A 107,574-nucleotide genomic window follows, 5' to 3' on the forward strand; every position below is an offset into this window, starting at 1 on the left:
CGTTGCGCTTGACGCCCGTGTAGAACTCGTCGATCGGGATCAGGCGGGAGCCGCGTACCGACTCCACCTCGACCTCGGCGCCGGCGGCGAGCAGCGCCGGGTGGGCGTCGCCGGCCGGGGACGCGGTGCCGAGGTTGCCCCCGACGCCGCCGCGGTTGCGGATCTGCGGGGAGGCGACCGTGTGGGACGCGAGCGCCAGGCCCGGCAGCTCGGCCCGCAGGTTCTCCATGATCTTGGTGTAGGGAACGGAGGCACCCAGTCGGACGCTCTCGGCCCCGACCTCCCACTCGGTCAGCTCGCCGATGCGGTTCAGATCCAGGAGGCACTCCGGCCGACGGTGGTCGAAGTTGATCTCGACCATCACGTCGGTGCCCCCCGCGATGGGGACTGCGGTGGGGTGCTCGGCCTTGGCGGCGAGCGCCTCCTCCCAGCTGGCGGGGCGAAGGAAGTCCATGAGTGGCTCTCTTCTTCTCAATCTCGGGGTCGTCGTCACAGACGGGCCTGGGACGGCCGGCCCTCGACTGGATGTTCACGTGCTGTTTACGCGATGTGGTCCAGTACACAAGGCGCGATCCGACCGGTGCAGTCACCGAAACCATGAAGGAGTTGGCTGGTCGCCTCTCTCGTCTTGTAGATTCGAACGAAAGGCGGAGATCAGCAACCTCACCGTTTCCCCCTGGAAACCGTGGCCAAAGGATCTCTGGCCAGAACGTGCAACAACGAGACAGATCGGTGGCGACGAGATGCGGCTGCGCGCACTGCTGGAGACCGACGCGCTGGGGCTGCGGCTGCTCGGCGGCGAAGACGAGCTCGACCGGAGCGTGCGGGGTGTGATGACCACCGACCTCCGGGACCCGAGCCGATACCTCTCGGGCGGCGAACTGGTGCTGACCGGCCTCGCCTGGCGGCGCAGCGCCGAGGACTCGGAACCCTTCGTCCGCATCCTCGCGAGCGCTCAGGTCGCCGGGCTCGCGGCCGGCGAGGCGGAGCTCGGCGACATTCCCGACGATCTGGTGGAGGCGTGTTCGCGCCACCGGCTGCCGTTGTTCGCTGTGAACGAGTCCGTTGCATTCGCGACGATCACCGAGTACGTCGTGCGACAGGTCTCGGGCGAACGTGCCGGAGACCTCGCGGCAGTCGTCGACAGACACAGGAGGCTGATGACCTCCGGTCCGGCCGGCGGCGGGCCGGATGCCGTACTCGATCTCCTCGGCTCCGACCTGGACCTCCGGGCCTGGGTTCTCTCCCCCACCGGGCGCCAGATCGCGGGCGTCGGCGACGGGCTGACCGCGCAGACGGGCGCGGCGCTGGCCGGGGAGCACCTGGCGGCGGTCCGGGCCGGCCGGCGGGCGCCGCACCGGGCGGTGGTAGCCGGAGCGACCTACTCGCTCTTCCCGATCCGCAACACCGGCCGGGGAGCCGCGCCCGCGTCGCGGGACGTGCGCGAGAGCGTGCTGTCGGACTGGCTGCTGGCCGTCGAGGCCGACGCCGGCGACTGGCCCGCGGCCCGTCTCGACCTGCTCCAGGGCGTCACCCAGCTGATCGCCGTCGAACGTGACCGGCGGGAGGCGGCGCGTACGGTACGGCGCCGTCTCGCCCAGGAGGTCCTGGAGCTGGTCCAGACGGGTGCCGCGCCGGCGGAGATCGCGGCACGCCTGCGGGTGGCCGCCCCCGTGCTGCTGCCGGGCCTGGGAACGGCACCGCACTGGCAGGTCGTCGTGGCCCGGGTGGACTGGGGCGCGGACACGGGCATCGAGTCGGGCCCGGTCGCCCAGTCGCTGCTGGAGGAGATCCTCGTCGACCCGTCGTCCGCCGGAGCCGACTCGGCGGACCGGATCGCCGTGGCGCACACCGGTGACGAGGCCATCGCGCTGGTGCCGCTGCCCGCGGTGAGCCCCGTCGGCCTGGAGGAGGACGCCACGCCCTCCTCGGACGCCGGTCTGCACGCCGACGCCCTGCTGGAGTCCGTCCGCGCCCCCCTGTCGGCGGGCCTCGACGGGGACGGCCGCCTCACGCTGGGCGTCAGCGCGGCCGTGCACTCGGCGGAGGGCCTGCGCGGCGCCCTGGAGGAGGCCCGCCACGCCCGCCGCGTCGCGGCGGCGCGCCCGGGCCGGGTGTGTGCGGCGGGCCACCACGAGCTGGCCTCGCACGTGCTGCTGCTGCCGTTCGTGCCGGACGACGTGCGCCGGGCGTTCACCGCCCGCCTGCTGGACCCGCTGCGGGACTACGACCGCCGCCACCGCGCCGAGCTGATCCCGACGCTGGAGGCGTTCCTCGACTGCGACGGCTCCTGGACGCGCTGCGCGACGCGCCTGCATCTGCACGTGAACACGCTGCGGTACCGGGTCGGCAGGATCGAGCAGCTGACGGGGCGCGACCTGTCGCGCCTGGAGGACAAGCTGGACTTCTTCCTGGCCCTGCGCATGAGCTGACGTCGTTCCGGTCCCCCCGGGGGCCGCGCCTCCAGGGGCCGGAACACCACTCGCGGTGGTCCGCAACGATCACTCGTGCGGGCCATGGCGAGATCCATCTCGTTGACGGGGACGCGGCGTTGGGCACCCGGGCGCCGGCGCCGGCCCTCGTGGCGGCGGCGCCGCTCAACAACGGGGGCGGCGCGCCCCGGCCGCCCGCGGGCGCGGCGCCCGCGGCGACCCCGCCGCCCGCCGAAAGATTGTGAACTGATTCACTCGACCCCTTGGCCCCGCATGCCCATCCATGCTGAGATGCGGTCTGACTCACACAGCTCAATGGCGTGCTCGGGGAGGGCAAGTGGCGCATACCGCCATGTCTGGTTCCGGAACCACAGCAGGTGACGATCCCCTCCAGACCGCGGTATGGCGGCTGCGTTCTCGCGGCTGTTGGACCGATGCTGCGGCTCTCCTCGCGCCGCATGCCGCGGACCCGGCGGCGGCCCTGGAGCGTGCCGGACTGCTCGTGGAGCGCTGCCTGTTCACCTGCGACGGCTGGGCCGAGGCCGAGGACGCGCTGCGCACGGCGGAGGCCGCGGCCGGCGACGACGAGGAACGCGGCGGCGCGGCGAGCGAGCGCGGCCGGCTGGCGTACGCGGCGACCCGGCTCGGCGTGCGGGACCGGGCCGACGAGGCGCGCTCCGCCCTCGGCAGGGCGACGGCGCTCCTCGCCCCCTCGTCGCCGCGGCGGCCGCTGCTGGACTTCCGCCGGGGGCTGGTCGCCGAGCACATCGCCGATGCGCCGCAGGCCGCGCGTGCCGCGTACGAGAGGGCCCACGCGGGAGCCGCCGCGCACGGCGACCCCCTGCTGCTGTCCTTCACCTGGCAGCAGCTGGCCGGAATCGCCCTGCGCGAGGGGGAGTTGACGCAGGCACGGCACGGCTTCGCGGAGTGCCTGCGCATCCGCGAGGAGCTGGGCTATCTGATCGGTACGGCGCCCGCGCTCGCGGGGCTCGCCGACTGCGAGCCGGAGCCGGAGGCGAGCCGGCTGCGCGCGGAGGCGCGCCGGCTGTTCGGGCTGCTGGGCGGCGTGCCGGTGTGGCTGAGCGCCCAGTTGTCGCCCGTGGTGCCACCACAGGGCTCCCCCGTCCGCCCCGAGCCCGCCGCCCAGTGAGGACCCGCCGCAGGGAAGGGGACGTTCCGGAGCCGCGCACGCGCTGGGACGAGATCACGACGGGCCTGTGGATGGGCGGCCACGTCTGGACGGACGGGGTGCGGCCGCATCAGGATGTGGTGGTGGGCCGGGAGTTCGACCTGGTGATCAGCCTGTGGACCCGTGAGGGCCACGGCCCGGCCGCCGGTGTCGAGCACCATGTCGTGCCCATCCCGGACGACTGGCTGACGTCGGCCGAGATCGACAGCGTCCGCCGCATCGCGGTGGTCGCGGCGGACGCCGTACGGGCGGGTCGCAAGGTCCTGGTGCGCTGCTACTCCGGGTACAACCGCTCGGGTCTCGTGGCCGCGCAGACCCTGATCGAGCTGGGCCACGACAGCGAGGGGGCGATCGACCGCGTCAGGCAGCGCCGCTCGTCCTGGGCGCTGCACAGCCTGGCGTTCGAGCAGTACCTGCTGACCGGTCTGGACGTCGCGTCACTGCTGTCCGGTCTGCAGCCGCCCGACTAGGGGGTGTCCGGTGGATCAGGGCCGGACAGGACGCGGCGTCTGGTGCATGGGGTCTCCCCAGGCCCGCACGGGCCGAGGGGGTGGGGTCTCCCCAGGCCCGCACGGGCCGAGGGGGTGGGGTCTCCCCAGGCCCGCACGGGCCGAGGGGGTGAGGTCTCCCCAGGCCCGCAGGGCCTAGGGGACGCATCGCAAGGCGCCGGAGTGCCCTGATAGCGGAGCTGTCCGGGCATTTCGGCAACGCTGGGGGCACCTCCCGTGCCCGAAGGGCTACGGGGGAGAGGTGCCGTCGCCTGGGGGTACCCCCAGGCGAAGCCCTGGGGGAGCGTCGTGGCCCCGGCCAAGATCCGCCGGACACCCCCTGGACCGCGCCCCGCCGGTCACCCGCCCACGGCACCGCCCCGGTCACACCAGCCAGGACATCGCCGCGGCGGGGTTCAGCAGGCACACGAGCACGCCGATCGCGACGGCCAGCCACAGGAACGTCCACATCCGGCTGCGACGCCGCCCCCGCGTCTGCCGGTCGGGCCAGGCGCGCCAGCCGTCGGGCTGCGCCTGTACGGGCCCGCCCCGGCGGACGAGGCGTCGCGCGCGGCCCTGCTGCCGTGCGGCCTCCTCGTCGGCCCGGCGCAGCCGCTCGGTCACCATCCGCGCCCGGGCGGACGGTTCCTTGGGCGCCGCCAGACGCGCGGGCCCCTCGCTCTCGATCTGGAACCTCGCCCATTCCTCGTCGGATATGGACGATTCCGGTGTCTCCGGCAGCTCCCCGTTCATCGGGCCCCCTCGCTGGTGGACAGCACAGCACGGCCGCACAGGCTAGTGCAGGGGCCTCGGGGAGGGGTCAGGCGGGGCGGACGCAGACGAGCATCTCGTCGGTGGCGAGGACGAGTTGGGCGTCGGGGGTCACCGCGACGGCGCGTACCGCGGGCCCTGGGCGGAAGGCCCGTACGTCCTCCTGTCCGGGGCGGTGCAGTGCCGCGAGGCCGTCGGCCCACGCGACCGCGACGGCCGGGCCCCGCGCGGTGGGCGCAGCGTGCAGGGCGACCACGGGGCAGGCGCGCTCCGTCAGCGTGGCCGGGGGTGCGTCGCTGCTGGGGGCCCACCGGCACACCGTGCCGTCCGCGCCGCCGCTGAAGACGAGGGCGCCGTACGCGGCGAGGGCCGTGACACGGCCCGCGTGCGGTGCGGCCTGCCGCAGCCCGGCGGGGCCGAAGGCGTGCACGGAGCCCACTCGGTCGCCGGCCAGCACGGTGTCGCCCGTCGCGGCGAGTGCGGTGCCCGGATGCGCGGCGAGGGTGGCGGCGACGGCGCGGGTCAGCCGGGTGCCGGGTCCGCGGGTGTGCAGGCGGCCGCGTTCGTCGAGGAGCAGGAGGGTGCCGTCGTCCGTCGCCGCCATGGCCGTGACCCGGCCGGGCAGGGGCGCCGTGTGGGGCTCGGCGTCCAGGTGCCGTACGGCGCCGGTGCGGCCGGCGATCAGCAGCCTGCCGCCCGAGACGGTGAGCGCGGCGACGGGTTCGGGCGGGGGCGGAGCCGCGTCGTCACGGCCGCGCGTCCACACGACGCTCCAGTCGGCCCCGGCCGCCAGGTCCGTGAGGGCCGCGCGCAGGTGCGACTCGGCCGCGGCCGGCAGCGCGGCCAGCAGGGCCAGGGCGCGTTCGGCCGGATCCTGGTCGCGGATCAGCGCCTGTCCCGCGCGCAGCCAGGCCGTTCGCAGCCCGCCGTGCGCGGCGGTGTCCTTCTCGTACGCCTCCGTGATCCCCAGCGGGTCGGCGGCGCACACGGCGGCGGGGTCGGCCAGGTCCACCGGTTCGCGGGGCGGCGGACCGCTGTCCGCGGCCTCGTCGACGACCACCCGTACGTGCCCGAACTCCCGGAGGATACGGGCCAGTTCACGGACCGATGAGGGGTCCTGGCCGGGCTGTCCGAGCCGCAGGGTGCGCGGCGCGCCGGACAGCAGGGCCGACTGGAGTTCCGCGGGGGTGCCGGCGACCACGCCGAGCTGATTGGCCACCGCCCATACCGTTCCGCGCACGCCTGCTCCCGTCAGATGTCGGAACCGGTGAAGTGTTCGCGCACCAGGGACTGCACGACGCCCAGGTCCTGTGCGACGAGGGCCTCCAGCAGGGCCATGTGCTCGGCGGCGTCCGCGACCAGGTCGGCCCGTCTGGTGACGGGGGCGTCGGTCAGCGGCCGCTGGGAGCGGCGGTGGAGGTCGTCGGCGACGACGAGGAGCTGCTGGTTACCCGCGAGGGCGAGGACCGCGTGGTGGAAGGCGCGGTCCGTCTCGGCGTATCCGGCACGGTCGCCGGTCGCGGCCGCCACGGCCGTCGCCTCGGCGAGGGGGCGCAGCGCGGTCCACTGCGCGGCGGGGACCGTGCGGGCGAGGCGGAGCATGACGGGCACCTCGATGAGGGCGCGCACCTCGGCCAGTTCGGCGAGCTCGCGGGGTGTGCGGACGAGGACGCGGAAGCCGCGGTTGGGGACGACCTCGACGGCGCCCTCGGTCGCGAGCTGCTGCATCGCCTCCCGGACGGGGGTCGCCGAGACGCCGAAGCGTTCGCCGAGGGCGGGCGCGGAGTAGACCTCGCCGGGGACGAGGTCGCCGTCAACGAGGGCGGTGCGCAGGGCCTGGAGGATCTGGCCGCGGACGGAGTGGCGCCGGACGGGCCGCGGCGCGGGGGCCGGGGGCTCGCTGTGGGTGTGCTCGCCGCGGACGTGTTCCTGCGGGCGTGGGCCGCCCTGGGAGGGGACGCGTGCGGACGCGTACGGCCGGTCGGCGGCGTCGCGCGCTCGGGCCTGCTCCACTCGGGTCCTCCTCCGGCCGGGGTCATGGGCCCGGCTGGCGTGTGCGAGGCCCCCTTGTGCACGATAGGCGGGCGAGGCCGCAGTTCAAACATGGAACAGATCGGGTAAGGTAAGGCTAACCTGCTAACGATCGCGATTCGGTGGTCCCGGCATGACGCTGCCTGCCCTGTTTCCCGGCCTCGCCTCCCCCGTCGGCGATGCCTACGCGCGCCTGGCCGACGTCTTTTCCGGTCTGCGCGTCCAGGAACTGGGCGAGGACGAACCGACGCCAAAGGGCGCGGGCTGGGTCCGCGCGAGCGATCTCGCGGCGGGCGGCCCCGGCCTCGACTCCTTTCTCGCCTGGGACAACGCGCAGGTGCTGCGGGACTACGGGCAGCAGGCCCGCCCGGACGTCGTCGCCAGCTTCGGCCTGCACCGCTACGCCTGGCCCGCCTGCCTGCTGATCACCGTCCCGTGGTTTCTGCACCGCCGGGTGCCGAGGATGCCGGTCGAGAACGTGGGCTTCCAGCGGGCGCTCGGGCGCATGGCGGTGCGCGTCACGTCCTTCGCGTGCCTGCCGGACGATCCGGCGGCCGCCCTGCCCGGCGCCCGCGTGGTGCCGGACGAGGCGGCCCTGCGGGACGAGGTCCGCGCCGCCGTCGCCGAGCACCTCGGCCCGGTGCTGGACGGCTTCGGCCCCCGGATGCGGCGCGGCCGGCGCGCCCTGTGGGGCATGGCGACGGACGAGGTCGTCGAGGGCCTGTGGTACATCGCACACCTGCTCGGCGAGGAGCACCGCGCCGTCGCCGAGCTGGAGATGCTGCTGCCGGGCACGGCCAAGCCGTACGTCGGCACCGCCGGCTTCCGCGAGCTGACCGGGCCGGACGGCGAACGGCTGCCGACCCGCGACCGGGCGAGCTGCTGCCTGTTCTACACGCTGCGCCCCGAGGACACCTGCGTCACCTGCCCGCGCACCTGCGACGCCGACCGCGTGGAGCGGCTGCGGCGCGGCGCGTGAGCGGCGCCACGCGGCATCAATCGGGCTCCACCGATCCACGCCACTCTTTCGAGCGGCTTTGAATCGAACGCAACTCCCGTCCCCAGCAGAGCAGTTCGATCAGATCGCACCTATCCGTGCCCCCCGGAGCCCCGTTGGCGTGCTCTTGCACCGAAACCCCTTGGACGTCCCGCGCAGTCGGCCAATATGGCCGCCGAACGCCTACCGCGATGCAAGGGACACCGCATGAGACTGACCGACATATCGCTGGACTGGCTGCTTCCGGGCGGCGTGATGCTGGTGGGAGTCCTGGCGGCGGTGGCGGTGCTCACGCGCGGCAAGCGCGCCGGGGCCAAGGCCGCGGCCGAGGATTCCTGGGAACGCAGCGAGGAACGCCGCAGGCGCAAGGAAGCCGTCTACGGAAGCGCCTCCTATGTACTGCTCTTCTGCTGCGCCGCGGTGGCCGCCGCGCTCTCCTTCCACGGCCTCGTGGGCTTCGGGCGGCAGAACCTCAACCTCTCCGGCGGCTGGGAGTACCTGGTCCCCTTCGGACTCGACGGAGCGGCCATGTTCTGCTCGGTCCTCGCCGTACGGGAGGCCAGCCACGGCGACGCCGCGCTGGGCTCGCGGCTGCTGGTGTGGACCTTCGCGGGTGCCGCGGCCTGGTTCAACTGGGTCCACGCGCCGCGCGGCCTCGGCCATGCGGGCGCCCCGCAGTTCTTCGCCGGCATGTCCCTCTCGGCCGCGGTCCTCTTCGACCGCGCGCTGAAGCAGACCCGCCGGGCGGCACTGCGCGAACAGGGCCTGGTGCCGCGCCCGCTGCCGCAGATCCGCATCGTCCGCTGGCTGCGGGCCCCGCGCGAGACGTTCGCCGCCTGGTCGCTGATGCTCCTGGAGGGCGTACGCACCCTGGACGAGGCGGTCGACGAGGTGCGCGAGGACCGGCGGGAGAAGCAGCAGAACCGGATGCGCAGAAGGGACCGGGAGAAACTGGAGCGCGCCCAGATCAAGGCGTACAACCGGCAGCACCGGGCCTGGGGCCTGGGGCGGGCCCCGCGGCCCGCGGAGCTTCCCGCGCTCGGCCCGGCGGGCGGCCCGCAGGGACAGGTGTCACCCGCCGGATCGATGGTGGAACCCTCGGGAAACGTCGTGGAGCCCGCCATAGCCGAGCCCGGGCACCTGCCCGTGCGCGCCCGGCCCTCCCTCACGGCCGTCAGGCCGAAGGGCCCTGAGCCCGTCACCGTGGACCTCACGGCCGAGGACGACACCCAGACGCTGCCGCGTCTCGACTCCCTGGAGCAGAAACTGAAGGACCTGGAGCAGCAGTTCGGCTGAGCTGCCGGCAAAAACCCCGGGCGGTCCGGGCCTTCGGGCTCAGGCCGCCCCGGCATGCAGCTCGAACCAGACCACCTTGCCCACCCCCTGCGCCGTGCGCACACCCCAGGCGTCGGCGAGGCTCTCCACGAGGACCAGTCCCCTGCCGGACGTACCGAGGTCGGCGGTCGGTACGTCAGGGACCGGCAGCCCGGCCATGAAGTCGCGGACCTCCACATGCAGCCGCGAGTCCTCGACGGTGGCCGTGACCACCGCGCCCCGGTCGGTGTGGATCAGCGCGTTGGTCACGAGCTCGCTGGCCAGCAGCTCGGCGACGTCGGCCGCGTCCGCGGGCGTGCCCCCGTCCCGCTCCGGCCATTTCCCCAGCAGGTCGCGTAACGCGTGCCGCACTTCCGGCACGGCCGTCAGATCACCGCTGCCGAGTCTGCGGTGCAGCCGTCCGCGTACTCCCGCGCCCCCGTGACGTTCAGCCATCGATCCCCCACCCACACGTCGGAACCAGTAGTGATGCGCATGTGTTCACGGGATGCATGCCCCACGCGCGGACCGCCACGCATGGGATTCTCCGGACGGCTCTTTCCCGGCGGTCAGGGCCTCGGCACGTTCCGCAGGTTGGACCGCGCCATCTGGAGCATCCGGCCGACGCCGCCGTCGAGCACGATCTTGCTCGCGGACAGCGCGAAGCCGGTCACCATCTCGGCACTGATCCTCGGCGGGATGGACAGCGCGTTGGGGTCGGTGACGACGTCGACCAGCGCGGGCCCCTTGTGCCGGAAGGCGTCCTTCAGTGCGCCCGCGAGCTGCTTGGGCTTCTCCACCCGCACGCCGTACGCACCGGCCGCCCGGGCGACGGCCGCGAAGTCGGGGTTCTGGTACGCGGTGCCGAACGAGGGCAGTCCGGCGACCAGCATCTCCAGTTCGACCATGCCGAGGGAGGAGTTGTTGAACAGTACGATCTTCACCGGCAGGTCGTACTGGACGAGGGTGAGGAAGTCGCCCATCAGCATGGTGAAGCCGCCGTCGCCCGACAGCGAGACGACCTGCCGCCGCCGGTCGGTGAACTGGGCCCCGATCGCCTGCGGCAGCGCGTTCGCCATCGAGCCGTGGCTGAACGAACCGATGATGCGGCGGCGGCCGTTGGGAGTGAGGTAGCGGGCGGCCCAGACGTTGCACATGCCCGTGTCGACGGTGAACACCGCGTCCTCATCGGCGAGTTCGTCGACGACGGAGGCGACGTACTCGGGGTGGATCGGCACGTGCTTCTCGACCTTGCGCGTGTACGCCTTCACCACTCCCTCAAGGGCCTCCGCGTGCTTCTTCAGCATCTTGTCGAGGAAGCGCCGGCTGGTCTTGGCCCGCACCCGCGGGATCAGGCAGCGCAGCGTCTCGCGCACATCTCCCCACACGGCGAGGTCGAGCTTGGAGCGCCGGCCGAGGTGCTCGGGCCGGACGTCGATCTGCGCGATCTTCACGTCGTCGGGGAGGAAGGCGTTGTACGGGAAGTCCGTGCCGAGCAGGATCAGCAGGTCGCACTCGTGGGTGGCCTCGTACGCCGCGCCGTAACCGAGCAGTCCGCTCATGCCCACGTCGTAGGGATTGTCGTACTGAATCCACTCCTTGCCGCGGAGCGCATGTCCGACGGGTGACTTGATGCGCTCCGCGAACTGCATGACCTCGGCATGCGCGCCGGCGGTGCCGCTGCCGCAGAACAGAGTGACGCGGTCGGCCTCGTCGATCATCGCGACGAGCTTGTCCAGCTCGGCGTCGCCGGGGCGGACGGTCGGGCGGGTGGTGACGAGGGCGTGCTCGATCGTCTTCTCGGGCGCGGGCCGGTCGGCGATGTCGCCCGGCATCGACACCACGCTCACGCCGCTGCGGCCGATCGCGTGCTGGATCGCCGTCTGGAGCAGGCGGGGCATCTGCTGCGGGCTGGAGATCATCTCGCAGTAGTGGCTGCACTCGCGGAACAGCTGGTCCGGGTGCGTCTCCTGGAAATAGCCGAGGCCGATCTCGGAGGAGGGGATGTGGGAGGCGAGGGCCAGGACGGAGGCCATGGAGCGGTGGGCGTCGTACAGCCCGTTGATGAGGTGCAGGTTGCCCGGGCCGCAGGAGCCCGCGCAGGCGGCGAGACGGCCGGTGATCTGCGCCTCCGCGCCGGCGGCGAACGCGGCGGTCTCCTCGTGTCTGACCTGGACCCAGTCGATGGCCGCGTTGCGCCGGACGGCGTCGACGACGGGGTTGAGACTGTCGCCGACGACGCCGTACAGACGCTGGACACCGGCGCGGACGAGGATGTCGACGAACTGCTCCGCCAGGTTCTGCTTGGCCATGGGTGCGTGCCCTTTCTCGCGGATCCCGATGTCCATCAACCCATGGCCGGGCGCGTCGCGCCTGTGCGGTTACGCCTTCGGTTACGCCTCCCAGACGGCGACGGCCGTACGGTCGTCGGCGTAGCCCTTCACCCGGAGCTGGATGTCCGCGAGGAACTGCGTCATGCCCGGGGGCTCCGGACCGTCCCACCGCTCGGTGAGCGCCGCGGCGAGCGCCGGTTCCCCGCGCAGGGGTTCGGCGAGGCCGTTGCTGCACAGCAGGAGGGTGTCACCCGGGCGGGCGACGGAGGCCCGGAAGCGGAACGGTTCGGCGGGTGGCGGGTCCGGGTCGGCCTTCTCGGGGGCGAGCGGCTCGATGTCCTGCCAGGCGCCGTCGCGCAGCCGGAAGAGCCCGCCGTCGCCGACGCCGAAGAAGACGCGGGTGCGGCAGTCGGGGTCGGCGGACAGCAGGAGGCAGCGGAGGCCGGCGGTGTACTGCTCCGGTTCCAGACCGAGCTCGGCGGCGCGGGCGCGGAGCCTGCCGAAGCCGCGGTCGGTGAGGCGGTGCAGCCCCGACTTGAGATCGGCCCTGCGGCCGGCCCTTATGTCCTCGGCGAGCCGCGTGTGACTGCGGCCGACGGCGGTGCCGATCCAGCGGGTGGCGTCGGCGGCGGCGAGGTGGGCGTTCTCGGTGTGCCGGCCGCCACTGGCGAGGGCGACGAGCACGAGGGCGGCGGGTCCGGTCCCGAACCGGGCGGTGAGGAGGGCGTCGCCGCGGGGTTCGCCGCGGTAGCGGGCGGAATCGCCCCGCACGGAGGCGGCGCGGAGGGTGTACGTGCCGTACCGGGCCCCGTCGAGCACGGTGTCGGCGACAAGCTGCTCGAGCGCGAGCGCCTCGGCGGCGGGCAGCGCGGTGGGCTCGGCCTCATACGTGGGCGGCCCACCCCCGACGACCCCGACCCGCGGCCGCGGCCCGCCCGCCCCGGCCGGCGCGGGTGCGTCCACGCCGGGCGGCTTCGGCGGCCCACCGGAGGCCGCCGCCCGCGGGTCGGGCACCCGCCCGCGGGTCGGCGGCGCCGCCGGAGCAGCCCCGCCCGGCCCGGGCGGGTCCGGCATCGCGCCCCGAGGCGGCACATCCGCACCGGGCACCTCCCGTGCGGGCACCTGCCCGCTGGGCGGTACCGGCGCATCCGGGCCGGGCGGCCGCCCTTCGTGCGGTGGTGCCGACGTGGCGTCAGGAGGCGGCACATCCGCGCCGACCGGTGGCGGCGACGCACCCGGGGCGGGCGGTGCCTCCATCGTGCCGGGCGGCGGCGCACCCGCGGTGGGCCCCGGCGGGGGTGGGGGGTCGTCCCACCAGGCGCGGGGGCGGGACGTCGTCGCCGGCGCCGAGGCGAAGCGCGTGTCGAGCGTGTCGTCCGGGCGTGTCGGGCCCGGGCCCGTGTCCCGTGCGGAGTCGTCGTAGAGCCTGTTCCACCAGTCGTCCTCGGCGGTCGGCCTGCCCGGCCTGTCCCCCTGCTCGCTCATGCCCTTATTGTCCACCGCAACAGGCGGGCGAAAACGGGGCATCCAGAAGATTCCCACCCGTGAAGGTGGTCCGCCGGGCGGCCCAACCCCCCACGGGAAGGTCGCCCGGCGGACCGTCGTGGTCAGCGCACGGCGTATGCGCCGACCACGAGCTGGGTGACGGAGTTGCCCTTGGCGTCCGTCAGTTCGGTTTTCAGCGTGACCGTCCGGCCCGACGCGCCCGCGTGGTCCACGGTCGCCGTCCATCCGGCGTCGGCCCGCTTCTCGGTGGCCGCCTCGGTCCACGTGTCGCCGCCGTCGTACGAGTACGACAGCGTCGCGCCGGTCAGTTCACCGGGTTCGTAGCCCGCGTGACCGGTGGCGCTCAGGGCGATCCGCAGGCCGTCGCTCGCCGCGACCGTCTTGAGGCCGTCCTCCGGGAGGCCGTATCCCGGGAAGAGCAGCGGGATCCCTTGCGAGTACGCGCTCTCGTCCAGGCGCGAGCGGAACTTCCAGGTCGTCAGCAGCTGGGTCGAGCGCTTCCAGACCGCGGCGGGCTGCCCGATCTTCGCTTGGTTGAGCGACAGTTCGTACAGCGCGTCGTCCGACGGGACCTCGAAGACCCCGAACGGAAAACCAGTCTGCCCTATCTCTTCCCCGTTGCGCATCAGTCGCAGGCCGCCGATGTCGCCGAACGACCCTGCTACGGCCGCGTGTTCGCTGTCGCCCCACAGTGCGGGGGCCACTCCGATCAGGTTGCCCTGCCGTTCCGCCGCGAGCACGGGCCTGCCCGTGTCGTCGCGGGGCGCGGTCGGCGCCACGACGCCGCCGTACCAGGACTCCTCGCGGACCGTGCCCGCCTCGTAGCCGCGGGGCCGGTCGAGCATGAACTCGCCCCAGGGGAAGCTGGAGGAGACGTAGTGCTCCCACTCGGTGCCGCCGGGCGTGTACAGCTCGGTCCGGGTGCCCGGCGCGCCGACCAGGTCGAAGCCGGAGACGGACGCGACCGCGCCGCTCGGGCGGCGGGCGACGACGCCGTCGGTGAAGTCGGCGCGCACGCCCATCGCGTGGTACGCGGACTCGGTGCGGCCGAGCCGCGCGTCCCGTACGCGGTAGGTCCGGTCGGCGGTGACCGGCCCGTTCTCGGGGAAGGCCAGGTTGTAGACGTACGGGCTCTGTGCGGTGGCCTTCCACCGCAGGGTCACCGGCCCGTCGCCGAGCCGCTCCAGCAGCGCGGCGGCTTCCTGGGCCTCGATGCCGAGGACGGGGTGGGGTGCGGTGCCGAAGCCCGTGGAGGGCAGCCAGCGGCCGGGCGCCGCGTGGTGCACGACGGCGGCGACGGCGCCGGCGGCCTTGGCGTTGCGTGCCGCGGTGAGGGCCGCGGCACTGTCGTCGGGCAGCTCGATGAGGGCGAACCTGCCCTTGGCGCCCGCGGCTTCGAGCTCGGCCGGAGTGCCCGTGCCCGCGTCGACGATCTCCGCGGTGCCGGTGCCGTCGAGGTTGACGGAGCCGACGCTCGCGGCGATCGGGTGCAGCGGTTGGCCGCCCTCAACGACCAGGCTCTCGATGAGCGGGGCGTAGGCCCGCCAGTAGCTGGCGAACTCGAAGTCGCCCTCCCGCGCGCGGCCTTGGACATCCGCGTAGAAGCCGGCGGCCAGGCGGTTGGCGGTGAGGGATCCGGCGTGCAGCCAGGTGTCGTCCCAGCTGCGGGCGAAGCCGAGCGTGGTGGTGCGGCTCTCGGCGGTGCGGTCGGTGTCGATGCGCAGCCGGTGGGCCCTGCGCGCGTCGAGCACGACGGTGGTGTCCTTCGTCAGCTCGGTCTGCGGGCGGCCGAGATAGGCCACGGTGCCGTCGCGCGAGGTGACGAAGGAGGACAGGAAGTACGAGCCGGGCCGCAGCCGGTAGACCTGGTCGTGCGCGCCCTCGTTGAAGCGGCGTTCACCGGTCGCGTCGTCGGTGCCGATGACGTCGAGCGAGGAGCTGCCGTCGGCCGGCTCGCCCGTCCGGTCGACGAGCTTGACGCGCAGGGTGACGGTCTCGGGCTCCACGTAGAGCGCGAAGGGCGTGGAGACGCGCACTCCGCGGGCGGTGGCGACGACGCGGCCGGTGACGTCGCCGTACTGGGCGCGGTCGAGGCGCACGGACGGGTCGAGGGTCAGCGGGACGCGCACGGTGCCGCCTGCCGGGACGGTGACGGTCCGTGCGCCGAGGCGCGCGAGACCGGTACGGATGCCGGAGCCGTCGTTGCCGGTGACGTCGCGCACGGCGAGGGTGAGCGTGACCGGCGTGTCGCCGGTGTTGGTGTACGGCACCTGCACGGTGGTGCGGTCGCTGCGGTCCTGCGGCCAGGCGAAGCTGCCGCCCTGGACGGCGGGCGCGCCGACGACGGTGGCGTCGATCGCGGCCTTGACGTCGAGTCGGCCGCCGCCGGTCTCGCGTACGTCGCCGGGGACGCCGGACTCGGCGGAGGACACGAGCGCGGCCTTGATCCGCTGGGCGGTCCAGTCGGGGTGACGCTGCTTCAGGATCGCCGCGGCTCCGGCCACGTGCGGCGTGGCCATGGAGGTGCCGGACATCGACTGGTAGGCGTGGACGCCCCGGCCGCCCGCCGCCGCTGCGGAGATCGCGACGCCGGGGGCGGCGATCTCGGGCTTGAGGGTGTGGGTGACGATCGCGGGGCCGCGGCTGGAGAACGGTGCGGTGCTGTCGTCGCGGTCCACCGCGCCGACGGTGAGCACGCCGGGTGTGCAGCCCGGTGACGAGACGGTGCCGAGCGCCGGGCCGGCGTTGCCCGCCGCGACGACGAACAACGTGTCCGCGCTGCGGGAGAGTTCTTCGGCTGCGGTGCTCATCGGGTCGGTGCAGTCGGTCGGCAGGGAGCTGCCGAGGCTCATGGAGACGACGTCGGCCTTCTGGTCGACGGCCCACTGCATGCCGGCGATGATCCACGACGCGGCCCCGGAGCCGTAGTCGTTGAGGACCTTTCCGCTGAGCAGTTCGGCGCCGGGGGCGACGCCCTTCCTGCTGCCGCCGCTCGCGGCTCCGGAGCCGCCGACGGTGGAGAGGGTGTGGGTGCCGTGGCCCTGGCGGTCGTCCGGGCCGGCGGAGTCGGTGAAGTTCTCGGTGGCGGTGACGCGGCCCTCGAGGTCCGGGTGTGCGGCGTCGACACCGGTGTCGAGGACGGCGACCCTGGTGCCCTTGCCGTCGTAGCCCGCGGCCCAGGCGAGGTCGGCGCCGATCTGCCGGGTGGAGCGGTCGAGCGTGGCGTGCACCTTGCGGTCGAGCCACAGCTTCTCCAGGCCGGCGGCCGCGCGGGACCGTGGGGCGGTGATGTCCGTCCAGAAGTCGGCGGCCTTCTTCTTGTCGGCCTTGAGGGCAACGCCGTCGACGGCGTCGAGGACGAGGCCGCGGTCGGCTCCGCGCGGGGTGGCGGGGGCGGAACGGGTGACGTCGGAGCGGTAGGTGGCGATCAGGGGCAGGGAGGCCGAGTGGGGGTCGTCGTAGCCCTGGCGGATCAGGCCAGTGACGTTGAACAGCTGTTCGTCCACGGTGCCGGCGGCGAGCGCCGCGGTGGCACCCTCCGGGTAGACATACAAGTCCTGGCCGGTCCTGCGGGTCTGCACGAGCGGCGTCGTGCCGTCGGGGCGGGGCAGCACGGAGGCCGCCGGGGCGCCCGCGCTGTCGCGGGTGACCAGGACCCGGTCGCCGGTGACGAGTGTGACGGTGACAGGCCGGGCGTCCTGCCGTGCCGCGGCCTCGCTGCCGGTCAGCGGCCGCTGACCGGCCGCCTCCTCCTGGCCCCCGGCCGCCGCCGACGGCGCGAGGGCCGTGACGGCGAGGACGGCGGCGGTGGCCGCTCCCAGGGCCGTACGCGATATCGGGCGCATCGCTCTCCAAATCCGTTTCCGGCCGCAATTGGGCACAAAAGCCCTGCGGCCGGAGGCTGTTGGTGCTGCGGTGGCGCCACATTGGCAGAGGAACGGCCGGTGCAGGGATGATGTGCGCGGCGGGTTTGCGCCGTGGCCGTTTTCCGCCACGGCGGCGAGGAAGTGCACGTCCGGGGAGGGGCACCGTGCTGGGAGCGATAGGTCTCGACGAGAGACAGGAGACGGCCTACCGCGCGCTCGTCGCGCTCGGAGCCGCGGAAATCACCGATCTCGCGCACCGGCTCGCGCTGCCGGAGCCGGAGACGGAGCGCACACTGCGCCGACTGGAGCAGCAGGGCCTCGCGGCGCAGTCCTCCGCACGCACCGGCCGCTGGGTGGCCGCTCCGCCGGGTGTGGCGCTCGGAGCGCTCCTGACGCAGCAGCGGCACGAGCTGGAGCAGGCGGAGCTGGCGGCGGCTCTGCTGGCGGAGGAGTACCGCGCGGAGTCGGCGGAGCCGGCGGTGCACGACCTGGTCGAGGTGGTGACGGGGGCGAGCGCCGTCACGCACCGTTTCGTCCAGTTGCAGCTGGGCGCGACCGAGGAGGTCTGCGCGCTGGTCACGGGCCGGCCGGTCGCGGTCAGCGGCATGGACAACGAGGCGGAGGAGAAGGCGGCGACGCGCGGGGTGACGTACCGGGTGGTCGTCGAACGCGAGGTGCTGTCGATGCCGGGCGGCATCACGGAGCTGACCGCCGCGCTCGGCCGCGACGAGCAGGTCCGGGTGGTGGACCGGGTGCCGACCAAGCTCGTCGTCGCGGACCGTTCGCTCGCGATGGTGCCACTGACCGGCCGCGGCGCCGAACCGGCGGCGCTGGTCGTCCACGCCAGCGGCCTGCTGGAGTCGCTGACGGGCCTGTTCGAGGCGGTGTGGCGCGACGCGCTGCCGCTGCGGCTGGGCGCGGGCGGCGACGCGGTCACCGAGACGCCCGCCGCGGGCCCGGACGCCATGGATCTGGAGATCCTCTCGCTGCTGCTCGCAGGGATGACGGACGCGAGCGTGGCCAAGCAGCTGGACCTGGGGCTGCGGACGGTGCAGCGCCGGGTCAAGGGCCTGATGGAGCTCACCGGTGTCACCACCCGCCTCCAACTGGGATGGCATGCGTATGCGCAGGGATGGGTGGCTCGCGATCTGCGGGGACGCGCCTGATCCTGCACTGTGGTCGCATGGGCGTGTGGCAGCTGCTGATGGCCGGCGGAGTGATGCTGCTGGGCCTGCTGGGCGTGCTGCTGCCGGGGGTGCCCGGCCCGTGGCTCGTGTGGGCCGCGGTCCTGTGGTGGGCGATGCACGAGCTGTCGGGGGCCGCGTGGGCGCTGCTGGTGGGCGCGACCGCGGTCCTGCTGATCAACCAGGTCGTCGTGTGGCTGCTGCCGCCGCGCCGGCTGCGGTGGGTGGCCGTCTCGCGCCGGACGGCGTTGTACGCGGGTGTGGGGGCACTGGTGGGTTTCGTGGTGGTGCCCGTGGTGGGGGCGGTGCCCGGGTTCATCGGAGGGATCTACGTCTGCGAACGCCGGCGCCTGGGCGGCCACGGCCCGGCGAAGGCGTCGACGCGGTCGGCGATGCGCGCGGCGGGTACCAGCGTGCTGGTGGAGCTGTTCGGCTGCCTGCTGATCGTGGCGGCGTGGGTGGCCGTCGTGCTCCGTACGTGACGCCGCCGGCGCCGTGCCCCCGGACAGCCCAGGGGCACGGCGCCGGTCCCGTCCCGTCGGCTCACGGGGCACGGCGCCGGCAGGGACTCAGCGCAGGTTGCCGCGCTTGGCGGCCATGGCCGCCCTGCCCTGCGCGCCCTTCAGCTTCCAGTCGCGCAGCATCTCGGCCCGCAGCCGCGCGTCCGTCTTCGCCACGATCCGCAGGTTCTCGCGGATCAGCTTGCGGTAGCTGTCCAGCCTGCGCTCCGGCAGGGTGCCGTCCTCGATCGCGGCGAGCACCGCGCAGCCCGGCTCCGACCCGTGGGCGCAGTCGTGGAAGCGGCACTGCTCGGCGAGTTCCTCGATCTCGGAGAAGACCTGGCCGACGCCGGTCTCCGCGTCCCACAGTCCGACCCCGCGCACGCCCGGCGTGTCGATGAGGACTCCCCCGCCCGGCAGGACGAGCAGGTTGCGGGTGGTGGTGGTGTGCCGGCCCTTGCCGTCGACGTCTCGGGTGGCCCGGACGTCCATGACGTCCTCGCCGAGCAGGGCGTTGGCGAGCGTGGACTTGCCGGCTCCGGAGACGCCCAGCAGGACGCTGGTGCCGCCGGAGACGATCGCGCCGAACACGTCGATGCCTTCCCCGGTGGTGGAGCTGACGGGCAGCACCTGCACCCCCGGCGCCGTGGTCTCGACGTCCTGCACGAGGTAGGACAGCGTGGTGACGTCGGGCACCAGGTCGGCCTTGGTGAGGACCACGAGGGGCTGCGCGCCGCTCTCCCACGCGAGGGCGAGGAAGCGCTCGATCCGCCCGAGGTCGAGTTCGACCGCGAGCGACACGCAGATGACGGCGTGGTCGACGTTGGCGGCGAGGACCTGCCCCTCGGACCGCTGTGACGACGTGGACCGTACGAGCGCGGTACGGCGCTCCAGCACACAGCGCGCGTACCGGGGATCGCCGTCCGGGTCGACGGCGACCCAGTCGCCGGTGCACACGACCCGCATCGGGTCGCGGGGTGTCACGAACTCGGTGTCGGCCCGGACGAGGCCGGCGGGGGTGACCACGTCGCACTGACCGCGGTCGACGCGTACGACACGGCCGGGCAGCAGCCCGCGCTCGCCGTACGGGGCGAACTCCCGCGCCCATCCTTCGTCCCAGCCGTAGTCGGCGAGCGGGTGTGCGGATGCGGCGGATGCAGAGGAGAGAGACAAGGGGAAAACCCTTCACAAGGGTGGCCCCGGCAGGCGCGCGTCGGCGCCACGGCGCCGGCAGCGCCGGAGGAAGGAGAGGTTCAGCCGGAGACCACGGAGGTGGGAGAAATGGTCTTCTGGATGTGGGCAGCGCCCATCGCCATGACAGCCATCGGTCACACCTCCTGGTCGTACGCGGCTCGGAGCGCCGGCGGACGAACCGCCCGGCGCAGCAACGCAGTCACCCTAACGGGAGCGCCGAGCGCCGCGCCACGCATTTTCCGCGCGCCGGGCGCCGGTGTCCGGCTCCCGCCCCTCAGCGTGCCGGGGCGTCGCCTTCGCCGGACTCCGCGAGGGTACGGCGGGCCACGGCGAAGGCCGCGTTGGCCGCCGGTACGCCGCAGTAGACCGCGCTCTGGAGCAGCACCGCGCCGATCTCGTCCGGGGTCAGCCCGTTCCGCACGGCGGCGCGTACGTGCAGGGCGAGTTCGTCCAGGTGGCCGTGGGCCACCAGTGCGGTGAGCGTGATCAGGCTGCGCTCGCGGCGCGTGAGGGTGGGGTCGGTCCAGATCTCGCCCCAGGCGTAGCGGGTGATGAAGTCCTGGAAACGCGCGGTCAGTCGGTCGGTGCCGGCCTGCGCCCGGTCCACGTGCGCGTCGCCGAGGACCGCGCGCCGTACGGCCATGCCGTCGCCGGCGTCGCCCGTGAAGTGGGCGCGCAGGGCGGCGAGTACGGGTGCCGGGCACTCGGCGGGCGCGAGGTGGGAGGCGTGCGGCAGTTCGGTGAGCGTGGCGCCCGGGACGGCGTCGGCGAGTTCGCGGGCGTGTGCGGGCGGGGTCGCCGGGTCGTCGCGGCCGGCGACCACGAGCGTGGGCGCGGTGACGGCGCCGAGGTGCGGGCGGATGTCGTAGGCGGCGAGGGCGTCGCAGCAGGCCGCGTACGCCTGCGGGTCGGCGGCGCGCAGGTCGTCCACCAGCCGTGTCGCGGAGAACCCGGGCGTGAACCAGCGGGAGGCGGCCGTCGCGGCGACGGGTGCGGTGCCCTCGCGGCGTACGAGCGCGGCCCGTTCCCGCCACGGGGCCGCGTCGCCGAAGTGGGCGGAGGAGCAGACGACGGCGAGGCTCTCGACCCGTTCGGGGTGGTGGACGGCGAGCCACAGGCCGACGGCGCCGCCGAGCGAGACGCCCGCGTAGCGGAAGCGGTCGACGCCGAGGGAGTCGGCGAGGTCGAGGACGCGGGCGGCGAGGTCGGCGACGGTCGCGCCGGGGCGGATCAGCGTCGCGGCGGAACCGCCGTGTCCGGGCAGGTCCCACCGTACGACCCGGTGGGTCGTGGAGAGTCCGGGCGCGACGTCGTCCCACAGGGCGGTGGAGGTGCCGAGGGAGGGGCCGAGCACAAGCGGGGGTGCGGTGCGGGGGCCTTCGGCGCGGTGGTGGAGGAGGGTGTCGTTCATCGTCTGTCCAGTGCCCGGTCGGTGAGCGGTCCGGCGGAGCCGGTGCAGCGGGTGGGGTCGGTGAGCTCTCGCAGCCTCAGCCCGGCGAGTCCGGGATCTTCGGCGAGGACGTCCGCGAGGGTCGCGCCCTCCGCGCGGACGCGTTCGGCGGCGCGGGCGAGCACGTCCTTGGCGCGGGCGCGCCCGAGGCGGGGAGCGAGGGCGGCGGCGAGCCGCTCGGAGACGATCAACCCGTCGGTGAGGCCGAGGTGTTCGCGCATCGCGACCGGGTGGACGCGCAGCCCGGCGGCGAGTTCGGCGGCGTCACGGGTGGCGCCGCCCACCAGCCGGAGCAGGTCGCGCAGCGTCTCCCACTCGGCGTGCCAGGCGCCCGCGGGGCGCTCGTCCTCGGCGGCCATGGAGCCGTGGAGCACGGCGGCGAGGGCGGGAGCGCGCCGGGCGGCCGCCGCGACGAGGACGGCCCGGACCGGGTTCGCCTTGTGCGGCATGGCCGAGGAGCCTCCGCCGCTGCCCTCGCCCAGCTCGCCGATCTCGGTGCGCGAGAGGGTGAGGACGTCGGCGGCGGTCTTGCCGAGTGCCCCGGCGGTGAAGGCGAGTGCGCCGGCGAGGTCGGCGACGGGGGTGCGCAGGGTGTGCCAGGGCAGCGCCGGTTCGGCGAGGCCGGTCTCCCGGGCGTACGCGGCGGCGAGGCGGAGCCCGGTGTCGCCGCCGCGGGAGGGGGCGGCGGTGCCGGTGCCGGGCGCGGCCGCGTCATCGGTGCCGGTGCCGGTGCCGGGCCCCGTCGCGTCGTCCGTGCCCGCGTCGGCCCAGGCGTGGAAGGCCGCCAAGGTGCCTGCGGCTCCCCCGAGTTGGGCGGGCAGCGTGGACCGTACGGCCGCGAGCCGGTCCCGTGCATCGAGCACGAGGGACCGCCAGCCCGCCGCCTTCAGGCCGAACGTCGTGGGCACGGCATGCTGCGTGAGGGTGCGGCCGGGCATCACCGTGTCGCGGTGGGCGCGGGCCGTGCGGGCCAGTGCCTCGGCGGTCCGCCCGAGGTCGCCCAGGACGAGATCGAGGGTGCGCGCGGCGACGAGCATGGCCGCCGTGTCGAGGATGTCCTGGCTGGTGGCGCCCCGGTGGACGTACTCCGCCGCCGTCCTCGGCACGGCCGCGGTGAGGTCGGCGACGAGCGGGATCACCGGGTTCCCTCCCGAGCGGGCGCGCAGGGCCAGGTCCCGTACGTCGAACCGGCGCGCGTCCGCCGCTTCGGTGACGGCGCGTGCGGCGTCCTCGGGGGCGAGCCCGCACGCGGCCTGGGCGCGGGTCAGCGCGGCCTCGGCGTCCAGCATGGCCTGGAGGAAGGCCGCGTCACCGGTCGCCGCCTCGGCGGGCGAGCCTGCCGACCCGGGGGCGAGCAGGCCCGCGTCCTCATGCGAAGTCAAGGAAGACCGTCTCCTTCTCGCCCTGCAGGCGGATGTCGAAACGGTACGTACGGTGCGGCCCCGGGGCGGCGATCAGCGTGGCCCGGCGCGCCGGGTCGAGCGTGTCGAGCAGGGCGTCGCCGGTGTCCTCGACGTAGGCGCGGGTGTGGAGGTGGTGGAGCAGGCCGCGCGCGAAGACGGCGAGGGAGAGGTAGGGGACTCCGGCGGGTGGCAGGGTGCGGATCGCCCAGTGGCCGTCGGCGTCGGTGGGGACGCGGCCGAAGCCGGTGAAGTCGACACCGTTGCGGCCGATGACCTTGCCGGTGACGGGGTCGTGGCGCATCGATCCGGGTGTGCCGGTGCGGGAGCCGTCGAGTCCGGGCTGCCACGATTCGACGATGGCGTCCGGGACCGGGTCGCCCCGGCCGTCGAGGACGTACCCGTGCAGGGTGATCGTGTCGGGGTGTCCGGCCGGGGCGACGTCGCCGCCGCCGGGGAACGGCAGGGCGTAGCCGTAGAACGGGCCGACGGTCTGGGACGGGGTGGGAGGGAGCGTCATCAGTCGCGGCCTTCCTCGATCCAGGTGGCGGACGGACCGTCGAGGACGATGTCCCAGCGGTATCCGAGCGACCACTCGGGGACGGACAGGTCATGGTCGTACGCGGCGACGAGCCGCTCGCGTGCAGCGGCGTCGGTCACGGACCGCAGCACCGGGTCGTGGGCGAAGAGCGGGTCGCCGGGGAAGTACATCTGGGTGACGAGGCGCTGGGTGAAAGCGGTCCCGAAGAGGGAGAAGTGGATGTGCGCGGGGCGCCAGGCGTTGACGTGGTTGCGCCACGGGTAGGCCCCGGGCTTGATGGTGGTGAACGCGTACCGGCCCTGGTCGTCCGTCAGGCATCGGCCGAGGCCGGTGAAGTTGGGGTCGAGGGGCGCGGGGTGCTGGTCGAGCTGGTGCGCGTAGCGGCCGGAGGCGTTGGCCTGCCAGAGCTCGACGAGCTGGCCGCACACCGGGCGTCCCTCGCGGTCCAGCAGCCTGCCCTGGACGGTGATCCGTTCGCCGAGGGGCTCGCCCTGGTGCTGCCGGGTCAGGTCGCGGTCGAGCGCGGTGACGTCGGTGACGCCGAAGGCGGGCCCGGACAGTTCGACGGCCTCCGGGTCGCGGACGGGGATCAGCGGCTGCTTCGGGTGGCGGTAGTGGCTGCTGCGGTACGGCGGGAAGTCGCGCGGCGGGTGATGCGGGGCGGCCTGTGCGGCCTCGGCCTTGGCGACCTCGGTGTCGATCTCCCGCTGGCTGAGCCCGTCGGGCAGGGGTTCGGTGGTCATGAAACGCTCCGTGGATACGTGGTGGGGTCAGCGTTCGAGGACGAGCGCGAGGCCCTGGCCGACGCCGATGCACAGTGAGGCGAGGCCGAGGCCGCTCCCGGCGGCGGCCAGCTGGTGGGCGACGGCCCCGGTGATGCGGGCGCCGGACGCGCCGAGCGGGTGGCCGATGGCGATCGCGCCGCCGCGTGGGTTGACGAGGTCCGGGTCCAGCTCGGGGAGTTCGGCGAGGCAGCCGAGCGCCTGGGCCGCGAAGGCCTCGTTCAGTTCGACGGTGGTCAGGTCGCCGAAGCCGCGGCCGGCCTTGGCGAGGGCCTTGCGGACGGCCTCGACCGGTCCCAGTCCGAAGAGTTGCGGCTCCAGCGCGGTGACGGCCGATGCCCGGATACGGGCCAGGGGCTCGCGGCCGGTGGCCGCGAGGCCGTCCTCGTCCACGAGGAGGAGGGCGGCGGCGCCGTCGTTGAGGGGCGAGGAGTTGCCCGCGGTGACCGTGCCGTCCTCGCGGAATACCGTCCGCAGCGTGGCGAGCTTCTCGGTGGAGGTGGTGTCGCGGATGGTCTCGTCACGGCTGAGCGGTACGCCGTCGACGGGCAGGATCTCCCCGTCGTACAGGCCGTTCTTCCAGGCGAGTGCCGCCTTCTCGTGGCTGGCGGCGGCGAAGGCGTCCTGCTGCTCGCGCGTGATGCCGTGCTTGTCGGCGACGAGTTCGGCGCCTTCTCCCAGGGCGACGGTCCACTCGGGGCGCAGCCGTTCGTTGACCATGCGCCAGCCGATGGTGGTGGAGTACAGCTCCTGATGGCCTGCCGGGAAGGCGCGCTCGGGCTTCGGCAGGACCCAGGGGGCGCGGCTCATGGACTCGACGCCGCCGGCGATCGCGACCGAGGCGTCGCCGACGGCCACGGCGCGGGCCGCCTGGACGACGGCCTCCATGCCGGACGCGCAGAGCCGGTTGACGGTGACGCCGGGGACGGTCACCGGAAGTCCGGCGAGCAGGACGGCCATGCGGGCCACGTCGCGGTTCTCCTCGCCCGCGCCGTTGGCGTTGCCGAGGAAGACGTCGTCGATGCGGGCCGGGTCGAGTCCCGGCGTACGGTCGAGCAGGCCGCGGAGGACGAGGGCGGCGAGGTCGTCGGGGCGGATGCCGGACAGGGCGCCGCCGTACTTGCCGACGGGGGTGCGCACGGCGTCGACGATGTAGACGTCTCGTATCAACTCGGGCTCCTTCAGCCGGCCTTGAGGGCGCGGAGTGCGGTCAGCTCCGCGGCCGTGGGCGGCTCGGTCGTGCGCAGGGCGGCCGCGGTCCGCAGCTCCCAGCCGGTGGCGTGGCGCACCTGCTCGACGGTGACGCCGGGGTGCAGGTCGGTGAGGACGAGTTCGGCGGTGTCCGGGTCGGGGCGCAGGATGCCGAGGTCGGTGATGACGGCGACGGGCCCCTGTCCGGGCATGCCGAGGCGGGCCCGGTCACCGGGGCCGCTGCCGTGGCCCATGGTGGTGACGAAGTCGATCTTCTCCACGAAGTTCCGGGTGGAGTGGCGCAGCACCATCAGGACCTTGCCGCAGTTGGCGGCGATCTCGGGGGCGCCGCCGGCGCCGGGCAGCCGGCTCTCGGGGCGGCCGGGACCGCGGTCGATGACGGTCGTGTTGATGTTGGCGAAGCGGTCGACCTGTGCGGCGCCGAGGAAGCCGACGTCGATCCGCCCGCCCTGCAGCCAGTAGTTGAACATCTCCGGCACCGACACCACGGCGTCGGCCGTCTCGGCGAGCTCTCCGTCGCCGATGGACAGCGGCAGCCGGGTCGGCTTGGAGCCGATGGTGCCGGACTCGTAAATGAGCACCAGGCCGGGCTCGGCGGTGCGGCGGGCGAGGTTGGCGGCGGTGGAGGGCAGGCCGATGCCGACGAAGCAGGACCGCGCGCCGGCGAGCGCGCGGGCGGCGTTGACCTCCATCAGCTCGTCGGAGGTGAAGTCCGCGGTGCCGGTGGTGTTGTTGGTTCCCGTGGTGCCCGTGGTCATCGCGCGCCCTCTCCGTTCTTCTCGTCCCTCTTGTCCTGCTCGTCCTGCTCGTCCCTCTCGTCCCGCTTCTCGCGCAGGACGTGCTCCTCGATCCACTGCCGGAAGACGTCCCGGTCGCGGGCGATCGGGTCCCATGCCTTGTAGAAGTCGTTGTCGCGCTCCGAATAGCCGGCCGCGTACGAGGGATGGGCGCCGCCGGGTACGAGGGCGACGGCGTCGATCACCCAGCCGGGCAGGACCACGCCGCCCGGGACGGGCTCCAGCCGGTCGACGATCTCCTCGACCGTGACCAGGACCCGGTCCGCCGCGAGCACCGCCTCCTTCTGCACCCCGGCGAGGCCCCACAGCTGGACGTTGCCGTCCCGGTCGGCCTGCTGGGCGTGGATGACGGTGACGTCGGGGTTGATGGCGGCGACGGCGGCGAGTTCCTCACCGGTGAAGGGGCACGTGACGGTGGAAACGGTCCGCGTCCGCGTGCCGATGTCGCTGCCCCGGTAGCCGCGCAGGACCGCGAAGGGCAGCCGTGCGGCCCCGGCGGCGTAGCGGTTCGCCATGCCGGCGTGGCTGTGCTCGTCCAGCTCCAGGGGGCGCGGCCAGCCGTTCTCCACGGCGTCGCGGAAACGGTGCAGCGAGCCGACGCCGGGGTTGCCGCCCCAGGAGAAGACGAGCTTTCTGACCAGGCCCGCGCCGATGAGCTGGTCGTAGATCACGTCCGGGGTCATCCGGACGAGGGTGAGGTCCGTGATGCCCTGGCGGACGACCTCGTGGGCAGCGGCAAAGGGGATCAGGTGCGTGAACCCCTCCATGGCGACGGTGTCCCCGTCGCGGATCAGCTCCCGCACCGCGTCCCGCAGGCTTCGGATGTCGGCCATCGCCCTTCCCGTTCGCTCGTTCCAGAAATTAGTCAGTGCACTGAGCATCTGACGATGAAGAGAACCCTTGCACTGCGCGCCGCTCCGGTCAAGGCCGTCAGTACACTGAACATCAACCCCCCGACGACCAGTGGAGAAGAGGACTGCACCGTGCGCGCGGTCGACCTGAGCAGCCACCCCGGGCATCTCGCCCGGCGCCTCCAGCAGGCGCACCATCTGCTGTGGACCAGCATGGTGTCCGAGGAGATCACCTCCCCGCAGTTCGCCGTCCTCAACGCCCTGGTGGACGGCCCCGGCCTCGATCAGCGCACGGTCGGCGACCGGGTGGGACTCGACCGCTCGACCGTGGCGGAGGTCGTGGGCCGGCTCTGCCGCCGGGGCCTGGTGGACAAGGTCCGTGACGCGCAGGACGGCAGGCGGTCCCTGCTGCGCCCCACCGACGAAGGCGCTCGCGTGCACGAGAGGATCGCCCGGCGCGCGGCGCGGATGAACCAGGTGTTCCTGGCCCCGCTGACGGCGGCCGAGCAGGACACATTCCTGACGCTCCTGCGGCGTGTGTCGGACGCCGCGGAGGAGCTACGCGGTCCGGCGTAGCCCCTCCGCGCGACCCCGTGGCAGGGGTCAGACCGTCGCTTCGGTACGGGCCTCCGGCCGGGCCGGGGCGTCCTGCCCTGCACCGAGCTCCTCGGTGGGGACGCGGTACGTCTCGCGGCCGGTGGCGACGGCGATCGCGCTGACGGCGCACAGGACCGCCGTGAAGATGCCCACGCCCGTCGGCCCCTGAAGTCCCAGCCAGCCCTCGGGCGAGGCAATGCCGGCCGCCGAGGCGACGGCGAAGCCGGCCACCGCGAATCCGATCTGGGTGCCGATGGCCATGCCGGACACCCGCACCCGGGCGCTGAACATCTCGCCGTACAGCGCGGGCCAGATGGCGTTGGCCGCGGAGTAGACGACACCGAACGTCAGGATGCCGGTGAGGAAGATCAGCGGGTAGCTGCCCGACGCGATGGCCCCGAGGTAGACGAACATCATGACCGGGCTGCCGACGGCACCGATCAGGAAGACCGGCTTGCGGCCGATGCGGTCGGAGAGCGCCGCCCACAGGGGCAGGGCAGCGAGCGCGATCGTGTTGGCGGCGATGCTGACCCAGAGCATGACGGACTTGTCGAGCCCGACCTCGGCGCTGGTCGCGTAGTTCAGGGCCCACACGGTGAACACGGTGCTCACCGTGGCGATGACGGCGGCGCACATCACCCGCAGCACGTCGGCCCAGTGCTGGCGCAGGAGCACGGCGACCGGTGCCTTCTCCACCGCGCCGCCGGCCACGGCGGCCGTGAAGACCGGCGTCTCCTCGACCGAGCGCCGGATGTAGTAGCCGAGGAGGGTGACCGCGGCGCTCAGCCAGAACGGGATGCGCCAGCCCCAGCTGTAGAGCTGCTCGTCGGGAAGCGTGGCGATGGGGAGGAACACGAGCGTCGCGATGATCTGCCCGAACTGCGTCCCGCTGAGCGTGAAGCTGGAGAAATAGCCGCGCCGGCGCGCCGGGGCGTGTTCGAGGGTCATGGAGCCGGCGCTCGCCTGCTCGCCCGCCGCCGACAGCCCCTGGAGCACGCGCAGGAACACCAGGAGGGCCGGGGCCAGGCCGCCGATCTGGTCGCGGCCCGGCAGACATCCGATGAGGAACGTCGCAACGCCCATGAGGATCAGCGTGAACAGCATGATCTTCTTGCGCCCCGACCGGTCCCCGATGTGCCCGAGGACGACGGCCCCGAGGGGGCGGGCCGCGTAGGCGACGCCGAAGGTGGCGAGCGACTGGAGGGTCGCGGTCGCCGGGTCCGACTCGTCGAAGAAGACGTGCGGGAAGATCAGCGCCGCCGCGCTGCCGTAGATGAAGAAGTCGTAGTACTCCAGGGCACTGCCGACCCACGCGGCGACCGCCGCCTTGCGGGGTGTGCCGTGTTCCTCGGGCCCGCCGGGGCGGGTCTGTGTCCGGTCGGTCACGTGGTTCTCCTCGTCGAGTGTCCCAGTAGTGAGGCAGGGGGTGGGGAAGGGGGCCCGCCGGCGTCCCGTCGGCGGCAGGGGGTCACACACGCAGCCGGAGGGGTGGCGGGCTGCACCGCGCCCTACCCGGAGATCGTTTCCGTGGCGTTACGAACTAGATAGTTCATTGCGCGGTGCCGCCATGGTCAGGCGACGGCCATGCCGTGTCAAGGGTTCTTGGCCTGGTCATTTCCTTGCGCCCGTGGCGCTTCGCCGGGCGCTTCCCAAGCCGACGAGGATCGGCTATAAGTAACTCACCAGTTCGTACATTATGGCGAGGGAGCAGGAGTCACATGCCCACCGTGCTGGTCCTCAACGGACCGAACCTCAACCTGCTGGGCCTGCGCGAACCCGAGCTGTACGGCACCGCCACGCTCGCGGACATCGAGGCGCAGTGCCACGCCGTCGCCGCACGCCACGGGCTCACCGCCGACTTCCGGCAGAGCAACCACGAGGGCGACCTCGTCGACGCCGTGCACGAGGCCCGCACCCGGGCCGCCGCCGTCGTGATCAACGCGGCCGGCTACAGCCACACCTCCGTGGCCCTGCGCGACGCCCTCGCCACGGCGGACATGCCGATCGTCGAGGTCCACCTGACGAACATCCACCGCCGGGAGCCCTACCGCCACCGGTCCTTCGTCTCCGAGGTCGCCGACGCCCTGATCTGCGGCGCGGGCGCCCACGGCTACTCCCTCGCCCTCACCCACGTTTCGCACCTCCTGGAGAAGGGCGCAGCAGCATGACCTCGTACCTCGTCGGGCTCATCGGATCCGGGATCGGACCCTCCCTCAGCCCGGCCCTGCACCAGCGCGAGGCCGATCACCACGGTCTGCGGTACGTGTACCGGAAGCTCGACATCGACGGGCTGGGCCTCGGCGCGGACGCCGTCGGCGACCTGGTCCGCACCGCCCGGCGGCTCGGCTACGACGGCCTGAACATCACGCACCCCTGCAAGCAGGCGGTCATCCCCCATCTCGACGAACTCTCGCCGGACGCCGCGGCCCTCGGCGCCGTCAACACGGTCGTCTTCGACGGGGACCGGGCGGTCGGCCACAACACCGACTGGAGCGGCTTCGCGCAGTCCTTCGCCCGCGGCCTGGACGACGCGCCGACACGGCGGGTCGTCCAGCTGGGCGCGGGCGGCGCCGGCGCCGCCGTCGCCCACGCGCTGCTCACCCTGGGCGTCGACCGCGTCACCCTCGTCGACGCCGATCCCGCACGGGCCGCGGCCCTCGCCGCCGGCCTGGCGGCCCGCTTCGGCGAGCACCGGGCCGTGGCGGCCGGCCCGGACGGGCTCGCGCAGCTGCTCGCCACGGCGGACGGACTGGTGCACGCCACTCCCACGGGCATGGCGCAGCACCCCGGGCTGCCGCTCCCCGCGGAACTGCTGCACCCCGGGCTGTGGGTGGCCGACGTCGTCTACCGGCCCCTCGACACCGAACTGCTGCGGCGTGCGGGCGCCTTGGGCTGCCGCACGCTCGACGGCGGCGGCATGGCCGTCTTCCAGGCCGCCCACGCCTTCCGGCTGTTCACGGGCCGTGAGCCGGACGCCGAACGCATGCTCGCCCACATGACCACCCTCGTCACCGCCTGAGCGGAGAAGCAGACATGCGCAAGTCCCTGGCGACCGTGTCCATCAGCGGTTCTCTGACCGAGAAGCTGGAGTCCGCCGCCCGTGCCGGTTTCGACGGCGTGGAGATCTTCGAGAACGATCTCCTCGGCTGCCCGCTCACGCCCGAGGAGATCCGCGACCGCGCGGCCGACCTCGGTCTGACCATCGATCTCTACCAGCCCTTCCGCGACTTCGAGGCGGTGTCCCCCGACCGCCTCGCGGCCAATCTGCGCAGGGCGGAGAAGAAGTTCCGCACCATGGAACGGCTGGGCGCCGACACGCTGCTGGTCTGCTCGAACGTCTCTCCCGACGCGATCGACGACGACGGACTCGCCGCGCGGCAGCTGCGTCTGCTCGCCGAGCGGGCCGCGGCCCACGGCATCCGGATCGCGTACGAGGCACTCGCCTGGGGCCGCCATGTCAACGACTACCTGCATGCCTGGCGGATCGTCCGCATGGCCGACCACCCGGGCCTCGGCACCTGCCTCGACAGCTTCCACATCCTCTCGCGCGGCTCCGACCCGGGCGGGATCGAGGCCCTGCCGGGCGAGAAGATCTTCTTCCTGCAGCTCGCCGACGCTCCGCCGCTGAGCATGGACGTCCTGCAGTGGAGCCGTCACCACCGCTGTTTCCCCGGCCAGGGCGGCTTCGACGTCGCGGGCCTGGTCGCCCATGTGCTGCGCACCGGCTATGACGGGCCGCTGTCGCTGGAAGTCTTCAACGACGTCTTCCGGCAGGCCGACACCGGGCGGACGGCCGCCTGTGCGATGCGTTCGCTGATCGCGCTCGAGGAGTCCGTCGCGCAGGTACTCGGCACCGAATCACCGCTCCCCCGCCCCGCCGAGCCCAGCGGATTCGCCTTCGCCGAACTGGCCACGCGGGACCGGGAGCGCCTCGGTGCGCTGCTCGGCGGTCTGGGCTTCTCCCGTACCGGCCGGCATGCGGCCGAGCCCGTGGAGGTGTGGGAGCAGGGTGCGGCGAGGATCCTGCTCAACGGGGCGGACCCCGGCGACCCGGGCACCTCCCTGGCCGCGATCGGCCTGGAGTCTCCCGACCCCGGGGCGTCGGCCGAGCGGGCACGTTCTCTCCTGGCGCCCGCGCCGCCCCGGCGCCGCGCCCTGCGGGAGGCGCCCATGGACGCCGTCGCCGCGCCGGACGGGACGCGGCTGCTCTTCTGCCGCGCGGGGGACCCGGACCACCCGGACCGGCGCGCCGGCTCCAGCCGGGCGGCACCGCCCGCCGGCGGGATCACCGGCATCGACCATGTGGCACTCAGCCACCCGTGGCACCACTTCGACGAGGCCGTCCTGTTCCACCGCGCCGTCCTGGGCCTGCGCCCGCACGAGAGCTTCGACGTCGCGGACCCGTACGGGCTGCTCCACAGCCGCGCCATGTCGAACGAGGCCGGGACCGTACGGATGGTGCTCAACATCGCCCGCCTCGGGGACAAGGACCTGCCGCGGCAGCACGTGGCACTGGCGACCGGCGACATCGTGGCCGTCGCGCGGCGGCTGCGCGCCCTGCCGGACGTGCTGCTGCCGATCCCGGACAACTACTACGACGACCTCGAAGCCCGTTACGACCTCGGCCCGGAGCGCCACCGGCAGCTGCGCGAGCTGGGGTTGATGTACGACCGGGACGAGGGCGGGGAGTTCCTCCACTTGTACACCGCGACCGTCGGGCAGGTCTTCTTCGAGATCGTCGAGCGGGTCGGCGACTACCGCGGCTTCGGTCTGCCGAACGCGGCCGTGCGGCTGGTCGCCCAGCACGCACCCGCACCGGACCGCAGCGCCGCGTAGCGAGCCGGCCGGGTACCGGCCTCGGGTGGCCGGGGCCGGTACGCCTACCATGAAGGGTCAGCGCGTCGACCGGTGGAGCCTCATGACCTCGCATCCCGCACCTCAGGCCGGCCGGGAGCGTCAGCGGGACGCCGACCGGACGAAGGCGGAGATCCTCGACGTCGCCACGCGGGAGTTCGCCCGGCGCGGCTACACCGGGGCCCGGGTCGACGAGATCGCGGCCCTCATGCGCACCACCAAGCGCATGATCTATTACTACTTCGGCAGCAAGGAACAGCTCTACACCGCCGTGCTGGAGAACGCCTACGCCGAAGTGCGGTCCGCCGAGCGCGCCCTCGACGTCGACCACCTCCACCCGGTCGAGGCGATCCGCACCCTGGCCGAGCTGACCTTCGACCATCACGACGCGCACCCGGACTTCATCCGGCTGGTGAGCATCGAGAACATCCACCAGGCCGAGCACATCCGCAAGTCGCCGGTGCTCGCGAGCCTCGGCACCCCCGCCCTGGACCTCATCACCAAGATCCTGCGGGCCGGCCGGGAGAGCGGTCACTTCACCGCCACGGCCGATGCCACCGACGTCCACATGGCGATCAGTTCCTTCTGCTTCTTCCGGATCTCCAACCAGTACACGTTCGACGCGCTGTTCGGCCGCGACCTGACGGCGGCCAAGCACCGCACGCGGCACCGCCGCATGCTCGGGGACATGATCGTCGCCTACCTGACCGGCGGGGCGGCGCCGGGGCCGCGCGTCTGACGGGTGCCGGCGCGTCCGACGGGCGCGTCAGGCGCCGTCCGGCGGCCTGCGGGTGCGGGTCCACTCCGTCAGCTGGTCCGCCGTCCACGTGTTGATCACCCGCTCCGCCGGTACGCCGCACTCCTCCGCGCGCGAGCAGCCGATGATCTGCCAGTCCAGCTGGCCGGGTGCATGTGCGTCGGTGTCGATCGCGAACAGGACCCCGGCGTCCAGGGCGCGGCGCAGCAGCCGCAGGGGCGGATCGCGGCGTTCGGGGCGGCTGTTGATCTCGACGGCGGTGCCGTGCTCGGCGCACGCGGCGAAGACGCGGTCGGCGTCGAACCGCGACTCGGGCCGGGTGCCCCGCCCGCCGGTCACGAGACGTCCGGTGCAGTGGCCGAGCACGTCGGTGAGGGGGTTCTCGACGGCACGGAGCATACGGCGCGTCATGGCCGGGGCGTCCATGCGGAGTTTGGAGTGGACGGAGGCGACGACCAGGTCGAGGCGGTCGAGGAGTTCGGGCTCCTGGTCGAGGGTGCCGTCGGGGAGGATGTCGCATTCGATGCCGGTGAGCAGCCGGAAGGGCTTCCATTCCTCGTTGAGGCGCTCGACCAGGTCGAGTTGGGCGAGCAGCCGCTCGGCGGTCAGCCCGCGCGCGACCGTGAGGGTCGGCGAGTGGTCGGTGAGCACGGCCCATTCGTGGCCGAGTTCCGCCGCCGTGCGGCCCATCTCCTCGACGGGGCTGCCGCCGTCCGACCAGTCCGAGTGCAGATGACAGTCGCCGCGCAGGGCCGCGCGCAGCCGGGCGCCGCCGTCGGCGAGCGGCTGGGCGGCCTCCTCCTCCAGGCGTTGCAGGTACGCCGGGGTGCCGCCCGACAGCGCCTCCTGGACGACCTTGGCGGTCTTCGGACCCACACCCTTGATCCGGACCAGCGTGCCGTCCGCCGCCCGCCGGGCGATCTCGTCGCGGTCGAGCTCCGCGAGGGCCGCGGCGGCGGTGCGGAAGGCCCGTACGCGATAGGTCTCGGCACGCGTGCGTTCCAGCAGAAAGGCGACTCGGTCCAGCGCTTCGACCGGTTCCATGGCACCTCCCAGGTCCCCTGCCCAGTGAACCCTGGAGCCGTGGAACAGTCCAACGCTGAGCGACGAAGGCATGAATTCCATTCCGCCTTTCAATCAACGCTTCAAGTATCGGTTCGCCTTACCTTTTCTTGATCAACCAAGCTGAACGTCTTTCTTCGGCCGTTTCGGTCGCTTACTGAACCGCTGGCCGGCGGGGCCACCACCGTCACAACCTGCCCATGACGGGTCACACCGGGTGACCGGTTCCGTGCGGGGGCGCGAGCGCATTCGGGAGAGGTGAGCAAGACTCCGCTCCGGCTTCCCCGTCCGATTTCCGAAACCACCACCCAGGGAGTGTTCGACATGCGGTACATCGCGAGAAGTCTCGTGCTCGCCACCATGGCGCTCGGCATTGCCGTCGCGCCCGGCACGGGCAGCGCGGGCGCGGCACCGACCGGCACGCAGAGCCTGTACGCCCCCTCCGCGCTGGTGCTCACCGTGACCGCCGGCGACGACGCCCTGAACGGCAGTGTGCTCCGCGCGGTCACCCTCAGCTGTGCGCCCACGGCGAGCGGCACCCACCCCGACCCCGGCGCCGCCTGCGCCGAACTGCGCGCCGGCGGAGCCCGGTTCGAGTCGATCGTCGGCGCCGGCAGCGGCGTCATGTGCACGAAGCAGTGGGACCCGGTGACCGTCACCGCGGACGGCGTGTGGGACGGCAGGCGGGTCGGCTTCGCCCACACCTTCGGCAACACCTGCGCCAAGGAAGGCGCCGACGGCGTGGTGTTCGGCTTCTAGGGAGCCCGCGCGGTATCGACGTCCGCCCGGGGGGCGGAGTCCGTGGCCACGGCGCGTGAGCGCCGTGGCCGCCTTTCGTCCACCGCGGTCGGTGAAACGGGGTGCTTGTTCAGCGGTGCCCGCCGGACGTGCGGTGCCGCCTGCCCAGCAGTTCGGCGAGCCCCCGCCGGGTCGCCGCCACGACCACCCGGTCCTCGGCACGCAGCACATAGCCGGGATGCAGGTCCCAGACGAGTCCGGCCGCGCCGTCCTCACCCGAGCGGCGGGCGGTGGCCAGATCGGGGCGCCGGTCCCCGGGAGATGCGGCGTCCAGGGCGATCACGCGCCAGCGGCCCGGCCGGAACGCCTCCGCCACCGTCAGCCCTTCGAGCCGCGGCTGGCCGGCGACCTCCACGGCGGCGAACAGCAGCACCTTGCGCTCGACCGGGACGGCCCCCAGGATCTGACGCCCCATCATGGCGCCCGCGAAGGCCGGGGCCGCCAGGGTGGACACACTGCGGCTGCGGGTCAGGGCACCCGGATGGGCGGACCGCAGGCTGCGGTAGACGGCGCTGGCGAACTCGTCGTCGTAGATCCGCAGGGCGACCCGCAGATCGGGCTTGGCGGACCGCGCGTACAGGGCGGCCTCCAGGTTCGTCGTGTCGACGCTGGTGAGCGCGAGGAGGGCATGCGCCCGGTGGATCTTCGCGGCCTCCAGCACGCCTTCCTGGGTCACGTCGCCCATCACGGTCGGCACCCGCAGGCGCCGCACCAGCGGGATGCCGCGCGCCTCGGGGTCCTCCTCGACGCAGACCACCGGGATGCCGAGCTCCCTCAGCTGCATCAGCACCCTGCTGCCGATCTTGCCGAGACCGAGCAGCACGACATGGCCGGACAGCCCGCGCGGCGGCCGGCGCAGCGAGGAGGCGCTGCGGAAGGTGCCGAGGGCCTCCAGCGCGGCCGCGACGGTGAGCGGCAGCAGCAGCAGTCCGGCGAACCCGGTGAGGAGCTGGAGGACCTGACGGTCGGGGTCCGCTCCGTGGGCGGGGTCGCCCATGCCGAACAGGTCGAGCAGGATCAGGTAGACCGCGTGCAGCGGATGGTCGCCGGTGGTGAGCCAGGTGGCGACGCCGAGGCCGACGACGGCGGCGCCGAGCCCGGCGAGGGACCAGCGCAGCCGCCGTGAGAACAGCCGGCCGAGCGGTGCGCCCCGGCCGGACAGCGGTCCGGGAGCGCGGCCCGGTGCCGAGTGCGAGATGGCCTCCAGGACGACGGTGCCGCGCCCGGTGGCCTCCGCGACGCTGCGGTCGTCGGGCAGCAGCCGGGGGCCGTCCTGTCCGCTGCGGTCCGAACCCTCCGCGCCGGCCGGGTCGTTGGTGGTGGACGAGAGCAGCGCGAGGGTGCACAGCCCGGGGTCGGCGACCTCGCCCCGCGCGGGCGGGGTGCGTTCCACGGCACGCAGCAGGAGGCCGTCGGCCCGGACCACCTTGCTCGTCCCGGCGACCGCGGTCGCGGCAAGGGCGGGTGCCGCGGTGTCCGCGTCCGACAGGACGGTCGTGGAGGCGTCCAGCTTGTCGGGGTCGAGACCGGGGTCGGCCAAGGCGGCGGCCTGGTCGAGGAGTTGCTCCAGGTGCTGGCCGAGTTTGCGGTTGTAGAGACGGATCACCAGCCGCAGACGCGGGTTGAGGCGGCGGGCGGCGAGCGCGGCCCGGATGTTGGTCTCGTCGTCCTCGTGGACGAGCGCCAGGGCGGCGGCGTCGCCCACCCCGGCCTCCAGCAGCACGTCCTCGTCCAGCTGGGGTGTCTCCAGCACGCGCGGGAGATCGGGCGGCGGGGTGTCGCCGGGTGCGACGGGCGGGGCGACCGCGCGGGTCATGGCGGCCGACACCCGCCCGAACAGCGCCGAGCCCCTGACCCTGCCCGGCAACGACGGCTCGGAACCTCTCGACGACCCCACCGCGGGCACGACGAGGGTGACCCGCTCCCGGTAGACATCGCGCAGCTCGGCGGCGAGCCGGTGCGCCAGGGTGTCGTCGCCGCACACGATCATGTGGCCTGGGGTGAGGGGCGGTTGCGTCTGGTGCGGGAAGGTGGAGGTCACACCCCATAGAGTGCCGTGCGCGGGCGGGCGGTTGCGACGGGGGTCGGGCCGCTCACGCCTCCAACGCCTCGGCGACCGCGGTGAAGAATTCGGCGTGGGCTCGGGCGCTGAAGGCGAGTTCCGGATTCCACGGCACGACGCGCGAGCGTGCGCTGACGACCCGCCAGCCATCGGACCGCGACAGGCGGTTCTGCGGCACGGCATTGGCGCGTACGTCCACGAGCACGACGTCGGGCTCCAGCCGCTCGGCCGCCGTCCAGTCGGCCGTGGACCAGTTGACGCCCGGACCGGCGCCCGGCGCGGCCATGCGCACTCCGTGGTCCGCGAGGGCCCGCAGGTCGGGCCACGCGGTGGGCCTGGCCAGGTGCACGCGGTCGTCGTCGGCGGGCGACAGCGCGAGCACGCGGGCCCCGGGCGCCCGGCCGGCCGCCGCGCGCAACCGCTCGCGCGCGCCGGTCAGTCCGGCCGCCGCCGTGGCGTCCTCGCCGGAGCCGAGCGAGGCGGCCAGCGCGCCGAACCGCTCCCGTGTCCCGTCGAACGAACGCCCCTGCCCGACGTCCAGGACGACGAACGGAACCCGCTCCTCCAGGTGCTTGGCCGTGTCGGGGTCCAGACCGTAGACCTGGTCGGAGCCGTACGCCACCGCCACGACCAGGTCGGGCGCGGTGCGCAGGACGTCGTCGGCGCTCAGTCCGGGACCCCGGCCGAGGTAGTCGACGCCGCCGAGCGGCAGCCGGCCGGCCTTGGCCGGGTCGGCCTCGGCGCCGTCGTGGGCGGAGCCGAACAGGCCCGTCGGCCGTAAGCCGTGGTCGTGCAGGGCGGCCCCCGCCTGTATGTAGGCGGTGATCCGCGCCGGAGTGCGCGGCGCGGCGGCCAGGCGGCCGCGGTCGTCCAGGAACTGCCATCCGTCGTACGCCATTGCGCCTCCACTCGGGTCCTCGGCACCGTGCGTCGCCGAGTCCCTGCCCCGGCGGGACCCTTCCTACGCGCCGGGCCGCCGCTCAGCGGTCGAGCTGCGGCTGACCGCCCGCCCGGAGGACGAGCACCGTCGGCTCGGCCTCGTCCAGGGCGCGGAAGTGGCCCGCGAACCGGTGCTGTTCGGGGCCCGAGGAGGTCCGGCAACGCGAGGCGGCCCAGGCCGTCGTCGAGCCGAATGCTGCTCTCGGCCGTAGAGGTCACCGGGGCACGGCGACGTGTCCGCCGGGCGCGTTCCGCCCGGCCCGGCTACCCGGTCGCCGCCGTGGTCGGCAGCGACACCTCGAAGCGGCAGCCGCCCGACACGTTGCGCACGTCGGCGCGGCCGGAGTGCGCCTCGACGATGCCGCGGACGATCGCGAGGCCGAGGCCCGCACCGGCCGGAGGCGTACGGGCCGGGGAGCCGCGCCAACCCGTGTCGAACACCCGGGGCAGGTCCTCCTCGGGGATGCCGCCGCAGCCGTCGGTGACGGACAGGACCACCCAGTCCTCGCGGCGTTCGGCGGCCACCGCGACCGTCCCGTCGGCGGGGGTCCGGCGGATCGCGTTGACCAGGAGATTGGCGAGGACCCGGGTCATCTCCTTGCCGTCGACCTCGACGGGCAGCGGCTCCACGCCGTCCCCGACCAGGCGCACGCCGCACTCGCGGGCCAGCGGGTCGGCGCCCGCGAGCGCCTCGCCGACCAGGTCGTACACGGACATCCGGGTCGGGGTGAGGGACAGCGCACCGGCGTGGATGCGGGAAAGTTCGAACAGGTCGCCGACCATGGCGTTCAGCCGGTCGACCTCGGTGCGGATCTGGCGGAAGTACCGCTCCGGGTCCTGGACGACGCCGTCCTCCAGCGCCTCCGACATGGCACGCAGCCCGGCGAGCGGGGTGCGCAGGTCGTGGGAGATCCAGGCGACGAGCTCGCGCCGGGAGGTCTCCAGGGCGCGCTCGCGCTCCCGGGAGGCGGCGAGCCGCTCGCTGGTGGCGGCCAGCTCCCGGCTGAGCTCGTCGAGTTCGGCGGTCGACGGTCCGCCCGGTGCGGCGAAGGAGCCGCCGTCGCCGAAGGAGCGTGCCGCCCGGGCGAGTTCGCGGCTGCGGGCGACGACCCAGCGGCCCAGCAGCAGCGCCGTGGCGAGCGAGACGACCGCGGCCATGGCCACGACCATGGTGACGACGGTGAGGTCGTGCGCCGACAGGAACATGGCCTGGGCGACCGCGAGCGTCCCCGCGAGCATCGCCGTGACGGTGACGGCGGCGACGACGGTCAGTGAGACGGCGACGGAGCGGTGCCGCAGGACCCGCAGGACCAGGGCGCCAGCGACGCCGGCCGCTGCGGCGCCCAGGAGGGCGTACAGCGCGATGAGCAGCATGTCCCGCACGGCGGTCAGTCCTCCTCGGGCACGTCGAAGCGGTAGCCCACGCCCCACACGGTCTGGATGAGGCGCGGCCGGGCCGGGTCGTCCTCGATCTTTCCGCGCAGCCGTCGCACATGGACGGTGACGGTGGACAGGTCGCCGAACTCCCAGCCCCACACCTCCTGCATCAGCCGCTCCCGGCCGATCGCCTCCCCCGGGTGCCGCATCAGGTGGGCGAGCAGGTCGAACTCGCGCAGGGTCAGGGCCAGTTCGCGGCCGTCCTTGACCGCGCGCCGGGCCGCCGGGTCCAGTTCGATGCCCCCGGCCGCGAGCACCGGACCGCCCCGCCGCTCCCCCGCCACGCTGCCCCGGCGCAGCACGGACTCGACACGCAGCACCAGCTCGCGCGGGCTGAACGGCTTGGTCACGTAGTCGTCCGCCCCTATCTCAAGCCCGAGGATCCTGTCGTCCTCGTCGCCGCGGGCGGTCAGCATGATCACCGGTACGGGCGGGACCGTCCCCTCGGCCCGCAGCCTGCGGCACACCTCCAGGCCGTCCATGCCCGGAAGCATCAGGTCCAGCACGACGAGGTCGGGCCTGCGCCCGGCGGCGAGCCGGAGCGCCTGGGGCCCGTCGGCCGCGCGGTCCACGGCGAAACCGGCGCGTTCCAGATAGCCGGTGACCACCTCGGCGACGGTGGGATCGTCGTCGACGACCAGAATGGTGTGCATAGGGCCAGTGTCCTCGCCCCCGGTGCCGCTGATCGACGGTGCCGCCTTACGAATTCGTGACACCGGCACCCCGCCGCGGGGCCGGGGGTACGTGTTCGGGACCGCTGCGGCCACCGGTCGGCGTCCGATGCCTTCGGGACGGCGGCGTCCGCGGCCGGCGTGCGGCGTCCGCGCCCGGCGTCGGCGTGCGGCGTCCGCGCCCGGCGTCGGCGTGCGGCGTCCGCGCCCGGCGTCGGCGTGCGGCGTCCGATTCGTTCAAGACCGCCGCGTCCCGGCCGCCCTACCGTGACGGCATGACTCCACGACTCGATGCCGTCGGCCTCGTCGTCTCCGACATGGCCGCCTCCCTCGCCTTCTACCGCCGCCTCGGCCTGGACGTCCCCGCCGGCGCGGACTCCGCCCCGCACGCGGAGGCGACGCTGCCCAGCGGACTGCGGGTGCTGTGGGACACCGAGGAGACCGTCCGCTCCTTCGATCACGGCTGGACCGCCCCGTCCGGCGGCGACCGGACCGGGCTCTGCTTCCGGTGCGAGAGCCCCGCCGAGGTCGACGCGGTCTACGACGAGCTGGTCTCCGCCGGATACCGGGGACACCTCAAGCCGTGGGACGCGGTGTGGGGGCAGCGTTACGCGGTCGTGCTCGATCCGGACGGCATGGGGGTCTCCCTCTTCGCCGACGCCGCGTAGGCGCTGAGAGTGATCCCGGCGAGGGCGCGCATCTCCCGGGCCAGGTGCGCCTGGTCGGCGCAGCCCGCCGCGAGCGCCGCCTCGGCGTAGGGGACGTCCCGGCGGACCAGCGTGAGCGCGCGCTGGAGCCGCAGGATGCGGGCGAGTGTCTTGGGGCCGTAGCCGAAGGCGTCCAGGGAGCGGCGGTGGAGCTGCCGGGCACCGAGTCCGGCCGCGTCCGCCGCGGCCGCGACGGTGCCGCCCGCGTCCAGATGGCCGACGACCCGTGCGAGCAGCGGGTCCGGCGGCGGGGTGCGGGCGGCACGGGCGAGCGCCACGGCCTCCAGTCCGGCGGCCGGGCCGGCGGCCTCGGCGACACGTTCGGCGAGCCGGCGCGCCGTCGCCGCGCCCCACAGATCGGCCAGCTCCACCCGCCGGTCGCGCAGTTCGCGAGCCGGGACGCCGAAGAACGCGGGCGCGGCGCCGGGCGCGAAACGCAGGCCCGCCCAGAGCGTCCCGGCCCCGCCATCAGGGGTGTGCGCGGTGGTGTCGGGGCCTGCGACGAGCAGCCGTCCCCCGTTCCACAGCAGGTCCATGCAGCCGTCGGGGAGCACCGGATGCACCGGGCCGTCGCCGCCTCCGGCGGTCCTGGTCCAGACGACGGCGCCGTCCAGCCGTGAGGACCGTTCCTGGTACATACGACCGAGGATAGGACGCTGCCCGGGCCGTCACTCGCGGCCGTCGCCCCCCTTGCCGCGGGCGTGGTCCCGACCGTTGTCCCCGCCGCTGTCCCTGCCGTTGTCGCGAACCTGGTCCCTGCCGTTGTCCCGCCCGGTGTGCAGGCGCGACCTCACGTCGTCCGGCGGCAGGAACTTCGACCAGCGCTCGGGGAACTCGGACGGCATGTCGCCGCCGCCCTCGTCCTCGTCCTCGTCGTCCTCGTACACATGGGCCGCCCTCGCCCGCGCGAGCAGTTCGGCGGCGTGCGCGGCGCGGGCGCGCTCATTGGCCGCGCGGGCCGCGGCCGTCGCGACCGAGGGCCAGACGCGGTCGATGGCGGCGTTGACCGCCGCGCCGACGAGGACGGCGAAGGCGGAGATCCCTATCCACAACAGGAAGGCGATGGGGGCGGCCAGCGAGCCGTAGATCGTGGGGCCCTCGACGGTACTGGTCAGGTAGATGCGCAGCAGGAAGCTGCCGAGCACCCACATCCCGAGCGCCACGAGTGCGCCCGGCACGTCCTCCACCCAGGGCGACCGCACGGGCACGGACACGTGGTAGAGGGTGGTGAGGAAGGCGATGGAGAGCAGGATCACCACCGGCCAGTACAGGACCTCGACCACTTCCGTGCCCCACGGCATCAGCTCCACCACCCGGTCCGGGCCCACGACGGCGAGCGGCAGCACCACCGCGCCGATCAGCAGGGCGATGATGTAGAGCAGGAACGCCAGCAGCCTGGTCGCGACGATGCCGCGCTGCCCGTCCAGCCCGTACATGACGGTGATGGTGTCGATGAAGACGTTGACCGCGCGGGAGCCGGACCAGAGCGCGATCGCGAAACCGATGGAGATGAGGTCCGGCCTGCCGCCCTTGGTGACGTCCTCCAGCAGCGGCTTGGCGATGTCGTTGACCCCGCGGTCGGAGAGCACGGTGCCGACGGCGGTGAGGATGTTCTCCTCGATGGAGGCGACGGTGGTGGTGTCGGTCCAGTCGTCGATGTAGCCGAGCAGGCCGAGGAGGCCGAGCATCAGCGGCGGCACCGACAGCAGCGTGAAGAACGCCGCCTCGGCGGCCAGGCCCAGGATGCGGTACTCGATGCAGGAATTGACGGTGTCCTTGAGCAGCAGCCATGTCATCTTCCGCTTGGAGACGTTGCGGTAGAGGACTCGGGCTCGGTGGAGCCGCCCATGGGGCCGCTCGGGTGTTTCATTTGCTGCCTGCACCTCCTTACCGTATCGGCATGGCAGACAGCACCCACACAGTGACCAACCAGGCTCCGCCCCTGGTGGGGTACGACGTCTACAGCGCCGACCGCGCTCTGGCGGAAGCGGTCGAACGGCACGTCGCCCCAGAGCTCCGGGACGAGGTCCGCGAGGAGCTGTCCGCCCTCGGGCAGACGGCCGGCTCGGCGCAGGCCCAGGAATGGGGGACGCAGGCCAACGAGAACCCACCGAAACTGCGCACCCACGACCGGTACGGGAACCGGATCGACGAGGTCGACTTCCATCCGGCCTGGCACCGGCTGCTGGGCCACGGCGTCTCGGCCGGCCTGGTGAACGCCTGGGGCCGCCCGGCCGGGCATGTGCGCCGTGCCGCCGGATTCCTGGTGTGGACCCAGGCCGAGGCCGGCCACGGCTGCCCCCTGTCGATGACCCACGCCTCGGTGCCCGCCCTGCGCACGGATCCGGCGCTCGCCGCGGTGTGGGAGCCGCGGCTGACGTCGACGGTGTACGAGGAGGGGCTGCGTCCGGCTGCCGAGAAGGCCGGTTCGCTGTTCGGGATGGGCATGACCGAGAAGCAGGGCGGCAGCGACGTGCGCGCGAACACCACACGCGCCGAGCCGCTGGCCGCCGACGGCGAGTACGTGCTGACCGGTCACAAGTGGTTCTGCTCCGCGCCGATGAGCGACGGCTTCCTGGTGCTGGCGCAGGCCGCGGGGGGACTGACCTGCTTCCTGGTGCCGCGGGTCCTTCAGGACGGGACGCGCAACGTCTTCCGGATCCAGCGGCTCAAGGACAAGCTCGGCAACCGTTCCAACGCGTCCAGCGAGGTCGAGTTCGACGGCACCTGGGCCAGGCGGGTCGGCGACGAGGGCCGCGGGGTCCCCACCATCATCGAGATGGTGGCCGCGACCCGGCTCGACTGCGTCCTCGGCTCCGCCGCGCTCATGCGGCAGGCCGTGGCGCAGGCCGTGCACCACGCGACGTACCGCAGCGCCTTCGGCGGGCTGCTCGTCGACAAGCCGCTGATGCGCAATGTGCTGGCCGACCTGGCGCTGGAGTCGGAGGCGGCGACGACGCTCGGACTGCGGCTGGCCGCGGCAGAGGACTCCGTCCAGAGCACTGGCTCCGAGGAGGAGCGGGCGTTCCTGCGTATCGCGGTGCCCACAGCCAAGTACTGGGTGACGAAGCGGTGCACGCCGCTGGTGGCCGAGGCCCTGGAGTGCCTGGGCGGCAACGGCTACGTGGAGGAGTCGGGCATGCCCCGGCTGCTGCGCGAGTCACCGCTCAACTCGATCTGGGAGGGCTCGGGCAACGTCCAGGCGCTGGACGTGCTGCGCGCGCTCCAGAGGGAGCCGCAGGCGCTGAACGCCTTCCTCCAGGAGGTCGGCACGGCACGGGGCGCGGACCACCGGCTGGACGCGGCGATCAAGGACCTGCTCACCGAGCTCGCGGATCTGGACGGCGTCGAGGCGCGGGCGCGGCGGCTGGTCGAGCGCATGGCGCTGGTGCTGCAGGGATCGCTGCTGGTGCGGTGGGCGCCGCCGGAGGTCGCCGACGCGTTCTGCGCCTCGCGGCTGGGCGGTGACTGGGGGGCGGCGTTCGGGACGCTGCCGCACTCGCTGGACCTGGCGTCGGTGGTGGAGCGGGCGCGGGCCGTGGTGTGACGTCGAACGGGCGCGGACCGTGGTGCGACGGTCCGCGCCCGTGACGTGTGTGGGTGGTGCTGCGCCGACACGGCACCACCCGCACCGGCGGACCGGTGTTCCGTCACCTTCGTACATGCGCACGCCCGTTCGCGACGGTTGCAAAGGGTTGCATCCTTGTGTGGCATATGGCGGCGCGCTGTGCCCGAGGCGGGGGAGGATGGCCGGGCACGCCCCAGGCCACCCCCCGCTCCGGACGCTGGCGTCATCGAGGAGGACCCAGTGCAGAACACATCGCTCGACCTCGCGAGGCTCGCGGCCATGGACACCGCTGAGGCCCTCCGGCTGCTGAAGGGCGTACGGGACGCGGCGCTCGCCGGCCGCCGGCCGCAGGTGGGCCCGCGCACGGACATCGACGAGTCCTGGCAGCGGATGCTGCGCGGCGGGGTGGACCCCGACAAGGACCGCAGGGCCGGGGTGCTGCCGCTGGAGGAGATCGAACGCCGCCGGCTGACGTCACCCCTGCTGGAGGTCCTGCCGGTGCTCCGGGACGGACTGGTGTCCATCGCGGACGCGGCGCAGCACATCATGGTGGTCTCGGACGCGGAAGGCCGGCTGCTGTGGCGCGAGGGCAGCACGGCCGTACTGCGCAAGGGGGACGGGCACGGCTTCGTCCTGGGCGCTGACTGGTCCGAGGGCGTGGTCGGCACGAACGGCGTCGGCACCGCCCTCGTGACCCGTCGTCCGGTCCAGGTGCACTCGGCCGAGCACTTCGTCTCCACCCACCACACCTGGACCTGCGCGGGCGTCCCGGTCACCGATCCGCGCGACGGGAAGCTGATCGGCGTCGTCGACATCAGCGGACCGCTGTCCACGATGCATCCGGCCACGCTCGCCCTCGTCACCTCGGTGACCAGGCTCGCCGAGGCCGAGCTGCGCAACCGCCACCACGAGACGCTGGACCGGCTGCGCAGCGCGGCGGCGCCGCTGCTGGGGCGGATCGGCGGCCGGGCCCTGGCGGTGGACGCCAACGGCTGGCCGGCCGCGGTGACGGGCATGGCTCCGCCGGGCAGGCTGGCGCTGCCCAAGTCGGTGCGCGCGGGGCGGCTGTGGCTGCCGTCGCTGGGAATGTGTGCGGTGGAGCCGCTGCCCGGCGGCTGGCTGGTGCGGGTGGAGGACGGTGCCGGGCCCGTGGTGCCGGGCCGGGTGGTGCTGGACCTGAGCAGGCCGCGGCGGCCGTCGGTGCGGGTGTCGGGCGGCTTCGGCAGCTGGGCGTACGAGCTCAGTCCGCGCCATGCCGAGCTGCTGTACCTGCTGGCGCTGCACCGGGACGGGCGCAGCGCGGCACAGCTGGCGGAGGACCTCTTCGAGGACCGGACGCGGACGGTGACGGTGCGGGCGGAGATGTCGCGGCTGCGGCGCCATCTCGCGCAGGTGCTGGCGCACCGGCCCTACCGGTTCGCCGAGGAGCTGGAGGTGGAGGTGGTGATGCCGGAGCGACCGGGCGACCTGCTGCCGCACTCGACGGCCCCCGCGGTACGCCGGGCCCGCTCGGCCCGCCCGGCCGACGACGCATGACCGGCCGACGACGCGTGACCGCAGACGGCCCACCCGGCCGATGCCACGCGCCGGTCGCCGGCCCACCCGGCCCCGCGACGGGCCGGCCGGCGCTTGGACGGATCTCGTCTCCGTGATTGTCTGGCGCGCATGAGCATCACTGTGACCACCTGGTCCCTGGAGCAGACCTCGCCCGACGATCAGCGGCCCGCGTCGGCGCCCGACGGGGACATACGGATCGTGCGGGCCGAGGTCCCCTCCCCCGAGTTCAGCCGCTTCCTCTACACGGCCGTCGGCGGGGACATCCGCTGGACGGACCGGCTGGGCATGACCTACGCCGCCTGGCAGGACTGGCTGGACCGCCCGGGCGTCGAGACGTGGGTGGCGTACGACCGCGGGACCCCGGCCGGCTACGTCGAGCTGGAGGCGCAGGACGACGGTGCCGTGGAGATCGTCTACTTCGGGCTGATCCCGGCCTTCCGCGGCCGGCGGATCGGTGGGCACCTGCTGTCGTACGGCGTCGCCCGGGCCTGGGACCTCGCCGAACGCTGGCCGGGCCTGCCGCGGACCAAGCGGGTGTGGCTGCACACCTGCTCCAAGGACGGCCCGCACGCGATGGACAACTATCTGCGCCGCGGCTTCACGGTCTTCGACACCAAGGTCGAGGAGGAGGCGGACGACGTGGCGGCCCCCGGCCCCTGGCCCGGCGCCGGCGTCTGAACGCACGCTCCACGGTGACCCACGACACACCGTCTCGCGATGCGGGACAGCGTTGTCCACATTTTGGATGTCGGTGGACTGAGTCCAAACTCCCATGCCACGCTTCCGTCATGTCTAGCACTGGAATTGCCTTGGTGAGTCGGCGGCACGTCGACCTCGGCCGCATGTCCAGCGCCATCTGTCCGGCCTGCTGACAGCCCAGCACAGCCGCGCTTTCCCCCTTCTTCACCCCGCCCTGCGCACCGTCGCGCCCTCGTCGCGAGTGTGCAGCTCAGAGCCGCCCTCCTGCAGTCTCGAAGGACATACCGCCATGGCCGCCACCCCCGAAAAGCCCGCCCCCGCGACGCCCCGACGCAAGACCGGACGCCACCGCGGCGAGGGCCAGTGGGCCATGGGGCACCACACGCCGCTCAACGGCAACGAGCAGACCAAGAAGGACGACGACGGTCTCAATGTGCGGACACGCATTGAGACGATCTACGCCCACCGCGGTTTCGACTCCATCGACGGCGCCGACCTGCGCGGCCGTATGCGCTGGTGGGGCCTGTACACCCAGCGCAAGCCCGGGATCGACGGCGGCAAGACGGCGATCCTGGAGCCGGAGGAGCTGGACGACGAGTTCTTCATGCTGCGGGTGCGCATCGACGGTGGCCGGCTGACCACCGAGCAGCTGCGCGTCATCGGCGAGATCTCGCAGGAGTTCGCGCGCGGCACCGCCGACCTCACCGACCGGCAGAACGTCCAGTACCACTGGATCCGCATCGAGGACGTCCCGGAGATCTGGCGCCGGCTGGAGGCCGTCGGCCTGTCGACGACCGAGGCGTGCGGCGACACCCCGCGCACGATCCTCGGCTCTCCGGTGGCCGGTATCGCCGAGGACGAGATCGTCGACGGCAGCCCGGCGATCGACGAGATCCACCGCCGGTTCGTCGGCAACAAGGACTTCTCCAACCTGCCGCGCAAGTTCAAGACCGCGATCTCCGGCTCCCCGCTCCTGGACGTGGCGCACGAGATCAACGACGTCGCCTTCGTCGGGGTGAACCACCCCGAGCACGGCCCCGGCTTCGACCTGTGGGTGGGCGGCGGCCTGTCCACCAACCCCAAGCTGGGTGTTCGCCTGGGTGCCTGGGTCCCGCTGGAGGAGGTCCCGGACGCCTGGGAAGGCGTCATCTCGATCTTCCGCGACTACGGCTACCGCCGCCTGCGCAACCGCGCCCGCCTGAAGTTCCTCGTCGCCGACTGGGGCGCCGAGAAGTTCCGTCAGGTGCTGGAGGACGAGTACCTGCAGCGCAAGCTGGTCGACGGCCCCGCTCCCGAGCAGCCCGTCGAGCACTGGCGCGACCACGTCGGCGTCCACCGCCAGCAGGACGGCCGCTTCTACGTCGGCTTCGCGCCGCGCGTGGGACGCGTCGACGGCGCCACCCTCACCAAGATCGCCGAGCTGGCGGCCGCGCACGGCTCCGGGCGGCTGCGCACCACCGTCGAGCAGAAGATGATCGTGCTCGACGTCGCCGAGGACCAGGTCGACTCCCTCGTCTCCGGACTGGAGGCGCTGGACCTCCAGGTCAAGCCGTCGCCGTTCCGGCGGGGCACGATGGCCTGCACCGGCATCGAGTTCTGCAAGCTCGCCATCGTCGAGACGAAGGGCCGCGGCTCCACGCTGATCGACGAGCTGGAGCGCCGGCTGCCCGAGTTCGACCAGCCCCTCACCATCAACATCAACGGCTGCCCCAATGCCTGTGCGCGTATCCAGGTCGCGGACATCGGTCTCAAGGGCCAGCTGGTCCTGGACGACGAGGGCAACCAGGTCGAGGGCTACCAGGTCCACCTGGGCGGCGCGCTGGGCCTGGAGCCCGCCTTCGGCCGCAAGGTCCGCGGTCTGAAGGTCACCTCCGACGAGCTGCCCGACTACGTGGAGCGGGTCCTCAAGCGCTTCGAGGCGGAGCGCGAGGAGGGCGAGCGCTTCGCGACCTGGGCGGCGCGTGCCTCCGAGGAGGCCCTGTCATGAGCGAGCGGGCCGCCCCCTTCTACTGCCCGTACTGCGGGGACGAGGACCTTCGGCCCAGTGAAGCAGTCGAAGGCAGCCACGGCGCCTGGGAATGCGCGGCGTGCAATCGAGCCTTCCAGCTGAAGTTCCTCGGGCTGCTGTCCCGTGGAGTTCAGCGCAACGACGGTGGAGGGGAAGCGATATGACGACGATTCCGACCGATCAGGACCTCAAGTCGCTGGCCGAGCGGGCGGGCCGCGAGCTGGAGGACGCCTCGGCACTCGAGATCCTGAAGTGGGCCGCCGACACCTTCGGCAAGCGCTTCTGCGTCACCTCCTCCATGGAGGACGCGGTCGTCGCGCATCTCGCGTCCCGGGTCTTCGCGGGCGGCAGCCCTGTCGACGTAGTTTTCCTCGACACCGGCTACCACTTCGAGGAGACCATCGGCACGCGTGACGCCGTGGACGCCGTCATGGACGTCAACGTCATCACGCTCACGCCGCGCCAGACCGTGGCCGAGCAGGACGCCGAGTACGGCCCCAAGCTGCACGACCGCGACCCCGACCTGTGCTGCGCCCTGCGCAAGGTCAAGCCCCTCGAAGAGGGCCTGACCCGCTACGCCGCGTGGGCGACCGGCCTGCGCCGCGACGAGTCCCCGACCCGGGCGAACACCCCGGTCGTCGGCTGGGACGAGAAGCGGCAGAAGGTCAAGATCTCGCCGATCGCCCGCTGGACGCAGGATGACGTGGACGCGTACGTCGCCGAGCACGGCGTGCTCACCAACCCGCTGCTCATGGATGGTTACGCCTCCGTCGGCTGCGCGCCCTGCACCCGCCGGGTGCTGGAGGGCGAGGACGCACGCGCCGGCCGCTGGGCAGGGCGGGGCAAGACGGAATGCGGGCTGCACGGCTGATGACGACCGAACAGATTTCTTGGGAGAACGACGTGACCGGAGCCACGATCTGGCTCACGGGTCTGCCGAGCGCCGGCAAGACCACCATCGCCCACGAGCTGGCGGGCCGGCTGCGCGCCGAGGGCAAGCGGGTCGAGTTGCTCGACGGCGACGAGATCCGTGAGTTCCTCTCGGCGGGCCTCGGCTTCAGCCGCGAGGACCGGCACATCAACGTGCAGCGGATCGGCTTCGTCGCCGAACTGCTGGCGTCGAACGGCGTGCTGGCGCTCGTCCCGGTCATCGCTCCGTACGCGGACAGCCGCGAGGCCGTGCGCAAGCGCCACCAGCAGGAGGGCACCGCCTACGTCGAGGTGCATGTCGCCACTCCGGTGGAGGTGTGCTCGGTGCGCGACGTGAAGGGGCTGTACGCCAAGCAGGCGGCCGGCGAGATCAGCGGGCTGACGGGGGTCGACGACCCGTACGAGGAGCCCGAGTCGCCCGATCTGCGGATCGAGTCCCAGAACCAGACCGTGCAGGAGTCCGCCGCGGCGGTCCACGCGCTGCTCACCGAAAGGGGTCTCCTGTGACAACCGTTGCCACCCGTCATGAGGGCACCGACAGCCCGTACGCGCTCTCCCACCTCGACGCGCTCGAGTCCGAGGCCGTGCACATCTTCCGCGAGGTGGCGGGCGAGTTCGAGCGGCCGGTGATCCTGTTCTCCGGCGGCAAGGACTCCATCGTCATGCTGCACCTGGCGCTCAAGGCGTTCGCGCCGGCACCGGTGCCGTTCACGCTGCTGCACGTGGACACGGGGCACAACTTCCCCGAGGTCATCGAGTACCGCGACCGTACGGTCGAGAAGCACGGGCTGCGGCTGCACGTCGCGTCCGTGCAGGAGTACATCGACGCCGGAAAGCTGCGCGAGCGCCCCGACGGCACCCGCAACCCGCTGCAGACCGTGCCGCTGACCGAGGCCATCCAGCAGCACCGCTTCGACGCGGTGTTCGGCGGCGGCCGCCGTGACGAGGAGAAGGCCCGCGCCAAGGAGCGGGTGTTCAGCCTCCGCGACGAGTTCTCGCAGTGGGACCCGCGCCGGCAGCGCCCCGAGCTGTGGCAGCTCTACAACGGCCGCCACGCACCCGGCGAGCACGTCCGCGTCTTCCCGCTCTCCAACTGGACCGAGCTGGACGTCTGGCAGTACATCCAGCGCGAGGGCATCGAGCTGCCGCAGATCTACTTCGCCCACGAGCGCGAGGTGTTCCGGCGCGCGGGCATGTGGCTGACCGCGGGCGAGTGGGGCGGCCCGAAGGAGTCGGAGACGACCGAGAAGCGGCTGATCCGCTACCGCACCGTCGGCGACATGTCCTGCACCGGTGCCGTCGACTCCGACGCCACCACGCTGGACGCCGTGATCGCCGAGATCGCCGCCTCCCGGCTCACCGAGCGGGGCGCGACCCGAGCCGACGACAAGCTGTCCGAGGCCGCGATGGAAGACCGCAAGCGCGAAGGGTACTTCTAGAGATGACCAGCACCACCGAGCAGCTGGCCGAGCAGCTTTCGGCCACCACCCTGCTGCGCTTCGCGACCGCCGGGTCCGTCGACGACGGCAAGTCCACGCTGGTGGGCCGGCTGCTGCACGACTCCAAGTCCGTCCTCGCCGACCAGCTGGAGGCCGTCGAGCACGCTTCCCGCAATCGCGGCCAGGAGGCTCCCGACCTGGCGCTGCTCACCGACGGGCTGCGGGCCGAGCGCGAGCAGGGCATCACGATCGACGTGGCGTACCGCTACTTCGCCACCCCGCGCAGGCGGTTCATCCTGGCCGACACCCCGGGCCACGTGCAGTACACCCGGAACATGGTGACCGGCGCGTCCACCGCCGAGCTCACGGTGATCCTGGTCGACGCCCGCAACGGAGTCGTCGAGCAGACCCGCCGGCACGCGGCGATCGCCGCGCTGCTGCGCGTTCCGCACGTGGTGCTCGCCGTCAACAAGATGGACCTCGTCGACTACGCGGAGTCCGTGTTCGCCGCGATCGCCGAGGAGTTCACGGCGTACGCGCTCGAACTCGGCGTCCCGGAGATCACCGCGATCCCGATCTCGGCTCTGGCCGGCGACAACGTGGTGGACCCGTCCGCGAACATGGACTGGTACGGCGGCCCGACCTTCCTGGAGCACCTGGAGACGGTCCCGGTCAGCCACGACCTGAGCCACTGCCACGCCCGGCTGCCCGTGCAGTACGTGATCCGGCCGCAGACCGCCGAGCACCCGGACTACCGGGGCTACGCGGGCCAGATCGCGGCCGGCACCTTCCGCGTCGGCGAGGAGGTCACCGTGCTGCCCTCGGGTCGCACGACGCGCATCTCCGGCATCGACCTGCTGGGCAAGCCGGTCGACGTGGCCTGGACGACCCAGTCGGTGACCCTCCTGCTGGAGGACGACGTCGACGTCTCGCGCGGCGACCTGATCGTGCCGAGCAAGGACGCCCCCGCGACCACCCAGGACGTCGAGGCGACCGTCTGCCACGTCGCCGACGAGCCGCTCACCGTGGGCCACCGCGTGCTGCTCAAGCACGGCACCCGCACGGTCAAGGCGATCGTCAAGGACATCCCGTCCCGGCTGACCCTCGACGACCTCTCGCTGCACCCGCACCCGGGCCGGCTGGTCGCGAACGACATCGGCCGCGTCAAGATCCGTACGGCGGAGGCGCTGCCGCTCGACTCGTACGCCGACTCCCGCCGCACCGGCGCGTTCATCCTGATCGACCCGGCCGACGGGACCACGCTCACCGCGGGCATGGTCGGCGAGTCGTTCGCGTCGCCGGAGCCGGTCAGGGACGAGGGCGACGACGACGGCTGGGACTTCTGACATGACCGACATCTTCCGGACCTTCGCCAAGGAGGGCGGCCGCGTCGGCAGCGGCGCCCTCGGCGCGGGCACGGGCGGGGTGGCGCGATGTGCGGGATGACTGAATTGCCGCCGGCCCGCCGCTCGCGCGCCGACACCGCCCACCACCGACGAAGACCGCCGACGACCCGGCCGCGTCCCACCTGACGCGCCGACCGGGCCGACGAGAGGACAGCCTCCCGTGCCAGCACCCCGCACCACCGTCCGCCGCCGCCTCGCCGCCGTTGCCGCCCTGCCGCTTCTGGCCCTGGCGCTCACCGCCTGCGGCTACGGCTCCCAGGCGAAGGACGACCAGGTCGCTCCCGCCGCCAAGGGCAAGAAGATCGACGGGCTCGACACCGTGAAGGTCGGGTACTTCCCGAACCTCACGCACGCGACCGCCCTGGTCGGCGACCGGGAAGGCATCATCCAGAAGGAGCTGGGCGGCACCAGGCTGGCCGCCTCCACCTTCAACGCCGGGCCCTCCGAGATCGAGGCGCTCAACGCCGGTTCGATCGACATCGGCTTCATCGGCCCCTCGCCGGCGGTCAACGGCTATGTGAAGTCCCAGGGCAAGAGCCTGCGGATCGTGGGGGGCTCGGCCTCCGGCGGCGTCAAGCTGGTCGTGAACCCGAAGAAGATCAAGACCCTGGCCGACGTCAAGGGCAAGAGGATCGCCACCCCGCAGCTCGGCAACACCCAGGACGTGGCGTTCCTCAACTGGATCGCCGAGCAGGGCTGGAAGGTCGACCCGCAGAGCGGCAAGGGCGACGTCTCGGTGGTCCGCACGGAGAACAAGGTCACGCCGAACGCCTATCTGTCCGGCTCCGTCGACGGCGCCTGGGTGCCGGAGCCGACCGCTTCCAAGCTGGTCAGCGACGGGGCGAAGGTGCTGCTCGACGAGTCGTCGCTGTGGCCCGGCAAGAAGTTCGTCATCACGAACGTGATCGTGTCGCAGAAGTTCCTCGCGGAGCACCCGGACGTCGTCGAGGCCGTCCTGCGCGGCACCGTGAAGACCAACGAGTGGATCAACGCCAACCCGGACGAGGCGAAGGCGTCCGCCAACGCCAAGCTCAAGGAGCTCACCGGCAAGGCGCTGCCGCCGGAGGTGATCGACCCGGCGTGGCCGTCGATCCGGTTCACCGACGACCCGCTCGCCGAGACCCTCGACGCGCAGGCGGGCCACGCGGTGAAGGCCGGTCTGCTGGAGCAGCCCGACCTCGCCGGCATCTACGACCTCGGGCCGCTGAACAAGGTCCTGGAGGCCGAGGGCAGGCCCGCCGTCGCCGACGCCGGACTCGGCGTCAAGTAACACGTCCGCTGCTCATACCCAGGAGGTGACGACCATGGCCACTGCCATCGCCAAGGCCGACGACCGCGTGCGCACCGAGTACGCGGCCCGGATCGGGCATGTCTCCAAGTCCTTCGCCGGCCCCGCCGGCACCCAGCTCGTCCTGGACGACATCACGCTCGATGTCGCTCCCGGTGAGTTCGTCACCCTCCTGGGGGCCTCGGGCTGCGGCAAGTCGACGCTGCTCAACCTGGTCGCGGGGCTCGACCGGCCGACGGCGGGGTCCATCGAGACGCCCGGCGGCCGGCCCGCCCTGATGTTCCAGGAGCACGCGCTGTTCCCGTGGCTGAGCGCGGGCAAGAACATCGAACTGGCGCTGCGGCTGCGCGGAGTGCCGAAGTCGCAGCGCCGCGCGGAGGCCGAGCGACTGCTGGAGCTGGTGCGGCTCGGCGGCGCGTACGGCAAGCGGGTGCACGAGCTGTCGGGCGGTATGCGGCAGCGGGTCGCGATGGCCCGCGCGCTGGCGCAGGACAGCGAGCTGCTGCTGATGGACGAGCCGTTCGCGGCGCTGGACGCCATCACGCGCGATGTGCTGCACGACGAGCTGACCCGCATCTGGCGGGAGACGAACGTCTCGGTCCTGTTCGTGACGCACAACGTCCGTGAGGCGGTGCGGCTCGCCCAGCGCGTGGTGCTGCTGTCGTCGCGGCCGGGACGTATCGCCCGCGAGTGGTCCGTGGACATCGATCAGCCGCGGCGCATCGAGGACACCGCGGTGGCGGAGCTGTCCGTCGAGATCACCGAAGAACTGCGTGGGGAGATCCGCCGACATGGCCAGCACTGAGACAACCGCGAAGGCCACGGCCAAGAACGACGACCTCGCGGGGCTGGAGGCCGGTCTCGACGCGCTGGACGCGGTCCAGGTCAGCCGTACCCCGGTGCGCGAGGTGCTGCTGAAGAAGGTGCTGCCGCCGCTGACCGCCGTCGCCCTGGTGCTGGTGGTGTGGCAGCTGCTGGTCTGGGCCGAGGTCACCGCGGAGTACAAGCTGCCCGCTCCGTCCGCGGTGTGGGACAGCCTGTCCGAGATGTGGCTTCAGGGCACGCTGTTCGACGTCGTCTGGACGAGCGTGTCCCGCGGTCTGCTGGGCTTCCTGCTCGCCCTCGCGATCGGTACGCCGCTGGGCCTGCTGGTCGCCCGGGTGAAGTTCGTCCGCGCCGCGATCGGGCCGATCCTCTCCGGCCTGCAGTCCCTGCCGTCGGTGGCCTGGGTGCCGCCCGCGGTGATCTGGCTCGGACTCAACGACTCGATGATGTTCGCCGTGATCCTGCTGGGCGCGGTCCCCTCGATCGCGAACGGCCTGGTGTCGGGCGTGGACCAGGTGCCGCCGCTGTTCCTGCGGGCCGGCCGCACGCTGGGCGCGACCGGACTGCGGGGCACCTGGCACATCGTGATGCCGGCGGCACTGCCCGGTTACGTGGCGGGCCTGAAGCAGGGCTGGGCGTTCTCCTGGCGGTCGCTGATGGCCGCGGAGATCATCGCGTCCTCCCCCGACCTGGGTCTCGGCCTCGGCCAGTTGCTGGAGAACGGCCGCAACAACGCCGACATGGCCGGGGTGTTCTTCGCCATCCTCCTGATCCTGATCGTCGGTATCGCGATCGACCTGCTGCTCTTCAGTCCGCTGGAGCGGTGGGTCCTGCGCAGCCGCGGTCTCCTCGCCAGGAGCTGAGTCCACGATGCACCGGCCCGTCCTCCTCGTGATCGCCCACGGCAGCCGCGACCCGCGCCATGCCGCGACGGTGCACGCCCTCGTCCGGCGTGTGCGGTCGCTGCGCCCGGGGCTGCGCGTCGAGGTCGGCTTCCTGGACTTCAACCTCCCGTCGGTGACGGGCGTGCTGGAGCGTCTGGCCGCCGAGGACGTCCGCGAGGTGGTGGCGCTGCCGCTGCTGCTGACGCGCGCCTTCCACGCGAAGGCCGACATCCCCGCCGTCCTGCGCGAGGCGCCCGCGTCGCTGCGCATACGGCAGGCCGAGGTGCTCGGCCCGTCGCCGCTGCTGCTGTCCGCCGTCCACCGGCGGCTGTACGAGGCGGGGCTCGACCCCGCCGACAAGAGCTCGACCGGCCTGGTGCTGGCGTCGGCGGGCTCCACGGACCCGGAGGCGATCGCAGTGATCGCCGAAACAGCGCGGGAGCTGCGGCACACCGGTTGGTGCGCCGTGCGACCTGCGTTCGCCTCCGCTGCAACTGCCGGCGGCTGCCCGCGCACCGAGGACGCGGTGCGCGAGCTCCGTGCCCTCGGAGTGCGCCGGGTGGCGGTCGCGCCGTACGTGATCGCCCCCGGGCGCCTCCCGGACCGCATCGTCGAGGGTGCGCGGGACGCCGATGTGCTGGCCGATGTGCTGGGCCCCGGGCCGGAGCTGGCCCGCCTGCTGCTGACCCGCTACGACGAGGCGCGTATCCGGGACAGGGCGCTGGCGTTCACGGCGTAGCTCTCCCTCCCGCGCGGCGCCCGGTGGCCGGGTCCTGCACACACGCGAGAGCGGTGCGGGTCAGTCGAAGACCAGGCTGCCGGTGCGGGCGCGCTTCAGTTCGAAGAGGTGGGGGTGGCCCGCGAGCACCCGGAAGCTGTCGAAGAGGGCGACGGCCTCCTCGCCCCGCGGGATCGCGTTGAGGACCGGGCCGAACCAGACCGTGCCGTCGACATGCAGGGTGGGTGTGCCCACGTACCCGTCGGCGGCGGGGTCCTTGCCGGTGTCGTGGCCGGTGCGTACGTCGTCGTCGTAGGTCGGGTCGTGCGCCGCCTCGGCCAGTTGGGCGGGCAGGCCGAGCTCGGCCAGCGACTCGGCGACGACCGCGTCGAAGTCGTCGTTCTTCTCCCGGTGGATACGGGTGCCGAGAGCGGTGTACAGGTCGCGCAGCACGCCGTCGCCGTGCTGCCGGGCGGCGGCCGCGAGGACGCGCGCCGGGCCGACGGAGCGGTCCACGAGATCGCGGTACCAGTCGGGCAGTTCGTTGCCGATGTTGTGCAGGTGCAGGCTCATCAGGCGGAAGCGGAGGTCGAGTGCGCGCTCGCGCTCGACCTCGAGGATCCAGCGGGAGGTGATCCAGGCGAAGGGGCAGACCGGGTCGAAGTAGAAGTCCACGACGGTCTTGTCGGAGCTGCTCGGGCGGTCGGTGTGCGGCGCGGTGTCCATGTCCTCGACCCTAGCGAGGGATTGGCACTCCCTCTCGGGCCATTCGACGCCCGTTCTGGTGGGCCATTGCGGGCACGCGGCCGCGGCTCACGGGGCCGTGAGGGGCGAGGGGGCACCGGTGTCCGCGAAGCGGGTGCCCTGGTGGAAGTAGAGGAGCCAGCCACCGCCGGTCAGCCGCCAGATCGAGCTGCGGTGGGCGCGATGACCGCCCGACTCGGTGTCGAACGTCAGATGCACGACATCGGGCGCGAGCTGCACGCCCTGCATCCGGGACGTGGTGATCGGCCGGGGCGTGGGCGCGTCGTGTACCCGCAGCGCGGACAGGATCGACTCGCGGTTCCAGAGCCGGCCCGAGGTGCCGAACTCCTCGTAGGCGGGGTGGAGGAGCTGCGCGAGCAGTTCGGGGCTGGACCTGACGGCCGGGTCGAGCAGCCGGAACTCCGCCTCCATCGCGGCGTTCACGGCATCGGTCGCGGGTTCAGTCACGGGTCATCTCCACGAGTTTGACGACGGTGTTCCAGTTGCGGCTGGTCGCGACGACGCCCTTGAACAGGCTCGGTCTGGCCAGCACCTCGGCGAGCTTGGAGCGGCCGAGGCCGTCGGGCGTGTACAGGTACAACGCCCGGTCCCCGAGCCGGAACTCCTCCGGCAGCAGGGCCGCGGCGTCGACGGACGCCAGCCGCTCCGGGGCGATCCGTTCGGAGAGGAAGGTCACGTGCAGCTGCTTGCCCTGGAGCGTGTCGGCGGGGAAGGGGCAGGCGTCGGCGACGTCCCGCAGGTAGGCGCCGCCGCGCACCAGGGTGTCGACCCGGAAGCCGAAGGTCTGCTCGAGGGCTTCCTCGATCGCGGCGGCGAGCGTCCGCTCGCCGCCGGCCGGGCCGCTGAAGACCGCGTTGCCGCTCTGCAGGTAGGTGGCGATGTCGCTGTACCCCAAGTCGGCCAGTACGGCCCGGAGTCCGGCCATGGGGACCTTCTTCTTGCCGCCCACGTTGATCCCGCGCAGCAGGGCGGCGTACCTCGTCGTCATGGCCACACGATAAGGCGGCCCCCGCGCCCCGTGGGGGAGGGCACGGAAGCCGCCGGCCCTGCGGCGCACGCACCGCAGGGGTGCCCTCCGGCCGCCGCGGAGCGGCGGGACCGGACGACACCCCTGGGGGCCCTTCCTCCGGATCACCTGCGTCCGGAGGAAGGGCCCTCGGTCACTCGACTACCTTCAGCAGCTTGTTGGGCGTGCCCTCGGACGGGTTGGTGATCTTGTCGGGCGTGGCACCGTCGGTGAGCGCCTTGGCGACGTCCGCCGGGGTGGCGTCCTGGTGTCCGGCGAGGTAGACCGCGGCGGCACCGACGACGTGGGGGGTCGCCATGGAGGTGCCGGAGATGGTCTTGGTGCCCTCGTCGCTGTCGTTCCAGGCGGACGTGATGTCCGAGCCGGGCGCGTAGATGTCCACGATCTCGCCGAAGTTGGAGAAGTCCGACTGGGCGTCGTCCTTCGTGGACGAGGCGACCGTGATGGCCTCCTGGACGCGGGCCGGGGAGCCCTGGCCCGCGTCGCTGGACTCGTTGCCCGCGGCGACACCGAAGGTGACACCGGCGGCGATCGCCTTGCGGACGGCCTCGTCGAGGGCCTCGTCGGCGCCGCCGCCGAGGCTCATGTTGGCGACGGAGGGGCCCTGGTGGTTCTGGGTGACCCAGTCGATGCCCGCGACGACCTGCTCCGTGGTGCCGGAGCCGTTGTCGTCGAGCACCCGCACCGCGACGATCTTCGCCTTCTTGGCGACACCGTGGGCGGCGCCGGCTATGGTCCCGGCGACGTGCGTGCCGTGTCCGTTGCCGTCGTCGGCGGTCTCGTCGTTGTCGACGGCGTCGAAGCCGTGCGTGGCGCGGCCCTCGAAGTCCTTGTGCGAGATGCGGACTCCGGTGTCGATCACGTACGCGGTGACGCCTTCGCCGGCGGTGTCCGGGTAGGTGTACTTGCTGTCACCGGCGGTGTCGGCCTGGTCGATGCGGTCCAGGCCCCAGGACGGCGGGTTCTGCTGGTCGGCGTTGATCGTGAACTTCTTGTTCTGCACGACCTTCGCGACGGCCGGGTCGGCGGCGAGGCGCTTGGCCTCGGTCTCCGAAAGGCCGCTCGCGGAGAAGCCGTTGATGGCGGAGCTGTAGTTGCGCTTCAGCGTGCCGCCGTACTCCTGGGCCAGCTCCTTCTTGTCGGCCTTCTGGTCGAGCATCACGATGTAGCTGCCGGCGACGGCGCCTTCGGCGTTCGCGCCGTAGATCTTGCCCTCGGCGGGCGCCGCGGCGCCGGCGAAGGACGTGTTGAGAAGCGTTACACCCGCTGCAGCTGCAACGGCGGTAATGGCCGCCGTGAGCTTGATCCGGTTCGAGCGCTTGTGAGTTGCCATGAAGAGGGGTCTCCTCGTCATCATTTTGTGGGGGGATCGCCCTCTCGGCCGGAAATTCTCCGGAGGGCTGATTCGAAACCCTGACTGATTGACGCGCCCAGATCAAGACCTTCATACACCTGTGACTTACTCAACAAGGTTTCGCAATAAGAAATCGGCCAGGGCCTCCCAAGTCGGACGCCGGGCCTCAACTGCCCATGGACGCAAGGGTGGTGAGGGACAGGAAGGCTCGCCTCAACCCACCAGCTCCGCCTCGATCAGGTCCACCGCCCGGCTCGTCCCGCCCTCCTGGGCCATCTCGCCCTGGATCCGGGCCAGTCGGGCCGCCACCTCGTTGTCCGAGACCAGCGACAGCACCGCCTCGCGCAGGTCCTGAGCCGTCGCGTCCTGCGTCGCCAGGCGGCGTGCCACGCCCAACCCCACCAGCATGTCCGCGTTGCCGAACTGGTCCACCGCCTGCGGGACCGCGACCATCGGCGTCCCGGTGGCCAGGCCCTCCTGGCTGCCGCCCGCACCCGCGTGGGTGACGAAGACGTCCGCCTGCCGCAGCACCGACAACTGCGGCACCCAGCTGTGCACCTCCACGTTCTCGGGCAGCTGGCCGAGCTCCGCGACGTCGACGTACCTGCCGATCTGCAGCACCAGATGCCACCCGGGCAGGTTCCCGAACGCCTCCACGCACGCGCGATAGAAGGCCGGCTGCTTGGTGAACGTCGACCCCAGCGACACCAGCACCACCTTCTCCGCGCCCGCCGGCCGCCGCCACTCCCCCTGGTCGCGCCGGTCCCCCTGGCAGGCGCCGACGAAGGAGTACACGGACTCGTCGACCCGGTCGGCGTTCGGCTGGAGTGCGCGCGGGATCAGGACGATGCTGCGGCGCGGCCGGCCGACGAACCGGTCCGGGTGCGTCGTGATCCCGTTCTCCGCGAGCCACGCCTCGAAGCGCGCGTAGTACGCCTTGCCGCGCTCCGACGCCCGCAGTTCGGCGGCCATCGGCTCGGCGACCTCCTCCTCGTATCCCTCCCAGGCGACCAGGTTGGGCGAGAGGGAGACGGCGGGGACGCCCCACCGGTGGGCGAGCACGATCGCCGGGTACGCGGTGATGTCGTGGAGGACGAGGTCGGGCTCGTCGCCGGCGAACGCCTTCGCGAGCTGTGGCAGCACCTGGATGGCGTCATTCAGGAACGGCTCGATGTTGTCGATGAGTTCGGTGCCCCAGGCTTCGGGCTCGTCCTCCGTCGGCAGCGTCGACGTGTAGACGACGGGCTCGGCACCGGTGGCCGCGACTTTGTCCGCGAAGGAGGCGGGGATCGCGTAACTGACGCGGTGTCCCCGGGCCACGAGCTCCCGGATCACTTCGAGACTCGGGTTCACGTGCCCGGGGGCCGCGATGGAGAACATGGCGATATGGGCACGGGTCGGCGTTGTCATGCGCTCACACTAAGCGAGACGATACGTCTCGTGCAACCACGTTCCATCTCGGGCGGGCGCGGACTGCGCGGGCGCCGCGGTCAGCGCTGATACCGAGCCAGCACCAGATTGCCGTCCTCGACCAGCCGTTTGCGCAGCTCGCCGGCGTCGATCGCGCCGCTGTAGAACTCCTGGTACGCCGGGGTCGCCACCTTGTCCTTCCACTCCGGGTACCCGCGCACCGACTGGGCCGGAGCCGACCGGAGATGCCGGGCGAGCTCGGCGCCCGTCGCCCAGCCGTCCTTGTCCGTGTGCAGGGCCGGGTCGGCGAGCGCCTCGGTCCCTGTCGGCAGCATCCAGTCGCCCTTGGCCAGCCGCACCATGTTCTCCGGCTGGAGCATGAAGTCGATGAACCGCGCCGCCTCCTTCTTGTACGGGCTGTCCTCGGCGACCGACAGGGTCTGCGGGCTCACTCCCTGCGCCGGTCCCCCGGGCCCGGCGGGCGCGGGCAGCACCGTCCATTCGAATCCCTCGGGCGCCTGCTGGACGATCTGCTGCCGGTACGAGAAGCCCAGCGGGACCATGGCGTACTTGCCGCCGAAGAATCCCGGCAGCGTGTCCGAACCGCCCGTGCCCAGCGTGCTGCGCGAGGCGCTCCGGTCGACGTTGACCTGGTCGTGAATGGTGCCGGGGACCACCGCGTCCCCCTCGGTGAACCCGATGGTGACCTTGCCGTCGTCCCCCCGGTGGAACAGTTCCCCGCCCGCCGACAGACCGAGGTTCAGCGTCACGGACACCGGCTCCTTGAGCGGCCAGGCGATGCCGTACTTCCCCTCCCCCATGTACGCTGTCAGGTCCTTGGTGACCTGCCGGAACTCCTCCCAGCTCCACGGCCGTTCGGCCGTGGGGACGCGGACCCCGGAGGCGTGCAGCACCTTCTTGTTGGCGATCAGGACGCGCGGCTCCTGGAGGAACGGCACGCCGTAGACGCCGTCGCCGAAGGTGGTCGTCCGCCAGCTCTGCTCCGGAATGTCGGCCTTGAGGCGCTCGGGCAGCAGGTCGGTCAGATCGGCGAGGTAGCCCCCGTACGCGAAGTCCGCGAGATCGTCGGAGGCGTCGTGGATGATGTCCGGTGCCTCGCCCCCCTCGAACGAGGTGAGCAGCTGGTCGTGCACGCTGTCCCAGCTGCCCTGGACGTACTCGACCTGGATGTCGGGGTGGGTGTCGTTCCACTCCTTCACCAGTTCCTTGTTGGCGTCGACGGACTCCTTCTGCCAGGCCAGGGACTGGTACCGGAGCCTGATCGTCCCGTCGGCGCGGTCGTCGTTCCCGCCGCAGCCGGTGAGCAGCAGGGCCAGCGCGGCCACGGCCGCGGGCAACAGTCGTATGCGCATCAGTTCTTCACCGCCCCGGCCAGCATGCCGCCTGTGATCCGCTTCTGGATGATCGCGAAGATGACGAGCGAGGGAAGCGTCGCGAGGAACGCGGCCGCCGCGAGCGGCCCGAGGTCGGCGACTCCCTCCGCGCCGAGGAAGTGGGTGAGGACGACCGGCAGGGTCTGCTTCTCGGGGGTCTTGAGCAGGACGAGCGCGAAGAAGAACTCGTTCCACGCGGTGATGAACGCGAACAGTGCGGTGGCGACGATCCCCGGCGCGAGCAGCGGCGCGGTGACCGAGACCAGCGTCCGCAGCCGGCCGGCGCCGTCCACGGCGGCGGCCTCCTCCAACTCCCGTGGCACGGCCCGCACATAGCCGACGAGCATCCACAGCGCGAACGGCAGTGACCAGACGACATAGACCATGACCAGCCCGAACAGGGTGTTGATCAGATGCAGGTTCTTCAGGATGAGGAAGAGCGGGATGATCACCAGGACGAAGGGGAACGCCTGGCTGACCACGACCCACCCGGTGGCCGCGGCGGTCAGCCTGCTGCGGTTGCGCGCCATCACGTACGCCATGGGTGTCGCGATGACGACGGCTGTCAGCGCGGCGGCGAGGGCCGCGAGCAGGCTGTTGCCCGCCGCCTGGAGCAGCGGCTGTTCCTCGAAGGCCTGCCGGAAGTTGTCGAGGGTCGGCTGCTCGGGGATCCAAGTGGGGTGCAGGGAGCCCAGTTCCCGCGCCGGTTTGAACGCGGTGGAGACCAGCCACAGGAACGGGAAGGCGAGGAAGACCAGATAGCAGACCAGCGCGGCGTACTGCCCGGCGCGGCCGGCCCTGCCGGTGCGCAGCGCACTCATTTCTCGTCGCCTCCCTTGAGCCGTCCCACGAGGTAGAAGGCGAGCATCACCGAGATCACGGCGACCATGACGCAGCCCATGGCGGCCGCGTAGCCGAACTGGCCGTAGCGGAACGCCTCTTCGTACGCGAAAAGCATGGGCAGCCGGGTCCGGCCGCCGGGTCCGCCGTTGGTCAGCACGTACACCAGGGCGAAGGCGTTGAAGTTCCAGATGAAATTGAGCGCGGTGATGGCGAGCGCGACGGGTCTGAGCGCGGGCCACGTGACGGTGCGGAACCGGCGCCAGGCACCCGCGCCGTCCAGGGCGGCCGCCTCGTGGAGCTCGTGCGGGGTGTTCTGGAGCCCGGCGAGCAGGGCCACCGTGGTCTGCGGCATACCGGCCCACACCCCGACGAGGACCACGGCCGGCAGGGCGGTGGCGAGGCCGGTCAGCCAGTCACGGCCGTCGCCGAGGCCGAGGTCTCGGATGGTCTCGTTGAGGATGCCGGCGTCCGGGTTGTAGACCAGCCGCCACATGATGCCGACGACGACCTCGGGCATGGCCCAGGGAACGATCGCCAGCGCGCGGGCGAGCCAGCGCAGCCGCAGCCGCTGGTCGAGCAGCAGGGCGAGGCCGAGTGCGAGGAGGAACTGCGGGACGGTCACGCCGACCGCCCACAGCAGGCCGATGCGGAACGACTCCCAGAACAGGGTGTCGTGCAGCAGGTCCCGGAAGTTGAGTGTGCCGATCCACTGCGTGGGCTCGGTGCGGCCTGCCTGTGCGTCGGTGAGTGCGAGCGCGATGCCGTAGAGGAGCGGGCCGACGCTCAGCACGAGGATGGGAATCAGGGCGGGCAGGACGAGGAACCAGGCACCGAAGGCCGGTCTCCTCCCTAACCTCGCCGTTGTGGTCGCCGATGTCACGTATTCGACTCCTTCGGGCGGCCCGGCCCTGACCGGGTCCTGATCCGCCGCCCCGGCGGCCCCGTCATCGTGCTGAGGGGTCGTCGGTTCGTCAAGGCAACCTGCACGGATGCGAGACTTTGCCCGATACACGACAGGCACAGGGGTGGGAGAGACCCATGGACGAGACAGGGGCACGCGGCGTACTGGCGGCGGCCGGGCTTGTGGCCGCCGCCCAGGACGCCGTACTGCTGGCGCTCGGCGAGAACGCGGTCTTCGCGGCGGGCGACATCGTCATCAAGGTCGGCCGGGACGCCGAGCTGCTGCCCCGGGCCGAACGGGAGCTGGCGGTCGCGACCTGGCTGGCCGACGCGGGTGTCCCGGCCGTGCACGCCGCCGAGCCGGCGGCCCGGCTCGTCGAAGGCCACCCGGTGACGCTCTGGCGCCGGCTGCCCGAAGCCGTGCGCCCGGCGGAACCGGCCGATCTCGCCCACCTGCTGGTCCGTGTCCATGCGCTCGGCTCTCCTTCCTTCGCACTGCCCCACCGCGATCTGCTGGGCGGGGTCGAACGGTGGCTGCGGCTGGCCGGCGACGCGATCGACGCCGCCGACGCCGCGTATCTGCGCGAGCGCCGTGACGGCTTCGCCGAGGCGGCGGCCGCGCTGACGCCTTATCTGCCGCCCGGTCCCATCCACGGCGACGCGCTGCCCCGCAACGTCCATGTGGGCCCGGACGGGCCGGTGCTCGTCGACCTGGAGACCGTCTCCTCCGATCTGCGCGAGCACGACCTGGTGGTCATGGCGCTGTCCCGCGACCGCTACGGCCTCGACCCGGCCGCCTACGACACGTTCACCGCCGCCTACGGGTGGGACGTACGCGAGTGGGACGGCTGCGCGGTCCTGCGCGGAGCACGCGAGACGGCGAGCTGCGCGTGGGTGGCCCAGCACGCGCCCACGAACCCCAAGGCACTCGCCGAGTTCCGCCGCCGCGTGGCGTCGCTGCGCGACAACGCCCCCGAGGTGCGCTGGTACCCCTTCTGACTCCCGCGGTCGACGGCGCCGCGCCCCCGCGCCGGGAGCCGACACCGACGCCGCGCGTGCCACGCCCGCTTCGCCGGCACCACGCTCGCCGCCCTGGCCTCCGCGGACCGCCCCGGCCCGCCGCCCCCTCTCGGGAGCCGCCTCCGTCCCCGGTTGAACCCGCCGATGCCGCACGTGCCACGCCCGCTTCGCCGGCACCGCCCTCGCCGCCCTGGCCTCCGCGGACCGCCCGGGCCCGGCAACGCCGGGCGCATGGCGGCGCGACGTCCGGTCCCACGGGTGCCGGGAGCACCTCAAGCCGCTTCCCCGCGCCTACCGGTATCCGTTTCGGCCGAGTGCCCGGAACGCCCGGAGCCTCTCGGGCGCGGCGCGCCCTGTGCGCCGGCACGACGCCGGGCCCCGTGGCACGGGCGCGCCCGGCTCAGGCGCCCGCTGCGGGGGCCAGTTCGCGCAGGGGCCAGGACGCGTCGACCACGGCCTCCGGGGTGCCCTTGCGGCGCAGGAAGCTCTGGAAGTCCGCCGCCCACTGCGCGTACCAGCTCACCTGGCGCTCGTGCAGCAGGCCGGGGTCGAGCCCCGCCACCGACGGGTGGCGCTCGGCTATCGCCCGGGCGACAAGGACCGCGGCGAGCGCGTCCGCGTCCGCCCGGTGGGCGCGGTCGAGGACGACGCCGTACTCGACGCAGACCGCTTCGAGATTGCGCTTGCCCTTGCGGTAGCGGTCGACGGCGCGGTCGATCGTGTACGGATCGATGACCGGGCCTATCGCCCGGCCGTCCAGCCGCTCGCTCAGCGAGGGGAGTCCGTGCCGGCGCAACTCGGCCGTGAGCAGCGTCAGATCGAAGGCCGCGTTGTACGCGACGACCGGGACGCCTCGCCGCCAGTACCCGGTCAGCACCTCGGCGACCTCCTCGGCGACCTCGGGGGCCGGCCGGCCCTCCGCCGCCGCGCGCTCGTTGCTGATGCCGTGGATGGCCGATGCCTGCTCGGGGATCCGTATCCCCGGGTCGGCCATCCAGCCGCGGCGCAGCACCGGCTCCCCGGCGCGCAGTTCGACGACGGCGGCCGTCACGATGCGCGCGTCGAGCGGATCGGTGCCGGTGGTCTCCAGATCGAAGCCGGCCAGTGGTCCCCCGTGCCAGGACATGGTGCCCCCTCCTCCATGGTGCGATGGTGCTTCCCCCCGCTGGTTCATCACCTTCCCACGCACCACTGACAACGGGGACGCCGGCCGTCATCCGGCACGGTCAGGACACGGGGCGTGAGTCGGTCCAGACCGACTCGAACTCCTCGCGGTAGGTCTGGAAGAGTCCGGTCTCGCTGTCCTGCCCCGAGCGGACCACCGAGCGCCCGCCGCCCCGCAGGACCAGGACGGGGGCCTCCATGCCGCGGGCGCGGCGCAGATAGGACTGGACGACGGCGAGGCCGTCGGGGCCGTCGCCGTCGACGAGGTAGGCGGTGAAGCGGGGGGTCTCGTCGAAGACCTGGATCTCGAAGGCGCCCGGGTCCCGCAGCCGGGAGCGGACCCGGCGCATGTGGAGGATGTTCATCTCCACGGTGCGGCTCAACTCTCCCTTTCTGATGCCCAGTTCCCGCTCGCGCCGCTTGACGGCACTGCTCGCCGGGTTGAGGAAGAGGAGCCGGACCCGGCAGCCGGACTCGGCCAGCCGCACGAGGCGGCGGCCGGAGAAGTTCTGCACGAGCAGGTTCAGGCCTATGCCGATCGCGTCGAGGCGCCGCGCCCCGCCGAAAAGGTCCTCGGCGGGCAGCTGGCGCTGGAGCCGGACCCGGTCGGAGTGGACGGAGACGACGTCCGCGTACCGGTCGCCGACCAGGTCCTCGACGGCGTCGACGGGGAGGCGGTCGGCGGAGGGGACTCCGGCGCCGCTGCCGAGTATCTCCAGCAGGCGCGCCGAGGCGCGCTCGGCCTGGGCGAGGACGGCCTCGTTGAGCGCCCGGTTGCGGGAGACGACGTTGCGCGCGACCTCCAGCTCGTCCAGGGCCAGTTCGACGTCGCGCCGGTCGTCGAAGTACGGCTCGAAGCAGGGCCAGTGCTGCACCATCAGTTCACGCAGCTGCGGCAGCGTGAGGAAGGACAGGACGTTGTCGTCCGCCGGGTCCAGCAGGTAGCCCTTGCGGCGCGAGACCTCCCGCACGGCGACCGCCCGCTGCACCCATTCCTGGCCCGCGGGCCCCGCCGCCGCGACGACCCAGTCCTCGCCGTGCACGGGGTCGTAGATGGGCCGCAGCACGGCGGCGACCACCGCTCGCAGCCGCTGTTCCACCAGATTCAGCCAGATGTAGGCGCGGCCGGCCCGCTGGGCGCGCGTGCGCACCTCGCTCCAGGCGTCGGCGCCCCAGTCCAGCTCCGCCCCGATCTCCATGGGCCGCGCGAGCGATACCGCTCCCGGTGGGACCTCGGCAGAGTCTCCCCCCTCGTGACCCGCGTCACCGGGGGGCAGCTCCAGCCCTCCCGAGCTCACCCGCGCACCGCCTTCTGCTTCCTGGACGCCCGTCTTCAACGATCAAGGAAGCCTACTCCGCGAGCGGGAGGCGGTGCAGCAGGATGAGCCGGTTGTTTTCTCAACTCCCGTGATCGTGATGTCCGTTCTGCTCGGCGAGATCGGCCGGCGTGAGCGGATTCATAGACGTCACGTCCCGTGCGGCGAGCTGGAAGCCCTGCCAGTGGACGGGCATGGGCTGCTGGTCCTCGTCCCGGGCGATGTGGTGGAACCCTATGTTGACCCAGACGACCGGATTGGCGAGGTTCTCACCATTGACCCATTTGTCCACGCTCGTGGGCGCGTTCCTCCCGCAGTCGAGGACGTTGTCGCTCGCGAACTGCTCGCAGGCCCTGTTCTGGGTGAAGTAGATGTCGTGCCGGGTGAAGGGGCGGCCGTCGTGCTTGCTGGAGGGGCCGGGCACGATCTCGTACGAGCGGGCGTGGCCGTCCCTGTTCTTGCCGCGCGCGCTGACCACGCGCCACCAGCGCATGGTGCGGACGTCTCCGGCGAGCTCCTTGGTGACGGGGGTGCGGGTCGTCTTCACGGTCGGGCTGCCGTCGCCCGTGGGGGCGGTGACCTTCGAGTCGTACTGCTCCACCCGGTTCGTGTTGCCGCCGTCCAGGCCGAAGTCGAGCCGCCAGAACACGTTGTGGGCGTGGCTGGTGGCGTAGTCCCGGGCGCCCTTGCCGATGGGCCAGCCGCGGCCGTCGGCGGCGTTGTAGTCGTCGGGCGCCAGACTGCCGGTGGCGCCGACGTTGGCGGAGATGGTGCCGTCGGAGGAGAACCGCCATTCGGTGATGTACTCGTACCAGGCGACCTTGTTGACCGTGTAGACCAGCAGGTCCTTGCCCTGGGCCTGCCAGACCTTGGTCCCCTCGTCGTTGGCGAGCCGGTAGGCGTGGCCGCGGGCACGGGTGGTGGTGCACAGGCCGGCGACCGTGCCCATCTCCGGCACCCTGACCTTGGTGACCGTGCCGCCGGGGCACTCGGCCGGCGCGAGGTTCTGCAGGCCCCAGCCGAAGCCGGCGCCGGTGAGGTCGTCGTACTCCGCGTTGCCGTCGTCGTACGGCACATGTATCTGGGCGAGCTTGGCGCTGTTCAGCACCCGTATGGGGCGCCGTTCGCCCTTGGGCTGGTAGGTGATCCTGTCCAGGATCAGGCCGTGGCCGGTGTCGTAGCGCCAGCACATGCGCCAGGTCGTGCCGCCGTCGAGCTTCTGCTCGATGCGGTAGGCGACGCTGCAGTCGGCCACCGGCGGCCTGGGGGCGGCCTGCGCGCCGCCCCCGACGGCGGGTGCGGGTGCGGCGGAGGCCGGGCCGGTGGCGGCGCCGACGCTGCCGAGCAGCGCGGCCGCTGCCAGCAGCGCACCGCGCCTGCGGACGCGGATAAGTCGGTTCACGTGCATCAGGACGTACTCCCTCACCGGGACGTGCGGACGGAAGGAACGAGTGGCACAGGACGTGCGGGAAGGCGGCTCCGGACCGGGACGGCGGTGGTCAGCCGACGCGCGCGACGGTCCGGGCGCTCAGGTCGACGATCAGATCCCGGATCTCGATCCAGGGGCCGTCCACGACCTTGGTGACGAGACGGACGCAGCGGTGCTCGCCGCACCGGGCGAGCGCGTCCGGCACGTCCTTCTCGCGGTAGGTGCGGTAGACGTCGCCGTTGAACCAGAGCTGGTCGGGTGAGGTGAGGGCCCGGCCCGTGGCGTGCCGGTAGTCCGCCTTCAGGTCCGAGCCGAGCGGGTCGGCCAGGATCAGCGCGACGGCCTCGCGCAGCTCCTCGGGGTGCGGCGAGGGCTGGACGCCTCGCTGTTCACCCGTTCGCTCGACCTTGCCGGTGTCGAGATTGACGGTCGTGGTGACGAGTGCGTCGGTCCGGTAGTCGTAGAAGCTGACCTCGGCGCGGCGCACGGCCGCCTCCGGCGCGGAGGGCGGCGGCTCCGCGAGATTGGTCCCGAGGTGCTGCGGACCCCGGCCGCCTGCCGCGTTCTCCCCCTGCGTCCGGGCGTCCGGTGTCAGCGCTATCTGTTCCGCGCGGCTCAGCTCGGCCGGCGTCAGCGGGTCCCGGCCGATCCCGCGCTCCCCCTCGCGCGGCACGGCCACGGTCCCGGGCCCCGGCTCTGCCGCCGAGACGCTCCCCGTCTCGCCGGCCCTGCCCGCCGCGACCGGGCCCCGGGCCTGGCCGCCCGCCCCGTTCGCCTCGTCGGCACCCGCCGAACCCGGCAGAGTGATGCCCACCATCAGGGCCGTACCCGTCACCGCGATGGCGGTCCCCGCCAAGAGCTTCCCCAGGTGACGGCGCACCAATTGGCGCACTTGTCGCCCCTTTCCCCCTGGATCCCCATTGGTCACCCGGTAGGACGGTTCGAAGTCCTAGGAGGTTGCTCCACTTTGGGGGAGGATCTTCGCCAAGTAGTCCCCCGTACCCGGATCAGAAATGGAAGAGTCGAATCTATGCAGGTCTGGCCGGGACAGGCGTACCCACTCGGCGCCACGTACGACGGCGCCGGCACCAATTTCGCGGTGCACTCCGAATCCGCGCGGCGCATCGAGCTGTGTCTGCTGCACGACGACGGCTCGGAGACCGCCGTCGAGCTGCGCGAGACCGACGCGTTCGTGCGGCACGCGTACCTGCCGGGGGTGATGCCCGGGCAGCGCTACGGCTTCCGGGTCCACGGCCCGTACGAGCCCGCGCGCGGACAGCGCTGCAATTCCGCGAAGCTGCTGCTCGACCCGTACGCGCGGGCGGTCAGCGGCGCCATCGACTGGAACGAGTCGGTCTACGGCTACCACTTCGGCAGGCCGGACTCCCGCAACGATCTCGACTCGGCACCGCACACGATGTCGTCCGTCGTGGTCAATCCGTACTTCGACTGGGGCGACGACCGCCCGCCGCGCACGGACTACCACCGCACCGTGATCTACGAGGCCCATGTGAAGGGCCTGACCATGCTCCACCCCGAGCTGCCCCCGGAGCTGCGCGGCACGTACGCGGGCCTCGCGCACCCGGCCGTCATCTCGCACCTCACCGAACTGGGCGTGACCGCGCTGGAACTGATGCCGGTGCACCAGTTCGTGAACGACCACCGGCTGGTGGACGCGGGGCTGAACAACTACTGGGGCTACAACACCATCGGCTTCTTCGCCCCGCACAACGCCTACGCCTCCTGGGGCGACCGCGGCGAGCAGGTGCTGGAGTTCAAGCAGGCCGTACGGGCGCTGCACCAGGCCGGCATCGAGGTCATCCTCGACGTGGTCTACAACCACACCGCGGAGGGCAACCACCTGGGTCCGACGCTCTCCTTCCGGGGTCTGGACAACGCGTCGTACTACCGGCTGATGGACGACCGCCGCTACTACATGGACACCACGGGCACCGGCAACTCCCTGCTGATGCGCAGTCCCCACGTCCTGCAGCTCATCATGGACTCGCTGCGGTACTGGGTGACCGAGATGCACGTCGATGGCTTCCGCTTCGACCTCGCGGCGACACTCGCACGCCAGTTCCACGAGGTGGACCGGCTCTCCTCGTTCTTCGACCTGGTGCAGCAGGACCCGGTGGTCAGCCAGGTGAAGCTGATCGCGGAGCCCTGGGACGTCGGCGAGGGCGGCTACCAGGTGGGCAATTTCCCGCCGCTGTGGACCGAGTGGAACGGCAAGTACCGCGACTGCGTGCGGGACCTGTGGCGCGGCGAGCCGCGCACGCTCGCCGAGTTCGCGTCCCGGCTGACCGGCTCGTCGGACCTCTACCAGGACGACGGCCGCAGGCCACTGGCCTCGATCAACTTCACCACCTGCCACGACGGCTTCACGCTGCACGACCTCGTCTCCTACAACGGCAAGCACAACGAGGCCAACGGCGAGAACAACCGCGACGGCGAGAGCCACAACCGGTCCTGGAACTGCGGGGCCGAGGGCGACACCGACGACCCCGGCGTGCTGGAGCTGCGCGAGCGGCAGATGCGCAACTTCATCGCGACGCTGATGCTCTCCCAGGGCGTGCCGATGCTCAGTCACGGCGACGAGTTCGCCCGCACCCAGGGCGGCAACAACAACGCCTACTGCCAGGACAACGAGATCTCGTGGGTGCACTGGCCCGATCCGGGCGAGGACGAGGAGGGCTCGCTGCTGACCTTCACCAAGACGATGGTGTGGCTGCGGCGCGACCACCCCGTCTTCCGGCGGCGCCGTTTCTTCCACGGCCGGCCGGTGGAAGGCACCCACGACGAGCTGACGGACATCGCCTGGTTCACGCCGAAGGGCGAGGAGATGATCCAGCGCGACTGGCAGGCCGCGCACGCCAAGGCGCTGTCCGTGTTCCTGAACGGGCACGCCATCTCCGAGCCGGGCCCGCGGGGCGAACGGATCTCCGACGACTCCTTCCTCCTCATGTTCAACGCGAGCGCGGACGAGCTGGAATTCACCGTTCCCGTCAACCACGGCGAGGAGTGGCAGGTCGTGGTGGACACCGCCCGGCGCGAGGGCGTTCCGCCCGGCAAGGGCCCGATGGTCGCGGCGGGGGACGTCCTGCCGCTGGTGGGCCGCAGCCTGACCGTGCTGCGCCGGCCCGCCTGACCGGCTGCCGCGTCTGACCGTGCTGCGCCGGCCCGCGTAGCCGGGCTGCCGCGCCGGAGCGGGCTGCACCGCCCGCCGGCCGGGCCGCCGCGCCTGACCGTGCTGGGTCGGCGCGACCTGGGCGACCTGCCTTGAGCGGCGATCCGCAAGAAGTTCCCGACCGGGCCGATGATCACTCGATCGACCGAACGGCCGGTACCGGCGGCACAGAAGCGTTCACGGCGGGTACGTATGTTCGCATGACACCCACGGCCACCTACCGGCTCCAGCTGCAGCCGGACTTCCCGTTCGAGGCCGCCGAGGCGGCGGTTCCGTATCTCGCCGCCCTCGGCGTCTCCCATCTGCACCTCTCGCCGGTGCTGGAGGCGGTTCCGGGGTCCACTCATGGGTACGACGTCGTGGACCACGGCCGCGTCCGCGCGGAGCTCGGCGGCGAGGAGGGGCTGCGCCGCCTGTCCCATACGGCCCGCGACCACGGGCTGGGCCTGGTCGTCGACATCGTGCCGAACCACATGGCCGCCGTCCCGCGCCACAACCGGGCCCTGTGGGAGGTGCTGCGCGAAGGCCCGCGGTCGCCGTTCGCCCGCTGGTTCGACATCGACTGGGCCGCCGGGGACGGCAAGGTGCTGCTGCCGGTGCTGCCCGGGCGCATCGGCGCCGAGCTGGCCGAGCTGCGGGTCGAGGGGGAGGTGCTGCACCACGGGGAACAGCGGTTTCCCCTGCGGGAGTCCACCGCGCACCTGCCGCTGCCCGAGCTGCTGGACGCCCAGTGGTACCGCCTCACGTGGTGGCGCCTCGCCCGCACCGAGCTGAACTACCGGCGGTTCTTCACCGTCTCGGACCTCATCGGGGTGCGGGTGGAGGACCCCGAGGTCTTCGACGCGACGCACGCCAAGATCCTGGAGCTGGTGCGGGACGGCGTCGTCGACGGGCTGCGGGTGGACCATCCGGACGGCGTGGCCGACCCCGAGGGGTACCTGCGCAGACTCGACGAGGCCACGGGCGGTGCGTGCTGGATCGTCGTGGAGAAGATCCTCACCGGCGACGAGCGGCTCCCGGCCGGCTGGCCGGTCGCGGGGACGACGGGGTACGACGCGCTGCGCCGGGTCGACGGCCTGTTCACCGACCCGGCCGGCATGCGGCAACTCGTCGGCGTCTACCGGGACTTCACAGACGTGGACGACAGCCTCGGCGGCCGGTGGGAGGCGACGGCGCGGCGCGCGGCCTACGAGGTGGTGACGTACGAGCTGGCGGCCGAGACCGCGACGCTCGTCCGGCTCGCCGAGCGGATCTGCGCCGCCGACACGCGGCTGCGTGACCACGCCCCGTGGGCGCTGCGTGCGGCGGTACGTGAGCTGCTGGTCCGCGTCCCCGTCTACCGGCCCTACCGGGTCGACGCCGAATCCGCGCTTCCCGAGGACGCGGCCAGGGCGGCGCGGGACACGTTCGCCGTGGCCGAGGAGGCGGCAGCGGTGGACGTGGTGCGAGACCTGGCGCTGGGCAGGCTCGGCGACGGCCCGGACCACGTCCGGTTCCGGGCGCGCTTCGCGCAGACGGCATCGGCGCTGCGGGCCAAGTCGGTGGAGGACACGGCGTTCTACCGGTACGCGCCGCTGATCTCGGCGAACGAGGTGGGGGGCGACCCGGGCAGCCCCGCGGTGGAGCCCGCGGCCTTCCACGCCTTCTGCGCCCGGCTCGCCCGTGACTGGGCGGGTACGGGCACGGTGCTCACCACGCACGACACCAAGCGCAGCGCGGATGTGCGGGCACGGATCGCGGTGCTGTCCGAGTGCCCGGAGCGGTGGGCCCGGTTCCTGGAGCGGATCACGGAGGAGGCCGAGAGCCCGTCGGCGGGCGGCGGGGCTCCGGACGCACAGCTGGCCTGGGTGGCGTGGCAGACGGCCGTCGGGTTCGGCATCCCGGACGCGGACCGGCTGGAGGCGGCGCTGCTGAAGGCGGTGCGGGAGGCGGGGGTGCACACGAGCTGGACGGAGTCCGACCCGGCGTACGAGAAGGCGGTGTCCGCCTTCGTGGGTACGGGACCGGCCGGTTCGCCGCAGCACTCGGTGGCCCGCTTCGTGCGCGAGCTCGCCCCATATGTGCGGGCGAACGTGCTGGGGGCGGCGCTGCTGCATCTGACGATGCCGGGCGTGCCCGACGTGTACCAGGGCTCGGAGCGCGAGTTCCTGGCCCTGGTCGACCCGGACAACCGGGCCCCGGCCCGTTTCGGCCCTCCGCTGCCGGAGCCGCTCCCCGCCCGCGCGGCGGCGGGCCCCGCGACGGATCCGGGGAGCGGGCTGAGCGCGGAGAAGGAGGCCCTGACGGCCACGGCGCTCAGACTCCGCCGGGCGCGCCCGGACCTGTTCGGCGCCCGGGCGGCGTACGAGCCGCTGACCGCCGTCGGCCCGGCGGCCCGGCACTGCGTCGCGTTCCGCCGAGGGGAGGAGGTGATCACGGCCGTCACCCGGCTCTCGATGCGGCTGGAGGGCGAGGGCGGCTGGCGGGGCACGGCTGTCACCCTGCCGCCCGGCCGGTGGACCGATCTGCTGGACGGGGAGCGGGAGTTCACCGGCGAGGTGCCCGTGCCGGTGGCCGACCTGTTCGCGGCGCGGCCGGTGGCGCTGCTCAGCCGTGCGGACGGACCAGCAGCGATTTGGGGGACCGGGTGATCAGACCACTGGCGACCGGGCGGAATCCGTCGGCCCAGCGCATCCTGGGCATCGCCTCGCCGAGCGCCCGCAGTCCGTACTCGGCCTCCATCGCCGCGAGCCCCACGGCCGGGCACCCGCCCAGGCCGAAGGTGAGCTGGCCGGGGTCCCCCCGGAGCATGTCGAACCGGTCGGGGTCGCGGAACCGCTCCGGGTCCCGCCCCGCCGAGCCGATGAGACACGCGACGGCCGCGCCCGCCGGCAGCGTGCCCCCGCTGAGCGTGACCTCGGCGGCCGTCCTGCGGATCACCACCAGGACGGGCGGATCATGCCGCAGGGACTCCGTCCAGGCCCGTGCGATCAGCCGCGGCTCGGCCCGCAGCCCGGCCAGCCGGTCGGGGTGGTCGAGCACATTGGCGAGGAACGAGGCGAGCGCCTTCTCCCGCACCGAGACCTGGGAGACGCACCGCCCGGCGAGCAGCGCCCGGCCCGCCGTCCTGCCCCGCACGCCGATCGCCCCGGCAGGCAGCCACCGGCAGAACTCCTCCACGAGGTCGACCTGCTCGCGCCCGGCGAGCCGCCGGGCGAGGACGTACGCGGTGCGCCGGACGGTCTCGCGCAGCGCCTGCGGGACCGGAGCCAGGTGCCCGGCGCACCCCGCGTCGCCGGGCCGGTGGCCGTGGGTGAAGCGAAGATCGGTCAGCGCGGTGGCGACGTCGCGGTAGCGGCTGAGGAGCCAGGCGCCGACGGACGCGTCGTAGGTGAGGGGATGCTCCTCACGCAGCCGGCGGTACCCCTCGTAGAGCTCGTGCTCGTTCCCCGTCGGCAGGCCGGGCAGCAGGGCGGCGGGCCGGTGCCCGGTCCCGACCGGCAGGGCGGAGCCACTGGGCGGTGCGGGCTCGGGGGTGGGGCGTGTGTCCGCGTGCATGGTGTGTGCTCCCCTGTCACAGCCGCGGGACTCGTGCCCCGCTGCTCCCTTCAGGTGACCACCGCGCCGCTGTCACCGCAGTCCGCGTAGGGCCGTACGGGTGATGTCGGTGCGGGTAGGCCATTCGGGCGCGTGGCTCGGAGCAGCCGGGCGAAGGCCGCCGCGGCGCCGGTCAGTTCGACGCGGGAGAAGACGGTCAGCACCCGTCGCCAGGGCGGGTCCGCGGGCAGGACGACGCAGTCCTCCCCCACGGCGCCCCGCACGACGTGCAGCGGCGCGGTCGCCACGCCGACGCCCGCGGCGGCCATCCGCACCGCCGACGAGGTGTGCTCGGTCCACACCGCCGTACGGGGCCGGAAGCCGGCCCTGCCGCACGCCCAGTCGAGGAACCGCTGCCCCTCCACCAGGGGCTCCATGGCGCACCGCACCCAGCTGTGGCCGGCGAGTTCCTCCAGTCGTACGGAGGAGCGCCCGGCGAGCCGGTCGTCGAAGGGGACGACGAGGACAATCTCCTCCTCGTCGAACGGGACGACCGGTCCCGGCCAGTGCTGGGGCGGCGGACCCACGGCGAGGTCGGCGGCGCCGCGTTCGATCTGCTCCTCGAGGGCCTCGGGCGTGCCGTATTCGTGCAGGACGATCGCGACACCTGGGTGTTCGCGCCGCCAGCGGGCGAGGACGTCGGGCAGCACGCCGACGGCGACGGCGTGGATCGCGGCGATGTGCAGTTCACCGCCCTCCGCACCGGCCGCCGCGCGGGCGGCGCGCCGGGCCTGCGCGGCGCTTCTGACGGCGAGTTCGGCGTGCGGCAGGTAGGCACGGCCCATCTGGGTGAGCCGCACGCCGCGCGGCAGCCGTTCCAGCAAGGGGCCGCCCACGGACCTCTCGAGGGCCTTGATCTGGTGCGAGAGGGCCGGCTGGGTGACGTGCAGCAGTTCGGCGGCGCGGGTGAAGGAGGACTCCTCGACGACGGTGACGAAGTACTCCATCTGACGAAGGCTCAATTCCGGTCCCCCTCCCCTGTGCACCGCAACTCTCCCATAAGCGCTGTGCATCGATGCCACAAGAACATTGCCTTGGACGCATGGCAAGGGCGGGGCGGAGGGTGGGAGCCATGACACAGACCCGCGAAACCGATGTGATCGTGATCGGCGGCGGCACCGGGGGCTACTCCACCGCTCTGCGTGCCGCGGCCCTGGGCCTCGACGTCGTCCTCGCCGAGCGCGACAAGGTGGGCGGCACCTGCCTGCACCGGGGCTGCATCCCCAGCAAGGCGATGCTGCACGCCGCCGAACTGGTCGACGGCATCGCGGAGGCCCGGGAACGCTGGGGCGTGAAGGCGGTGCTCGAATCCGTCGACTGGCCGGCCCTCGTGGCGACGCGGGACGACATCGTCTCCCGCAACCACAAGGGGGTCGCGGGCCATCTCGCCCATGCCGGCGTGGAAGTCCTGCACGGCAGTGCCCGGTTGACGGGACGGCGGACCGCCGTGGTCGAGGGGTACGGGCAGGTGACGGCGCGTCGGGGCGTGGTGCTGGCGACCGGTTCGCGGCCGCGTACGCTGCCGGGCCTTGAGCCCGACGGCCGCCGCGTCGTCACCAGTGACGACGCGCTGTTCGCGCCGGGGCTGCCGCGGTCCGTCCTGGTGCTCGGTGGTGGGGCGATCGGGGTGGAGTACGCCTCGTTCCACCGTTCCATGGGCGCCGACGTGACCCTGGTGGAGGCCGCCGAGCGGCTGGTTCCGCTGGAGGACGCGGATGTGTCCCGCCATCTGACCCGCGGGCTGAAGAAGCGCGGCATCGATGTGCGGACGGGCGCCCGGCTGCTGGAGAGCGAGGTGCGGGAGGGCGGCGTACGGGCCACCGTGCGCACCGCGCGCGGTGAGGTACGCGTCGTCGAGGCGGAGCGGCTGCTCGTCGCCGTGGGCCGCGTGCCCGTGACCGACGGGCTGGGACTGGAGGCCGCCGGACTGGCCACCGACGCACGGGGGTTCGTCGCGCCCGCCAACCCGACCCGCTTGGAGACCGCCGTCCCGGGCATCCATGTGGTCGGTGACCTGCTGCCGCCTCCGTCGCCCGGGCTGGCCCACGCGTCGTTCGCCGAGGGCCTGTTGGTGGCCGAGACGCTGGCCGGGGTGCCGTCCCCGCCGGTCGACTACGCGGCGGTCCCCCGCGTGACGTACTCCTCGCCGCAGACGGCGGCGGTGGGTCTGACGGAGGCCGAGGCCCGCGCCCGAGGTATCGACGTGACGGTGAACACCATGCCGCTGACCGCGGTCGCCAAGGGCATGGTGCACGGCCAGGGCGGCGTGGTGAAGGTCGTGTCCGAGCGCGAGGGCAGGGTCCTCGGCGTGCACCTCGTCGGACCGAACGTCTCGGAGATGATCGCCGAGAGCCAGCTGATCGTCGGCTGGGACGCGGAACCGTCCGATGTGGCCCGGCACATCCACGCGCATCCGACGCTGTCGGAGGCGGTCGGCGAGACGTTCCTGACCCTGGCGGGCCGCGGACTGCACCAGCAGTGACGGGCTGGGCCCCGTCCTTGGGCGGACGGCGGGGGTGGCCGCTTCCCGTCGTCCGCCCCTCGGGGACGGCGGGGCCGGCCGTTCCCGGCGCCGCCCGGCCGTGGGCTCGCACCCGCGTCGCGCCGCGCGGCGCAGTCAGCGCCCCGCCGCTCCATCACCGGCCCTCGGCCCGCCCGTGGGGCCCGCCCAGCAGACCGGCGCGTCAGCGCCCCGCCGCTCACCCCGGCGCCGCCCGCCCGAGGGCCCGGCCCGCGCTGCCCCGCGGCCACTCGGCGCAGTCAGCGCCCCGCCGCTGCGTCGCCGGCCTCCGGTCCGCCCGTGGGCCGGGCCCGCGCCGCCCCGCGCCCGCCCGGCGCGCCGGCCCCTCGGCCGCCCGCGCGTCAGCGCCCCGCCGCCCGGCGCGTCGGCCGCGCGCCGCCATGCCGCCCGCCGTTCCCGGCATCCGCGCCGCCCCGCGCCCGCCCGCGCGTCAGCGCTCCGCCGCGCCGCTCGGTGCGGCAGCGGCCCGCCGTTCCGCCGCCCGCCCCAGGGCCCGGGCGCCTCCCTTCGGGCCGGGTGCGTGGGGCCACCAGGAGCGGTCGCCCAGTAGGGCCAGCGCCGCGGGCAGGATGAGTGCCCGCAGGACCACCGCGTCGAACAGCACCGCCACCGTCAGGCCGACGGCGATCTGCTTCATCTCGATCCGGTCGACGAACAGGAAGCTGACGAACACCGACACCATGATCACGGCGGCGCCGGTGACGACACTCGCCGAACCGGCGATTCCGTTCACCACCGCCTGCCGGGTCGGGACACCCCGGCGCACCGCCTCCCTGATCCGGCTGACCACGAAGATCTGGTAGTCGGTGGAGAGGCCGACGAGGATCGCGAAGACCAGCAGCGGCGTACGCGACCCGACGAAGCCCAACGACTCGAAGCCGAGCGGCCCTTCCGCCCAGGTGCCCTGGAAGACCAGCGTCAGAACGCCCCACGCGACCATGACCGTCGCCAGATTCAGCAGCACGCCGAGCGCCGCGAGGACCAGGGACCGGAAGGCCAGGAACATGACGGCGAGCGTCGCCGCCGAGACGAACGCGATGACGAGACCGAGCCGTTGCTCCTGGTGGTGCGCGTAGTCGGCGCCGGCCGCGATCTCGCCGCTGACGGCGTACTCGGCGCCCCGCACCCGGCCGAGGGTGTCCGGTATCAGCTGTTCGCGCAGGCGCTGGAGCGAGCGGGTGGCCTCGTCGGAGTTCTGTGCGTAGGGAACGGGCAGGCGGAGCAGGGCGGTGCGGCCGTCGTCGGAGACGCTCACCCATGGCGGGGCGGTGTCGGCGAAGAGCGGGTCGCCGTCGGCGCGCCGGGCAAGGCCCGCCAGGTGCCGGGCCGGTTCGTCACCGGTCATGAGCACGAGGTGGGCGGGTCCTTCGGCGGGGAAGGCACCGGTCAGCCGGTCGTACGCGGCGACGGCGGGGATGCTGTCGGGGAAGGTCTCCTTGCCCTCCGTACCGAGCCGCATGTTCAGTGCGGGCAGGGCGAGCGCGGCGGTCGCGGCGACTCCGAGGAGCAGGGTGGCGAGCGGCCGGCGCATGACGGGCCGCAGCATCGCGGCCCACATCCGCCCTCCGCCGGCGCCGCGCCGCGGTCCCGGACGGGCAGGGGCGCGACCACCATCGGTCCGCGGAAGACCCGCCCGTCGGCCGTCGATCCGTCGGCCGAGGAGGCTGAGCAGCGCCGGAAGCACGGTGAGCGATCCGGCCACGGCGACCAGCGTGACGAGGATGGCCCCGGTGGCGATGGAGGAGAAGATGACGTCGTCCATCAGGTACAGGCCGCCGAGCGAGAGCGCGACGGCGACCGCGGAGTCGACGACGGCACGGCCGGAGGTGGCGGCGGCGAGTTCGACGGCCGCGGTGTGGCCGATCGTGCCGTTGCCGCGTTCGCGTTCCTCGCGGGCGCGCTTGAGGTAGAAGAGCGAGTAGTCGACTCCGACGGCCATGCCGAGCATGAAGATGACGCTGATCGCCGCGCCGCCCGCGTCGGGGAAGACCCATGAGGCGAGGCCGTAGAGGCCCACCGCGCCGGCGAAGGCGGTCAGGGCGAGGAGCACGGGGATCCCGGCCGCGAGCACCGCGCCGAAGACGACGAAGAGGATGACGAAGGTGACCGGGAGGCTGATCAGCTCGGTCCGTTGCAGGTCCTTGCCCTGCTTGTCGTTGACGCCGTTCGAGACGGAGGCGCTGCCGGTCTGCTCGATCCGCAGGTCGCGGTGCGCCTTCTGGACCGCCTCGGTCTGCCGCAGCAGCGCGTCCACGTCCTGCTTGGCGGTCTCCTTGTCGCCGCGCAGCGTGACGGCGAGCATCAGGGCGGTGCCGTCGCGGGACGGCCGGGGGTCGGCGACGTCGACGACCGCGGGCAGGCCGGCCAGCCGCCGGGCGGCGTCACGCGCCGCCGCGTCGGCGTCGGCACGGTCGAGGCGCCCCCCGTCCGGCGCGGTGACGAGGAGGTGTTCGACGGGCGCGGGTGTCAGCCCGCCGCGTGCGGCCATCGCCTCGGCGCGGCCCGCCTCGCCCACCCAGAAGTCCTCGAACGTCCCCTTGTTGGTGCCCGCAGCGGCTCCCGCGCCGATGCACAGGGCGACGAAGACGACCCAGCCGGCCACGGCCCGCCACGGGTGGGCGGCGCACCATCGCGCGGTTCGGACGGTGATCGGAACTCTGCCCGGCATGCGGGCACCTCCCCTGGTACGGCTGATCAGTGCGTGGGTGATCAGCCTCTGCGCCGGGGTGGTGCCGGGTCACTGGTGACCGCAGCCGTATCGCAGGGGGGTTGTCCCCACCGGCCGCTTCGGGGTGGCCCGTTGGGAACGCCGTGGCTCAGCGCGCGGTGAGGCGGAAGCTCATGCTGCCGAAGCCGACCATGTCGCCGTCCTGGACGACGATCGAGCCGGTCACCCTGCGGCCGTTGACCGTGGTGCCGTTGGTGGAGCCGAGGTCGCGCAGGACCCACAGCGTGCCCTGGTGGCTCAGCTCGGCGTGCAGCCGCGAGACCGTGTCGTGGCTCAGCCGCAGTCCGTTGACGGGGTCGCGGCCGATGCGCAGGGGGTACGGCCCCGGCTCGGGCAGCAGCAGCGGCGGCAGCTTCTCCGTCTGCCAGGCCCTGCGCAGCCGGACGGAGAACGCCGACATCCTGCCGACGGCGCTGTAGAGCCGGCGCGCCCACCGGTTCTCGTGGACGAGGTCGGCGGTGAGCGCCTCCAGCTCCTCCGAACGGCGGGCCGCCAGGACCAGTTCCATCCGGTGCACGAAGGTCTCGTGCGACAGCCTGCCCTGGGCCGCGCCCTCTCTGAGCACATCGAGGACACGCTCGCGCTCGGCGTCGGACAGCCGCGCGGGATACGTGTGGGACTCGTAGGAGGACGTCACAGGCAGATTGTCGGGCCGAAGGGCCCGGGGTGTCCAGAAGAAGCGGTGTTCCGCCGCCGGACCCGACCGCTCTGACCTGCACGGAAGATACTGTTCCGGCCGCTCCGCGCCCCAACGTGACGGCAACCACGGCCCGGCCCGACGGCACGCGCGGCCCAACGCGACACCCTGCGCGGCACGATGGCGCCGCACGTGATCCCGCAGAAAGTGCTGGACCGGGGCGCGCGGGCCGGTCTAGGGTGATCGACGACGCCTGTGACGACGGAAGGAGGCGAGTGCCGTGCACATCACACGATTCCCGCGCTCCCGCCCCGTCCGCCCGGCGTTCAGTGTCTGACCGGGAGCGCTTCACGCACATCCCTTCCCGGAGGACTTCCTCATGACCGATCTGGTCATCCGCGCGCTCGACGCGAGCGACGCCCACCTTTTCGACACCCTGCCCGACCCTCTCGGCGCGGCCGAGGGCCATGCCCGCACCGTCCACCGCCCCGAGTGGAAGCGGATCGCCCTGCGCGACGGCAAGGTCGTCGCCCGAGGCGCCTGGTGGGGCGGCCCCGATGACGAAACCCCTCTGAACATCAACTGGTTCGATGTCGCCGACGGCGAGGAGGAGGCGGGCGCCGAGCTGCTGCGCACCGCCCCCTTCCAGGTCGAGCTGGAGCTCAACCTGCCCGCCGGCTGGCGGGGCGACCCGGTCGCGCGGGCGGCCGGCGAGGCCCGGGTCCGGGCGGCGGAGGCGGCCGGGTACGAGGTGCTCGTCGAGCGGTTCATGTACCGCTGGACGCCCGAGTGCGGTCTGCCCGAGCGGCGGGGCCGCCTCACGTTCCGGCCGGAGCCGGACGACTCCGTGTTCTTCGAGGCGCTCAAGCGCATCCACTCGGCCACGCTGGACGCGCACGCACTCCGGGCGATCGCCGAGGGCGGGCTCGACCAAGCCGCCCAGGAGGAGCTGGACTTCTTCCACTGGTGCCCCTCGCCGCGCGAGTGGTGGCAGCTCGCCCACACACCCGACGGCGAGCCGGTCGGCATCCACATCCCGGCGCACAATCCGGGCGGCCCGTGCATCGGGTTCATCGGCGTCGTCCCCGAGCAGCGCGGCCGCGGCTACGCGTACGACCTGCTCGCGGAGTGCACGCACTTCCTCGCCGAGCGGGGCGCCGAGTTCATCGCGGGCGCCACCGATCAGGGGAACGTCCCGATGGCGGCGAACTTCGCCAAGGCAGGCCACCCGGTGGTCAGGGAGCGGATCAACTTCCTTCCCCCCGCGGGGAGCTGACCGCACGCGGGGGGTCCGGGCCACGGCTGCGGGCCCCTCGCTTCACCGCCCGCCGCGCCGCTTCTGGTCGGCGATCACGTCCCGGTACCAGCCGTACGACGCCTTGGGCGTGCGCCGGAGGGTCTCGTAGTCGACGTGGACGAGGCCGAATCGCCGGGAGGCGCCCTCGGCCCACTCGATGTTGTCGGTGAGCGACCAGGTGAAGTAGCCGCGGACGGCGACGCCCGATGCCAGCGCCTGGTGCAGGGAGCGCAGGTGGGCGTCGAGGAAGGCGATACGGCGCCGGTCGTCGATGCCGTCGTACGAGCAGCCGTTCTCGGTGACGACGACGGGCGGCAGCCGGTCGCCGTAGCGGTCCTTCAGGGAGACGAGCAGCTCGCGCAGTCCGTCGGGGACGACGGGCCAGCCGAAGTCGGTGCGTTCGTCGGTGGCGATCTCCCGCAGCCCGAAGGGGAGTTCCGCGGGCATGGCGACGCCGGCGAAGCCGTCGAGGGCGTCCGGGGCGGGCGCGCCGACGAGCATCGGGTGGTAGTAGTTCACTCCGTAGAAGTCCAGCGGCTGCGCGATGACGGCGAGGTCGTCGGCGACCGGTCCGGGCATCAGGGCGGCGAAGCCGTCGGGGTAGGCGCCGGTGAGCAGGGGGTCGGCGAACAGCCGGTTGGTGACCGTGTCGTACAGCTCGGCGGCGAACCGGTCCTCGTCGCTGTCCCCGGCCGTCCACACGGGCGAGTGGGAGACGGCGAGGCCGATCTTCGCGGCGCCTGCCGCGCGCAGTGCCTGGACGGCGAGGCCGTGGGCGAGCAGCTGGTGGTGGGCGGCGGGCAGGGCGTCGAAGAGGAGCTGCCTGCCGGGGGCGTGCTCGCCGAGTGCGTAGCCGAGCAGGGTGACCTCGGCCGGTTCGTTGACGGTCATCCACATCGGGACGCGGTCGGCGAGGCGTGCCGCGACGGCCGCGGCGTAGTCCGCGAACCGTTCGGCGGTCTCGCGGTGCAGCCAGCCGCCCGCCTCGTCGAGCGGGAGCGGCGTGTCCCAGTGGTAGAGGGTCGGTGCGGGGGCGATGCCGTGGGCGCACAGTTCGTCGACGAGCCGGTCGTAGAAGTCGAGGCCGCGCGGGTTGACGGGGCCGCTGCCGCCGGGGACGACGCGGGGCCAGGAGACCGAGAAGCGGAACGCGTCGGCGCCGAGGCCGGCGAGCAGGGCGACGTCCTCGCGGTAGCGGTCGTAGAAGCCCGTTCCGCGTGCGGCGTCGGCGCCGTCCTTGATGCCTCCGGCGGCCGCGAAGGCGTCCCAGCCGGAGGGGCCCTTGCCCTCGGCGTCGGCGGCGCCCTCGGTCTGGAAGGCGGAGGCGGAGGCTCCCCACAGGAAGCCGGGCGGGAACGCGGGCAGCGGCTCCGTCGGTGTCGGCATGGCCTGTGACCTTAATGGCCCAAGCACCCCGCCTGAAGACCCCGGACTTGCCAGGATGGACGGGACATACGGGATCGACGGGACCGGCATCGACGACGAGGGGATGCGCCAGTGCTGTTGTTCGAGGTGTGGGCGCCGCGGGCCGAGGAACGGGTCACGCTGTGGCTGGAGGGCGCCGAGCGCCCGATGGAGCGCGACCAGGGGCGGGCGGGCTGGTGGATCGCCGAGGCCGAGGCGCGCGACGGCGACCGGTACGGCTTCGCCCTGGACGGGGGTCCGCTGCGGCCGGATCCGCGGTCGCGGCGGCAGCCGGACGGCCCGGACGCCCCGAGCGCGGTCGTCGACCACAACACGTACACATGGCGGCAGGAGTGGGCCGGCCGGGATCTGAAGGGCGCGGTCCTGTACGAGCTGCATGTGGGCACCTTCACCCGCGAGGGCACCCTCGACGCCGCGGCGGACCACCTCGCCGACCTGGCCGGTCTGGGCATCACGCATGTCGAGCTGATGCCGCTGTGCCCGTTCCCCGGCGTGCACGGCTGGGGCTACGACGGGGTGGACCCGTGGGCGGTGCACGAGCCGTACGGCGGCCCCGTGGCGCTGAAGCGCTTTGTCGACGCGGCGCACGGGCACGGGCTGGGTGTGCTGCTGGACGTCGTCCACAACCATCTCGGCCCGTCCGGCAACCACCTGCCCGCCTTCGGTCCGTACTTCACCGACACGCACCACACGCCCTGGGGTTCGGCGGTCAATCTGGACGCCCCCGGGTCGGACGAGGTGCGCGCCTTCCTGCTGGGCAGCGCGCTGGCCTGGCTGCGGGACTACCGGATCGACGGGCTGCGGCTCGACGCGGTGCACGCGCTGGCCGACACCCGGGCCCTGACCTTCCTGGAAGAGCTGTCGGCCGCGGTCGACACCCTGGCCGCCGGCCTCCGCCGCCCGCTGTTCCTGATCGCCGAGTCCGACCGGTGCGACCCGCGGACCACGACCCCGCGCGCGGAGGGCGGCATCGGGCTGCACGCCCAGTGGAACGACGACTTCCACCACGCCCTGCACGCCGCGCTGACCGGCGAGTCCCAGGGCTACTACGCCGACTTCGCGCGCGCCCCGATGGCCGCGCTCGCCAAGACGCTGAACCACGTCTTCTTCCACGACGGAACGTTCTCGACCTTTCGCGGCCGCACCCACGGCAGGCCCGTCGACGAGACGACCACGCCCGGCTACCGCTTCCTCGGCTACGCGCAGACCCACGACCAGATCGGCAACAGGGCCCTCGGCGACCGGCTCTCGGCCACGCTCGCACCGGGGCTGCTGGCGTGCGCGGCGACCCTGGTGCTGACGTCCCCGTTCACGCCGATGCTGTTCATGGGCGAGGAGTGGGGCGCGGGCACCCCCTGGATGTACTTCACCGATCACACGGACCCCGATCTCGCCGAGGCCGTACGCGCGGGCAGGCGGCGGGAGTTCGCGGAACACGGCTGGGCCGAGGAGGACGTGCCGGATCCCCAGTCGCCGAGCACCCGGGAGCGTTCGTGCCTGGACCGCGCGGAGCGCGACCGGGAGCCGCACACGTCCCTGCTCGCCTGGCACCGGAAGCTGATCGCCCTGCGCCGTACGCTGCCCGACCTGACGGACCCGGACCTGGCGTCGGTGAAGGTGGCGTACGACGAGCAGGGGCGCTGGATGGCGTACCGGCGCGGTGATGTGCGGGTCGCGGTGAACCTCGGCAAGCAGGCCGCCGCGATCCCGCTGGGCGACGGCGGTCGGGTCGCAGCGGCCTGGGGGGACGTGGAGGTCCCGGACGGGGACGGCCTGTTGCGCCTGGCGCCGGAGAGCTGCGTGGTGCTCGCGGGATCCTGAGCGCGCTACTCGACGATCGCCATCTCGCGCGAGGTGTGGTTGAAGCGGCGGACCCCGTCCTCGGTGACGGTGACGATGTCCTCGATGCGGACGCCGAACCGGCCGGGGAGGTAGATCCCGGGCTCCACGGAGAAGCACATGCCGGGGACGAGCGGCTGCTCCTCGCCCTCGATCATGTACGGCGGTTCGTGGGTGGTGACGCCGATGCCGTGGCCGGTGCGGTGGATGAACAGATCCCCGTACCCGGCCTCCTCGATGATCTCGCGGGCGGCCCGGTCGATCTCCTGGCAGGCGACGCCCGGCCGCACCGCGTCCACCCCGGCCTGCTGCGCCTCGCGCACGACGTCGTGGATGTGCTGTTCGGCGACGGTCGGCTCGCCGACGTGGACGGTACGGGTGGTGTCGGAGCCGTAGCCGTGCTTGAGGCCGCCGAAGTCGAGCACGACCATGTCGCCGTGGACGATCGTGCGGTCGCCGGCCTCGTGGTGCGGGTTGGCTCCGTTGGGGCCCGAGCCGACGACGGTGAAGTCGACCTGCGAGTGCCCGAACCGCAGCAGCAGCGCGGCCAGATCGGCGGCCACGTCGGTCTCCTTGCGGCCCGCGAACGGCACCGTGAGGATCTCGCCGTACGCCTGGTCCGCGGCGGCGCCCGCCGCTTCGAGACGCGCGAGTTCGTGGGCGTCCTTCACCGCGCGGAGCATGGGCAGGGCCTCGGTCAGGGAGACGTACGAGGTGCGGGGCAGCTCGCGCTGGAGGCCGAGCAGGTGCATGGCCCACGTGTTGTCGCTGACCGCGAAGCGGCCCGACACGTCCAGGAGCGGGGCGACGGCAGCGTACGGGTCCTTCCCGTCGGTCCAGTCGCGCACGGTCAGCGCGGGCGCGCCGGGCGCCGCCTCGGCGTCGGGCGCCTCCAGGGTGGGGACGACGAGGACGGGGTCCTGGCCGGCGGTGAGGACGAGGACGGTGAGCCGCTCGGTGCCCACGGGCCGGTAGCCGGTCAGGTGGACGAGATCGGGCCCGGGCGCGACCAGCACCCCGTCGAGCCCGGCGTCGGCCGCGGACTCGGCGGCACGGGTCATCCGGGCGCGGTAGTCGTCGGCGGTGAACGGGGTCGGCGTGCTGGTCATGGGGCCTCCTGCCCGGCCTGCGGTCGTCTCCTCGGACCGTCCTGCCCGCCATCCTCCTTCGGCGAACCGACGGGCGCCAGTGTGGCCAAGGCCGGTCCCGGGGCGGGTCAGCCGTCGTCGCCGGTCCGGCCGCTCTCCTCGGCGACGAGGCGTTCCAGCAGCGCGTGGAACTCCTCGCCGACCGTGATCCGCAGGCCCTCCCCGTCCTCGTCGCGGTCGCTGAGCTGCGTCAGGGTCCCGGCGCGCCACCAGTAGACGTACGGGCTGATGGCGCCGGGGGTGTCCTCGTAGCCGGTGGCCGCGAAGGCGGCCATGCCGTTCAGCGCGGGGATCATGCCGGTGTCGTGGATGGCGTGGAAGGCGAGCTGATGGCGGAACGGCATCGCCACGAGCGCACCGTCGGCCGTCAGCTCCTCGCCGGTGATCTGGCGGACGACGGACTCCAGTGCCAGGACGCGGCTCGCGGTGTAGAAGGAGTCCCCGAGCACGACCTCGAAGCGCATGCCCTCGTCGTCGGCGACGGTCTCGTGGGCCTCGACGGGCAGGCCGCGCAGGTTGTAGAGCGCCTGGTCGCGCAGGTAGGGCAGGTCGCCGAGCGGTTCGAGGGCCTCGTCGGTGAGCATCATGACGCTCTCGGGGAGGTCGAGGGCGAGGATCTCGAAGAGCCCGGGGGCGAGGGGGCGGGCGTAGCCGAAGTTCTTCGGGTCGAGTCCGTCGGCGCCGACGACGCGCGGGTAGAGCTGGGCGCGGATCTGCTCGGTGGACAGGGTCTCCAGGGCGGACGGCGCGTCCATGGTGCGCAGGACCATGCCGACGTGCTGCTGGACCAGTTCGGGCCAGGCACGCGGCCCGCGTTCGTCGTTGTGGCAGACGGCGGCGAGGTTGCCGAGGCCGAACTGGCGGCCCGCGCTGTCGGACACCATGTCCGCGTAGACGGTCACCTCCAGGCCCGCTTCCGCGAACGCCTCGCGCACGAGGCCGCGGAAACGCGCGCCTTCGCCGGCGGAGAAGAAGGCGAACTCCGGGTCCCGGGGCGCATCGCGTCCGTCACGCTTCGGCCCTCGCCGGAACAACCTCACGCCGACCGCCCTTCGTGCTCGTCACTCGTCACATGTCCTTGTTCGAGCCTACAGATCACAGGTGAACAGCGGGGTGGCCAGGTCCCTCGAGGGCGGCCTCTCAGCCGACCGCGACCACGAGGTCGGCCCGGTCGCGGCCCCGGCCGATCAGCCGGGCGTTCGCCTCGTCGGACTCGCGGACCCACCGCTCGGCGTACGGCCGCTCCTTGCCGAAGCGCACATGGCGGTCGACGAGCCTGCGCACGCGGGTCGGCTCGTCGAGTTCCAGGAACCAGATCTCGTCGATCAGGGGGCGTACGCGGGCCCAGGGCCCGTGGTCGTGCAGGAGGTAGTTGCCCTCGGTGACGACGAGGGGGACCTCGGGCCCGACCGGGATGCTGCCCGCGACGGGCTCCTCGATCGTGCGGTCGAAGGCGGGCGCATAGACCGTGGTGTCGGGCTCGGGTGCGCGCAGCCGGGCGAGCAGCGCGGCGTATCCGGCGGCGTCGAAGGTCTCGGGCGCGCCCTTGCGGTGGGCGAGGCCGAGGCGGCGCAGTTCGCTCTGGGCGAGGTGGAAGCCGTCCATGGGGACGAGCACGGCGAGGCCGTCCAGCGCGGCGACGAGGTGCTCGGCGAGGGTGGACTTGCCGGCGCCGGGGGCCCCGGCGAGTCCCAGCAGGCGGCGCCGCCCGGGGACGGCGAGGGCCCGGGCGCGGTCCAGGAGGTGCGGCGGAACGCTCATGGCGTGCATTGTGGCACCCCTGGTGATACGTATAACGTTCTCGCATGCCCGTTATCGCCCTGGTCTCCCTCGTCGTGCGCGACTACGACGAGGCCATCGCCTTCTACACCGGCGCCCTCGGCTTCGACCTCGTCGAGGACACCGGCCGCGGGGACTCCTCGCGCTGGGTGGTGGTCCGCCCGCCCGGCGCCCCGGACGGCACGGGCCTGCTGCTCGCGCGCGCCAAGAACGACGCCGAGCGCGCGAGCGTGGGCGCGCAGACGGGCGGCCGGGTCGGCTTCTTCCTGCACACCGACGACTTCGCCCGCGACCACGCCCGGATGACGGCGGCGGGCGTGCGCTTCCTGGAGGAGCCGCGGCACGAGCCCTACGGCACGGTGGCGGTCTTCGAGGACCTGTACGGCAACAAGTGGGATCTGCTGGAGCCTCAGTAGGCTTCGGCCGCACGACCGAGCCGGACCATGCGCCGCTCGACTCCCACGAGCTGTCCGCCTGCCGGCTGCTGGACGAGGACGCGCCCGAGCCGCCGCCGACGTTCTAGAGCGGCAGCGCGCACGCCGCCGAGGGGAAGCCGAACGCCTGGCCCGCCGGGCGGAGTTCGCCCGTTCGCGCGTCCACGTGGAGGACGGTGACCGTGCCGGAGCGCTGGTTCGCCGCGAAGAGCAGGCCGCCGGACGGCGACAGGGCGATCTGTCGGGGGAAGTCGCCGCCGACCGGCACCGTGTCCAGCAGCCTGAGCCGGGCTCCGCCGGCCTCGACGGCGTACCGGGTGAGCGTGTTGGGACCGCGGTTGGCGTGGTAGGCGTACATGCCGTTCGGCGTGACCACGAGCTGTGCCGGATAGCTGGTGCCGGGGCCGGTGCCGGTGGACTGCGGCTCACCGGGCCGCAGCGTGCCGGTCGCCGGGTCGTAGGCGCAGACGGTCACCGTGTTGTCGAGCTCGTTCGCGAGGTACGCGTGGCGGCCGGAGGGGTGGAAGGTCAGGTGGCGCGGCCCCGAGCCGGGGCGCACGGTCGCGCGCGACACCTCCGTCAGCGTGCCCGCCCGGGTGTCGAGGCGGTAGGTGTACACGGTGTCGGTGCCGAGGTCGACGGCGAGGACGTGGCCGCGGTCGGGGCTGGTGACGATCTGGTGGGCGTGCGGCGATGTGCCGGTGTGCCGGACGAGGTCCGTGCGCTCGCCGAGCGCGCCGGAGTCCTCGATGGGGTGGACGGCGACGCTGCCGGACCCGTAGTTGGCGCTGAGCAGCCAGCGCCCGGTGGGATGCACGGACAGATGGGCGGGCGCGGCCCCGCCCGTGGACCGGCTGCCGAGCACCTGGTGCCTGCCGCCGCCGGCGATCCGCACGGCGGTCACGGCCCCGTCCTCCCGCTCGTTCACGGCGTACAGGGTGCGCCCCGACGGGTGCACGGCCAGGTACGAGGGGTCCCCGACGCCCTCGACGACGCCCGCCCCCGTGACGCGCCCCGTCGTCTCGTCGTACGCGGCGACGCCGATCCCCTTCCCGCCCCCGTCGACGGAGGTGTACGTCCCGAGGTACAACGGCCGGACCCGGCGAGCGCGGGACGTGGGCGTCACCGCCGCCTGGGACCGCGCCCGTGAGCCGGGGTCCTCGGCGGCCGCGCACGCGGGCAGCACGGCCGCGGCGGCGACGGCCGACAGCCCTTGGAGGAAACGACGACGGCCTGTCTCTCCCACGTTGCCCATGCCCGGCAGCCTAGGGGGTGTCCGGGAATCATGGGCGGGGCGATGAGTTTCCCCGGCTTCGGCAGTCCAACCGTCATCGACTACACAGGAGGAGTCACATGAATCAGCTGCTGAGGGTGCAGAACTTCTGTCTCTCGAGTGACGGATTCGGTGCCGGCGAGCACCAGAGCCTGGAGCGACCGTTCGGCCACGCCGATCCCGGGGCCCTGGTCGCCTGGGCCGGCGCCACGGCGAGCTGGCCCAACCGCACCGACCCCGGCGGGAGCCGCGGTCTCGACGACTACTTCACCCGGGACTTCGCCCACAACATCGGCGCCGAGATCATGGGCCGCAACAAGTTCGGTCCGCAGCGCGGTCCCTGGCAGGACCACGAGTGGAAGGGCTGGTGGGGTGAGGAGCCTCCGTTCCACACCCCGGTGTTCGTCATGACCCACCACAAGCGTCCTTCGTTCACGCTCTCCGACACCACGTTCCACTTCGTCGACGGCGACCCGGCCACCGTCCTCGAACAGGCACGGGAGGCGGCGCAGGGCAAAGACGTCCGACTCGGCGGCGGGGCCACCACGATCCGGGAGTTCCTCGACGCCGACCTCGTCGACACCATGCACGTGGCGGTCTCGCAGGTGAAGCTCGGATCCGGGGTACGGCTCTGGGAGTCGCCCGATGAGCTGCTCGACCGCTTCCACCTCGATGTCGTGCCCAGCCCGAGCGGCGTGACGCACCACCTGTTCTGGCGCAAGTGACACGAGGGCCCGGTCCGGGACGTCGGATGCGGTGGATCACGAACGGCCTCCGCCCCAGCACGTCCCGCCACGTCCCGGCCCGGACCGGCCCCGTCCACGGCCAACGCCGGGTGAACGCCCCCCGCCCCTGACGACAGCCCGGTGAATGCCGTCCGAACACTCGCGGCACCCGTCGCAGCCCCCGCCGGCGCGCTCATAACTTTGGCGCACATCTGCATCCGGTCAGCACGGGAGTCGGCGGTGAACGGTTTTCCCTGGGAGTCAACGATCGCCATCCTGGGTCTGGCCATCCCTGTGGCGGCCGCCGCATGGGAGTTCGCGCTCGTCGGCCGCAAGCGGCTCGGCTACCGGATCCAGATGGACACCACCGCACCGGACGCCGGCGAGGCCCCGCACGCCGGAGTGCTGCGGCAGATGCAGCGGGACAACGCCTCCCTGCGCGACCCCTCGTTCGTGCTGCTGCGCATCGAGAACAGCGGCTGGACCCTGATCGACTCCGACGACTACGTCTCGCAGGGCTCCCCCGACGTCGGCATAGAGGTCCGCTTCCCCGGCCGCCGCGTCGTCGGCATGGTCGTGACCGAGATGAGCCACGACTACCTGCGCCGCTCCTTCGTGAACACGCCCCGCGAGGGAGCGCCCGCCGAGGCCGCACCGGGCCTTGAGGTGATCGACGGCCGCATCACCCTCCCGAAGGTCGCCCTCAACCGGGGCAACCACTACAAGGTGCTGGCCGTCCTGGAACGCGAGGCGGAGTTCACCGCCCCGGAGTTCCCCGACCCCGTCGTCGTCGCCGGTATCAAGGGCGGCGTGCACGGGGGGTCGATCCGCAGGACCGCGAGCCATGTGCTCGCCTCGAAGCCCGTGATGATGTTCATCGCCCTGCTGGTCCTCGTGGCCGCCGCCCAGTCCCTCACGACCTTCACCAGGGACGAGGTCCGGGCCGCTCCGCTGGACTGCGCCAAGGGGACGCTGGTCCTCTCCGGCTCCACCGCGTTCGCCCCTGTCGTCCGCGAGGCGGCGAAGCACTACGAGAAGACGTGCCCCGAAGCACGGATCCCCATCACGGAGAACTCGTTCAAGGGCAGTGTCGCCGGACTCGACGCGCTGGCCGCGGCGGGCAGAAAGACCGGGCAGCAGGGCAGCACGGGCCTGCCCGACCGGCTGGCGTTCACCGACGGCGCAAAGAGCGTCCGCCGCCCCCAACTGCTGCCCAGGCCCGTCGCGTTGTCCCTGTTCACCCTGGTCGTCAACAAGGATGCCGGCATCCAGGACCTGTCCCTGAAGCAGGTCAGGGAGATCTACGCGGGGAAGATCACCAACTGGCTCCAGGTGGGCGGCAGCGACCTCCCCGTCCAGCTCGTCAGCCGCAACCCCGGCTCCGGCACCCGCTCCACGCTCGTCCAGCAGGTCCTCGACGGCAAGGAGCTGATGGAGGTCACCCAGGGCGACTGTGCGGCGCTGGACCGGAGCGCGCCGGGTCGCTGCGAGGTCGCCGACACCGGAACCCTGCTGGACACCGTGGCCGCCACCCCCGGCGCCCTCGGCCACAGCGAGGTCGGCGCCACCGTCACCCGCGACGACCTCCGCCAGGTACGGATCGACGGGTACGCCGCCACCCTGGAGGGCGCCGACGACGGCGCGTACCCGTACTGGCAGACCGAGTTCGCCTACACCTACGGGGAGCCGCCCGCCGACTCGATCGCCGCCGGGTTCCTGCGCTACCTGGCGAACGAGGTCGGCAAGGACGTCCTGCGCTCCCAGGGCCACCGCCCCTGCGCCGAGCTGGCCAAGCCGCTCCTGTGCCGTCCCACCTGATCTCCGGCCGGGGCGAATCAGCGCGGGGTCAGCGCGACGGCAGGTCCAGTTCGGCCCGGACGGTCTTTCCGACGGGCACGCGGTCGAGGATCGCCCAGCGGTCGGCCAGGCTCTCCACCAGCAGCAGCCCGCGCCCGCTGTCCGCGACGGCCCCCGGCACCGCGAGCCGGCCCGGACCGGGCGGCCGCCGCTCACCCCGCGTGTCCGAGACCTCGATACGCAGCGTGCCCGGCGAGCGGGTCAGTCTCAGCTCGAAGTCCCGGCCCGGCACGCGCCCGTGCGTGACGGCGTTCGCGGCGAGCTCGGCGACGATCAGCGCGGCGGTGTCGGACGCGTCGCTGCCGTGTGCAAGGCCCCAGGCGTGCAGTTGATGGAGAGCCAGGTGGCGGGCGAGGCGGGCGCCGAGCGGGGTGGAACTGAAGCGCTGGGCGAACGTGCGTACGGTGCCCGGCAGTTTCGGGGTGAGGGGTGAGTGCATGACCTTCACCGTGGCGGGCGCGCGGACATCGCCCCAGATCAGGAACCCGTACGCTCAGTCAGCGTACGGGTACGCGCGGTGGACAGTACGGGTAACTGACCGTGACCATTGAGCAGTTGCGGGGTTGCTCAGCACAGGTACGCGCGGGAGGTGGCCGTAGATGACGGCGGAGACGGCAGGCGGCGGTTCGGGCGGGGAGCCGGAGGTCTCGGACAGCCTGAAGTCCTTCGGGGAGGTGGTCAAGTCCTTCCGGAAGCGGGCGCGCCTGACCCAGGAGGAGTTCGCGCCACGGGTGCGGTACTCGCTGCCGACGGTCGCCTCGATCGAGCAGGGCAGGCGGTTCCCCCCGGCGGACTTCGTCGACCGCGCGGAGGAGGTACTGGACGCGTTCGGCACGATCAGGGGCGCGGCACGGCACCTGTCACGGCGGCCGGGACTGGCGAGCTGGTTCAGGCAGTGGGCGAGCCTGGAGGCGGAGGCGGTGAGCCTCTACACGTACGAATGCCGGTTGATTCCGGGGCTGTTACAGACGGAGGCGTATGCGCGGACGCTGTTCACGAACCAGTTGCCGCCCCTGGGCGACGAGCAGATCGAGGCACAGCTCGTGGCGCGACTGGAGCGCCAGCGGCTGCTGCGGGAGCGGCCGAACACGGCGTACAGCTTCATCCTGGAGGAGCACCTGTTCCGGCGGCGTACGGGCGGGAAGCAGGTCACGCTGGACCTGATCGCCCACATCCTCACGCTCGCCGAACTGCGCAACATCGAGGTCCAGATCATGCCGCTGGTGCGCGAGGACCACGCCGGTCTGCACGGTCCCATGCAACTGCTGGAAACTCCGGACAACCGCTGGCTGGGCTACTGCGAGGGTCAGGAGAACGGCCAGTTCATTCCCGACCCGAAAGTGGTCAGCATGCTCCAGATGCGGTATGCCAGGATGCGGTCACAGGCTCTTACCCTGGAAGACTCCCTGAGCCTGTTGCGGCAGATGCGAGGAGCGGTATGAGCACCACAGAACTGGCCTGGTTCAAGAGCAGCTACAGCAGCGGCTCCGGCGACTCCTGCGTCGAGGTCGCCCTCTCCTGGCACAAGTCCAGCCACAGCGGCGGCTCCGGCGACGACTGCGTCGAAGTCGCCGCCTGCCCCGGCACCGTCCACGTCCGCGACTCCAAGGACACCGAGGGCCCCCACCTCGCCCTCTCCCCCGCCTCCTGGACCGCCTTCGTCCCGTTCGCCGCCGCCCGGGCCTAGAGCGCCGCCGGACCTCCGTCGAGCGCTTCGTCAAGGCATCAGGTCAGCTGCGGCATGACCTCGGCCGCCGCCCACTCCAAGGCTTCCTCGACATGTTCGGCCGCAACAGGCAGCCACAGGGTGCAGGCGGTGAGCCCCGCCTCGGCGAGCCGTCCGAGATCATCGACGACGCTTGCCGCGGTCGGCGCGGCGCCGCCGATCGGCTGTCCCGGTGGAGGGGCCACTGCGGGGATTCCGGGCGGAGTGAGGAATGCTGCCGATGCGAGCGTCATGCGGTCGGCCTTCCCTGTGTCGCCGGCGAGTTCGCGGAGGCGGCGGCGCACATCGGTGACCTGCGCGGCGTCGGCGCCGGTGCCGTACCAGCCGTCGCCGAAGCGCAACGCACGACGCAGGGCGACGTCGCTGTGGCCGCCGACCCACACGGGCGGGCCGCCGGGGGTCACCGGGGGCACCCCCAGGTGTGCGGCGCGCAGCTTCGTGAACGGGCCGTCGAAATCAGCGGGCCGCTCACTCCAGAGAACCCTGGCGGCCGCCAGGTGATCGTCGGTGCGTGCACCGCGCTCGCGGACGGGTACGCCGACGGCTTCGAACTCGTCCGGGTTCCAGCCGATGCCGACGCCCAGGATCAGGCGGCCCTCGGACACGACGTCCAGGGTGGCCGCCTGGTTGGCGAGCACCAACGCCGGGTAATAGGGCGCGACCAGCACGGATGTCAGGAGGCGCAGGCGCGTCGTCGCGCCCGCGACGGCCGACAGCAGGACAAGCGGGTCGGTGTCGAGGCCGAAACCGCTGTCCAGGAGGCGGTTGCCGACCGCTACATGGTCGAAGCCCAGGTCCTCGGCACGGCGTGCGGCACGGAGCGCGGCGGTTCCGTCGTCGAGCGGCCAGCGCGGCTGAAGCGAGACACCAAGACGCAGCAGGGTCATGGGACGGCCTTTCGGGGGCGGTTTCGTCGGCACAGGACGGTTACCGGCCCGCCCTGTCACCCCACCCAACTCCCGTACCGCCTCGTTTCATCCGCCGGCGGAGTGCAGGGGGCGCCCGACACAGAACTCGTTGCCGTCGGGGTCGGCCATGACCACCCGGCTGCCCTCGTCCCGGCCGGTGTCGATCCGCTTCGCCCCCAGGGAGACGAGACGCTCGACCTCCGCCTGCTGATCACCGTCGGCAGATGGTGCGAGGTCGAAACGCAGCCGGTCCCTGCCTGCCCTCGGCATCAGCGGCGGACCGCCCCATGTGACCTTCGGGCCGCCGTGCGGCGAGCGGATCGCGGTCTCCTGGTCCTGGTCCCAGACCAACGGCCAGCCCAGCGCCTCGCTCCAGAAGTACCCGACCTCCTGCGAACCGTCGCACGCAAGCGCTCCGATGAATCCGCAGTCGGCAAGGAAGTTGTTACCCGGCTCGATGACGCAGAACTCATTGCCCTCGGGGTCGGCGAGCACCACATGCCCCTCCTCCGGGAGCTGACCGATGTCGATGTGCCGGGCGCCGAGTCCGAGCGCCCTCGCCACCGTCTGCTGCTGGTCCTCCAGGGACTTGCTCGTCAGATCGAAGTGCATCCGGTTCTGACCGGCCTTCTGCTCCTGGGTCGGGAGAAATCGGATCCGGAACCCAGTGTCGTCGTTCGGCAGGAGGGCGAGGCCGTCGTGGGGATCGTCGGTCAACTCCCACCCCAGGAAGCCGGCCCAGAAGCGCGCGAGGTGGGGCGGGTTGTTCGCATCGAAGAGCGCGAGGAGGTGAGAGGCCATCCCGTTCCGCATCTCCGATCTGGTGACTCGTAGGGGCGGACGGGGCACGTTCTTCCCGCCCATGAGGCGGCAACGCTATGGCGCTCCGGCCGATCAACACAACGGAATTCCATGGCTTGGGCTTGGGCTTGGGCTCGGCTTCGGCTTGGGCTTGGGCCTGCCGTCTACTCGACGGCTGCATGCGTCTTCTCGGCGAGCGGGGCCGCCTGGCGTCGCGGGAAGAGCGCGAACGCCAGCACAGCGAGCACCGCGACCACGGCCAGGAGCACGAACCAGTAGGCGTCCCCGAGTCGGCCCTCGTGTGCGAGGGAGGAGGAGCCGAGGTTGGCCGCCGAGCCACCGAGGGCGATGCACACGCCGATCAGCCCGAAGGCCGTACCGCGCAATGAGGCGTCCACGGTGGCGGCGACCTCGCTGTCGAGACGCGGATCGATGATCACTTCGCCCAGCGAGAACAGCACGACGCCGATGATCAGCAGCACCAGGGAGCCGAACCCGAGCAGCGCGAAGCCGATCCCCATCACCAGCATGCCGCCGGCGACCACGGCGGGCGTGTGCGGCACCTTGCCCATGGGGGCGCTGACCAGGACCTGGAGCGCGACGACCGACACGGCGTTGACGGTGAAGAGGACTCCGGCGTACGCGGGCCCGTGGTGGTCGGCGGCCAGCACCGGCATGGCGTACTCGATGTGGACGTAGCAGAAGCCGAAGGCCGTGGCCGCGCCCGCGATCCACAGGAGGCGCCGGTTGTGGCGCAGCAAGGAGAGAAAACTGCCGATGTGGCCGCGGGAGCGCTGCCGCCCTTGCGGTGACGCCGGAACGTGTGGCGCAAGGCGGCGCAGGCGCCAGAAGGCCGGCACGAGAAGGACGAACACCGCGGCCGTCGCCACCAGGCCGAGCTCGGGCCGGGCCAGCAGGAGCACACTGCCGACCAGCGGGCCCACCGCGAGACCGGCGTTGTTCGCGGCGCTGCGCAGGGAGAAGACGGGTGCCGACGCCGAGGGGTCCCGCAGGAGGGCGACGATCGCGGCCTTGCCGGCGGGGATGTACAAGGCGCTGCCCAGGCCGAGCAGCCCGCACGCGACGATGACGCCGGGGGCGGAGGTGGCGTGGGCGAGCAGGAGGAACGACGCCACGCGGACGGAGAGCCCCAGGCATATTGCCTCGATCGCACCCAGCCGGTCCGCCAGCGCGCCGCCGACCATCATCAACCCGAACTGGGACCAGAGTTTCACCGTCATGGCGACGCCCGCGACCCACGGGGCGAGCCCCTGATGCCCGGTCATGTAGACGGCGAGGTAGGGGACGACGATGCTGCTGCCGAGCGTGATGAAGAAGTTTCCGAAGAGGAGCAGCGTGCACCCCGGCGTGTTTCTGACCAGAGCGAGAGTCTCCCGCATCGTCAGACGCCGACTTCGAGGACGTAGGCGTCGGACAGCTCGTTCAGGCGTCGGTCCATCTCCGCCTCGTCGCGGGCGGTGAAGAAGACCAGTCCGGTCGTGGTCGCGGACGTCAGATCCGGTGGCACCACGTCGCCGACGGACATGGACATCTTCACGGCGACGACGCCGGGGCACGCGGCGAGCTCCGCCTCGGTGCTGAGCCGGGTGATCGTGCCGGGCCGGGTCGGCAGCATCACCGTCGCCAGGATCCCCTCGGGGTCGCGGGGGGCGATGTCGGGGGCCCGGCCGAGCGATGCCTCCCAGAAGGCGTCCCACAGATCGACACCGTGGTGCCGCTGCACGGCTTCGGTGATGCCGCCCCCGCCCGGGCGGCAGGCGATCTCGCCCACGACAAATCCGGAACCCGTCTTGAACAGTTCCAGGTGGGTCACTCCGTCGGTCAGCCCGAGCGCGCGGACGACCTCGGCGTTGAGTTCCGTGACGGCGGTGAAATCCTCGTGATCCTGCGGAAGGAGGTAGGAACCGCTGAACGTGTCGATCTGCCCGAGAATGGGGGAGAAATAGCGTGACGGGGCGGCGAATACCACCTTTCCGTCACGGACGACAGCGTCGCAGTGATACTCGTGGTCCATTTCGATGAACTGTTCCACGATGAGGGGGATCGTGCTGTTCCGGATTTCGTCCCCGGTGGGGCCGGAGACGAGCCGCACATGGTCCTCCGGAGAGTCCAGTACGGTCACGCCCATGCAGCCGCCGCCGAAAACGGGCTTGGACACACAGGGCCAGCCCGTGTGCGCGGCCGCGTCCGGTACGTCGTCCACCTTCATCACCTGTCGGAAAGCCGCGGTGGGAAGTCCGGCGGCCGCCAGGCGCTGCTTCATGATGAACTTGTTGGAGAAGGCCAGGGACATGTCATAACTGTCGCCCGGAATACCCAGGGTGGAGCGCACATAGCCGGCTGACGGTACGGCGAGTTCCACGGGAGAGACGATGCGGTCGACGGGGTCCTTCCTGGACAGCTCCAGAACGGTTTCCAGGACCAGTCCCGGATCGCGCACACTGGCTATCTCCTGGACCGTGACCGACGGACCGAATACGTGGGTGTGTCCCTGGTCGACGATCACCGTGATGCGCAGATCGTCCGACTTCTGCAACAGGCGCAGGGGCAGCGCGCGGCGCTTCGTGGCGAGTACGACGACATGAGAGGTCTTGGGCATGGCTTCTTTCGTGCCGATTCCATACGGGTGGTGAGCCGTGACGGCCCCGGGCTTCACATCGGTGGCCGGTTCAGAGCAGTCCGGCTTCCTGCCAGGAGGTGCGTTCCCAGTAAGGGAGAGGCAAGGCCCCCTGAACGCCGCCGAAACGGCTTTCCAGCTCGGCCAGCTGCTCACTGTTGCGCCGCCGGGCGTCCTCGCTCCGCACGACGCCGTCGGGGAAGGACATCATCGAGAAACGGGGCTCCAGAATCGCGCCGCGCCGCACCTTGGCGTCACTCGTCTCCAGGCTGAACCGGATCGCCTTCACGCCGTTCCTGATCGCGTGGCGAATGGGCTCGTAGAAGGCGAGGGTGAAATAGGCGCCGGCTTCTTCGGGGATCCTGTCGTAGTCGAAACCGACGATCCGGAAGTACAGTTCGTCCTTCCAGGAATAGAGCAGGGAGAAGCCGGTGATCTCCGAGTCCTGGCGGATCGTGAGGCACAGCGGCTCGTCACCGAATACCTCCGCCTGCCGGCCGATGTGGGCGCGCAGCCTGCGCTCCGAACTGTTGGCCCCGTACCGCCGGTTCAGATTGGCGAGGAGGGTCGCCATCCGCGAGTAGTCCCTGCTCAGGCTGCCGTGCTCGACGACCAGACCGGACGCCTCGAACGCCGCGAGGTCCTTGCGGACCGCCCGGCGGCGGCTGCTGCTCAGCGTGTCCAGGTAGGCGTCGAAGCTGTCCCAGACGACGGGAAGCACCGTGTCGCCCGCGGCCAACTGCGGTGTCGCGGAGGGGGCGGCGACCGAGGAGAGCGTCTGGGCGGTGGAGGCGTCCGTGTACAGGAGCGACAAGCTCCGCGCCGTGTCCGACATCGCCTCCCGGCAGGCATCGACGAGGCATCTCACGGCATCCGCGCGGGTCGCCTCGTCGAGGTCCGGCGCGACCGGGATCCGGGTGGTGTAGCCGGCGCGCCCGCCGAGGAGCACCGCGGGATAAAGGCTGTCGCGGGGAATGTCCGGCCGCAGGCTTTCGATTTCCAGCGCGAGACAGGGGTCGTACGGCTTGTCGGGCGGGGCCTCGTCCGTGGTGTAGAAGGGAAGCCCGGCCAGCAGCCGTCCGTCTTTGTCGCGTACGACGACGTACCGGGCACGGAAGGTGTCGTGCACTTCGGCGACGCGGAGCCATTTGTGGCTGCTGTAGAAATCCCCGGGACCGAGCAGGGCGTCCCATTCCGACTCCCCGACGGACCGCAGGTCGTCGCACACCGACACGTGCCAGTCGTGCGCCGTCCGCGCATCCGCCGTTGCGCTGTTCGCTTTCACACCCACTCCTCGGGGTCGGATGCGGAGTTACCGTTCCGGGCGTACCGCCCTTGTTCCACGATTGCCGCGTGCTCGACTTCCTCGAATCCCTCTCGCGGGACGAGGAGGACGGTATTGCCGTCCGGCCGGGACACGAGGCTCACCCGTTCCAGATCGCAACCGGTCGAGCGCATGCGTGCGAGGAGACTCCTCCTTGCTCCGCGACCCGGGAGACGTAAATCGATACGGGTCACCTGCCGGTCGACACGGATGCGGGAGCATGCGGAGCCCCGGGCATGATGCCGAAGCGGTCCGAGCACCCGGTGGAGATCGACCGCGGACAGCAGGAAAGACACGTCGACACGTCCGGAATTCCGGGCTGCGTCCTCAGCGTCCTCCGCCCAGACCATTTCCACGGCAGGACCGGCCCCGACGATTCCTTCGAACGCCCGGGATATGTGCTCGTCGTCCCGGGGAACGCCCATCAGGGTCACCCGCGCCGGCTCGTACGGGTCGGCGGAATGCGCTGACTGATCCACGTCGAAGACTCCTAGGCGTCCAATGGGCCGCGCGTAGAGGCCGGTTCACAGAGCCGTCACGGCGAGATGCAGTAACTCAGTAGTACTTCAAGGGGTTTGACGACGTCAACGCGATTCGCGAGCGGCGGGCGATGTGATCATGATCACGTATGATGCGGTGTCATCTCAGCTGGTGGACATGGCAAAGTCGCTCACGGCACGCCGGTCGCGGCACCCGTAGCGGTGGTCGCGCCGGGTGGCCGGGAGTGCGTCACCTGCCGAAGAGCGGTCGGTATGCGAAACACGACGCAAACGGGGCTTCACGGACTTCACCGCCTCCGTTGACCGATACCTTTCGCGTTTCCCCCGGTACCCGCATGCCCGAATCCTTTTGGCTGCCTTCCATCGGTCGTTCATTTCATACAAGAAAGATGTCGCCACAATGCGTACCGGCGCCAATGCGTCCAGGAAACCGTCGGCAGGCGGCGGCGATCCGTCCAGCTCGGTCGTCACTCTCTTCGAGGCGGCCGCGCTGCGTGATCCCGCCGCCCGGGCCGTGGAAGGGCCGGGCGGCGCGACCCTCACCTACGGCCAACTCCGTTCACGTATGCACCTGATCGCCTCCGGGCTGCTGCGCCACGGCCTGGCCCCGGGAGAGGTGGTGGCCGTACGCGGCAGAAGCTCAACCGACTTGGTGGCGGCGGCACTTGGTGTCCTGTGGGCGGGCGGCGTCCTGCTGCTGGTCGACGAGAACCTGCCGGAACCGCGACGCGCTCTCCTGCTGGACCGCGCGCGGCCGGCGATCAGGCTGACGACCGGCGTGCCGGAGCCGGGGACCGGGGAACTCACGGTCACCGCCCTTGAGCCGTCCACGCCTCAGGCCGCCTCTCCGGTCGCCGCCGGGACGGAGCCGGAGCGCACCGAGGCCGCGTACGTCTTCTTCACGTCGGGCTCCACCGGCACGCCCAAGGGCATCCTCGGCAGCCACCGCGGTCTGGCCCACTTCATCACCTGGGAGATCGACGCCCTGCGGGCCGGACCCGGGGACCGCGTCGGCCAGCTCACCAGCCTGTCCTTCGACGTGGTCCTGCGGGACCTGTTCCTGCCGCTGTGCTCCGGCGCGACGCTCGTCCTCCCGGAGGAGCCTGGCCGCCTCAACGGCCGGACCGTCCTGCCATGGCTGCGGAACGCCGGCATCACCGTCCTGCACACCGTCCCCTCCCTGGTGCGCAGTTGGCTGCGGACGCCCACGGACCCCGGCACCTCCCCGACCCTGCGCGCGACCTGCTTCGCCGGCGAACCTCTCACCGGCGAACTGGCCTCGCGCTGGCAGGAGCGGACCGGCGGGGGCGACGTCTGGAACCTCTACGGGCCCACCGAGACCACCCTCGCGAAGTTCGCCTACCGCGTGCGCGGCGACGAGGAGCCCGGCGTCCTGCCGGTCGGCAGTCCGCTGCCGGAGTGCGAGGTACGGCTCCTGGACGCGGCCGGCTCCCCGGTGAGCGGCGGGGTCCCGGGCGAGGTGGTGCTGCGCACCCCGCACCGCAGCCTGGGCTACCTCGACGGGCAGGGAAAACCCACGGGGGGATTCCGGCAGGACCCGGAAGGGGAGCCGGGTGACTGGCTCTACCACACCGGTGACCTCGCGACCCGACTCCCCGACGGGCGTTACGTCGTTCGCGGACGCATGGACGACCAGGTGAAGATCCAGGGCGTCCGGATCGAGCCCTCCGAAGTGGCCGCCGCCGTCCGCACGGCAGCGCGACCGCTCGGCGGAGGCGATGCCTTCGCCCTGGCCGTGGAGGCCGCCGGCGGCTCCGAGGCTTCCGGCGCGCCGGGCGCTCCAGGCGCTCCAGGCGCCCCAGGGGTGAAGACCCTGGTCGCCTTCGTCGAGGGCGGACTGGGCGCCGACGCGGTCGAGCACGTCGTCGACGAGCTGCGACGCTCCCTGCCCCTGCCCATGGTCCCGGCCCTCCTCCACCCCGTCGAGGAACTGCCGCTCACCTCCAACGGCAAAGTGGACCGCGCGAGCCTGCGGCAGCAGGCCCTCGCTCTCCTCGCGGAACGCGGCAGGGCCCGGTCCGCCGATGAGCGGGCTCACGACGAGGACCCCGACCCCCTCCTGAGCACGGTGCGCTGGGCGATGGCCACGGCCCTCGACGTGGGCACGGTGCAGCCCGGCGACAACTTCTTCACCCTCGGCGGGGACTCGCTCGCCGCGGCGGAACTGTCCGCGATCCTCGAGGAGAAGGAAGGGATCGCCCCCCTCGGCCACACGACCCTGCTGTCCGCCCCGACCCCCCGGGCGCTCGCCGACGCCCTTCGCGACGGCGGAATGCGTCGCGACCGACAGCCCGGCGACGCCCCCGAACTGCCCCAGGTGCCACGGGTCGGACAGCCCTATCCGCTCTCCCCTCAGCAGCGGCGGTTCGCCGCCTTCTACCTGGCCGACGCCACGCGCAGCTGGGCCAACGTCCAGCTGCGACTGGCCCTGCCGGCGGCAGCGGACACGGAGCTCGTCCGTACGGTGCTCCGTCTCCTCGTCGCGCGGCACCCGAGCCTGCGGACCCGGTTCACCCACGACGGCGAGGAGGTCCGGCAGACGGTCGCGGCACCCGCCGACGTGCCCCTGGACCTCGTGGAACGCCACGCCGACCCGGCCTCGGTGGCGCGCGAACTCATCGCCGTTCCCGTGCCCCTGACCGGCGGCCTCCCCTACGTGACCCACCTGGTCCGGCATCCGGCGGGCGACGAGCTCGTCCTCGTCCTGAACCACATGGTCACCGACGGCACCTCGCAGGAGATCCTGCGCACCGACTTCGCGCACATCACCGGCCACCTGTGGGACGGAGCGCCGCTCCCCGCCGTCCCGCCCGCGCCCGCCTACGCCGAGTACGCGCGGCACCGGAGCGCGGCCGAACCGGCGGAGTCCGAGCGGCTGTGGGACTTCTGGCAGAACGAACTGGCCGGTGTCCGGCCCACGTGCCTGCCGCGCGAGGGCATCGCCGCGCCCCGGCCGGGCCAGGACACGGAGCTGACCAAGGGTGCCTTCACGGCCCTTCGCCTCGACGCCGGGCCCGAGCGGCTCGCCGCCCTCGCCGCCCGGCACCAGTGCACGTCCTTCGGCGTCCTGATGGGGCTGTTCACCCGGGCGCTCACCGCACGGCTGGAACGGGACGACGCGGTACTCCTGGTCCCCACGACCGGCCGGGAACCGGCGACCGCGACCGTGGTGGGGAACTTCCACAACATCCTTCCCGTCCGCGTCCGCCGTGCCGAGGACCTGGCCGGCACCGTGCGCGGCGCCCAGGCCGCACTCGCGCGCTCGCTCGACCACCAGTGGATGCAGCTGGACCACCTCGTGGAGCGGCTCGGCATGCACCCCGCCGACGATCCCTATCCGCTCAGCAGCGTGCTGTTCAACGCGATCCCGGGCGCGAGCCCCCTGCTGCCCGCGGATGCCGCCGAAGCGGCCGGACCCCTGCCGTACGACGTGCGGTACGACCTCATGGGCGTCGTGCGCACGGAAGCCCACAGCCTGGTGCTGGAACTCCACTACCGGTCGGCCTTGATGACACCGGACTCCGCCGGGCAGTTGCTGCAGGCGTTCGCCGCCCAGCTGACTCCGCAGAGCTGAGCCAAGCACCCCGAACCGACAGACGAGGAGTCTGACATGTCCCGACACGATGCCGACATCATCGGTGTGGGGTTCGGCCCCGGGAACATCTCCCTGGCCGTCGCCCTGCGGGAGCGATACCCCCACCTCCGTGCGATCTTCCTGGAAGGCCGGCCCGGTCCCACCTGGCAGCCCGGCATGCTGATCGACGGCTCCGACATCCAGAACAACCCGGTCCGCGACCTGGTGACCCCTGCCAACCCCCGCAGCCGCTTCAGCTTCATCAACTACCTCCACGAGACCGGGCGCTTCTTCTCCTACCTGAACCTCGGACTGCACTACCCGCTCCGCAAGGAGTACGCCGCCTACGTCGAGTGGGTGGCGCGCACCCTCGACGCCGACGTGCGCTACAGCACCAAGGTGACCGGCATCCGCCGGGACGCCTCGCACGGGGGCACCGGCGTGGTCGAGCTGGCGGACGGCACCGAACTCCGCGCGCCCGTCGTCGTCGCCGCACCCGGCCGGACGCCCTACGTCCCGGACCCCTTCGCCGATGCCGACGACCCCCGAGTGGTCCACTTCACCCACTACAACCGGGCCCTTGAACGGCTGGAGGGCGTGGAGCAGCCGCGGATCGCCGTCGTCGGCGGCAGCCAGAGCGCCGTGGAACTGCTGCTGGACCTCCGCAGCCGCCTCCCGCACGCCCGGGTGCACGGGATCCTGCGTTCCTTCGGGTTCCGGCAGAAGGACACGAGTCCCTTCATGGACCACGTCTACTTCCCCGAGTTCGTCGACTACTACTACGCGGCCTCCGAGGCGTCGAAGCGCGAGCTCAACGCCGATCTGAGGTACACCAACTACTCCGCCGCGGACATCGACGTCGTGCACGAGCTCTACCTGCGCCTCCACGAGGACCGGCTCGACAACCGCGAGCACACCCGGGTCATCGGCAACACGTTGATCGCCGCGTGCCGGCCCGAGCCCGACGCCGTACGGCTGTCGCTCACGGAACGCCACACCGGTGACACCTCGGAGCTGGCGGCGGATCTCGTCATCCTGGCCACGGGCTTCCGCGACCTCGGATCCCGCGCGGAGGGCCAGGAGTTCCTGCCGCCCCTGCTCCACTCCTTCGAGGACTGCGCCCAGGTCACCGAGTCCGGCCGGGCCGCCGTCACCCGCGACTACCGCCTCGCCATGGCCCCGGAGGCCGGCGACGCGCCGCAGGTCTACCTCAACGGCCTGTGCGAGTCCTCCCACGGCATGGGCGACGCCGGTTCCTTCAGCCTGCTCGCCCTGCGGGCCAAGGAGATCGCGTCCTCGATCGCCGCCCATCTGGAGAAGCAGGCGGGCGACGACAACTACACGTACCTCCACACCAGGAAGGCCCAGTAATGCCCCCGCTCTCCCAGCGATCCCAGGCGTTCCAGCCCCAGCCCATGTTCGAGATCCTCGCCGCCGCACAGGACCTCGAAGCCCAGGGGCACCCGGTCCTCCACCTGGAGATCGGCGACACCAAGGGATTCACCAACCCCCATATCGTCAGCACGCTGCAGGAGCTGTCGCAGAACCCCTCGCTGGGCTACATCGCCTCCGGTGGCATGCCGGAGATCCGGGGCGCCTTCGCGCGGCAGTACACGCAGGAGAAGGGCGTCGCGTTCGCCGCGGACAACGTCGTCGTCGCCCCGGCCAACGCGCTGATCAGCCAGTACCTCGGCGTGACCTGCGACCCGGGCGACGCGGTGCTGCTGCCGGACCCCGGCTTCCCGACCTACTTCCTGGCCGCGCGGTACAACGGGCTGCGGATCGTCACCTACCCGCTGGACCCGGAGACGGGCTGGAACCCCGACCCGGCCCAGGTGGAGCGGCTGATCAGCGAGGACCCGGGCATCCGGGCCATGATCGTCAACTCGCCGTCCAACCCCCTGGGCACGGTGATGGACCCGGAGCGGCTCGACGCCCTCCTCGACATCGCGGAGCGGAACGGGCTGCACTGCCTGCTCGACGAGACCTACAAGAACCTCGTCTTCGCGGGGGACCTGGAGCCGCTGCCCCACCGTTCCTCCACCACGTACCTGTACTCGCTCTCCAAGGACGCCGCCGCACCGGGCCTGCGGGTCGGCTGCGCCGTCAGCGAGGACACCGGACTGATAGCCAAGCTCGTCGACTACAGCTCGCTGTTCTTCTCGTGCGGCCCGGGCCTCATGCAGCAGGTGGCCGCCTCGTACATCTCGCGTCCAGACGCGCTGGCCTTCGCTCGCGAGATCCGCACGGAGACGTCGTCGCGTGTCGCCCTCGTGGAGAAGATCCTCGGGGACGTGGACGGGCTCAGTTACATCCGGCCCAGCGCGACGTTCTTCGTGTTCCTGAACATCTCCTGCACGGGCCTCGACTCGCGGGCCTTCGCCTACGAACTGCTGCGGGAGAGGCAGGTCTGCGTGTGCCCGGGCGACTCCTTCGGGCAGCAGGGCGAGGGCCACGTCCGGGTGACGCTCACCGGCGACCGGCAGGAACTCGAAGAAGGCATGCGCCGGCTCGCGGACTTCGTCCGGGCGCGCAGCTGACCGCAGCCGGGTACACCGGGCGGGCACCGCTTCCTCTGGGGGAACAGCGGTGCCCTCCCGTCCGGGAGCCGCACCGGTCCTCGCGCCCCGCGGCTCCCGCCCCCACACCCTCAGACCACCCCCCTCGGGAGATCAGATGACCACCGCCCCGTCCGCCCGCCCGTCGCCCACCACCCTCAACGGACAGTCCTTCGGACTGACTCCTCCCGACCTGAGCGTCTTCGACAGCCTCGAGTCGGAGGTGCGCAGCTACTGCCGCGGCTGGCCCGCCGTGTTCGACCGCGCGCAGGGCAGCCGTATGTACGACGAGGACGGCCGCGCCTACCTGGACTTCTTCGCCGGTGCCGGCGCCCTCAACTACGGGCACAACAACCCTGTCCTGAAACGGGCGTTGATCGACTACATCGAGCGTGACGGCATCACGCACGGCCTGGACATGGCGACCAC

The 107,574-nt window shown here is 72.5% G+C and carries 96 protein-coding genes and 1 pseudogene (1 of these 97 only partly in view); 45 read left to right on the plus strand and 52 right to left on the minus strand.

Annotation, left to right across the window (positions count from 1 at the left end):
- Positions 1-454: the 5' portion of an FAD binding domain-containing protein gene (locus tag ACF08N_RS02925; RefSeq protein ID WP_392322761.1), read on the minus strand. 437 nt of this gene lie to the left of the window's left edge; 454 of the gene's 891 nt are visible here — the first part of the coding sequence; the start codon lies at positions 452-454; its stop codon lies off the left edge, out of view.
- A gap of 289 nt (positions 455-743) precedes the next feature.
- Here ACF08N_RS02925 and ACF08N_RS02930 point away from each other — a divergent pair, with 289 nt between their 5' ends.
- The 3 genes from ACF08N_RS02930 to ACF08N_RS02940 all read left to right on the plus strand — a co-directional run bounded on the left by ACF08N_RS02930 (position 744) and on the right by ACF08N_RS02940 (position 4,091).
- Positions 744-2,432 (plus strand): PucR family transcriptional regulator, encoded by a 1,689-nt coding sequence (locus ACF08N_RS02930; protein WP_392322762.1) that lies wholly within the window; start codon positions 744-746, stop codon positions 2,430-2,432.
- Between the two features lie 352 nt (positions 2,433-2,784).
- Positions 2,785-3,582 (plus strand): hypothetical protein, encoded by a 798-nt coding sequence (locus ACF08N_RS02935; protein WP_392322763.1) that lies wholly within the window; start codon positions 2,785-2,787, stop codon positions 3,580-3,582.
- Positions 3,579-4,091: a protein phosphatase gene (locus ACF08N_RS02940; RefSeq protein WP_392322764.1), complete on the plus strand. Its 513-nt coding sequence runs from the start codon at positions 3,579-3,581 to the stop codon at positions 4,089-4,091. Before ACF08N_RS02935 ends, ACF08N_RS02940 begins: the two co-directional genes overlap by 4 nt.
- 402 nt (positions 4,092-4,493) lie before the next feature.
- Here the strand turns inward: ACF08N_RS02940 and ACF08N_RS02945 are convergent, their stop codons facing one another.
- The 3 genes from ACF08N_RS02945 to ACF08N_RS02955 form a co-directional block, all read right to left on the minus strand.
- A complete protein-coding gene (locus tag ACF08N_RS02945) occupies positions 4,494-4,862 on the minus strand; it encodes a hypothetical protein (protein ID WP_392322765.1) in 369 nt (122 codons plus the stop codon).
- A gap of 67 nt (positions 4,863-4,929) precedes the next feature.
- A complete protein-coding gene (locus ACF08N_RS02950) occupies positions 4,930-6,120 on the minus strand; it encodes a WD40 repeat domain-containing protein (RefSeq protein ID WP_392322766.1) in 1,191 nt (396 codons plus the stop codon).
- A gap of 11 nt (positions 6,121-6,131) precedes the next feature.
- Entirely contained in the window at positions 6,132-6,893 is a 762-nt protein-coding gene (locus ACF08N_RS02955) for a GntR family transcriptional regulator (RefSeq protein WP_392322767.1), read from the minus strand.
- A 151-nt stretch (positions 6,894-7,044) separates the two neighbouring features.
- Here ACF08N_RS02955 and ACF08N_RS02960 point away from each other — a divergent pair, with 151 nt between their 5' ends.
- Both ACF08N_RS02960 and ACF08N_RS02965 read left to right on the plus strand, forming a co-directional pair.
- Positions 7,045-7,890 carry a (2Fe-2S)-binding protein gene (locus ACF08N_RS02960; RefSeq protein ID WP_392322768.1) on the plus strand — a complete coding sequence of 282 codons (846 nt, stop codon included), beginning with the start codon at positions 7,045-7,047 and terminating at the stop codon, positions 7,888-7,890.
- Positions 7,891-8,115: 225 nt separating this feature from the next.
- Complete coding sequence (locus tag ACF08N_RS02965) at positions 8,116-9,204, plus strand: DUF2637 domain-containing protein (RefSeq protein WP_392322769.1); 1,089 nt, start codon at positions 8,116-8,118, stop codon at positions 9,202-9,204.
- A gap of 39 nt (positions 9,205-9,243) precedes the next feature.
- Here ACF08N_RS02965 and ACF08N_RS02970 read toward each other — a convergent pair whose 3' ends face one another.
- The 4 genes from ACF08N_RS02970 to ACF08N_RS02985 all read right to left on the minus strand — a co-directional run bounded on the left by ACF08N_RS02970 (position 9,244) and on the right by ACF08N_RS02985 (position 16,906).
- Positions 9,244-9,678 carry an ATP-binding protein gene (locus ACF08N_RS02970; protein WP_392322770.1) on the minus strand — a complete coding sequence of 145 codons (435 nt, stop codon included), beginning with the start codon at positions 9,676-9,678 and terminating at the stop codon, positions 9,244-9,246.
- Positions 9,679-9,791: 113 nt separating this feature from the next.
- Positions 9,792-11,534, minus strand: a complete 1,743-nt coding sequence (locus tag ACF08N_RS02975) for a pyruvate dehydrogenase (protein WP_392322771.1) — start codon at positions 11,532-11,534, stop codon at positions 9,792-9,794.
- Positions 11,535-11,615: 81 nt separating this feature from the next.
- Positions 11,616-13,040 carry a protein phosphatase 2C domain-containing protein gene (locus ACF08N_RS02980; protein WP_392322772.1) on the minus strand — a complete coding sequence of 475 codons (1,425 nt, stop codon included), beginning with the start codon at positions 13,038-13,040 and terminating at the stop codon, positions 11,616-11,618.
- Positions 13,041-13,162: 122 nt separating this feature from the next.
- Positions 13,163-16,906: a S8 family serine peptidase gene (locus tag ACF08N_RS02985; RefSeq protein ID WP_392322773.1), complete on the minus strand. Its 3,744-nt coding sequence runs from the start codon at positions 16,904-16,906 to the stop codon at positions 13,163-13,165.
- A 185-nt stretch (positions 16,907-17,091) separates the two neighbouring features.
- Here ACF08N_RS02985 and ACF08N_RS02990 point away from each other — a divergent pair, with 185 nt between their 5' ends.
- Both ACF08N_RS02990 and ACF08N_RS02995 read left to right on the plus strand, forming a co-directional pair.
- Positions 17,092-18,093 (plus strand): helix-turn-helix domain-containing protein, encoded by a 1,002-nt coding sequence (locus tag ACF08N_RS02990; protein WP_392322774.1) that lies wholly within the window; start codon positions 17,092-17,094, stop codon positions 18,091-18,093.
- Positions 18,094-18,110: 17 nt separating this feature from the next.
- Positions 18,111-18,593, plus strand: a complete 483-nt coding sequence (locus ACF08N_RS02995) for a DUF456 domain-containing protein (protein WP_392322775.1) — start codon at positions 18,111-18,113, stop codon at positions 18,591-18,593.
- A gap of 87 nt (positions 18,594-18,680) precedes the next feature.
- Here the strand turns inward: ACF08N_RS02995 and rsgA are convergent, their stop codons facing one another.
- From rsgA to ACF08N_RS03035, 8 genes are all read right to left on the minus strand, one after another.
- Positions 18,681-19,784, minus strand: coding sequence for a ribosome small subunit-dependent GTPase A (rsgA, locus tag ACF08N_RS03000; RefSeq protein WP_392322776.1), 1,104 nt, complete (start codon positions 19,782-19,784; stop codon positions 18,681-18,683).
- Between the two features lie 295 nt (positions 19,785-20,079).
- Positions 20,080-21,216 carry a 3-oxoadipate enol-lactonase gene (pcaD, locus tag ACF08N_RS03005; protein WP_392322777.1) on the minus strand — a complete coding sequence of 379 codons (1,137 nt, stop codon included), beginning with the start codon at positions 21,214-21,216 and terminating at the stop codon, positions 20,080-20,082.
- The gene (locus ACF08N_RS03010) at positions 21,213-22,637 is read right to left on the minus strand and encodes a lyase family protein (RefSeq protein WP_392322778.1); all 1,425 of its coding nucleotides are present in this window, start codon (positions 22,635-22,637) and stop codon (positions 21,213-21,215) included. The genes pcaD and ACF08N_RS03010 overlap by 4 nt, the downstream gene beginning before the upstream one ends.
- Positions 22,624-23,175 (minus strand): protocatechuate 3,4-dioxygenase subunit alpha, encoded by a 552-nt coding sequence (gene pcaG / locus ACF08N_RS03015; RefSeq protein WP_392322779.1) that lies wholly within the window; start codon positions 23,173-23,175, stop codon positions 22,624-22,626. Before pcaG ends, ACF08N_RS03010 begins: the two co-directional genes overlap by 14 nt.
- Positions 23,175-23,939, minus strand: a complete 765-nt coding sequence (pcaH, locus tag ACF08N_RS03020) for a protocatechuate 3,4-dioxygenase subunit beta (RefSeq protein ID WP_392322780.1) — start codon at positions 23,937-23,939, stop codon at positions 23,175-23,177. Before pcaH ends, pcaG begins: the two co-directional genes overlap by 1 nt.
- A gap of 27 nt (positions 23,940-23,966) precedes the next feature.
- Positions 23,967-25,148, minus strand: coding sequence for a thiolase family protein (locus ACF08N_RS03025; protein ID WP_392322781.1), 1,182 nt, complete (start codon positions 25,146-25,148; stop codon positions 23,967-23,969).
- Positions 25,149-25,159: 11 nt separating this feature from the next.
- Entirely contained in the window at positions 25,160-25,948 is a 789-nt protein-coding gene (locus ACF08N_RS03030; RefSeq protein ID WP_392322782.1) for a CoA-transferase subunit beta, read from the minus strand.
- Positions 25,945-26,820, minus strand: coding sequence for a CoA transferase subunit A (locus tag ACF08N_RS03035; protein ID WP_392322783.1), 876 nt, complete (start codon positions 26,818-26,820; stop codon positions 25,945-25,947). Before ACF08N_RS03035 ends, ACF08N_RS03030 begins: the two co-directional genes overlap by 4 nt.
- Positions 26,821-26,970: 150 nt before the next feature.
- Here ACF08N_RS03035 and ACF08N_RS03040 point away from each other — a divergent pair, with 150 nt between their 5' ends.
- The gene (locus ACF08N_RS03040; protein WP_392322881.1) at positions 26,971-27,414 is read left to right on the plus strand and encodes a MarR family winged helix-turn-helix transcriptional regulator; all 444 of its coding nucleotides are present in this window, start codon (positions 26,971-26,973) and stop codon (positions 27,412-27,414) included.
- A gap of 27 nt (positions 27,415-27,441) precedes the next feature.
- Here ACF08N_RS03040 and ACF08N_RS03045 read toward each other — a convergent pair whose 3' ends face one another.
- The gene (locus ACF08N_RS03045) at positions 27,442-28,821 is read right to left on the minus strand and encodes an MFS transporter (RefSeq protein ID WP_392322784.1); all 1,380 of its coding nucleotides are present in this window, start codon (positions 28,819-28,821) and stop codon (positions 27,442-27,444) included.
- Between the two features lie 332 nt (positions 28,822-29,153).
- Between ACF08N_RS03045 and aroQ the strand changes: the two genes are divergently transcribed.
- The 4 genes from aroQ to ACF08N_RS03065 all read left to right on the plus strand — a co-directional run bounded on the left by aroQ (position 29,154) and on the right by ACF08N_RS03065 (position 33,028).
- Complete coding sequence (aroQ, locus tag ACF08N_RS03050; RefSeq protein WP_392322785.1) at positions 29,154-29,603, plus strand: type II 3-dehydroquinate dehydratase; 450 nt, start codon at positions 29,154-29,156, stop codon at positions 29,601-29,603.
- A complete protein-coding gene (locus ACF08N_RS03055) occupies positions 29,600-30,454 on the plus strand; it encodes a shikimate dehydrogenase (protein ID WP_392322786.1) in 855 nt (284 codons plus the stop codon). Before aroQ ends, ACF08N_RS03055 begins: the two co-directional genes overlap by 4 nt.
- A 14-nt stretch (positions 30,455-30,468) precedes the next feature.
- Positions 30,469-32,271 carry a bifunctional sugar phosphate isomerase/epimerase/4-hydroxyphenylpyruvate dioxygenase family protein gene (locus ACF08N_RS03060; protein ID WP_392322787.1) on the plus strand — a complete coding sequence of 601 codons (1,803 nt, stop codon included), beginning with the start codon at positions 30,469-30,471 and terminating at the stop codon, positions 32,269-32,271.
- A gap of 82 nt (positions 32,272-32,353) precedes the next feature.
- Complete coding sequence (locus ACF08N_RS03065) at positions 32,354-33,028, plus strand: TetR/AcrR family transcriptional regulator (protein ID WP_392322788.1); 675 nt, start codon at positions 32,354-32,356, stop codon at positions 33,026-33,028.
- A 27-nt stretch (positions 33,029-33,055) separates the two neighbouring features.
- On the opposite strand, the gene ACF08N_RS03070 is transcribed toward ACF08N_RS03065, so the two are convergent.
- Positions 33,056-34,090: a PHP domain-containing protein gene (locus ACF08N_RS03070; protein WP_392322789.1), complete on the minus strand. Its 1,035-nt coding sequence runs from the start codon at positions 34,088-34,090 to the stop codon at positions 33,056-33,058.
- Positions 34,091-34,432: 342 nt separating this feature from the next.
- Between ACF08N_RS03070 and ACF08N_RS03075 the strand changes: the two genes are divergently transcribed.
- Positions 34,433-34,867: a subtilase-type protease inhibitor gene (locus ACF08N_RS03075; RefSeq protein WP_392322790.1), complete on the plus strand. Its 435-nt coding sequence runs from the start codon at positions 34,433-34,435 to the stop codon at positions 34,865-34,867.
- 109 nt (positions 34,868-34,976) lie between these two features.
- Here ACF08N_RS03075 and ACF08N_RS03080 read toward each other — a convergent pair whose 3' ends face one another.
- The 4 genes from ACF08N_RS03080 to ACF08N_RS03095 all read right to left on the minus strand — a co-directional run bounded on the left by ACF08N_RS03080 (position 34,977) and on the right by ACF08N_RS03095 (position 39,997).
- The gene (locus ACF08N_RS03080; RefSeq protein WP_392322882.1) at positions 34,977-36,896 is read right to left on the minus strand and encodes an NAD-binding protein; all 1,920 of its coding nucleotides are present in this window, start codon (positions 36,894-36,896) and stop codon (positions 34,977-34,979) included.
- 103 nt (positions 36,897-36,999) lie between these two features.
- Positions 37,000-37,866 carry an ABC transporter substrate-binding protein gene (locus tag ACF08N_RS03085; protein WP_392322791.1) on the minus strand — a complete coding sequence of 289 codons (867 nt, stop codon included), beginning with the start codon at positions 37,864-37,866 and terminating at the stop codon, positions 37,000-37,002.
- A 305-nt stretch (positions 37,867-38,171) separates the two neighbouring features.
- Entirely contained in the window at positions 38,172-39,290 is a 1,119-nt protein-coding gene (locus ACF08N_RS03090) for a sensor histidine kinase (RefSeq protein ID WP_392322792.1), read from the minus strand.
- Between the two features lie 5 nt (positions 39,291-39,295).
- Positions 39,296-39,997 carry a response regulator transcription factor gene (locus tag ACF08N_RS03095; RefSeq protein ID WP_392322793.1) on the minus strand — a complete coding sequence of 234 codons (702 nt, stop codon included), beginning with the start codon at positions 39,995-39,997 and terminating at the stop codon, positions 39,296-39,298.
- A 293-nt stretch (positions 39,998-40,290) separates the two neighbouring features.
- On the opposite strand from ACF08N_RS03095, the gene ACF08N_RS03100 reads away from it, so the two are divergent.
- Positions 40,291-40,683 (plus strand): VOC family protein, encoded by a 393-nt coding sequence (locus ACF08N_RS03100; protein ID WP_392322794.1) that lies wholly within the window; start codon positions 40,291-40,293, stop codon positions 40,681-40,683.
- On the opposite strand, the gene ACF08N_RS03105 is transcribed toward ACF08N_RS03100, so the two are convergent.
- Both ACF08N_RS03105 and ACF08N_RS03110 read right to left on the minus strand, forming a co-directional pair.
- Positions 40,623-41,360 (minus strand): helix-turn-helix domain-containing protein, encoded by a 738-nt coding sequence (locus ACF08N_RS03105; RefSeq protein WP_392322795.1) that lies wholly within the window; start codon positions 41,358-41,360, stop codon positions 40,623-40,625. The genes ACF08N_RS03100 and ACF08N_RS03105 overlap by 61 nt on opposite strands.
- A gap of 30 nt (positions 41,361-41,390) precedes the next feature.
- Positions 41,391-42,605, minus strand: coding sequence for a YihY/virulence factor BrkB family protein (locus tag ACF08N_RS03110; RefSeq protein ID WP_392322796.1), 1,215 nt, complete (start codon positions 42,603-42,605; stop codon positions 41,391-41,393).
- Positions 42,606-42,622: 17 nt separating this feature from the next.
- Between ACF08N_RS03110 and ACF08N_RS03115 the strand changes: the two genes are divergently transcribed.
- The 14 genes from ACF08N_RS03115 (at position 42,623) to ACF08N_RS03180 (ending at position 56,065) form a co-directional block, all read left to right on the plus strand.
- Positions 42,623-44,269 (plus strand): acyl-CoA dehydrogenase family protein, encoded by a 1,647-nt coding sequence (locus ACF08N_RS03115; protein ID WP_392322797.1) that lies wholly within the window; start codon positions 42,623-42,625, stop codon positions 44,267-44,269.
- A 261-nt stretch (positions 44,270-44,530) separates the two neighbouring features.
- Positions 44,531-45,826: a GAF domain-containing protein gene (locus tag ACF08N_RS03120; protein ID WP_392322798.1), complete on the plus strand. Its 1,296-nt coding sequence runs from the start codon at positions 44,531-44,533 to the stop codon at positions 45,824-45,826.
- Positions 45,827-45,955: 129 nt separating this feature from the next.
- Complete coding sequence (locus tag ACF08N_RS03125; protein ID WP_392322799.1) at positions 45,956-46,525, plus strand: GNAT family N-acetyltransferase; 570 nt, start codon at positions 45,956-45,958, stop codon at positions 46,523-46,525.
- Positions 46,526-46,635: 110 nt separating this feature from the next.
- Positions 46,636-46,719, plus strand: a complete 84-nt coding sequence (locus ACF08N_RS03130; protein ID WP_310650533.1) for a putative leader peptide — start codon at positions 46,636-46,638, stop codon at positions 46,717-46,719.
- A gap of 116 nt (positions 46,720-46,835) precedes the next feature.
- Positions 46,836-48,533, plus strand: coding sequence for a nitrite/sulfite reductase (locus ACF08N_RS03135; RefSeq protein WP_392322800.1), 1,698 nt, complete (start codon positions 46,836-46,838; stop codon positions 48,531-48,533).
- A complete protein-coding gene (locus ACF08N_RS03140; RefSeq protein ID WP_392322801.1) occupies positions 48,530-48,718 on the plus strand; it encodes a hypothetical protein in 189 nt (62 codons plus the stop codon). The genes ACF08N_RS03135 and ACF08N_RS03140 overlap by 4 nt, the downstream gene beginning before the upstream one ends.
- The gene (locus tag ACF08N_RS03145; protein WP_392322802.1) at positions 48,715-49,425 is read left to right on the plus strand and encodes a phosphoadenylyl-sulfate reductase; all 711 of its coding nucleotides are present in this window, start codon (positions 48,715-48,717) and stop codon (positions 49,423-49,425) included. The genes ACF08N_RS03140 and ACF08N_RS03145 overlap by 4 nt, the downstream gene beginning before the upstream one ends.
- Positions 49,407-49,991 carry an adenylyl-sulfate kinase gene (cysC, locus tag ACF08N_RS03150; protein WP_392322803.1) on the plus strand — a complete coding sequence of 195 codons (585 nt, stop codon included), beginning with the start codon at positions 49,407-49,409 and terminating at the stop codon, positions 49,989-49,991. Before ACF08N_RS03145 ends, cysC begins: the two co-directional genes overlap by 19 nt.
- The gene (gene cysD, locus ACF08N_RS03155; RefSeq protein ID WP_392322804.1) at positions 49,988-50,923 is read left to right on the plus strand and encodes a sulfate adenylyltransferase subunit CysD; all 936 of its coding nucleotides are present in this window, start codon (positions 49,988-49,990) and stop codon (positions 50,921-50,923) included. Before cysC ends, cysD begins: the two co-directional genes overlap by 4 nt.
- Positions 50,924-50,925: 2 nt before the next feature.
- A complete protein-coding gene (locus ACF08N_RS03160; RefSeq protein WP_392322805.1) occupies positions 50,926-52,269 on the plus strand; it encodes a sulfate adenylyltransferase subunit 1 in 1,344 nt (447 codons plus the stop codon).
- Positions 52,270-52,489: 220 nt separating this feature from the next.
- Positions 52,490-53,599, plus strand: a complete 1,110-nt coding sequence (locus ACF08N_RS03165) for an aliphatic sulfonate ABC transporter substrate-binding protein (protein WP_392322806.1) — start codon at positions 52,490-52,492, stop codon at positions 53,597-53,599.
- Positions 53,600-53,633: 34 nt separating this feature from the next.
- The gene (locus ACF08N_RS03170; RefSeq protein WP_392322807.1) at positions 53,634-54,422 is read left to right on the plus strand and encodes an ABC transporter ATP-binding protein; all 789 of its coding nucleotides are present in this window, start codon (positions 53,634-53,636) and stop codon (positions 54,420-54,422) included.
- Positions 54,409-55,305, plus strand: a complete 897-nt coding sequence (locus ACF08N_RS03175; protein ID WP_392322808.1) for an ABC transporter permease — start codon at positions 54,409-54,411, stop codon at positions 55,303-55,305. Before ACF08N_RS03170 ends, ACF08N_RS03175 begins: the two co-directional genes overlap by 14 nt.
- A 7-nt stretch (positions 55,306-55,312) precedes the next feature.
- Positions 55,313-56,065, plus strand: coding sequence for a sirohydrochlorin chelatase (locus tag ACF08N_RS03180; RefSeq protein ID WP_392322809.1), 753 nt, complete (start codon positions 55,313-55,315; stop codon positions 56,063-56,065).
- A gap of 60 nt (positions 56,066-56,125) precedes the next feature.
- On the opposite strand, the gene ACF08N_RS03185 is transcribed toward ACF08N_RS03180, so the two are convergent.
- From ACF08N_RS03185 to ACF08N_RS03220, 8 genes are all read right to left on the minus strand, one after another.
- Positions 56,126-56,770 (minus strand): DsbA family protein, encoded by a 645-nt coding sequence (locus tag ACF08N_RS03185; RefSeq protein ID WP_392322810.1) that lies wholly within the window; start codon positions 56,768-56,770, stop codon positions 56,126-56,128.
- 87 nt (positions 56,771-56,857) lie between these two features.
- Positions 56,858-57,256, minus strand: coding sequence for a DUF4440 domain-containing protein (locus tag ACF08N_RS03190; protein WP_392322811.1), 399 nt, complete (start codon positions 57,254-57,256; stop codon positions 56,858-56,860).
- Positions 57,249-57,797 carry a DUF1697 domain-containing protein gene (locus ACF08N_RS03195; protein WP_392322812.1) on the minus strand — a complete coding sequence of 183 codons (549 nt, stop codon included), beginning with the start codon at positions 57,795-57,797 and terminating at the stop codon, positions 57,249-57,251. Before ACF08N_RS03195 ends, ACF08N_RS03190 begins: the two co-directional genes overlap by 8 nt.
- 172 nt (positions 57,798-57,969) lie before the next feature.
- The gene (locus ACF08N_RS03200; RefSeq protein WP_392322813.1) at positions 57,970-59,169 is read right to left on the minus strand and encodes a S8 family peptidase; all 1,200 of its coding nucleotides are present in this window, start codon (positions 59,167-59,169) and stop codon (positions 57,970-57,972) included.
- A 234-nt stretch (positions 59,170-59,403) separates the two neighbouring features.
- A complete protein-coding gene (mgt, locus tag ACF08N_RS03205) occupies positions 59,404-60,600 on the minus strand; it encodes a macrolide-inactivating glycosyltransferase (protein ID WP_392322814.1) in 1,197 nt (398 codons plus the stop codon).
- An 80-nt stretch (positions 60,601-60,680) separates the two neighbouring features.
- Positions 60,681-61,973: an ABC transporter substrate-binding protein gene (locus ACF08N_RS03210; RefSeq protein WP_392322815.1), complete on the minus strand. Its 1,293-nt coding sequence runs from the start codon at positions 61,971-61,973 to the stop codon at positions 60,681-60,683.
- The gene (locus tag ACF08N_RS03215) at positions 61,973-62,815 is read right to left on the minus strand and encodes a carbohydrate ABC transporter permease (RefSeq protein ID WP_392322816.1); all 843 of its coding nucleotides are present in this window, start codon (positions 62,813-62,815) and stop codon (positions 61,973-61,975) included. The genes ACF08N_RS03210 and ACF08N_RS03215 overlap by 1 nt, the downstream gene beginning before the upstream one ends.
- Positions 62,812-63,717 (minus strand): carbohydrate ABC transporter permease, encoded by a 906-nt coding sequence (locus ACF08N_RS03220; RefSeq protein WP_392322817.1) that lies wholly within the window; start codon positions 63,715-63,717, stop codon positions 62,812-62,814. Before ACF08N_RS03220 ends, ACF08N_RS03215 begins: the two co-directional genes overlap by 4 nt.
- Positions 63,718-63,875: 158 nt before the next feature.
- Between ACF08N_RS03220 and ACF08N_RS03225 the strand changes: the two genes are divergently transcribed.
- The gene (locus tag ACF08N_RS03225) at positions 63,876-64,736 is read left to right on the plus strand and encodes an aminoglycoside phosphotransferase family protein (RefSeq protein ID WP_392322818.1); all 861 of its coding nucleotides are present in this window, start codon (positions 63,876-63,878) and stop codon (positions 64,734-64,736) included.
- 421 nt (positions 64,737-65,157) lie between these two features.
- Here ACF08N_RS03225 and ACF08N_RS03230 read toward each other — a convergent pair whose 3' ends face one another.
- The 4 genes from ACF08N_RS03230 to ACF08N_RS03245 all read right to left on the minus strand — a co-directional run bounded on the left by ACF08N_RS03230 (position 65,158) and on the right by ACF08N_RS03245 (position 69,558).
- Positions 65,158-65,883: a 3'-5' exonuclease gene (locus tag ACF08N_RS03230; protein WP_392322819.1), complete on the minus strand. Its 726-nt coding sequence runs from the start codon at positions 65,881-65,883 to the stop codon at positions 65,158-65,160.
- A gap of 100 nt (positions 65,884-65,983) precedes the next feature.
- Positions 65,984-67,219 carry an SAV2148 family HEPN domain-containing protein gene (locus ACF08N_RS03235; protein ID WP_392322820.1) on the minus strand — a complete coding sequence of 412 codons (1,236 nt, stop codon included), beginning with the start codon at positions 67,217-67,219 and terminating at the stop codon, positions 65,984-65,986.
- Between the two features lie 100 nt (positions 67,220-67,319).
- Positions 67,320-68,645 carry a copper amine oxidase gene (locus tag ACF08N_RS03240; RefSeq protein ID WP_392322821.1) on the minus strand — a complete coding sequence of 442 codons (1,326 nt, stop codon included), beginning with the start codon at positions 68,643-68,645 and terminating at the stop codon, positions 67,320-67,322.
- A gap of 91 nt (positions 68,646-68,736) precedes the next feature.
- Positions 68,737-69,558, minus strand: a complete 822-nt coding sequence (locus ACF08N_RS03245; RefSeq protein ID WP_392322822.1) for a Tat pathway signal sequence domain protein — start codon at positions 69,556-69,558, stop codon at positions 68,737-68,739.
- Positions 69,559-69,696: 138 nt separating this feature from the next.
- Here ACF08N_RS03245 and glgX point away from each other — a divergent pair, with 138 nt between their 5' ends.
- Together glgX and treY are read left to right on the plus strand one after the other, a co-directional pair.
- A complete protein-coding gene (gene glgX / locus ACF08N_RS03250) occupies positions 69,697-71,817 on the plus strand; it encodes a glycogen debranching protein GlgX (protein ID WP_392322823.1) in 2,121 nt (706 codons plus the stop codon).
- A gap of 239 nt (positions 71,818-72,056) precedes the next feature.
- A complete protein-coding gene (gene treY / locus ACF08N_RS03255; RefSeq protein WP_392322824.1) occupies positions 72,057-74,486 on the plus strand; it encodes a malto-oligosyltrehalose synthase in 2,430 nt (809 codons plus the stop codon).
- Here treY and ACF08N_RS03260 read toward each other — a convergent pair.
- Together ACF08N_RS03260 and ACF08N_RS03265 are read right to left on the minus strand one after the other, a co-directional pair.
- Positions 74,443-75,393 carry a cytochrome P450 gene (locus ACF08N_RS03260; RefSeq protein ID WP_392322825.1) on the minus strand — a complete coding sequence of 317 codons (951 nt, stop codon included), beginning with the start codon at positions 75,391-75,393 and terminating at the stop codon, positions 74,443-74,445. The two genes, treY and ACF08N_RS03260, sit on opposite strands and share 44 nt — an antisense overlap.
- Before the next feature lie 50 nt (positions 75,394-75,443).
- Entirely contained in the window at positions 75,444-76,394 is a 951-nt protein-coding gene (locus tag ACF08N_RS03265; protein WP_392322826.1) for a LysR substrate-binding domain-containing protein, read from the minus strand.
- 110 nt (positions 76,395-76,504) lie between these two features.
- Between ACF08N_RS03265 and lpdA the strand changes: the two genes are divergently transcribed.
- Entirely contained in the window at positions 76,505-77,914 is a 1,410-nt protein-coding gene (lpdA, locus tag ACF08N_RS03270) for a dihydrolipoyl dehydrogenase (RefSeq protein ID WP_392322827.1), read from the plus strand.
- Positions 77,915-78,383: 469 nt separating this feature from the next.
- On the opposite strand, the gene ACF08N_RS03275 is transcribed toward lpdA, so the two are convergent.
- A complete protein-coding gene (locus ACF08N_RS03275; RefSeq protein WP_392322828.1) occupies positions 78,384-80,621 on the minus strand; it encodes an MMPL family transporter in 2,238 nt (745 codons plus the stop codon).
- Positions 80,622-80,769: 148 nt separating this feature from the next.
- A complete protein-coding gene (locus ACF08N_RS03280; RefSeq protein ID WP_392322829.1) occupies positions 80,770-81,318 on the minus strand; it encodes an FHA domain-containing protein in 549 nt (182 codons plus the stop codon).
- Between the two features lie 379 nt (positions 81,319-81,697).
- Between ACF08N_RS03280 and ACF08N_RS03285 the strand changes: the two genes are divergently transcribed.
- Positions 81,698-82,594, plus strand: a complete 897-nt coding sequence (locus tag ACF08N_RS03285; protein ID WP_392322830.1) for a GNAT family N-acetyltransferase — start codon at positions 81,698-81,700, stop codon at positions 82,592-82,594.
- Positions 82,595-82,636: 42 nt separating this feature from the next.
- Here ACF08N_RS03285 and ACF08N_RS03290 read toward each other — a convergent pair whose 3' ends face one another.
- Positions 82,637-84,001, minus strand: a complete 1,365-nt coding sequence (locus ACF08N_RS03290) for a GH1 family beta-glucosidase (RefSeq protein ID WP_392322831.1) — start codon at positions 83,999-84,001, stop codon at positions 82,637-82,639.
- Between the two features lie 114 nt (positions 84,002-84,115).
- Between ACF08N_RS03290 and treZ the strand changes: the two genes are divergently transcribed.
- The gene (treZ, locus tag ACF08N_RS03295) at positions 84,116-85,861 is read left to right on the plus strand and encodes a malto-oligosyltrehalose trehalohydrolase (protein WP_392322883.1); all 1,746 of its coding nucleotides are present in this window, start codon (positions 84,116-84,118) and stop codon (positions 85,859-85,861) included.
- A gap of 5 nt (positions 85,862-85,866) precedes the next feature.
- Here treZ and ACF08N_RS03300 read toward each other — a convergent pair whose 3' ends face one another.
- The 3 genes from ACF08N_RS03300 to ACF08N_RS03310 form a co-directional block, all read right to left on the minus strand.
- Entirely contained in the window at positions 85,867-86,988 is a 1,122-nt protein-coding gene (locus ACF08N_RS03300) for a M24 family metallopeptidase (RefSeq protein WP_392322832.1), read from the minus strand.
- A 107-nt stretch (positions 86,989-87,095) separates the two neighbouring features.
- Positions 87,096-88,067 (minus strand): hypothetical protein, encoded by a 972-nt coding sequence (locus tag ACF08N_RS03305; protein ID WP_392322833.1) that lies wholly within the window; start codon positions 88,065-88,067, stop codon positions 87,096-87,098.
- Positions 88,068-88,167: 100 nt separating this feature from the next.
- Positions 88,168-88,788 (minus strand): nucleoside/nucleotide kinase family protein, encoded by a 621-nt coding sequence (locus ACF08N_RS03310; RefSeq protein ID WP_392322834.1) that lies wholly within the window; start codon positions 88,786-88,788, stop codon positions 88,168-88,170.
- Between the two features lie 44 nt (positions 88,789-88,832).
- On the opposite strand from ACF08N_RS03310, the gene ACF08N_RS03315 reads away from it, so the two are divergent.
- Together ACF08N_RS03315 and ACF08N_RS03320 are read left to right on the plus strand one after the other, a co-directional pair.
- On the plus strand, positions 88,833-89,222 hold the full coding sequence (locus ACF08N_RS03315) for a VOC family protein (protein WP_392322835.1): 390 nt from the start codon (positions 88,833-88,835) through the stop codon (positions 89,220-89,222).
- Positions 89,198-89,329, plus strand: coding sequence for a hypothetical protein (locus ACF08N_RS03320; protein WP_392322836.1), 132 nt, complete (start codon positions 89,198-89,200; stop codon positions 89,327-89,329). Before ACF08N_RS03315 ends, ACF08N_RS03320 begins: the two co-directional genes overlap by 25 nt.
- On the opposite strand, the gene ACF08N_RS03325 is transcribed toward ACF08N_RS03320, so the two are convergent.
- Positions 89,326-90,495 carry a lactonase family protein gene (locus tag ACF08N_RS03325; protein WP_392322837.1) on the minus strand — a complete coding sequence of 390 codons (1,170 nt, stop codon included), beginning with the start codon at positions 90,493-90,495 and terminating at the stop codon, positions 89,326-89,328. The two genes, ACF08N_RS03320 and ACF08N_RS03325, sit on opposite strands and share 4 nt — an antisense overlap.
- A gap of 98 nt (positions 90,496-90,593) precedes the next feature.
- Here ACF08N_RS03325 and ACF08N_RS03330 point away from each other — a divergent pair, with 98 nt between their 5' ends.
- Together ACF08N_RS03330 and ACF08N_RS03335 are read left to right on the plus strand one after the other, a co-directional pair.
- Entirely contained in the window at positions 90,594-91,238 is a 645-nt protein-coding gene (locus ACF08N_RS03330) for a dihydrofolate reductase family protein (protein ID WP_392322838.1), read from the plus strand.
- A 240-nt stretch (positions 91,239-91,478) separates the two neighbouring features.
- Positions 91,479-93,056 (plus strand): substrate-binding domain-containing protein, encoded by a 1,578-nt coding sequence (locus ACF08N_RS03335; RefSeq protein WP_392322839.1) that lies wholly within the window; start codon positions 91,479-91,481, stop codon positions 93,054-93,056.
- 28 nt (positions 93,057-93,084) lie between these two features.
- Here the strand turns inward: ACF08N_RS03335 and ACF08N_RS03340 are convergent, their stop codons facing one another.
- Positions 93,085-93,534: an ATP-binding protein gene (locus ACF08N_RS03340; protein WP_392322840.1), complete on the minus strand. Its 450-nt coding sequence runs from the start codon at positions 93,532-93,534 to the stop codon at positions 93,085-93,087.
- Positions 93,535-93,694: 160 nt separating this feature from the next.
- On the opposite strand from ACF08N_RS03340, the gene ACF08N_RS03345 reads away from it, so the two are divergent.
- Positions 93,695-94,537, plus strand: coding sequence for a Scr1 family TA system antitoxin-like transcriptional regulator (locus ACF08N_RS03345; protein ID WP_392322841.1), 843 nt, complete (start codon positions 93,695-93,697; stop codon positions 94,535-94,537).
- Complete coding sequence (locus ACF08N_RS03350; protein WP_392322842.1) at positions 94,534-94,782, plus strand: DUF397 domain-containing protein; 249 nt, start codon at positions 94,534-94,536, stop codon at positions 94,780-94,782. Before ACF08N_RS03345 ends, ACF08N_RS03350 begins: the two co-directional genes overlap by 4 nt.
- A gap of 38 nt (positions 94,783-94,820) precedes the next feature.
- Here ACF08N_RS03350 and ACF08N_RS03355 read toward each other — a convergent pair whose 3' ends face one another.
- The 6 genes from ACF08N_RS03355 to ACF08N_RS03380 form a co-directional block, all read right to left on the minus strand.
- Entirely contained in the window at positions 94,821-95,708 is an 888-nt protein-coding gene (locus tag ACF08N_RS03355; RefSeq protein WP_392322843.1) for a TIGR03619 family F420-dependent LLM class oxidoreductase, read from the minus strand.
- Between the two features lie 87 nt (positions 95,709-95,795).
- The gene (locus ACF08N_RS03360; RefSeq protein ID WP_392322844.1) at positions 95,796-96,530 is read right to left on the minus strand and encodes a VOC family protein; all 735 of its coding nucleotides are present in this window, start codon (positions 96,528-96,530) and stop codon (positions 95,796-95,798) included.
- 164 nt (positions 96,531-96,694) lie between these two features.
- A complete protein-coding gene (locus ACF08N_RS03365) occupies positions 96,695-97,930 on the minus strand; it encodes an MFS transporter (protein ID WP_392322845.1) in 1,236 nt (411 codons plus the stop codon).
- Positions 97,931-97,932: 2 nt separating this feature from the next.
- The gene (locus ACF08N_RS03370) at positions 97,933-99,150 is read right to left on the minus strand and encodes an ATP-grasp domain-containing protein (RefSeq protein ID WP_392322846.1); all 1,218 of its coding nucleotides are present in this window, start codon (positions 99,148-99,150) and stop codon (positions 97,933-97,935) included.
- A 70-nt stretch (positions 99,151-99,220) separates the two neighbouring features.
- Complete coding sequence (locus ACF08N_RS03375; RefSeq protein ID WP_392322847.1) at positions 99,221-100,453, minus strand: peptidogalycan biosysnthesis protein; 1,233 nt, start codon at positions 100,451-100,453, stop codon at positions 99,221-99,223.
- Positions 100,450-100,971 (minus strand): hypothetical protein, encoded by a 522-nt coding sequence (locus ACF08N_RS03380; RefSeq protein WP_392322848.1) that lies wholly within the window; start codon positions 100,969-100,971, stop codon positions 100,450-100,452. The genes ACF08N_RS03375 and ACF08N_RS03380 overlap by 4 nt, the downstream gene beginning before the upstream one ends.
- Positions 100,972-101,479: 508 nt before the next feature.
- On the opposite strand from ACF08N_RS03380, the pseudogene ACF08N_RS03385 reads away from it, so the two are divergent.
- From ACF08N_RS03385 to ACF08N_RS03405, 5 genes and pseudogenes are all read left to right on the plus strand, one after another.
- Positions 101,480-103,261, plus strand: a pseudogene (locus ACF08N_RS03385) (AMP-binding protein); the annotation flags it as partial.
- Between the two features lie 24 nt (positions 103,262-103,285).
- Positions 103,286-104,587: a condensation domain-containing protein gene (locus ACF08N_RS03390; RefSeq protein WP_392322884.1), complete on the plus strand. Its 1,302-nt coding sequence runs from the start codon at positions 103,286-103,288 to the stop codon at positions 104,585-104,587.
- Positions 104,588-104,623: 36 nt separating this feature from the next.
- Positions 104,624-105,958, plus strand: coding sequence for a lysine N(6)-hydroxylase/L-ornithine N(5)-oxygenase family protein (locus ACF08N_RS03395; RefSeq protein WP_392322849.1), 1,335 nt, complete (start codon positions 104,624-104,626; stop codon positions 105,956-105,958).
- Complete coding sequence (locus ACF08N_RS03400; RefSeq protein ID WP_392322850.1) at positions 105,958-107,127, plus strand: pyridoxal phosphate-dependent aminotransferase; 1,170 nt, start codon at positions 105,958-105,960, stop codon at positions 107,125-107,127. The genes ACF08N_RS03395 and ACF08N_RS03400 overlap by 1 nt, the downstream gene beginning before the upstream one ends.
- Before the next feature lie 136 nt (positions 107,128-107,263).
- On the plus strand, positions 107,264-107,574 hold a 311-nt coding region (locus tag ACF08N_RS03405; RefSeq protein ID WP_392322851.1), incomplete at its 3' end, for an aminotransferase class III-fold pyridoxal phosphate-dependent enzyme.

Source organism: Streptomyces sp. NPDC015127 (assembly GCF_043080095.1).
Taxonomy (GTDB): Bacteria; Actinomycetota; Actinomycetes; order Streptomycetales; family Streptomycetaceae; genus Streptomyces.

Excerpts from the sequence above, each read along its gene's own strand:
- ACF08N_RS02930 (WP_392322762.1), top strand. The coding sequence starts at position 744 with ATGCGGCTGCGCGCACTGCTGGAGACCGACGCGCTGGGGCTGCGGCTG.
- ACF08N_RS02935 (WP_392322763.1), top strand. The coding sequence starts at position 2,785 with ATGTCTGGTTCCGGAACCACAGCAGGTGACGATCCCCTCCAGACCGCG.
- ACF08N_RS02945 (WP_392322765.1), bottom strand. The coding sequence starts at position 4,862 with ATGAACGGGGAGCTGCCGGAGACACCGGAATCGTCCATATCCGACGAG.
- ACF08N_RS02960 (WP_392322768.1), top strand. The coding sequence starts at position 7,045 with ATGACGCTGCCTGCCCTGTTTCCCGGCCTCGCCTCCCCCGTCGGCGAT.
- ACF08N_RS02965 (WP_392322769.1), top strand. The coding sequence starts at position 8,116 with ATGAGACTGACCGACATATCGCTGGACTGGCTGCTTCCGGGCGGCGTG.
- ACF08N_RS02970 (WP_392322770.1), bottom strand. The coding sequence starts at position 9,678 with ATGGCTGAACGTCACGGGGGCGCGGGAGTACGCGGACGGCTGCACCGC.
- ACF08N_RS02975 (WP_392322771.1), bottom strand. The coding sequence starts at position 11,534 with ATGGCCAAGCAGAACCTGGCGGAGCAGTTCGTCGACATCCTCGTCCGC.
- ACF08N_RS02980 (WP_392322772.1), bottom strand. The coding sequence starts at position 13,040 with ATGAGCGAGCAGGGGGACAGGCCGGGCAGGCCGACCGCCGAGGACGAC.
- ACF08N_RS02985 (WP_392322773.1), bottom strand. The coding sequence starts at position 16,906 with ATGCGCCCGATATCGCGTACGGCCCTGGGAGCGGCCACCGCCGCCGTC.
- ACF08N_RS02995 (WP_392322775.1), top strand. The coding sequence starts at position 18,111 with ATGGGCGTGTGGCAGCTGCTGATGGCCGGCGGAGTGATGCTGCTGGGC.
- pcaD (WP_392322777.1), bottom strand. The coding sequence starts at position 21,216 with ATGAACGACACCCTCCTCCACCACCGCGCCGAAGGCCCCCGCACCGCA.
- pcaG (WP_392322779.1), bottom strand. The coding sequence starts at position 23,175 with ATGACGCTCCCTCCCACCCCGTCCCAGACCGTCGGCCCGTTCTACGGC.
- pcaH (WP_392322780.1), bottom strand. The coding sequence starts at position 23,939 with ATGACCACCGAACCCCTGCCCGACGGGCTCAGCCAGCGGGAGATCGAC.
- ACF08N_RS03030 (WP_392322782.1), bottom strand. The coding sequence starts at position 25,948 with ATGACCACGGGCACCACGGGAACCAACAACACCACCGGCACCGCGGAC.
- ACF08N_RS03035 (WP_392322783.1), bottom strand. The coding sequence starts at position 26,820 with ATGGCCGACATCCGAAGCCTGCGGGACGCGGTGCGGGAGCTGATCCGC.
- aroQ (WP_392322785.1), top strand. The coding sequence starts at position 29,154 with ATGCCCACCGTGCTGGTCCTCAACGGACCGAACCTCAACCTGCTGGGC.
- ACF08N_RS03055 (WP_392322786.1), top strand. The coding sequence starts at position 29,600 with ATGACCTCGTACCTCGTCGGGCTCATCGGATCCGGGATCGGACCCTCC.
- ACF08N_RS03060 (WP_392322787.1), top strand. The coding sequence starts at position 30,469 with ATGCGCAAGTCCCTGGCGACCGTGTCCATCAGCGGTTCTCTGACCGAG.
- ACF08N_RS03065 (WP_392322788.1), top strand. The coding sequence starts at position 32,354 with ATGACCTCGCATCCCGCACCTCAGGCCGGCCGGGAGCGTCAGCGGGAC.
- ACF08N_RS03070 (WP_392322789.1), bottom strand. The coding sequence starts at position 34,090 with ATGGAACCGGTCGAAGCGCTGGACCGAGTCGCCTTTCTGCTGGAACGC.
- ACF08N_RS03075 (WP_392322790.1), top strand. The coding sequence starts at position 34,433 with ATGCGGTACATCGCGAGAAGTCTCGTGCTCGCCACCATGGCGCTCGGC.
- ACF08N_RS03080 (WP_392322882.1), bottom strand. The coding sequence starts at position 36,896 with ATGATCGTGTGCGGCGACGACACCCTGGCGCACCGGCTCGCCGCCGAG.
- ACF08N_RS03085 (WP_392322791.1), bottom strand. The coding sequence starts at position 37,866 with ATGGCGTACGACGGATGGCAGTTCCTGGACGACCGCGGCCGCCTGGCC.
- ACF08N_RS03095 (WP_392322793.1), bottom strand. The coding sequence starts at position 39,997 with ATGCACACCATTCTGGTCGTCGACGACGATCCCACCGTCGCCGAGGTG.
- ACF08N_RS03100 (WP_392322794.1), top strand. The coding sequence starts at position 40,291 with ATGACTCCACGACTCGATGCCGTCGGCCTCGTCGTCTCCGACATGGCC.
- ACF08N_RS03105 (WP_392322795.1), bottom strand. The coding sequence starts at position 41,360 with ATGTACCAGGAACGGTCCTCACGGCTGGACGGCGCCGTCGTCTGGACC.
- ACF08N_RS03115 (WP_392322797.1), top strand. The coding sequence starts at position 42,623 with ATGGCAGACAGCACCCACACAGTGACCAACCAGGCTCCGCCCCTGGTG.
- ACF08N_RS03125 (WP_392322799.1), top strand. The coding sequence starts at position 45,956 with ATGAGCATCACTGTGACCACCTGGTCCCTGGAGCAGACCTCGCCCGAC.
- ACF08N_RS03130 (WP_310650533.1), top strand. The coding sequence starts at position 46,636 with ATGTCTAGCACTGGAATTGCCTTGGTGAGTCGGCGGCACGTCGACCTC.
- ACF08N_RS03135 (WP_392322800.1), top strand. The coding sequence starts at position 46,836 with ATGGCCGCCACCCCCGAAAAGCCCGCCCCCGCGACGCCCCGACGCAAG.
- ACF08N_RS03140 (WP_392322801.1), top strand. The coding sequence starts at position 48,530 with ATGAGCGAGCGGGCCGCCCCCTTCTACTGCCCGTACTGCGGGGACGAG.
- ACF08N_RS03145 (WP_392322802.1), top strand. The coding sequence starts at position 48,715 with ATGACGACGATTCCGACCGATCAGGACCTCAAGTCGCTGGCCGAGCGG.
- cysC (WP_392322803.1), top strand. The coding sequence starts at position 49,407 with ATGCGGGCTGCACGGCTGATGACGACCGAACAGATTTCTTGGGAGAAC.
- ACF08N_RS03160 (WP_392322805.1), top strand. The coding sequence starts at position 50,926 with ATGACCAGCACCACCGAGCAGCTGGCCGAGCAGCTTTCGGCCACCACC.
- ACF08N_RS03170 (WP_392322807.1), top strand. The coding sequence starts at position 53,634 with ATGGCCACTGCCATCGCCAAGGCCGACGACCGCGTGCGCACCGAGTAC.
- ACF08N_RS03175 (WP_392322808.1), top strand. The coding sequence starts at position 54,409 with ATGGCCAGCACTGAGACAACCGCGAAGGCCACGGCCAAGAACGACGAC.
- ACF08N_RS03180 (WP_392322809.1), top strand. The coding sequence starts at position 55,313 with ATGCACCGGCCCGTCCTCCTCGTGATCGCCCACGGCAGCCGCGACCCG.
- ACF08N_RS03185 (WP_392322810.1), bottom strand. The coding sequence starts at position 56,770 with ATGGACACCGCGCCGCACACCGACCGCCCGAGCAGCTCCGACAAGACC.
- ACF08N_RS03195 (WP_392322812.1), bottom strand. The coding sequence starts at position 57,797 with ATGACGACGAGGTACGCCGCCCTGCTGCGCGGGATCAACGTGGGCGGC.
- ACF08N_RS03200 (WP_392322813.1), bottom strand. The coding sequence starts at position 59,169 with ATGGCAACTCACAAGCGCTCGAACCGGATCAAGCTCACGGCGGCCATT.
- mgt (WP_392322814.1), bottom strand. The coding sequence starts at position 60,600 with ATGACAACGCCGACCCGTGCCCATATCGCCATGTTCTCCATCGCGGCC.
- ACF08N_RS03210 (WP_392322815.1), bottom strand. The coding sequence starts at position 61,973 with ATGCGCATACGACTGTTGCCCGCGGCCGTGGCCGCGCTGGCCCTGCTG.
- ACF08N_RS03215 (WP_392322816.1), bottom strand. The coding sequence starts at position 62,815 with ATGAGTGCGCTGCGCACCGGCAGGGCCGGCCGCGCCGGGCAGTACGCC.
- ACF08N_RS03225 (WP_392322818.1), top strand. The coding sequence starts at position 63,876 with ATGGACGAGACAGGGGCACGCGGCGTACTGGCGGCGGCCGGGCTTGTG.
- ACF08N_RS03230 (WP_392322819.1), bottom strand. The coding sequence starts at position 65,883 with ATGTCCTGGCACGGGGGACCACTGGCCGGCTTCGATCTGGAGACCACC.
- ACF08N_RS03240 (WP_392322821.1), bottom strand. The coding sequence starts at position 68,645 with ATGCACGTGAACCGACTTATCCGCGTCCGCAGGCGCGGTGCGCTGCTG.
- glgX (WP_392322823.1), top strand. The coding sequence starts at position 69,697 with ATGCAGGTCTGGCCGGGACAGGCGTACCCACTCGGCGCCACGTACGAC.
- treY (WP_392322824.1), top strand. The coding sequence starts at position 72,057 with ATGACACCCACGGCCACCTACCGGCTCCAGCTGCAGCCGGACTTCCCG.
- ACF08N_RS03260 (WP_392322825.1), bottom strand. The coding sequence starts at position 75,393 with ATGCACGCGGACACACGCCCCACCCCCGAGCCCGCACCGCCCAGTGGC.
- lpdA (WP_392322827.1), top strand. The coding sequence starts at position 76,505 with ATGACACAGACCCGCGAAACCGATGTGATCGTGATCGGCGGCGGCACC.
- ACF08N_RS03275 (WP_392322828.1), bottom strand. The coding sequence starts at position 80,621 with ATGCCGGGCAGAGTTCCGATCACCGTCCGAACCGCGCGATGGTGCGCC.
- ACF08N_RS03285 (WP_392322830.1), top strand. The coding sequence starts at position 81,698 with ATGACCGATCTGGTCATCCGCGCGCTCGACGCGAGCGACGCCCACCTT.
- ACF08N_RS03290 (WP_392322831.1), bottom strand. The coding sequence starts at position 84,001 with ATGCCGACACCGACGGAGCCGCTGCCCGCGTTCCCGCCCGGCTTCCTG.
- ACF08N_RS03300 (WP_392322832.1), bottom strand. The coding sequence starts at position 86,988 with ATGACCAGCACGCCGACCCCGTTCACCGCCGACGACTACCGCGCCCGG.
- ACF08N_RS03310 (WP_392322834.1), bottom strand. The coding sequence starts at position 88,788 with ATGAGCGTTCCGCCGCACCTCCTGGACCGCGCCCGGGCCCTCGCCGTC.
- ACF08N_RS03315 (WP_392322835.1), top strand. The coding sequence starts at position 88,833 with ATGCCCGTTATCGCCCTGGTCTCCCTCGTCGTGCGCGACTACGACGAG.
- ACF08N_RS03325 (WP_392322837.1), bottom strand. The coding sequence starts at position 90,495 with ATGGGCAACGTGGGAGAGACAGGCCGTCGTCGTTTCCTCCAAGGGCTG.
- ACF08N_RS03330 (WP_392322838.1), top strand. The coding sequence starts at position 90,594 with ATGAATCAGCTGCTGAGGGTGCAGAACTTCTGTCTCTCGAGTGACGGA.
- ACF08N_RS03340 (WP_392322840.1), bottom strand. The coding sequence starts at position 93,534 with ATGCACTCACCCCTCACCCCGAAACTGCCGGGCACCGTACGCACGTTC.
- ACF08N_RS03345 (WP_392322841.1), top strand. The coding sequence starts at position 93,695 with ATGACGGCGGAGACGGCAGGCGGCGGTTCGGGCGGGGAGCCGGAGGTC.
- ACF08N_RS03350 (WP_392322842.1), top strand. The coding sequence starts at position 94,534 with ATGAGCACCACAGAACTGGCCTGGTTCAAGAGCAGCTACAGCAGCGGC.
- ACF08N_RS03355 (WP_392322843.1), bottom strand. The coding sequence starts at position 95,708 with ATGACCCTGCTGCGTCTTGGTGTCTCGCTTCAGCCGCGCTGGCCGCTC.
- ACF08N_RS03360 (WP_392322844.1), bottom strand. The coding sequence starts at position 96,530 with ATGGCCTCTCACCTCCTCGCGCTCTTCGATGCGAACAACCCGCCCCAC.
- ACF08N_RS03365 (WP_392322845.1), bottom strand. The coding sequence starts at position 97,930 with ATGCGGGAGACTCTCGCTCTGGTCAGAAACACGCCGGGGTGCACGCTG.
- ACF08N_RS03370 (WP_392322846.1), bottom strand. The coding sequence starts at position 99,150 with ATGCCCAAGACCTCTCATGTCGTCGTACTCGCCACGAAGCGCCGCGCG.
- ACF08N_RS03390 (WP_392322884.1), top strand. The coding sequence starts at position 103,286 with ATGCGTCGCGACCGACAGCCCGGCGACGCCCCCGAACTGCCCCAGGTG.
- ACF08N_RS03395 (WP_392322849.1), top strand. The coding sequence starts at position 104,624 with ATGTCCCGACACGATGCCGACATCATCGGTGTGGGGTTCGGCCCCGGG.
- ACF08N_RS03400 (WP_392322850.1), top strand. The coding sequence starts at position 105,958 with ATGCCCCCGCTCTCCCAGCGATCCCAGGCGTTCCAGCCCCAGCCCATG.